We start from the raw sequence: 106,106 nt of genomic DNA, 5'->3' as shown, positions 1-106,106 counted from the left end.
CATCTGCATGAGTTGACCCGTGAGCATGGCCTTTCGGCGTTTGTGTTGTTCTCGTCGGTGGCTGGTGTGTTGGGTGGTCCGGGGCAGGGGAACTATGCGGCGGCCAACGCGTTCCTGGATGCGTTGGCTCAGTACCGGCAGTCGGTCGGTCTGCCCGGGGTGTCGTTGGCGTGGGGGTTGTGGGCGGCTGAGGGTGGTATGGCCGGTGGTCTGGACGCGGGGGACACCCGTCGGATCACGGGTGGTGGGTTGGTGCCCATCGTTCCGGACCGGGGGCTGGCGCTCTTCGACGCGGCGGCCACCACGGACCGGGCGCTGCTGGCGCCGGTACCGCTGGACCTGCCGACCTTGCGCCGTCAGGCGCGCACCGGGCCGGTGCCGCCGTTGCTGCGTGGTCTGGTGCGGGCCCCGGCCCGTCGGACGGCGGCAGCCGCCGGCTCCACCGCCGAGGGGTCGGCGCTGGCCCAGTCGCTCGCGGGGTTGCCCGAGGCGGAGCGGGAGAAGGCGCTGGTGGAGCTGGTGCGTACCCATGCCGCGACGGTGCTGGGCCACAGTTCCGCGCACGCCGTCGCGCCGGATCGAGCATTCAGGGAACTGGGCTTCGACTCGCTGAGCTCGGTCGAGCTGCGCAACCATCTGAACGCCGCGACCGAGTTGCGGCTGCCCGCCACCCTGGTCTTCGACTACCCGACGCCCGCCGCGCTCGCCGGCTTCATCGGCTCCGAACTCGCCGGTGCTCCCGCCGTCGTCGAGCCGGCGCGTGCGACCGTGGCGGCGACGGCGACGGACGAGCCGATCGCGATCGTCGGGATGGCGTGCCGCTATCCGGGCGGGGTGGACTCTCCGGAGGCGCTGTGGCGGCTGGTGCTGGAGGGCACGGATGCCATCAGCGAGTTCCCCACCAACCGGGGGTGGGACCTCGACGCGCTCTACCACCCCGACCCGGAGCACACCGGCAGTTCCTACACCCGCTCCGGCGGGTTCCTGCATGACGCGGACCAGTTCGATCCGGCGTTCTTCGGGATCTCGCCGCGTGAGGCGTTGGCGATGGACCCGCAGCAGCGGCTGCTGCTTGAGGCGTCGTGGGAGGCGTTCGAACGGGCCGGCATCGATCCGCACGCGGTGCGCGGCAGCGCGGTCGGGGTCTTCGCGGGCGTGATGTACCACGACTATGTCGCCAGGCTGCGTTCCGTCTCCGAGGACGTCGAGGGCTACCTCGGGACCGGCGGGTCCGGCAGCGTGGCGTCCGGCCGGGTGGCGTACGCGCTGGGGCTTGAGGGCCCGGCGGTCACGGTCGACACCGCCTGCTCCTCCTCGCTGGTCGCGCTGCACTGGGCGGCCCAGGCGCTCCGCCAGGGCGAGTGCCGGATGGCGCTGGCCGGCGGCGTCACCGTGATGGCCACGCCGAGCACCTTTGTCGACTTCAGTCGGCAGCGCGGGTTGGCGTCGGACGGGCGCTGCAAGTCGTTCTCCGACGACGCGGACGGCACCGGCTGGGGCGAGGGCGTGGGGATGCTGCTGGTCGAGCGGCTCTCCGACGCACGCCGCAACGGCCACCCGGTGCTGGCCGTCCTCCGGGGCTCGGCCGTCAACCAGGACGGCGCTTCCAACGGACTGACCGCGCCCAACGGACCCTCCCAACAGCGCGTCATCCGGCAGGCGTTGGGCTCCGCCGGGCTGAGCGCGGCGGACGTTGACGCGGTGGAGGCGCACGGCACCGGCACCACGCTCGGTGACCCGATCGAGGCGCAGGCGCTGCTGGCCACCTACGGGCAGGACCGGGCGGGGGACGAGCCGCTGTGGCTGGGCTCCATCAAGTCCAACATCGGCCACACGCAGGCCGCCGCGGGTGTCGCCGGGATCATCAAGATGGTGATGGCCATGCGCCATGGCCAGTTGCCCCCCACGCTGCACGTCGGGGAGCCCTCCAGCAACGTGGACTGGTCCGCGGGTGAGGTGGAGCTGCTGTCGGAGGCCCGGCCCTGGCCGGAGACCGGCCGCCCGCGCCGTGCCGCGGTGTCCTCGTTCGGCATCAGCGGCACCAACGCGCACACCATCATCGAGCAGGTGGTGGAGCCGGCGTACACCCCGGCGAGGGCCGGTGGCCCGGTGCCCTGGGTGGTGTCCGCCCGTGGTGCGGAGGCGCTACGCGGCCAGGCGGCCCGACTGCGCGATCATCTCATCGGCCACCCGGAGCTGGCTCCCGCGGATGTCGCGTTCTCGCTGGCCACCTCGCGGGCGCCGTTCGACCACCGGGCGGTCGTGCTCGGCGAGGACCGGGCGGCGCTGGTGGACGGCCTGGCGGCGCTCGCCGAGGGCCGACCCTCGACGGGCGTCTTCAGCGGCACCGTCGCCACCGGCGGACTCGCGTTCCTGTTCTCGGGCCAGGGTTCGCAGCGGCTCGGCATGGGGCGCGAACTCGCGGCCCGCTACCCGGTGTTCGCGCGGGCCCTCAACGAGACGTTGGGGCACTTCGACTCGGCTGTCCGCGCGACGCTCTTCGGCGAGGACGAAGCGGCCCTGCATCAGACCGGGTTCACCCAGCCGGCGTTGTTCGCGGTCGAGGTGGCCTTGTTCCGGCTCGTTGAGTCCTGGGGCGTCCGTCCCGAGGTCCTTGCCGGGCATTCGATCGGTGAGTTGGCGGCGGCGCATGTGGCCGGTCTCTGGTCGTTGTCGGACGCGGCGCGGGTGGTCGCGGCGCGTGCCGGGTTGATGCAGGCGTTGCCGAGCGGTGGGGCGATGGTGGCGATCCGGGCGACCGAGGCGGAGGTGTTGCCGACGCTGACCGGGGAGGTGGGTATCGCGGCGGTCAACGGGCCGTCGTCCGTGGTGGTTTCTGGCGCCGAGGGCGAGGTCGAGGCGGTCGCGGAGCACTGGAAGGCCGAGGGGCGGAAGGTGACGCGGCTGCGGGTCAGCCACGCGTTCCACTCGCCGTTGATGGACCCGATGCTGGTCGACTTCCGCCGGGTGCTTTCCGAGGTCAGCTACGGGGTGCCCACCGTTCCGATCGTCTCCACCCTCACCGGGCGTCCCGCCACTCCCGAGGAGCTGGCCGACCCGGAGTACTGGGTGCGGCACGTCCGCGAGGCGGTCCGGTTCGCCGACGCCGTCGGCCTGCTGGCGGAGGAGGGGGTGGTCACCTTCGTCGAGATCGGTCCAGGCGGGGCGCTCACCGCGCTCGGCCAGGAGACCGCGCCGGACGCCGCGTTCGTACCCGCCCTGCGCGCCGACCGCGACGAGGAGACGGCGCTGCTCGCCGCCCTCGCCCAGGCCCACACCAGGGGCGTCCACCTCGACTGGCCGGCGTTCTTCACCAGCGTCGTGGCCCGCGCCCGCCGTGTCGACCTGCCCACCTACGCCTTCCAGCACCGCCGCTACTGGCTGGACACCGGCGTGGGCGCGGGCGACCTGGACGCGGCGGGGCTCGGCGCGGCCGGGCATCCGCTGCTGGGCGCGCTGGTGGAGCCGGCCGACGGGGAGGGGCTGCTCCTCACCGGGCGGCTGTCGGTGGAGTCCCACCCCTGGCTGGCCGATCACGTGATCCAGGGGTCGGTGCTGCTGCCCGGCACCGCGCTGCTGGACCTGGCGGTGCGGGCCGGCGACCAGGTCGGCTGCGACCTGGTGGAGGAGCTGACCCTGGAGGCGCCGCTGGTGGTGCCCGAGCGGGGCGGCGTGCGGGTGCAGTTGCGGGTCGGTGAGCCGGACGCCTCCGGCCGGCGGCAGGTCACGGTGCACGCCCGCGAGGACGAGGCGGACCCCTGGACGCGGCACGCCGCCGGCACCCTGGCGGCCGGGACGGCGCCCGTCACCGGGGAGCCGGCGGCCTGGCCGCCGGCCGGGGCGGAGCCGGTCGAACTGGCCGGGGTCTACGACCGGATGGCGGACGCCGGCTTCGGCTACGGGCCGGTGTTCCAGGGCCTGCGGGCCGCCTGGCGGCGCGGCGACCAGGTGTTCGCCGAGGTGGCGCTGGACGAGGATGTGGAGGTCGGCGGCTTCGGGCTGCACCCGGCGCTGCTGGACGCGGCGCTGCACGCGGTGGGCCTGGTGGGGGAGGCGGACGCCCCGGGCGGCCTGCCGTTCTCCTGGGCCGGGGTGCGGCTGCACGCCGCCGGCGCGACCGTGCTGCGGGTGCGGCTGACGCTGGCGGGGCCTGACCGGGTGGCGCTCGCGGTCGCGGACGGGGCGGGCGCCCCCGTGGCCGACGTCGAGTCGCTGGTGCTGCGGCCGGTGTCGGGGGCCGTGGCGCGACAGGGCTGGGAGTCGCTGTTCCGGCTGGACTGGGTGCCGGCGTCGGTGACGGCGGACGACGCGGGCCAGGTGGCGGAGTTCGCCGACTGGGCGGCGATCCGCGCCGCGCTGGACGCGGGCGACGAGCTGCCGGAGCGGGTGGTGGTCCGGCTCCCCGAGTCGCCCGGCGCGGCGCCGGTGCGTCAACGGGTCCTGGAAGCGCTGGAGTTGCTGCGCGGCTGGCTGGCCGACGAGCGGTGTGCGGCGTCCCGGCTGGTGTTGGTGACCCGGGGCGCGGTCGCGGTCGGTGCCGACGGCGACGTGCGGGACCTGGCGTTGGCGGCGGTGTGGGGACTGGTGCGCACCGCGCAGGTGGAGCACCCGGACCGGTTCGTGCTGGTGGACCGCGACGGCGAGGGCGGGGACGGCCCCTGGCGCTCCGCGCTGGCAGCAGGCGAGCCGCAGTTGGCGGTGCGGGACGGGCGGACGTTCGTGGCCCGGCTGGCGCGGGTGCGGCCCGAGACCGGGCCCGCGCCGGCGTTCGGCCCGGAGAGCGTGGTGCTGGTGACGGGCGCCTCGGGCGCGTTGGGCGGCCTGGTCGCCCGCCATCTGGTCGCCGAACACGGCGTTCGGGGGCTGGTCCTGGCCAGCCGGCGCGGCCGGGTCGGCGACCTGCACGACGAGTTGACGGCCGCCGGCGCCGAGGTGGTCTCCCTCGCCTGCGACGTGTCGGACCGTCAGGCGCTGGCCGCGTTGCTGGCCGAGCATTCGGTGACGGCGGTGGTGCACACGGCCGGGGTGTTGGCGGACGGCACCGTCGGCTCGCTGACGGAGGAGCAGTTCGACGCGGTGTTCCGGCCGAAGGCGGACGCGGCGTGGCATCTGCACGAGCTGACCCGTGACCTGGACCTGTCGGCCTTCGTCCTGTTCTCCTCGGTGGCGGGCACACTGGGCGCGCCGGGGCAGGGCAACTACGCGGCGGCCAACGCGTTCCTGGACGGACTGGCGGCCCACCGTCGGGCCGCGGGACTGCCCGCCACGTCACTGGCCTGGGGGCTGTGGGCGGACGGCATGGGGGCCGCGGTGGCGAACGCCGCCGAGCACGGCCTCTCCGGGGAGGAGGGCGTGCGGCTCTTCGACCTGGCCACCGCGGCCACCGCCGCCGGCGACCCGGTGCTGCTGCCGATGCGGCTCGACCTGCGGGCGGTGCGGCAACTGCCCGTGGTGCCTGCGGTGTTCAGCGGTCTGGTGCGGACGAAGGACCGCCGCGCGGCGGGCGGCGGGGCCGATCCGGCCGGCGTGCTCCGGGACCGGCTGGCGCCGCTGACCGAGGCGGAACGGGCCAAGGCGCTGCTGGAACTGGTGCGTACCCAGGTCGCCTCGGTGCTCGGGCACGCCGGGCCGGAGGCGGTGCCGGCCGGCCAGGCGTTCACCGAGCTGGGCTTCGACTCGCTGACCGCCGTCGACCTGCGCAACCGGCTCAACGCGGTGACCGGGCTGCGGCTGCCGGCCACCCTGGTCTTCGACTACCCGACGCCCGCCGCGCTGGCCGGCTTCGTCGACGGCGAGTTCGCGGGCGCGGCGCCCGCCGCTGCCGTGGCGGCGCCCGTGGCGGCGGCCACGGCGGACGAGCCGATCGCCATCGTCGGGATGGCCTGCCGCTACCCGGGCGGGGTCCGTTCCCCCGAGGACCTGTGGCGGCTGGTCGCGGACGGCGCGGAGGGGGTGACGCCCTTCCCGACCGAGCGCGGCTGGGACCTGGACGCGCTCTACGACCCGTCGGGCGAGCGCGTCGGCAGCTCCTACACCCGCGAGGGCGGCTTCCTGCACGACGCCGACCGGTTCGACCCGGCGTTCTTCGGGATCTCGCCGCGTGAGGCGCTGGCGATGGACCCGCAGCACCGGCTGCTGCTGGAGACCTCCTGGGAGGCGTTCGAACGGGCCGGCATTGACCCGCACGCGGTGCGCGGCAGCGCGACCGGGGTCTTCGCCGGCGTGATGTACCACGACTACGCCTCGCAACTGCACGGCGTGCCGAAGAGCGTCGAGGGCTACCTCGGCACGGGCAACGCGGGCAGCGTCGCCTCCGGCCGGGTCTCCTACACCTTCGGGCTTGAGGGGCCCGCCATGACCGTGGACACGGCCTGCTCCTCGTCGCTGGTGGCGCTGCACCTGGCGGCGCGGGCGCTGCGTTCGGGTGAGTGCGAGCTGGCGCTGGCCGGCGGGGTGACGGTGATGTCGACGCCCGGCGCGTTCGTCGACTTCAGCCGGCAGCAGGGCCTCTCGCCCGACGGCCGCTGCCGCTCGTTCTCCGCCGACGCCAACGGCACCGGGTGGGGCGAGGGCGTGGGGATGCTGGTGCTGGAGCGGCTCTCCGACGCGCGGCGGAACGGGCACCGGGTGCTGGCCGTGGTGAAGGGCTCCGCGGTCAACCAGGACGGTGCGTCGAACGGGTTGACGGCGCCGAACGGTCCTTCCCAACAGCGGGTGATCCGGCAGGCGTTGGAGGCCGCGGGCCTGACCACGGCGGATGTGGACGCGGTGGAGGCACATGGCACCGGCACCACGCTGGGCGACCCGATCGAGGCGCAGGCGCTGCTCGCCACCTACGGGCGGCGGCGTTCCGGCGACGAGCCGTTGTGGCTGGGCTCGTTGAAGTCGAACATCGGCCACACCCAGGCCGCCGCCGGCGTGGGCGGGGTGATCAAGATGGTGATGGCGCTGCGGCACGGGCTGCTGCCGAAGACGCTGCACGTGGACGAGCCCTCGCCGCACATCGACTGGTCGGCGGGCGAGGTGGAGCTGCTGACCGAGGCCAGGCCCTGGCCGGAGGCCGACCGGCCCCGGCGGGCGGGCGTCTCGTCCTTCGGGTTCAGCGGCACCAACGCGCATGTGATCATCGAGGCGCCCGCCGAGCCCGACCCGGCGCCGCCCGCCAAGACGCCCGCGCCGCTCGGGCCCTGGCTGGTCTCAGGCCGCACCGAGGGCGCGCTCACTGACCAGGCGCTGCGGCTCCGGGACCACCTCGCGGCCCACCCCGACCTCGAACCGGCCGCCGTGGCGCGCGCGTTGGCGACATCCAGGGCCGGGTTCGAGCACCGGCTGGCCGTCGTCGGCCGGGACCTGACCGATCTGGTCGCCGGGCTCACCGACGCCGCCGAGGGGCGGCTCGGGGACGGCGCGGTGGTGCGCGGCGTCGCCGCCGAGCACCGCGTCGGCTTCCTCTTCTCGGGGCAGGGCTCGCAGCGGCTCGGCATGGGCCGCGAACTGGCCGCCGTCTTCCCGGTGTTCGAGACCGCGTTGGACGAGGCGTTGGCGGAGTTCGACCCGGCGGTCGCCGAGACGCTGTTCGGCGCGGAGGAGGAAGCGCTGAACGAGACCGGGTTCACCCAGCCGGCGCTCTTCGCCGTCGAGGTCGCTCTCTTCCGGCTCCTCGCATCGTTCGGGGTGCGCGCCGACGTGCTGGCCGGGCACTCGATCGGTGAGTTGGCCGCCGCGCATGTCGCGGGAGTGTGGTCCCTGTCCGACGCGGCGAAGGTGGTGGCGGCGCGCGCCGGGCTGATGCAGGCGCTGCCGAGCGGTGGGGCGATGGTCGCGATCCGGGCGACCGAGGCGGAGGTGTTGCCGACGCTGAGCGGGAACGTCGGTATCGCGGCGGTCAACGGGCCGTCGTCGGTGGTGGTTTCGGGCGCCGAGCGGGATGTGGAGGCGGTCGCGGGGCACTGGCGTGGCGAGGGGCGGAAGGTGACGCGGCTGCGGGTCAGCCACGCGTTCCACTCGCCGCTGATGGACCCGATGCTGGACGACTTCCGCCGGGTGCTTTCCGAGGTCACCTACCGGACGCCCACCCTGCCGATCGTCTCGACCCTCACCGGCCGCCCGGCCGGCGCGGAGGAGCTGACCGACCCCGGGTACTGGGTGCGGCACGTCCGCGAGGCGGTGCGCTTCGGCGACGCCGTCGCCCAGCTGGACGCGGACGTGCTGGTCGAGATCGGGCCCGGCGGAACGCTCTCCGCGCTCGGCCAGGAGACCGCGCCCGACGCCGCGTTCGTTCCGACCCTGCGCGCCGACCGGCCGGAGGACGGCGCGCTGCGGACCGCGCTCGCCGAGCTGCATGTGCGGGGGGTGCCGGTGGACTGGGCGGCCTATCACACGCCCGGCGGTCCGGGCGTGGAACTGCCGACCTACGCCTTCCAGTACCAGCGGTTCTGGCCCGACACGGCGGCCGGGCCCGCCTCCGACGCGAGCGGGCTGGGGCTGGGGTCGGCCGACCACGCGCTGTTGGGCGCCGCCGTCACCCTGGCCGACGAGGACACCGTTCTGTTCACCGGCCGGCTGTCGCTGCGGACACATCCGTGGCTGGCCGGGCACGAGATCATGGGCGCGGCGCTGCTGCCCGGCACGGCGTTCGTCGAGCTGGCGGTGCGGGCCGGCGACCAGGTGGGGCTCGACGCGGTCGAGGAGCTGACGCTGGAGTCGCCCCTGGTGCTGCCCGCGCGGGGCGCCGTTCAGGTGCAGCTGCGGGTGGGCGCGCCGGACGGGGCGGGGCGTCGCCCGCTCGCCGTGCACGCCAGGGAGGAGGACGGCGACCCGACCTGGGTCCGGCACGCCAGCGGTCTGCTGGCCGCCGGTGGCGCCGCCCCCGCTCCCGCCGGGCCGGGCGCCTGGCCGCCGGCCGGCGCGGAGCCCGTCGAACTGGCCGGTCTCTACGATGAGATGGCCGACGGCGGTTTCCGCTACGGGCCGCTCTTCCAGGGCCTGCGGGCCGCCTGGCGGCGCGGCGACGAGGTGTTCGCCGAGGTGGCGCTGGACGAGGACGTGGAGGTCGGCGGCTTCGGGCTGCACCCGGCGCTGCTGGACGCGGCGCTGCACGCCGTCGGACTGACCGCCGGCGCCGCCCAGGGACTGCCGTTCTCCTGGTCCGGGGTGCGGCTGCACGCGGCCGGCGCCACCGCGCTGCGGGTGCGGCTCGCCCCGACGGAGGCGGGCGGGGTGTCGCTGTCCGTCACGGACGGCGCGGGCACCCCGGTGGCCGACGTGGACGCGCTGGTGCTGCGCCCGGTGGCGCCGGAGGCGCTGGGCGCGGCCCGGCGCTCGGAGTCGCTGTTCCGGGTGGACTGGGTGCCGGCCCCGACGCCGCCCCCGACCGTGGCGTCGGCCGGCGGTCCTGGCTCGGTGGCGGAGTTCGCCGACTGGGCGGCGATCCGGGCCGCGCTGGAGGCGGGGGAGTCGCTGCCGGAGCGGGTGGTGGTCCGCTGCGTCGGTGACCACGACGCCGCTGCCGCCCGTGAACGCGTCCTGCACCTACTGGAGTTGCTGCGCGGGTGGCTGGCCGACGAGCGGTGTGCGGCATCCCGCCTGGTGCTGGTGACCCGGGGCGCGGTCGCCGTCGAGCCGGGCGAGGACGTGCCCGACCTGGCGGGCGCCGCCGTGTGGGGCCTGGCGCGGTCGGCCCGCTCGGAGAACCCGGACCGGCTGGTGCTGCTGGACGTGGACGGCGAGGACGGCTGGAAACCGGCCGTGGCCAGCGCCGAACCCGAGCTGGCGGTGCGCGGCGGCGAGGTGTGGGTGCCCCGGCTGGCGCGGGTGCGGCCCGAGCCGGTGGAGGGCGCCGGATTCGGTGCGGGCCCGGTGCTGGTGACGGGCGCCTCCGGGGTGCTGGGCGGGCTGGTGGCGCGTCGTCTGGTGGCCGAACACGGCGTGCGCGAACTGGTGTTGGCGAGTCGGCGTGGTGAGTTCGGTGCTCTGCGGGAGGAGTTGGAGGTGGCCGGTGCCGAGGTGACCGCCGTGGCGTGCGACGTCGGAGACCGGGAGGCGGTGGCCGGACTGCTGGCCGCGCACCCGGTGACGGCGGTCGTCCACGTGGCCGGCGTGCTGGACGACGCCACCATCCCGTCGCTGACGGCCGAGCGGATCGACACGGTCTTCCGGCCGAAGGTGGACGCCGCGTGGAATCTGCATGAGTCGACGCGCGGCCTGGAGCTGTCGGCGTTCGTGCTGTTCTCGTCGGCGGCGGGGACGTTCGGCAACGCGGGGCAGGGCAACTACGCGGCGGCGAACGCGTATCTGGACGCGTTGGCTCAGCACCGCAGGGCTGTGGGGTTGCCGGCGACTTCGCTGGCGTGGGGCCTGTGGGCGGGTGAGGACGGGATGGGTGCCGGGCTCGCGCGGACGGGTGCGGTCGGTCTTGAGGCGGAAGAGGGGCTGGCGCTCTTCGACGCGGCGGCCCTCGGCACCGACCCCGTCGTCCTGCCCATGCGCCTCGACCTGCGCGGGGCACGGCGACTCCCCTCTGTGCCACCGCTTCTCAGCGGCCTGGTGCGGACCGCGACCCGCCGGGCCGTGGAGACCGGGACCGACCCGGCCGCCGCGCTGCGGGAGCGGCTGGCCGCCCTGCCGCCGGCCGAACGGACCTCCGCCCTGCTGGACCTGGTGTGCGCGCGGGTCGCGGCCGTGCTGGCGCTGCCGGGACCGGAGGCGGTGGACGAGCGGCGGGCCTTCACCGAGCTGGGCTTCGACTCGCTGACCGCCGTCGAGCTGCGCAACCGGCTCAACACCGCGACCGGACTGCGGCTGCCGGCCACCCTGGTCTTCGACCACCCGACGCCGCTGGACCTGGTGGAGCGGATCGCCGACGGGCTCGCCGTGGACGAGCCGGCCGTCGGGGTGGCCGACGGAGTGGCACCGCTGCTCGCCGAGTTGGGCCGGATCGAGGCCGGCCTGGCCTCGATCCGGCCGGGCGACGACACGGACGACCGGGTCGGCGAGCGGCTGGCGGCGCTGCTCGCCACCTGGCGGGAGAGCCGGGCCGGCGCCGCCGAGGGGGCGCCGGACGACCTCGACGACGCCACGGACGACGAGATGTTCGACCTGCTCGGCAAGGAGTTCGGCATCTCCTGACCCGGCCTCGCCCACCCCGACGCCCGGCACCGACGCCGCGCCCCGCCACCCCCACTCGCACGATGTTCTCCTGGAGTTGAGACGGCATGGACAACGAGGACAAGCTCCGGTACTTCCTGAAGCGGGTCACCGCCGACCTGCGCGAGACCCGTCAGCGGCTGCGCCAGGTCGAGGAGGGGGAGCAGGAGCCGGTCGCCATCATCGGGATGAGCTGCCGCTACCCCGGCGGCGTCGCCTCACCCGAGGAGCTGTGGGAGCTGGTCGCCGAGGGCCGGGACGGGGTGACCGCGTTCCCCACCGACCGGGGCTGGGGCGAGGTCGAGCTGGTCGACCCGGAGGACCGGGACCGGGTCTTCCGCGCCGAGGGCGGGTTTCTGCACGACGCCGCCGAGTTCGACCCCGGGCTCTTCGGCATCTCGCCGCGTGAGGCGCTGGCGATGGACCCGCAGCAGCGGCTGCTGCTGGAGACCTCCTGGGAGGCGTTCGAACGCGCCGGGCTCGACGTCTCGACGCTGCGCGGCAGCCGGACCGGGGTGTTCGCGGGGGTGATGTACCACGACTACACCTCGCGGCTGCGGTCGGTGCCGGAGGAGGTGGCGGGCTTCCTCGGCACCGGCAGCTTCGGCAGCGTCGCCTCCGGCCGGGTCTCCTACACCTTCGGTCTCGAGGGGCCCGCGGTCACCGTCGACACGGCCTGCTCCTCCTCGCTGGTGACGCTCCATCTGGCGGCACAGGCGCTGCGCTCGGGGGAGTGCTCGCTGGCGCTGGCCGGCGGCGTCACCGTGATGGCCACGCCCGACACCTTCGTCGGCTTCAGCAGACAACGGGGGCTGGCCGCCGACGGGCGCTGCAAGTCGTTCGCGGACAGCGCGGACGGCACCGGCTGGGGCGAGGGCGCCGGAATGCTGTTGCTGGAACGGCTCTCCGACGCGCGCCGCAGGGGCCACCCCGTGCTCGCCGTCGTGCGCGGCTCGGCCGTCAACCAGGACGGCGCCTCCAACGGCCTGACGGCCCCCAACGGCCCCTCCCAACAGAGCGTCATCCGGCAGGCGTTGGAGAGCGCGGGCCTGACCACGGCGGACGTGGACGCGGTGGAGGCGCACGGCACCGGCACCACGCTGGGCGACCCGATCGAGGCGCAGGCGCTGCTCGCCACCTACGGCCAGGGCCGGCGCGTGGGGAACCCGCTGTGGCTCGGCTCCGTGAAGTCCAACATCGGCCACACCCAGGCCGCCGCCGGCGTCGCCGGGGTCATCAAGATGGTCCTCGCCATGCGGCACGGCCGACTGCCCCGCAGCCTGCACCTGGACCAGCCCTCCACCCATGTCGACTGGTCGGCCGGGGCCGTCGAACTGCTGGCCGAGGCCAGGCCGTGGCCGGAGACCGGGCAGCCCCGGCGCGGCGCGGTGTCCTCGTTCGGCATCAGCGGCACCAACGCGCACGTGATCCTCGAACAGGCCCCCGCGCCGGAGCCGGACGAGGAGTGGGGCGAGCCCGCCGAGCCCGTCGACCCGGTGCTGGCCGACGCCGTGCCGTGGGTGCTCTCCGGCAACGACCAGGCCGCGCTGCGCGCCCGCGCCGCCGACCTGCTGGCCCACCTGGACGGGCGGGACGAGCCCCGGACCGCGGACGTCGGCCTCGCGCTCGCCACCAGCCGCGCCGCACTGCCGCACCGGGCCGCCGTCGTCGGTGCCGACGACGCCGAACTGCGGCGCGGGCTCGCCGCGTTGGCCGCCGGCGGCGAGGCGGCGAACCTGCTGCGCGGCACCGTCGGCAGCCGGGGCAAGCTGGCCTTCCTCTTCAGCGGCCAGGGCAGCCAGCGGCTCGGCATGGGCCGCGAACTGTATCTGGAGTTCCCGGTGTTCGCCCGAGCGCTGGACGAGGCGTGCGCCGCGCTCGACCCGCACCTGGACCGGCCGCTGCGCGCCCTTCTCTTCGCCGAACCCGGCACCGAGGAGGGCACCGAGGCCGCCGCGCTGCTCGACCACACCACCTACACCCAGCCCGCGCTCTTCGCCTTCGAGGTGGCCCTCTACCGCCTGGTGACGGCCTGGGGCCTCACGCCCCGCCTCCTCGCCGGCCACTCCGTCGGCGAACTGGCCGCCGCCCATGTCGCCGGCGTCTTCTCGCTCGCCGACGCCGCACGGCTGGTCGCCGCCCGGGGCCGGCTGATGGGGGCGCTGCCCGAGGGCGGCGCGATGCTCTCGCTGCGCGCCGACGAGGCGACCGCCGGCGCCCTGCTCGACGCGCACGGCGGCGGCGCGGCGGACCTGGCGGCGGTCAACGGCCCCGAGTCCACCGTGGTGGCGGGCGACGCCGACGCGGTCGCCGCCGTCGGCGCCGCCTGGCGCGCCCGCGGCGGGCGCACCCGCTATCTGCGGGTCAGCCATGCCTTCCACTCCCCGCATGTGGACGCCGTGCTGGGGGAGTTCCGCGCCGTCGCCCGCACCGTCGACTACGTCACCCCCGCGATCCCGCTGGTCTCCACCCTGACCGGTGCCCCGCTCACGGCCGAGCAGGCCGTCGACCCCGAGCACTGGGTGCGTCACGCCCGCGGGGCGGTGCGCTTCCTCGACGGCGTGCGCTGCCTGCGCGAGCGGGGCGTCAGCCACTTCCTGGAACTGGGCCCGGACGCGGTGCTGACCGCGATGGGCCGGGACTGCCTCGACCAGGACGCGCTGCTGGTGCCGGCCGCGCGCGCCGACCGGCCGGAGGGCGCCACCCTCACCGCCGCCGTGGCCGCCCTGCACACCAGGGGCGTCGACGTCGACTGGCCCGCGTTCTTCGCCGGCCGCGACGCCCAGCGGATCGAGCTGCCCACCTACCCGTTCCAGCGCGCCCGCTACTGGCTGGACGCGGGCACGCCCGCCGGCGACGTGACGTCGGCCGGCCTCTCGCCGGCCGACCACCCGCTGCTGGGCGCCGCCGTCACCCTGGCCGACGAGGAGGGCGCGCTGCTCACCGGCCGGCTCTCGTCGGCCACCCACCCGTGGCTGGCCGACCACACGGTGGGCGGCGTGGTGCTGGTGCCGGGCACCGCGCTGCTGGAGCTGGCCGTGCGCGCCGGCGACCAGGTCGGCCTCGGAGGGGTCGAGGAGTTGACGCTGGCGGCCCCGCTGGTGCTCCCGACGGACGGCGCCGTGCGGCTCCAGGTCGCGGTGGGCCCGCCGGACGCCTCCGGCCGCCGCCCGCTCACCGTGCACGCCAGGCCCGAGGACGAGCCGGCCGACGCCCCGTGGACCCGGCACGCCTTCGGCACCCTCGCCGCGGAACCGCCGGCCGCCCCGGAGACCGCCGGCGCCGCATGGCCGCCCGCCGGCGCCGAACCGCTCGACCTGACCGGCCGCTACGACGCGCTGGCCGCCGCCGGCCTCGGCTACGGGCCGGCCTTCCGCGGCCTGCGCGCCGCCTGGCGGCTCGGCGAGGACGTCCTCGCCGAGGTGGAGTCGCCCGACGCGGACGCCGCCGGCTCGTTCGGGCTGCACCCCGCGCTGCTCGACGCGGTGCTGCACGCCGTCGGCCTGGGCGACTTCGTCGCCGACGCGGAACGGCTGCACCTGCCCTACTCCTGGCGCGGGGTGCGGCTGCACCGCGCGGGCGCGCCCGCGCTGCGGGCCCGGCTGTCGCCGGCCGGCCCGTCCGGCGTCGCCCTCGCCCTGACCGACGCCGCCGGCGCGCCCGTCGCCACCGTCGAGGCCCTCGCCCTGCGGCCGTTGTCCACGGACGCGCTGGCCGGGGACCGCTCGGACGCGCTCTTCCGCGTGGACTGGACCCGGCTGCGGCCCGGCGTCCCCGGCGACGGGCAGCGCCTCGCGGTGCTGGGGGAGGGGCTCGGGGGCGATCCGGAGGCCCGCTACCCCGACCTGCCGGCGCTGATCGCCGGGCTCGCCGAACGGCCGGCACCCGACGTGGTGTTGGCGCCCGCCCCGCCGGCCGCGGAACCGGGCGAGGCCACCCGCTGGGCGCTGGCGCTGCTCCAGCGCTGGCTGGCCGAGGACGGGCTGGCCGACGCGCGGCTGGTGCTGGTGACCAGGGGCGCGGTCGCGGCCACACCCGGCGACGACGTGCCGGACCTGGCCAACTCCCCGCTGTGGGGCCTGGTCCGCGCCGCGCTGACCGAGCACCCGGGCCGCTTCGCCCTGATCGACCTCGACCCCGAGGCGGACCCCGACTCCGCCCCCGAAGCGCACCTCGGCGCCGTCGCCACGGGCGAGCCCCAACTGGCCCTGCGCGGCGGCGAGATATGGGCACCCCGGCTGGTGCGGGCACGGCCAGAGCCGGTGGAGGGCGCCGGATTCGGCGCGGGCCCCGTGCTGGTGACGGGCGCCTCCGGGATGTTGGGCGGACTCGTGGCCCGCCGTCTGGTGGCCGAACACGGCGTGCGCGAACTGGTGTTGGCGAGCCGGCGTGGTCGGTTCGACGGGTTGCGCGAGGAGTTGGAGGCGGCCGGTGCCGAAGTGACCGCCGTGGCCTGCGATCTGGGCGACCGGGAGGCGGTGGCCGGACTGCTGGCCGCGCACCCGGTGACGGCGGTCGTCCACGTGGCCGGCGTGCTGGACGACGCCACCCTCACCTCCCTGTCGGGCGACCAGGTGGAGGCGGTCTACCGCCCCAAGGTGCGGGCGGCCCTGCATCTGCACGAGTTGACGCGGGCGCTGGACCTGTCGGCGTTCGTGGTGTTCTCCTCGGCGGCCGGGACGTTCGGCAACGCGGGCCAGGCCAACTACGCGGCGGCCAACGCCTATCTGGACGCGCTGGCCCACCACCGCCGCGCCGCGGGGCTGCCCGCCACCTCCCTGGCGTGGGGCCTGTGGGCCGGCGGGGAGGGGATGGGCGCCCGGCTGGCCGGGACCGGCGCGGCCGGTCTCGCGCCGGAGGAGGGACTGGCGCTCTTCGACGCGGCGGCCCTCGGTACCGACCCCGTCGTCCTGCCCATGCGCCTCGACCTGGCGCCGCTGCGCGCCCACCCCGGCCCCGTGCCCCCGTTGCTGCGTTCCCTGGTCCGCCCGGCCCGGCCCACCGCCGCCGCCCCCGCCGAGGACGGCGGTGACCGGCCCGGCGGACTGGCGGCCCGGCTGGCCGCGCTGCCGCCGGAGAAGCGCCTGCCGACCCTGGTCGACCTGGTGCGGACCGCCGTCGCCGCCGTGCTCGGCCACGACTCGGCCGCCGCCGTCGAGCCGGAACGGTCCTTCACCGAGCTGGGCTTCGACTCGCTGACCGCCGTCGAGCTGCGCAACCGGCTGGACGCCGCCAGCGGCCTGCGGCTGCCCGCGACCCTGGTCTTCGACCACCCCTCGCCGCTCGTCCTCGCCACCCACCTCCGCACCGCCCTCCTCGGCGACGCCTCGCCCGACCGCGCGTCCGACCCCGCGACCCGGTCGACCACGGCCGCGCGCACCGCCGCCGACGACGAGCCGATCGCCATCGTCGGCATGGCCTGCCGCTTCCCCGGCGGCGTCGCCTCCCCCGAGGAGCTGTGGGGGCTGGTCGCGCAGGGCCGCGACGCGATCTCCGACTTCCCCGACAACCGGGGCTGGGACGTGGCCTCGCTCTACGACCCCGACCCGGCACACACCGGCACCAGCACCGTCCGGCACGGCGGCTTCCTGCACGACGCGGCCGACTTCGACCCGGCGTTCTTCGGCATGTCCCCGCGCGAGGCGCTCACCGTCGACCCGCAGCAGCGGCTGCTGCTGGAGACCTCCTGGGAGGCGCTGGAGCGCGCCGGCATCGACCCCAGGTCGCTGCGCGGCAGCCGGACCGGGGTGTTCGCCGGCGTGATGTACAACGACTACGCCTCGCGGCTCGGCCGCGCCCCGGACGGCTTCGAGGGGCAGATCGGGGTGGGCAGTTCCGGCAGCGTCGCCTCCGGCCGGGTCTCCTACGTCCTGGGGCTTGAGGGCCCGGCGGTCAGCGTGGACACCGCCTGCTCCTCCTCGCTGGTCGCCCTGCACTGGGCGGCCCAGGCGCTGCGCGCCGGCGAGTGCGAGCTGGCGCTGGCCGGCGGCGTGACGGTGATGTCCAGCCCGGCGACCTTCGTCGAGTTCAGCCGGCAGCGCGGCCTGGCCCCCGACGGCCGCTGCAAGGCGTTCGCCGCCGCCGCCGACGGCACCGGCTGGGGCGAGGGCGTCGGGATGCTGCTGGTGGAGCGGCTCTCCGACGCACGGCGCAACGGGCACCGGGTGCTCGCCGTCATCCGCGGCTCGGCGATCAACCAGGACGGCGCCTCCAACGGCCTGACGGCCCCCAACGGCCCCTCCCAACAGCGAGTGATCCGCCAGGCGTTGGCGAGCGCGGGCCTGACCGCCGCCGACGTCGACGCGGTCGAGGCGCACGGCACCGGCACCACCCTCGGGGACCCCATCGAGGCCCAGGCGCTGCTCGCCACCTACGGCCAGGGCCGCGAGGACGGACACCCGCTCTGGCTCGGCTCGTTGAAGTCGAACGTCGGCCACACCCAGGCGGCGGCCGGCGTCGGCGGCGTCATCAAGATGGTGCAGGCCATGCGGCACGGCCAACTCCCCCGGACGCTGCACGTGGACGAGCCCTCGCCGCACGTGGACTGGTCGGCGGGTGCGGTGTCGCTGGTCACCGAGGCCATGCCGTGGCCGGAGACCGGGCGCCCCCGCCGGGCCGGCGTCTCCTCGTTCGGCGTCAGCGGCACCAACGCCCACCTGATCATCGAGGCCCCGGAGGAGCCCCCCGCCCCCGAGGCCGGGGCCGTGCCCCCCGCCTCCCTCGCCTGGCCGCTCTCGGGCCGGACGCCAGCGGCCGTCCGCGGCCAGGCGGAGCGGCTCCACCGCCTCCTGCTGGCCCGGCCCGCGGACCACCGTCCCGCGGACATCGCCCACGCCCTGGTCACGACCAGGACCCTTTTCGACCACCGGGCGGTGGTCGTCGCCGAGGACCTGCCGGGCTTCCTCGAAGGACTGGCCCAACTCGCCGCCACCGACCCCGAGTACGGCGAGGCCACCGGGCACGGCATCGCCACCGCCGCCGGCGAACGGGCCACCGTCGTCGCCGGTCCGCCCGGCACGGCCGGCGGCACGGTCTTCGTCTTCGGCGGGCAGGGCTCCCAGTGGCCCGCCATGGCCGCCGAGCTGCTCACCGAGTCACCCGCCTTCGCCCGCAGCGTCGAGGCGTGCGACGCGGCGCTCGCCCCCTTCACCGACTGGTCGCTGCTGGACGTGCTGCGGCAGAAGCCCGGCGCGGCCTCGCTGGAGCGGGTGGATGTGGTGCAGCCGGCGTTGTTCGCGGTGATGGTGTCGTTGGCGGCGGTGTGGCGTGGGTTCGGTGTGGAGCCGGATGCGGTGGTGGGGCATTCGCAGGGGGAGATCGCGGCGGCGTGTGTGGCGGGTGCGTTGTCCCTGGAGGACGCGGCCCGGGTGGTGGCGTTGCGGAGTCGGGCGATCCTGGCGCTCTCCGGCCAGGGGGGCATGGTGTCGCTGGCGCTGTCGGCGGTGCGCGCGCGGGAGTTGCTGGCCGAGCGGTGGGAGGGCCGGGTCTCGGTCGCGGCGGTGAACGGTCCCGGTTCGGTGGTGGTGGCCGGTGACGCGGACGCGCTGGACGAGCTGGTGGAGCGCTGCGCGGCCCAGGAGATCAGGGCCCGTCGCGTTCCGGTCGACTACGCCTCCCACTCGCCCCACGTCGAGGCCATCCAGGACGAACTGGCGCGCCTGCTCGACGGCGTCACCCCGGTTCCGGCCGCCGTCCCGCTGTATTCGACGGTCACCGGCGAGCCGATCGAGGGGACCGCGCTGGACGCCGACTACTGGTTCCGCAACCTGCGCTCCACCGTCGAGTTCGAGCGCGCCACCCGGGCGCTGCTGCGGGACGGACACACCGTCTTCGTCGAGTGCGGCCCGCACCCGGTGATGGTCCCCGGCATCGGCCAGACCGCCGAGGACGCCGGCGTCGACGTGCTGGCCGTCGGCTCACTCCAGCGGGACCAGGGCACGCTGCGCCGGGTGCTGGCGGCCGTCGCCGCCGTCCACACGCACGGCACGCCCGTCTCCTGGACGGCCGCGACCGAGCCGCACCACCCGCGCCCCGTCGAGCTGCCCACCTACCCCTTCCAGCGCCGCCGCTACTGGCTGGACGCGCCGCGCGGCCTGAGCTTCGAGGAGGCCGCCGGCGGCCTCGGCCTGGCCGGCGCCGCGCATCCGCTGCTCGGCGCCGCCGTCGAACTCGCCGAAGAGCAGGGGCTGGTGTGCGTCGGCCGACTCGGCCTCGACACCCACCCGTGGCTCGCCGACCACGCCGTCTCCGGCGTCACGCTGCTGCCCGGCACGGCCTTCGCCGAGCTGGCGCTGGCCGCCGGCGACCGGCTGGGCCTGACGGAGGTGGCCGAGCTGACCCTCGCCGCGCCGCTGGTGCTGCCGGAACGCGGCGGGGTGCGGCTGCGGGTGTCCCTCGGCGCCGACGACGGCACGGGACACCGCCCGCTGACCGTCGACTCCCGCCCCGACGACCCGGCCGCCGACGCGCTGGCCGAGGACGCCTGGACCCGGCACGCCACCGGCACCCTCACCGCCGCGGGGCCCGAGGAGCCGGCGGGAAGCGCCGACTGGCCGCCGGCCGGCGCCGAACCCGTCGACCTGGCCGGCCTCTACGACGGCCTGGCGCTGGCCGGCTTCGAGTACGGCCCGGCCTTTCAGGGCCTGAAGGCGGCCTGGCGCGGCGACGGCGAGATCCTCGCCGAGCTGGAGCTCGACGAGGAACAGCGCGCCGAGGCCGCCGCGTTCGGCGTCCACCCGGCGCTGCTGGACGCCGCGCTGCACGCCTGCGCGCTCGGCGGCCTGGTCCAGGACGCCGGCCGCCCCCTGCTGCCCTTCTCCTGGAGCGGCGTGCGCTGGCACGCGACCGGTGCCACGGCGGCGCGGGTGCGCCTCGCGCCGGCCGGCGACGACGCCGTCTCCCTCGAACTCACCGACGCCCAGGGGCACCCCCTCGCGTCGGTGGCATCCCTCACGCTGCGGCCGATCGCCGCGGACCAGGGGGGTGCGCGCCACCGCGATTCACTGTTCCGGCTGGAGTGGGTGGCCGTGCCGACCGGCACGGCCACTCCCGCGCCCGCCGGAGGTTGCGCGGTGGTCGGCCCCGACGACCTGAAGGTCGGCGCGGGCCTCGCCGCGGCCGGCGTGCCCGTCGTGGACCACCGCGACCTGGGCACGCTCGCCGCGGCAGAAGTGCCGGAGCTGGTCCTCGTGCCCTGCGCCGCCGACCCGGACCCGGACGCCCCGGCCGCCGCCCGCGCCGTCGCGCTGCGCGCGCTGGCGCTGGCCCAGGAGTGGCTGGCCGAGGACCGCTTCCGGCACGCCAGGCTCGTCCTCGTCACCCAACGGGCGGTCGCCACCGCCCCCGACGAGGACGTGCCGGAGCCGGCCGCCGCCACCGTGTGGGGGCTGCTCAGGGCCGCCCAGTCGGAGAACCCCGACCGGTTCACGCTGATCGACGTCGACGGACACGACGCCTCCTGGGCGGCGCTGCCCGCGCTCCTGGCCGGCGGGGAGCCGCAGGCCGCGCTCCGCGCCGGCGACCCGCTGCTGCCCAGGCTGTCCCGCATCCGCCCCACCCACGCCGCGGAGGAGCCGTCCGACGAGCAGGCGCCCGAGTTCGCCCCCGGCGGCACGGTCCTGGTGACCGGCGCCACCGGCATGATCGGCCGGCTCGTCGCCCGCCACCTGGTCACCCGGCACGGCGTGCGGCGGCTGCTGCTGGTCAGCCGCAGCGGCCCGGCCGCGCCCGGCGCCGACGAACTCCGCTCCGAACTCACCGAACTCGCGGGCCCCGAGGGCGAGATCACCCTCGCCGCCGCCGACGTCACCGACCCCGCCGCGCTCGCCGAGCTGCTCGCCGCCGTGCCCGCCGCGCACCCGCTGACCGGCGTGGTGCACTCGGCCGGCGTGCTGGACGACGCCGTCCTCACCTCCCTCACCCCGGAGCGCGTCGACACCGTCTTCCGCCCCAAGGTGGACGCCGCCTGGCATCTCCACCGGCTCACCCGCGACCTCGACCTCTCCGCGTTCGTGCTCTTCTCCTCCGCCGCCGGCATCCTCGGCGGCCCGGGGCAGGGCAACTACGCGGCGGCCAACGCGTTTCTCGACGCCCTCGCCCACCACCGCCGCGCGGCCGGCCTGCCCGCCACCTCCCTCGCCTGGGGCCTGTGGCAGACGGCCGGCGCGATGACCGGCGAGATGACGGACGGCGACGTGGCCCGCCTCTCCCGTTCCGGCGTCGTCGGCCTCACCGAGGACGAGGGGCTGGCCCTCTTCGACCTGGGCCGCGAGGCCGGCGACCCCGTCACCGTCCCGATGCGGCTGGACGTCGCCGCGCTGCGCGGCCAGCCGGACGCCGTACCGCCGCTGCTGCGCGGCCTGGTGCGGCGGCGCGCCACCCGGTCCGCCGCCGACGCGGAGGGGCTGACCCGCCGGCTCGCCGGGCTGGACGCCGAGGAGCAGCAGCGCGAACTGCTGCGGCTCGTCCGCGACCAGGCGGCCGCCGTCCTCGGCTACACGCCCGAGGAACTGGACGTCACCGGCCCGCTGACCCAACTCGGCCTGGACTCCCTGACGGCGGTGGAGCTGCGCAACCGGCTCGGCGGCGCCACCGGGCTGCGCCTGCCCACCACCGTCGTCTTCGACGAGCCGACGGGCCCGGCGCTCGCCGGCTTCCTTCGCCGCGAACTCGCCGCCGGGGCCCGGGAGTCGGCGGGCGCGTCGGCGGGCGCCGGCGTCCCCGCCGAGGCGGAGGACTCCGTCGCCGGCCTGTACCGGGCGGCCTGCCGGGCCGGACTGTGGGACGAGGGCTGGCAGCTGATGAAGGCCGCCGCGCTGGCCAGGCCGCTCTTCCACACCGTCGAGGCGGGCGTCGCCGCGTCGCCCGTCACCCTGGCCACCGGCCCCGGCATCCCGTTGCTCTGCTTCCCCCCGCCGATGGCGCCCTCCGGCTGGAGCTACTACGCCCGCTTCGCGCCGGTCTTCGCCGGCGTGCGGGAGGTGACGGTGCTGCCGCACCCCGGCTTCGCGCCCGGCGAGCCGCTGCCCGCCACCCGGGAGCTGGCCGTCGCCTTCCAGGCGGAGGCGGCCCGGCGGCAGGCGGCGGGACGGCCCTTCGTGCTCGCCGGCTACTCGTCGGGCGGCTGGCTGACCAACGCGGTCGCCGCCGAGCTGGAGCGGCAGGGCTGCCCCCCGGCCGGCGTGGTGCTGCTCGACCCCTACACGGCGACCACCTCGTTCGAGTCCCGCCTGGAGACGGCGATGCGCGAACGCACCCGCACCACCAACGCGCTCGACCTGATCACCGGCGTGACGCTCACCGCGCAGGGCGGCTATCTGCGGGTCTTCGACGACTGGGAGCCGGAGCCGGTCGACGCCAGGACGCTCTACGTGCACGCCGCCTTCCCGCCCGGCGAGACGGCGGCGGTCGAGGTCGCCGACGACTGGCAGCCCACCTGGCCCTTCCCGCACGAGGACGCCTTCGTCCCCGGCGACCACTTCACGATCATGGAGGACCACTCGGAGACCACCGCGCACGCCGTCCAGTCCTGGCTCGCCGAAGGGGACTTCGACGCCGACGCAGGCACCGACGCAGGCACCGACGCCGACGCCGTCCCCGACGCCGGGACGGACTGAGACACCGGAACCGCCCCCGACGCCGGGACCGCCGGGACCGCCGGGACCGACTGAGACCACCCACCGCGACCGACAGCGCCGCCCGACGGCGGAGAACGGACGAACGACACGATGACAGTTTCCGAGGACAGCGCCCTCTGGCTCCGCCGGTACCACCCCGCGCCGCACGCCCCCGTCCGACTGGTGTGCTTCCCGCACGCCGGCGGCTCGGCCAGCTTCTACCACCCGGTCTCGGCCGCGCTCGCCGGCGACTGCGACGTGGCCGCCCTCCAGTACCCGGGCCGTCAGGACCGGCGCAACGAGCCCAACCTGACCGACCTCGGCGAACTCGCCGACCGGATCACGCCCCGGCTGGCGCCGCTCTTCGACCGGCCCGTGGTCTTCTTCGGGCACAGCATGGGCGCGATCCTCGCCTTCGAAGTCACCCGCAGGCTCCGGGAGTCGGCGGGCCACACCCCCGCCGCCCTGTTCGCCTCCGGCCGCCGCGCCCCGTCTACCCGCCGCGCGGAGAACGTCCACCAGCGGGACGACGACGGCATCGTGGCCGAGATGCAGCTGATGAGCGGCACCGACGCGAAGCTCCTCGGCGACGAGGAGCTGCTGCGGATGGTGCTGCCGGCGCTTCGCGCCGACTACACCGCGATCGAGACCTACCGCCCCGTGCGCACCACCGTGGACTGCCCGATCACCGCGCTGGTGGGCGACGCGGACCCGAAGACGACGACGGAGGAGGCGGACGCCTGGCGCGCCCACACCACCGGGGAGTTCCGCCTCCGGGTCTTCCCTGGCGGCCACTTCTACCTCAGCCCGCGCGGCGCCGAGGTCATCGCCGAGGTCCGCGAGACCCTGCGAACGGCCGCCCGCGAACCCTCCCGCCGCTGACCATGGGCACGACACGTGGGTGGCCCCCCTCGAGGAGCCACCCACGGTCAACGGTTCAGACGCTCAACCGGCGCTCACGGGCGTCAGCCGCAGATCTCCCTGCCGGGCACGCCCGAGGGGAAGGCCTCCCGGCCACCCGTGTCCAGCCATCCGGTGCCGCACGCACGGGTGTTGGGCGTGTACACCATGCGCCCCCAGAACAACCCTGCCACTCCCGGAGTCGTAGAACGTCGCCGTACCCCCGTCCGGGCCGGACGGGCGCCGGATGGTGGTGTCACGCAGACAACCGTTGCACGCTCCCTCGAAGGTGATGCGCATCCACTGCGTCTGGCAGGAGGGGCTGTACCGCATCTCGATATAGCCGTAGTCCTGGCCGTCCGTGGTCAGCATTCGCGCGGAGGAGAGCGTCCTGGCACCGCTCGCGCAGCCGGATGTCGACGGGTCCTTTGGGGTCCCCTCCCTGAGTACGGGCACACGAGTTCCGTCGGACGGACCTACGGATTCCCCCGCGTCCCAACAGCGACCAGTGAAAGGGAACGTGTGTCGCCCTGACAACAGGGCACTTCGGCAATTAGCAGAAAGAGTCGTACCAAGACGGGCACGCGAGGATCGTCGTGCTCGCCGGATCCGGACCCCGGTGCGACGTTCGGGTTGCGTTGTCAAGAACGCCCGACCCCCGTCCCCGCCGGGCGCCCGCCCGGGAGCCCGCTCCCGCCGACGACCCCGTCGGGGCGGCGCTCCCCGCGACGACCTGCCGCGACCGGGCGCGGCGCGCCGAGCGATTCCTGGCGTGCACACGGCACCTTGCCGTCCCGTGCCGCGCGGTCGGGCCACGGGGGCGCCGCCCCCGTGGCACTCCCGCCGCGCATCGGGCGCACATGGTTTTGGGCGGCTTTTGACCGCTCCAAGGGCGGGCGCTGCGAGGATTCGGGACGTCGAGCCGACGCGTTACTCCGAGGAGAAACGGTGATCGGCGTCCCGTTATCTGTCGGAGGGACTCCGCATGAGTGACCAGATAGCCACGGAGACGGAACAGATCAACCCCGGTCAGATCATGGGCATTCTGACCGGATACTGGCAGGCGAGAATACTGCTGGCCGGTGCCTCGTTCGACCTCTTCACCTCGCTCTCCGAGGCCCCTGCCACCGCGGAGGAGGTGAGCGAACGGCTCGGAATCCGCATGCCGGGGGCCGGCGACTTCCTGCTGGCGCTCTCGGCGATGGGAATTCTGGAGGCGTCCGAGGACGGCACCTTCCGGAATTCGGCCGTGGCGGAGGGATTTCTGGTCCGTGGGCGGCCCGCGTACATCGGCGGCTATCTCCACTTCTGCGAGAGTGAACTGAACCCGGCGTGGGACGGTCTTCCCGCGGCCTTGCGCACCGGAGCCCCGCAGAACCCCGCCGCGAGGACGGGCAATCCCTACGACACGCTGTACGCGGACCGGGAGGCGACGACCGCCTTCCTCGAAAGCATGGACATGCTCAACACGCCGCTGCTGGAACGGTTGAGCGCCCTGGACTGGAGCCGTTACGGCTCGTTCGTGGATGTCGCCGGCGCCCGGGGCAACGTGGCGCGGCACCTCGTGCGGGAACACCGCCATCTGAAGGGCGGGGTGTTCGACCTGCCCCCTCTGGAGGGCGCCTTCACCGCCTACATGGGGTCCCTCGACGGCGAGGAGGGAAGGGCATCGCCTTTCACGGCGGGGACTTCTTCAAGGACCCCCTTCCCGAGGCCGACGTCCTGATCTTCGGACACGTTCTCCACAACTGGAGCACCGAGGACCGACGCACGCTGCTGCGCTACGCCTATGAGGCGGTCAGGCCCGGTGGCGCCGTCATCGTCTACGACCCGATGGTGAGCGACAGCAAGCCGCCGCTGTACGCGACGCTCGCGGCGCTGAGCATGCTCGTCTGGTCCGCGGGTGGCGGCGAATACGCGGTCGGCGAATGTCACACATGGCTCAGGGAGGCCGGATTCCGGCCGGAGACCGTCGGCCCGGAGAACACCGCGGACGATGTGCTGATCATCGGCCACAAGGACAGTTGAGCATTCCCGTGTCGCCCAGGGAGGAAATCCGGATGGACGCTTCCGTCATCGTCGTGGGAGCCGGCCCCGCGGGGCTCATGCTCGCCGGGGAACTGCGACTGGCTTCCTCAGGGAACTCTCCGGGCCGGCGGGCGCCGGCGCGGTGGAGTACACCGTGCGGGACCACGTGACGGCACCCGACGGTGAAGGGCCGCCCGGCTGCGTGGTGTTCGCCTCGTTCGACGTGGACGGGGCGGAGCGCCAGGAGAAGGTCATCGGCAACCTGATGGCGGCGCTCGACGGCCCGGTGGGGCAGCGCCCTCCCGGCATGCTGTCCGCCAACTTCCACGTGAGTGCCGACACCACCCGGGTGCTCAACTGCGCGGAGTGGACCACGGACGCGGCGCACCAGGCGTTTCTGGACGGCTCCGCGCACGTCACCACCCGGAGGGTCAGCGGCGCCCTCCCCGGTGTGCGTCCCATCGGCTTCAAGCGGTACCACCAGTGGTGCGCGCTGGGCCGCTGAGCGGCGAGGACCGGTCGTCGCGCGGCTCTGTCGTTCCCCTGCAGAGCTTCTGACACTTCCCTGACGTTCGTGTGCCGAGCGGCACGGATGTTGTCGCTCCTTCCCGAAGTCCCCCATCGAGCGCCTGTTGGAAAAGGCGAAGCCCCCGCCCACCATGGATTCCGCAGCCTTCTGCGGTCCTCTTTCTCCGACGAGGAGTCGGCCATGCCCCAGAATTCTGTCTCTCTTCCGGTGATCGACCGGCCGGACGTCCACGCGGCGTCGGTGGAGGTGATCGTCGCCGAGGGAAGGGAGACACAGCAGTCCGTTCTCGACGCGGTCGCCGCCGACTGGCGGTCCCGTTCCTGGCCCCGTGGACTGGTTTCGGCCAGCAGCTACCGCAGCACCGACGAGCGTTCGGTGCTCACCTACGTGCAGTGGGCCACCCGCGAGGCCGTGGACAGGTCGCTGCGGGAGGACCGGAACGAGCCGGGGTGGGGCGTGGCCGGCGCGTCGTCGCGGGGGCCGGTGCCCTACCGCCTCTACCGCGTGGTGCGCGGTGGGGCGCTCACCGAACCCGCGCCGGTGCCCGGGTGCTTTCCCGCCGCGGTCTTCCCGATGACGGGGGTGGAGGCCGCCCGGCGGTGGATCGACGGGCTGCTGGCGGCGGAGGAGGAGACGGAGGGCGAGGACCGCGCCTATCCGGGCGCGATCGCCGCCAACTTCCACGTGAGCCTGGACGGGAGCAGCGTGCTGGTGCTCTCGGAGTGGGCCTCGGAGAAGGAGGCCGCCGACCATATCGACGAGGTGATCGAGCCGTTGCTGGAGGCCGCGGGCGGAGGTGACGCCGGCGCCCGCTACGTCCACTGCCTGACGCTGTCGGGCCCGGACGTCTGAGCCGTGGCGCGGGCCGGCCTCGCCTGCCCGCGCCCCCACTCCGTACGCGCCTGATGACCGACAGGAAGACCAAGGGGGAAGATCATGCACTTTGCCATTCTCGGTCCGGTGGAGGTCCGTGGGGAGAAGGGCTCCTGCGAGCCCGCGTTCCCGATGAGCCGTCAGGTGCTGTCGTTGCTGCTCGTCCACGCCAACCGGGTGGTGCCGGTGGACGACCTGGTGGAGGAGCTGTGGGAGCAGAGCCCCCCGAGGCTCGCCCGCAAGACCGTGCAGACGCACGTCTACCACGTCCGCAGGGCCCTGCGGGGCAGCGGCGGCGGGGCGTGGGTGGAGACGGACCCGCGTGGTTACCGGGTCCGCCTGGAACGCGGGCAGTTGGACCTGTGGCGCTTCCAGGAGCTGTACGACCGGGGACGGACCGCGCTGCGCGAGGGGCGGGCCGCAGAGGCGTCCGACGCCTGCCGCGCGGCGCTCGACCTCTGGCGGGGCCCCGCGTTCTCGGGGAACGCGGCGGGTCCGCTGCTGTGCGCCCAGCGGGCCCGGCTGGAGGACCTGCGGATGGGCGCCCTGGAACTGCGGGTAGAGGCGGAGCGGGCGCTGGGGCGGCACCGGGAACTGCTCAGTGAACTCAAGGGTCTTGTCCTCGACCACCCGCTGAACGAGGTGCTGGCCGGTGAGTTGATGCGGGCCGCGGCGGCCTCCGGGCACCGGCAGACCGCTCTCGACGCCTACCGGCGGCTGCGCGCCGCCATGGTCGAGCAGTTGGGCCTCGAACCCTCGGCGGAGCTGCGGGAGTTGCATCAGGGTGTGCTGGAGGACGCGCTGGTACCGGAGCGCACTCCGCGGTCCGCGCCGGGGGCCGTGGAGTCCGGTCGGCTCTCCGCGGGGCCGGCCGCGACCGTGGCACCGGCCGAACTGCCGCCGCCCCCGGCCGACTTCGTGGGACGCGGGGCCGAGCTGGCGCGCGTCGTCGAGGTGGCCGGCCAGGGACACGCGGGCGGGGGTGGCTCCGAGGCCGTGCGGGTCGTGGTGGTCACCGGCGGGGTGGGAAGCGGCAAGACAGCGGCCGTCGTACAGGCCGCCCACCGACTGCGCGACAGCTACCCCGACGGTCAGTTGTTCGCGACGCTGCACCGCCCGGACGGGAGCGCCGTGCCACCCCGGGAGGCGCTCACCTCGCTGTTGCTCTCGTTCGGGCACCCCGGGCAGTGGCTGCCGGAAGGGGTGGAGGACCTGGCGCGTCTCTACCGCAGCTGGACCTCGAGGCGGCGCATGCTGGTGGTGCTCGACGACGCGTACTGCCCGCAGCAGGCCCGGCCGCTGCTGCCGAGCAGCGCCGGCTGCGCCGTGCTGCTCACCTCCCGTTGGCGCCTCGAAGGGCTGCCCGGCGACGTCACCCGGGTCCCGCTGACGGGGCTGCCGACCGGCGAGGCGGTGGACCTGCTCGGCAGGCTGGCGGGGGAGCGGCTGATCGCGCGGGAGCTGCCGGAGGCGGCGGAGCTGGCCCGGCTCTACGGCGGACTGCCCCTCGCGCTGCGGGCGTTGGGGGAACGGATCGCGGCGCGCGCGGACCTGAGGGTCACCGATCTGCCGGTCGCCGACCTGCTGCGCCGGGCACGGCGCGAGGAGGAGAGGCTGACCCTGCTCCAGAGGCCGCAGAGCGACTTCCTGGCCCGGCTCTCGCAGGCTCATCTGAGGCTCCCGGAGGGGGAACGGAGGCTGCTCGCCCTGCTGTGTCGGCTGCCCGACCGGGTGCGGGAGGCCGAGCTGCTGCGGGCCATGGAGAACTCCGGCATGGACGGCGGGCAGTTGGGGCATCTCGTCGAGTCCCTGAGCGCCTCCCACTTCCTGGAGTCCCACGAGTCCCACGAGTGCCCCGAGGGGCCCGCCTACGCCGTCCCCGACCTCGTACGTCTGGCCCTGTCCCGGTCGATGGGCGACAGGGGCCAGGCCGCCGACCGCTCCGGTCCCGGTGTCGGACCCCGCGCGCTCAGGTTCCGCCCGGCCTGGCTGACAGTACCGCTGCAACCCTCGGTGTGAACCACCTGGTTCAATAAAATAGGCGGTCCGGTTGCGAAGACGCCCGCCGAGTCCCTAGGTTGAGGTCCGTAGGTTGAGGTCCGTGTCCGCGACGTCGGGTCGCGGCACGAGAGCGAGGAGGCTGCCGGTGAAGCGCATCGTCGTCCAGGGCGGGACCGACGGGATGGGCCGGGCCACCGCGCTCGTCTGTCTGGGGCGGGGGGACGCTGTCACCGTCGTCGGGCGGGACGAGGCGAAGGGGAAGTCCTTCCTGGCCGAGGCGGCGGAGATCGGCGCGGAGGGGCGTGCCTCCTTCATCCGGGCGGACCTGAGCCTGATCAGTGAGAACGAGCGGGTGATCGAGGTGGTGCGGGACGCGTACCCGGTCGTGGACGCCCTCGTGCTCTGCGCGCGCCACTACCTCTCGCGCCGGCGCGAGACCGCCGAGGGGCGCGAGGCGACCTTCGCGCTCTTCTACCTGAGCCGGTATCTGCTCTCCCACGGCCTGCGCGAGCGGCTGGAGAAGGCCGAGCGGCCCGTCATCCTGAACGTGGCGGGGCCCGGCTCGCCGGTGGGGAAGATCCACTGGGAGGACCTGGAGTTCACCCGCGCCTACGACGGGCTGGCCGCCCAGATGCAGTCCGGCAAGGCGAACGACCTGCTCGGCGCGGCCTTCGCCGACCGCCACGGCGCCGAGCGCACCCGCTATGTCCTGATCAACCCCGGTTCCGTCTCCACCAGTTTCTCGGGCGAGTACGACGCCGAGACACAGCGACACATCGACATGATGAAGCGGGTGGCCAAGCCGGTCGCCGCGGGAATCGCGCCGATCGTCGAGGCGCTCTACGCGCCGCCCGCCGCGCCCCTGAGCGCCCTCGTCGAGGGCCGTCCGATGGACGTCCGGGACCGCAGCTTCGACGTCCACGACGCGCGCCGGCTCGACGAGCGCACCAGGGAACTGCTCGGCCGCTGACCCGAACCACCGGCCGGGCGCGGCGCGCCCTCCCGGAACCACGCCGCCATGGAGGCCACATGACCCCGCCGCAGTCGCCCCCGGGCGCCCCCGCGCCGCACCAGCGCCCCCGGGTGCGGGCCGTGGAGCTGGACGCGGGGGGCGTCACCCTTTCCGGGCTGCTGGCCGTTCCCCAGGAGGGCATGCCCCGCGCCGTGCTCGTGGCCCTCCACGGGGCGGGGATGCGTGCCGGGTACTTCCACGGCCGGGCCGACGCGGCCACCAGCCTCCTGTCGCTCGCCGCCTCCTGCGGCTGCGTCGCGCTCGCGCTGGACCGCCCCGGGTACGGCGGATCAGCCGCGCGGCTGCCGGAGGGACTCGGCCTCGCCGGGCAGGCGGACCACGTCCGGGAGGCACTGGCCGCCTACGGTCAACAACACCCCACGGGCGGGGGCTACTTCCTGGTGGGACACTCGCTGGGCGGCAAGGTCGCGCTCGCCACCGCCGCCGACTGGGAGGGCGCGGACCTGCTGGGGGTCGACGTGTCCGGGGTCAGCGACCGGTGGGCCGTTCCCCCGGAGCGGCTCACGGGGGACGCCGTGCGCCGTGCCCGCAACCTGCACTGGGGACCGATCTCCCTCTACCCGCCCCGCACCTTCCAGCTCGCCGAGGATCTCGTGGCGCCGATCCCCGCCCGTGAGGCGGCGGAGATCCCCGACTGGCCGCGCGTCTACCCCCGGGTCGCGGAACGGGTGCGCGTCCCGACGCGGCTGACCTTCGCCGAGCACGAACGCTGGTGGCGGTCCGACGCACGGACGGTGCGGGCCATGGCCGAACGACTGGCCGCACCGCTCGTACGCACGGAACGCGTGGCGGCCGCCGGGCACAACATCAGCCTCGGCCTCGCCGCACGCGGCTACCACCTGCGGGTCCTCGCCTTCCTTGAGGAGTGCCTGGCCCGCGCGGATGCCGCCGTGGCATGAGCGCCCGCACAGCGCCGCCCGGGCACGGCAGGCCCGCCCCCGAGCGGCCGTCGGCCGTGCCGCCGCGATTCCGCTACGCCTCCACGAGGCGGAAGCCCACACCCCGGACCGCGATGATCCACCCGGCCGAACCGAGCTTTCTACGGAGGCTGTTGACGTGAGTGTCGATGGTGCGGCTGCGGCTGAGGTCGATGTCCTGCCAGACATGATGGAGGATGTGGCGCCGATGAACGACCTTTCCCGGCGGGGAGGCCAACAGGTGGAGCAGGTCAAACTCCTTGCGGGTGAGCGCCACGGGCTGACCGTGCAGCCGGACGACGCGCGTCGTGTGGTCGATGGTGAGCGGCCCCAGCCGGGTGCTGGACCTCGGCCGCTCGGCGGGGTGGGCCCGCCGCATCACCGCCTCCACCCGCGCCAGCAGCTCGCGGAACCCGTAGGGCTTCACCAGGAAGTCGTCCGCACCGGCCTGGAGCCCCAGGACGCAGTCGAGTTCGCTGCCGTGCTCCGCGAGCGCCAGAAGCGGCGTGCGGGACGTCTCGGCGATGGACCGGCAGACTTCGAGACCGTCCACGTCCGGCAGGTCCAGAGCGAGGAGCACCACCTCCGCATCGGTGCACCTCCGCAGCGCCTCGGCTCCCGTGCCGACGGAGCGCGCCTCGTGACGGTGTCTCCGGAGCCGCTGGGTCAGCTCCCGCGCCGCCCGCTCGTCGCCGTCCACCACGAGGAAGTTCCACGAGTGCCGCGAGAGGACGCCACGAGGGCGTGAGATGTCGGAGTAGGAGGGGAAAGGATGTATTCGGGACACCTGCACTTGCTCTCCTATCGACGGTTCCTGGGCGCGGGTGTGGGGCGACCGGCACCCGGCGGACGGCCACGGCGCCACTCCGCGCGCGTGGAGTGGGGGAGACCAGCTCCCCTGCCGGGCGCCTGTCGGCCCGCCCCACGGAAGCGTGGCACGCGCGGACCGCGCCTTCCCTGTCGATAGCACTAAGGTTGATCTGCGGATACTCCCTCGGCCGACCGGCCCTGACGACTCCCGGCGCCGTCTCGGGAGCCGCACGAGCCGACGAAGGCCGGGACCGCGTGGAGCGGCCCCGGCAGGTGCTCCCCGGCGCCGGTCGACGCCCGGCGCCGGGGAAGTGGTGGTGCGCCGCGTTCAGTTGGTGACGGCCTCCCGTGGCGCGTCGGTGGGGGGTTCCTCCGGGGCCGTGGGCGCCTCGGGGCGTCCCGGGAGCAGCGGGCTGGCGGCCAGGATGACCACCGCGACGGCGAAGACGAACCAGTAGGCCTGCTGGAAGCCGTCGATCCCGTTCGCCGCGGTCCCGCTCTTGCCCGCGGCGGCGATGATCAGCGCGATACAGGCCACGCCCAGCGCCCCGCCGAGCTGGTTGAGGTTGTAGAGGACGGAGCTGCCCTGCGGCACCTTCTCCGGCGGCAGCGTGCGGTACAGCGCCCCCATGGTCGGAGCCCCCACCGCGCCGAGTCCCATGCCGATGACCAACGCGGCCACGGCGGACCAGATCTCGCCGCTGTCGGCGTCGAGCCGGGTGAGCAGCACGGCGCCCGCGGCGGCCACCACCGCCCCGCCCCGGACCAGGCTCCGGGGGCCGAGCCCGTCGCTCAGCCGGCCGGCGAGGGGCATGGCCAGCGCCGCGCCCAGCCCGAGCGGCGCCACCAACAGGCCGGCCGCGCGGGCCCCGTGATCGTGGATCACCTGGTAGTAGAGCGGCAGTGCGAAGAGTCCCGCGTAGGTGGCCAGCCCCACGAGCCCCTGCACGGTGACGCTGGCGGCGAAGCTGCGGCTGGCGAAGAGGCGGACGTCGATCAGCGGTTCGGTGCGCCGGACGCGCAACGCGTGGAGGACGTAGGCGACGAGCAGCAGGACGCCGGCGGCGAGGGGGGCGAGCACCCGGGGGGTGCCGAAGGTGGCCTGCTCCCCGGCCTGGGTGAGCGCGAACACGAGGGCGCCGAAGCCAGGGGCGAGCAGCAGCGCGCCCAGAAGGTCGAGCGGGGCCCGGGACTTCGTCGCGCCCTCCGGATCGGCAGGGATCACCCGCACGGCGAGCAGGAGCGCGATGATCCCGATGGGCAGGTTGATGTAGAACATCGCGCGCCAGCCCAGGGATTCGAGCACCACGCCGCCCAGGACCGGGCCGAGGACCGGGCCCAGGGAGAGGACGACGCCCATCATGCCCATGACGCGGCCCGCCCGGTGGGGCCCGGCCGCGCGGGCCAGGATCACCAGCACCAGGGGGTCGACCACGCCGGCGCCCACGCCCTGGACCAGGCGGAAGGCGATCAGGCTTCCCACGTCCCAGGCGAGCGCGGAGGCGAGCGATCCGACCAGGAAGAGCGCGAGCCCGAAGAACCAGAGGGGCCTGACGCCGAAGCGGCCGACGGCCCAGCCGGTGATGGGGATGGTCACGGTGAGCGCGAGCAGATAGCCGGTGGTGGCCCAACTGATGGCGCTGAGCGAGCTGTCGAACTCGCCGGCGAGGGTGTCCGCCGCGACGGTGACCATGGTGGCGTCGAGGATGCCCATGATCCCGCCCAGCAGGGTCACGCCGATCAGCCGCAGCAGCGCGGGGTCCAGGCGGTCGTCCCTGACTTCAGGCATGTCTTTCCCACTCTGTTGTACGCATGGCGAGATTGTTTGAACCGCGCGGTTCAATGTAGCCATCGGGGGCGACGCACGCAATTGCGCAGAGCGTTCTTTTGAACCGCACGGTTCAGCTCGGGGTTCGGAGCGGTACGATGGCCGGGTGAACGGAGCCAGGGAGACGGGCAGGCGGAGCGGGACGTCGCGCGGGCGCATCGACAAGCGGCGGTCGATCCTGGCCGCGGCCTTCCGGATCTTCGCCCGGGACGGGTACGGGCAGTCCTGCGTACGGGAGATCGCGGCCGAGGCCGGTGTCGCAAAGCCCACCGTGTACAACCACCTCGGGGACAAGGAGACCCTCTTCCGCGAGGCGATGCAGGAGGCCGTCGAGCGGACCACCGCCGACGCGCTGACCGCGTTCGAGGGGCTGCGGGAGCCCGGTGACGGGACGGCCGCCGCGCTGGAGGAGGCCGGGCACCGCTTGCTGCGCGGCCACTGCGGCGCGGAGTCACGGGCGCTGCGTGGGCTTCTCCACGCCGAGGCCGGCCACTTCCCCGACCTGGTGGAAGAGCTTCAACGCAACGGGGCCCGGCGGGTGCACGACGCCCTCGCCGACCGACTCGCCCGACTCGCGCTCGGCGGCCGGCTGGACATCAGCGACCCCGACCGGGCGGCGGAGCAGTTCCTCGCCCTGCTCACCGGGCCCATGGAACTGCGCTCCGGCCTGGGCACCCGCGAGGTCCCGGACGCCGAACTCCACTCCGTCGCCCGCGCCGCGACCGACACCTTCCTGAGCGCCTACGCCGCCCCGGCGACCGCCTGACCCTGCCGCGACCCCGATCCGCTGCGGAGAGGAAACGATGACCACCACCCTGATCACGGGTGCGAACAAGGGGATCGGCCTGGAGACCGCCCGACGGCTCGTCGCGGCGGGGCACTCCGTCCATCTGGGGGCCCGCGACCCCGCGCGGGGCGCCGCGGCGGCCGAGCGCGTCGGGGCGTCCTTCCTCCCGCTCGACGTGACCGACGACGCGTCGGTCGCCGCGGCGGCGCGGACGCTGGAGGAGTGCGTCGGGCACCTGGACGTCCTGGTCAACAACGCCGGGATCACCGGCGCGTTGAAGGAGCCCGCCGACCTGACGGTGGAGGACCTCAAGCAGGTGTACGAGACCAATCTCTTCGGTCCGTTCCGGGTCACCCAGGCCTTTCTCCCGCTGCTGCGGAAGAGCGCGGCCCCCGCCATGGTGAACGTGAGCAGCGGCCTGGGGTCGCTGGCCATCGCCGAGGCCCCCGAGCACTACACGTCGATGCTGCCCGCCTACTACCCCAGCCTCGGCTACAACTCCTCCAAGGCCGCGCTCAACATGCTGACCGCGCAGTACGCGAAGGCGTTTCCCGACATCGTGTGCAACGTCGTCGACCCCGGCTGGACCGCCACGGATCTGAACGGTCACCGGGGTGTGCAGACCGTCGAGGAGGGCGCGGACATCGTCGTGCGCGTGGCGCTGCGGGGTGGCGAGGGTCCGACGGGCGGCTTTCACGGGAACTCCGGCCCCGTTCCCTGGTGAACGAGGCCGTCACGGCCGCCCGGTAAACCGAATTCCCCGCGCGGAGGAAACGGCTCCGGAAGTGCCGGAAAGCGGAATCCCGCATTCAGCACAAGGGGATGCGGGATCTCCACTGGGCGTCCTGCCCGGCTTCTTCTGTCACTGTCATCTCGGAAGAGGGAAAACCGGCCAGGGGCATGGTGAGCATCCCCGCCGCCAAGGCCTGGGCCACCGCGTCCAGACGCGATACGGCATTCAACTTCCGGAAGGCGGCGTGCAGATGACGCTTGACCGTGCCGGTCGTGATGCCCAGAGCCCGGCCGATCTGCTGGTTGGTCATCGCGGTCGCCACCCCGCGCAGCACTTCCGTCTCCCGCTGCGAAAGCGCTGGAACGGGGCGCGTGACGGCGTCCCGCACCGCCGCCGGGGCGAGCCGGCGCACCTCGGTGAGCAGGGCGTTCCAGCCGGCGCTCCGGGGCAGGTGAACCAGGGGGCCGGTTGCCCGAAGGGCGCGCGGATCGGCGCCCGCGCTCGGGTAGGGGAGCGTCAGGACGGCGGACTCGGGCGCCGTGCGGCGCAGCGAGTGGAGTGTGCGCCCCATCGCCTTCCAGGGCTCGAGAAGGATCACGTGCGGGTTGAGATCCGCCGCCCGAAGCAGGAGTTCGCGTTCGCCGGCCACCTGCCCGAGGACGCGCATATCGGGCTGGGCCTGCAGTAGTTCGGTCAACGCCTCGCGCAGCAGCGCGGTTTCCCCCGCGACGAGAATGGTCACCCGGTACATGTCCCCTCCCCGGCCGTTCCCGTCCCGTTCTTCCCCGCGCCGAGCGGAAAGCGCCACGCCGTGGAGCACGCTCCGGGAAGGTGCCGCTCCCCGACTCCCGTATGTAGCGCAGAGCGACGAGGCGCGGGGTGTGGTAAGTCGATGTCGTACGCGTTCACAGCAATCCCCCAGGCTGGCATGGGCGCTTGAGTGCGGGGAGATAATAGCGAATGCTTGGCCCGAAATTGGCTTTATTTGAAAAGAATTGACAGAGCGAAGGCCCTGCCGGAGGGGTGGGGACGTGTCATTGTGCTCTTTCGGGCGTCGGGAAACATCGAAACGGTGAGTTTTTTCTCGCTTGACACGCCCCGGTAAAAGGACTTGTCGCCCTGGCCGACCGTCCGTTCCCCTCGACCCACCGGCAACTGATCCGCCACGGAGCGTCACTGATCTCGTGCGCGGCGGTGACGCGAGCGGCGGTCCTCCCCTGAGCGCCGCTCAGTCGGAGTGACCCGACTTCCGGCGCTTGTTGGCGAGGAAGCGCTCCTTCTTCTCGCGGTTCCCGCAGGTGTTCACGACCTTCCGGTCCTGAACGACTCCTGGCGTATGTGGTTCATCGACGGGTACACGATCGCGCTCGCCTCGTGTGTCGTTCTCGGGTCGCGTCTGGGCGCGCGGACGGGCCCCGGGGTGACGCTGGCGATCGGCCTTCTCGTGTTCGCGTTCGCGAGCGCCGGCCCGGCGCTGCTGGACTCGCCCGCCGCCTGGACGGCGACCCGTTTCGTTCAGGGCTTCGGCTACGCGCTGATCGTCTCCAGCGTCGCCTCGGTCATCGGCGGACTGCCGAACACCGCGGAGCGCACGCTGGGATACACCCTGTGGATCACCACCTACAGCGTCGGCGCCGGCCTCGGGCCGCTGCTCGGCCGGGTGTGCGTCGACCTCGACGCGCAGGCGCTGCTGTTCTGGGCGCCGGCGGCGGTCGCCCTGGTGGCGTGCGTGCTCGCGGCGCTCCTGTTGCGCGGCGTGAACCTGGGGCAGGCGGCCGCCGCCAGGGTCGACGTCGCCTCCGCGACCCTCGCGTTCGTCGGCTTCGGGCTCTTCGTGGCGGGGCTGCAGAGCCACGGCCCGGTGCTCGCCCGCGTGCTGGCGACCGCCCTCGGCTGCGGCGTGCTGGCGGCGTTCCGCGTCCGCCAACTCCGTTCCCGGGACCCGCTCATCGACGTGCGCATGCTGTCCTTCTCACGGCTGGGCGCCTGTTCGCTCGCGCTCGTCGTCGGTTCCGCGTGCTACACGGGATCGGTCTTCCTCTTCAGCGTGACGGCGGATTCACTTCTCTCCGTCCTGCCGGTATCCGTTCTGGCGCTGTGGGTCTCGCTCGGGAGTTACGCGTTCCACCGGGTGCAGTCCCGCTTTTCCCCCGTGCGCGTACTCCAGGTCAGCCTGGCCACGTGTGCGACCGGTCTGGTCGTCGCCGCGTTCGTCGGCCTCTGGCCGGCCAGCCTCCTGATCGGACTGGGCGTGGGCGTCTCGATGGCCTCCGGGGACGCGTATCTGCTCGGCAGCGTCCCTCCCCGGGACGTCGCGCGGGCCGCGGCACTCCAAGAGACCAGTCTCGCGGTGGGCGCGGCGCTGGGCGTGGCCGGATTCGGCGGCGTCCACGCCGCCACCGGCTCGGTCGCGGGGACCGCCCTTCTCACCGCCGGCCTCGTCGCCCTCGTCGTGGCGGCGCTCCGCCACCAGCGCGGTGTCCTCACGGCGTAGCCGGGGGCGGACGGCGGGCAACGGCCCGACCGCGCCCGGCGGGGTGTCCCCGCGTCCGCGGCGGTCGGGCCGTCTCCGTCAGCACTCGATGATGTTCACCGCGAGCCCACCGCGCGCGGTCTCCTTGTACTTCACCGACATGTCCGCGCCGGTCTGCCGCATCGTCGCGATGGCCTTGTCCAGCGAGACATGGTGGCGGCCGTCACCGCGCAGTGCCATGCGGGCCGCCGTGATGGCCTTGACGGCGGCCATCCCGTTGCGTTCGATGCACGGAATCTGCACCAGCCCGCCGATCGGGTCGCAGGTGAGGCCCAGATTGTGTTCGATGCCGATCTCCGCCGCGTTCTCCACCTGTTCCGGGGTGCCTCCCAGCACCTCGGCCAGCCCGCCGGCGGCCATCGAGCAGGCCGAGCCGACCTCGCCCTGGCAGCCGACCTCGGCGCCGGAGATGGAGGCGTTCTCCTTGAAGAGCATCCCCACCGCGCTCGCCGCGAGCAGAAAGCGGACCACGCCCTCCTCGTCCGCGCCCGGCACGAACTCCAGGTAGTAGTGGAGGACGGCGGGGATGATGCCGGCGGCGCCGTTGGTCGGGGCGGTCACCACCCGGCCGCCGGCCGCGTTCTCCTCGTTGACCGCCATCGCGTAGAGCGTGACCCACTCCAGCTCGTGGGCGGCGTGGCCCACTTCGGAACGGAGCCGGCGCGCCGAGCCGGCCGCGCGGCGGCGGACCTTCAGGCCGCCGGGGAGGATGCCCTCCTCGGTCAGGCCACGCCGCACGCAGGCACGCATCACGGCCCAGATGTCCAGCAGACCGGCACGCACCTCCGCCTCGGGACGCCAGGAGGTCTCGTTGCGCAGCATCAGCGCCGAGACCGAGAGCCCGGTGGAGCGGGTCAGCTCCAGCAGCTCGGCCCCGGTGCGGAACGGGTGCGGCAGCCGGCGCTCGTCCGGCACGACCCGCTCCGCGCCCTCCGCCGAGTCGTCGACCACGAAGCCGCCGCCCACCGAGTAGTAGGTCCGCTCCAGCAGCACCCCGCCCGTCGCGTCGAGGGCGCGGAAGATCATGCCGTTGGCGTGTCCTGGCAGCGAACGGCGCCGGTAGAGCACCAGGTCGCCCTCCGGGTCGAACGGGATCTCGTGCGCGGCGCCTATCTCCGCGCCCAGCAGCCGCAGCCGGCGGGTGGCGCGCACCCGCGCCACGTCCTCGTCCGCGCGGGCCACGTCCACCGTGTCCGGAGCCTGGCCCTCAAGGCCCAGAATCACCGCCTTCGGGGAACCGTGACCGTGCCCGGTGGCGCCCAGCGAGCCATACAGCTCGGCCCGCACCGACGCGGTGTCGGCCAGCGCGCCCGCGTCCTTCAGGCCGCGGACGAACAGCAGCGCCGCCCGCATCGGCCCCACGGTGTGTGAGCTGGAGGGGCCGATGCCGACGCTGAACAGGTCGAAAGCCGAGAGCGCCACCGTCGGCTCACTGCTCCGTGAAGGCGTCGTACTCCTCGGCGGTGAGCAGCTCGCCGGGCTCCGCACCCGGGTCGATGCGCACCTTGAAGAGCCAACCGTCCTCGAAGGGCGAGGAGTTGACCAGCTCCGGGTCGTCGGCCACGGCCTGGTTGACCTCGGTGACCTCGCCGCTGACGGGGGCGTAGATGTCGCTGATGGCCTTGGTCGACTCCAGCTCGCCGCAGGGCGAGCCGGCCGACACGGACGCGCCGACCTCGGGGAGCTGCGCGTAGACCACGTCGCCGAGGGCGGACGAGGCGTGCGCGGTGATGCCGACGGTGGCCACGCCGTCGGCCGTCTCGGTCAGCCACTCGTGGTCGCGGGTGTAACGCAGGTGCTGGGGGTTGCTCATGGTGCGATTCTCCAGGTTCGGGCGGTGCTGTGGAACGGAAGGGGCGGAGGGGAGGGAAGGCGACCGGGCGGCGCGCGTCGCGGGTGAAGGGCGGGCGGCTCGTTCAGTCGCGCCGGTAGAACGGCAGGGCGACCACCTCGTGCGGGACCGCCGTGCCCCGGACCTCGACGGCGACACCCTCGGTGCCGGGCGCGGCGTGCGAGGCGTCCACGTAGGCCATGGCGATCGGCCTGCCCAGCGTGGGGGAGGGGGCGCCCGAGGTGACCTCGCCGATCACCGTGCCGTCGGCGGCCACCACCGGGTACCCGGCGCGCGGCACGCGCCGCTCGCCGGTCACGAGCCCCACGAGTACCCGTGGCGGGTCGCTCGCGGCGCGCTCGGCGGCGCGTTCCAACGCCGCGCGCCCCACGAAGTCGCCCTCCTTCTCGAACTTGACGACCCGCCCGAGACCGGCGTCGAACGGCGTGGTGGCCTCGGAGAGTTCGTGCCCGTAGAGCGGCATCCCCGCCTCCAGGCGCAGCGTGTCCCGGCAGGAGAGCCCGCAGGGCACCAGCCCGTCCTCGGCGCCCGCCTCGGTCAGCGCGGCCCACAGCGGCTCGGCGTCGTCCGGGGCGCAGAACAGCTCGAAGCCGTCCTCACCGGTGTACCCGGTGCGCGCGACCAGCACCTTCCGCCCGGCGACCTCGGCCGGCAGGCTCGCGTAGTACCGCAGCCCCGACAGGTCCGCCTCCGTCAGCCGGGCCAGCACCCCGGCGGCGGCCGGCCCCTGGAGCGCGACCAGCGCGTAGGCGTCCCGGTCGTCCCGCACCTCGGCGGCGAACCCGGCGCCGCGCTCGCGCAGCTCCGCCAGCACCCGCTCGGCGTTGGCGGCGTTCGCCACCACCAGGAACTCCTCGTCGGCCAGCCGGTAGACGATCAGGTCGTCCAGGATGCCGCCGCCGGCCGCGCAGATCATGGTGTAGCGGGCGCGGCCTGGCCTGACCGCCGACAGCCGCCCGACCAGCGCGTGGTCCAGCAGCGCGGCCGCCTCGCGGCCCGTGACGGCGATCTCGCCCATGTGGGAGAGGTCGAAGAGGCCGACGGCCGTCCGCACGGCCTGGTGTTCGGCGCGCTCGCTGCCGTAGCGCAGCGGCATGGACCAGCCGGCGAAGTCGGTCATGGTGGCGCCGAGCGCGCGGTGCACGGCGTCCAGCGCGGTCACGCGTGAGGGGTCGGACATCAACGGGCTCCAGTCAGGCGGCGGGCGGCTGGCGACGCGCGGTCGCGCGTCGGGCCCTCCCCCTCTGTCATCGGCACCTGAGAGGTTCGCCGCGACCCGAGGGGCCGACGGCTTGCACCGTGGGTGGGGTGCGCCGGCTGGCGACCCGCTTTTCAGACTTGCCTTCCGCGCGCGGTGACGGGGCCTGAGAGATTCAAGGGAGGACTTGCTCCTTCGGCGCCCCGGGCGCACCGGGGACTCTCCCGCGCGAGGTCGAACGGCCGGTATGCGGTTGTGACGCGGCCATCATCGCACGGATGCCCGGCGGGGAGGGAGGCGATCACCGTTAGGGTTCGGTCGGGCCGTTCGCGCGGGCCGTCACCCGTGCCGCGCGTCGGCCCCCGGTATGGCCGGGCAGGGTTTGGGGGAGCGGCGAGGAGAGCGACTCCGCTCCAGGTGAGGCAGGGAAGGCAGGGCGCGATGAGCGTGGGCAGGGTGGGGCCTGGATACGGCGGCGGCTGGCCGGGCAACGAGTTGGAGGAGGCGCTGGCCGCCTCGGTCGGCGTCCCGGACGCCGCGCCCCGGCTTCTGAAGCTGCTCTCCCGCAGCGCGCTGTGGGTCCCGCTGCCCGAGGGCGGCGGCCCGGAGTCCAAAACGCTGAACCTCCCCACCATCGACCTGGCCGGCGGCGTCTACGTCCCGGTCTTCAGCTCGGCCGAGCAACTGCACGTGGGCGGCGCCTCGCACATGCCGTTCACCGTCTCCCCGGCCTGGGAGTTCGCGCGCGGGCTGCCCCCGGGGGTCGGCATCGCCGTCAACCCGGGCGGAACGATCGGCATCCCGGTGCCGCCCGCCGGCGTCGCCGAGATGTGCCGCGCCACCCCGGGGGAACGCCCGCCCGGGGTGCCGTCGGGGGCACGGATGCGCCTCTTCCAGCCCGACTGGCAGGAGGAACCGGTCGACTTCCTGCGAGCGGCCGGCACCGAGCTGGAGGGACTGGGGTATGTGCGCACCGCGCGGCGCGGGCTGGCGAGCGCGGAGGGCGCCGAGCCGTCGCTCTTCGTCGGTGTGGAGCTGGACCGGGTCGACGACCGGATCCGGGAGGACGTCAACGCGGCGCTCGGCCGCGCGCTGGCCAGGGAGGCGGTCAAGTGGCCGGTGCAACTGGTGCTGTTGGACGCCGCGCAGGACCCGGTGGTGGACTGGCTGCGGGAGTGTGTGGCGCCGTTCTACTCACGTGCCGCCTGAGCACGGGTCACCTTGTCAGCGCGGGCGCCGGCTCGCAAGCTGCTGTGCGGGGCGGGCGCCCGTGGGTGCCGACCGTGTGTGCCCATACGCGAGGAGGACGGGCCCAGGTGAGTGCGGGAGAGGCGGTCGAGGAACTGCTCGCCCGGGTGACGCCGGACCGGTTGGACACCTACGAGGCGCTGCTGCGGGCCCTGGCCGACAGCGAGCTGTGGATGCTGCTGTGGCAGGGCGACCCGGGTGAGCCGGACGCCCACTACGGCGGCATAGAGGTGGCGGGCCACGGCTACGCGCCCTGTGTCACCTCCGGCCCGGAGCTCACCGCCAGCGGCTGGAACCGCGCCTACGAGGTGGTGCCTGGCCGGGACATCGCCGCCGCGCTCTACCCCGACCACTGGGGGCTGTGGCTCAACCCGCACGCCCCGGGCGGCGGCCTCGGCGTGCCCTGGCTCGACCTGCGGCGGATCGCCGGCGGCCTGGACCGGCTGCCGGCCGGGCCGCTGCGGATCAGCGAGCCCAGCGTCGGCGTCGAGTCGTTCTACGCGCGACTCGTCGCCCTGGGACAGCGCACGCCGGTGCTCCGCGCGCTGTGGCGCGCCTGGGTGCGCCCCGCCCTTGGCGTCTCCTATCTGGCCATCGGCCTCGACGTGGACGGCCCGCCGGAGAACGGGGCCGAGGCCGTGCGCGCCATGATGCGCGAGGCGATCACCGAGGTGCCCGAGGGGCTGGCCGTGGGCACCGTGGCGATGGCGGACGGCTACGACCCGGTGGCGATGTGGCTGCGGGCCAACACCCGCCCGTTCTACGAGCGCGACGCCCCGGCCCTCGGCCGCGCCCCCGCCGGCGACCGGCGCGGCTACGGCTACCCGCGCGCCTACTGAACGCTTCGCCCGCCCTCACGCGCGCCCCCTGGCGCGCCCCGTTTCGCCGGCGGCGCCCCGCGTCGGCACCGCCCGTGCGGCGAACGTCACACGCCGGCACGGGTAACCTCGCGCCTTCGGGGTACCCGGAAGGATCCACGCGCCTCCGGCGCGCGCCCCGGGCGGCCGGGGCGTCGTGGCCGGGGAGAGGAGAGCCACAGCATGAGCACCGTGAGGAGCACGCTCCCCGACAGCACCCTGAAGATCGTGGGCGAGGCGCTGCAGGGGGCGCTCGTGGACCTCGTCGACCTTTCGCTGGTCGCCAAGCAGACCCACTGGAACGTGGTCGGCCCGCGCTTCCGCTCGATCCACCTCCAGCTCGACGAGGTGGTCACCACCGCGCGCGGCCACTCGGACACCGTCGCCGAGCGTTCGGCCGCGCTGGGCGTGCCGCCGGACGGCCGGGCCGCCACGGTGGCCGCGACCACCGGCATCGCCTCGGTCGCCGAGGGCTGGCAGCGCGACGCGGACGCCGTGCGCACCCTGGTGGACGCCCTGGGCGCGGTGATCGTGCGGATGCGGGAGCGCCTTGAGGAGGTCGGCCCGGTCGACTCGGTGAGCGAGGACGTGCTGATCGAGATCACCAAGGACCTGGAGAAGCACCACTGGATGTTCCAGGCGGAGAACGCCGCCTGAGAAGCCCCGGTCGGGCGACCACCGTGCCAACGTGGCGCGGTGGTCCGTCGCCCTCGCCCTGACGCCGGGGCGCCCGCGCGGTTCCCCGCACCCCTTCGTCGCCGGTGGGCGGTCTGGGGGCGCGGGGAACCGCGCGAGTGCTGGGTGGCGGGCTGCGCTCGACCACCGGGCCGCCGGTACCGCGGTGGGTAGGCACGGCAACCGGCCGGCAGGCCACCCGCTCAGCCCAGCCGGATCTCCGCCTGCACCGGGGCGTGGTCGGAGGGGTAACGGCCGTTCTCCCGGTAGGTGTTGATCGCCACCCTGAGCACCTCGACGGGGCCGCCCGCCAGCACCCAGTCGATGCGGTCGCCGCCGGGCACCGGGTCCTCGTAGCCCGGGAAGGTGCCCCAGTCACGGGTCACGCGCCGGCCGGCGTCCCAGGTGTCGACGAGGCCGCCGTCGGTGACCAGCAGCCGGTAGGACTCGGAGGTGCCGGCCGGCGTGTTGAAGTCGCCGGTCAGCACGACGGGCACGTCGGCCCCGAAGCCGGCGACCCGCTCCGCGACCAGGGCGGCCGAGCGCTGCCGCGCGTTCTCCGACTGGTGGTCGAAGTGCGTGTTGACATGGATGAACTCCCGCTCGGTGCGCCGGTCGAGGAAGCGCACCCAGGTCGTCATCCGGATCACCGAGTTGCCCCAACTGGCGGAGCCGATCACGTTCGGGGTGTCCGACAGCCAGAAGTGGTCGAAGTCGAGCGGTTCCAGCCGGTCGGCGTCGTAGTAGATGCCCATGAACTCGCCCCGGCCACCGCCCTCACGGCCGAGGCCGATCCAGTCGTACCCCTTCGGCAGATCCGCGTCCACCTGCTTGACCTGGTGGTACAGCGCCTCCTGCACACCGAGCACGGTGGGCCGCTCGCGCGCGAGAAAGCGGGCCAGCACCGGGCGGCGGTCGGTCCAGGAGTCCGGCGTCCCGGGCGCCGCCCCGGCGTCCATCCTGATGTTGAACGAGACGACGTGCAGCCGGTCACCCCGCGCGCGGCCGATGACCGCGCGCCCCTGACCCCGCTCCTCGGCGTCCGCCTCCCGCGCCCACGCCCCCGGCGCCTGGAACGCGGCACCCGCCGTCACCAGTCCACCGGCTCCGGCCGCGCCCAGCACCGCTCTCCGCGTCACAGTCATACGTTCCTCCTTGGTAGGGCTCGGGCAGAAACTGTGGTCCCCTTCCGTGTGGCGCCCGGGGAGCGGAAACGACGCCCGACCGAACAGCGGCGGAACTTCCCCGAGCACGCATCGGAGGCGCGCGAACGGAAGTGGAAAAGCGACGAACAACCTGTGGGGAACCTCGGACAGTGAGCGTGCCGGCGGCCCCAACGGGAATACCCTGCGGGAGAGTCGAGGAATTCCAGGAGGGTCACCGCATGGCATCTCCGCTCTCCGCCGACAAACTGGTGAGGGCCCTCAAGGACGAGGGCGTGAAAATCGTCGAATACGAGAGCTGGCGCACCCACAACCGCAATGGCGCCGGCGCCTGGGGCCCGGTGCACGGGGTGATGATCCACCACACCGTGACCTCGGGCACCTCCGGCTCCGTCGACCTCTGCTACAAGGGCAGATCGGATCTGCCGGGGCCGCTGTGCCACGGCGTGATCGCCAAGGACGGCACCGTGTACCTGGTCGGCAACGGCCGGGCGAACCACGCGGGTTCCGGCGACGGCGACGTGCTCCAAGCGGTTATCGACGAGCGCGCCCTGCCCGCCGACAAGAGCGCGGACACCGACGGCAACGCCCGTTTCTACGGCTTCGAGTGCGTCAATCTCGGGGACAACAAGGACCCCTGGCCCGCCGCCCAGGTCGAGGCCATCGTCCGTGCCTCCGCTGCCATCTGCCGCGCCCACGGCTGGGGGAAGTCCGGCGACACCTCCGTCATCGGCCATGTCGAATGGCAGCCGGGGAAGGTCGACCCGCGCGGTCCTGGAATCTCCATGGGCGACATTCGCAAGCGGGTCAGCGAACGCCTGAAGAACGCGGCGGATTGGAGTCCGGGCGGCTCCGCGCCGCCCACAGAGGAGGACGACGTGCCCAAGCGGACCCTGTACGGCACCACGGGCGACTACACGCAGACCGTGGAGCCCGGCTCCTGGACGACCGTCAGGTTCGACCGGAAGCACGACGGCAAGGAGTGGCAGACCAAGGACGCCGAGCCGTCCATCGCCTTCGGCGCCTGCTTCTACTCCACCACCGTCGCGGTCCGGGCCACCGGGCTCAGCCGGGGTCAGGAGCTCCAGATCCGGGTGGCGCACTACGCGGAGAAGAAGGGCGGCGGCTGGGAGCGCAGCGGCGGGATGCCGATCAACTCCCCGGTGCACGACGGCGGCGACGCCCACTTCACCTACGCGTGGAACGGCCATCTCTCCGGATCGCGCCGGCTGCGGGTGGAGTTGGCCCACTACGGGGACGAGCCGATCACCGTCACCTATCTGCGCGCCGAGACGCTCTACTGGGGCACCTGACGACCGGGCCCGGCCGATTGTCAGCGGTGGGTACTACGTTGGTCACCATGCGCTACGAAGCACGCCACAGTGAGGCCCGCGGCTGGTACGTGGTCTCCGACGAGGGCCATCTGGCCCATGTACCCGACCCGGACAGCCAGGAGCTGCGGGCCGCGCTCTTCGAGCGCGAGGCCGACGCCCGCCGCTGCGCCCAGGAGCTGACCCGCCTTGGCACGCTCAGCTGACCCGCGCCCTGAGCTATGTGTCGGTGGGCGCCTCCGTGGGCGTCTCGGCCGCCTCCTCCGCCGCGGCCTCGGCGACCATCGTCAGATAGCGGTCCCAGTCCCAGTGCGGCCCGGGGCAGGTGCGCACCACCTCCGGCACCTCGTTGTGGCCGACGATGTGCTCGCGGTCCACCGGGATCCCGTGCCGGGCGCAGATCCCGGCGACCAGCCGCGCCGAGGCCGCGTACATCTCGTCCGTCAGATACTCGGGGCGGTCCGCCCACCCCTCGTGCTCGATGCCGACGCTGCGCTCGTTGAAGCCCCGGTGGCCCGCGTGGTACGCCACGTCCAACTCCCTGGCCAGTTGTGCGACATGGCCGTCCGCCGAGCGGACCACGTAGTGCGTGGCCGCGCCGTGCGAGGGGTCCTGGAAGACCCGCAGCGTCACGTCGTAGGTGGCCTCCGGCATGTGGATCACCACCCGGTCTATCGTGAAGTCCCTGGGGCGGTTGGCCCTCCGGTAGTTCGCGCGGTGCGCCGGCACCCACTCCGCGCCCGGGTGATCCACCTCACCCTCCTCCCGCCGCACATGCGAGCCGGAGTACCGCCACCACCAGGCGTTCAGCCGATCCCGGTTGACGAAGCCGAGCCCGACCACCCCGGCCGTCCCGCCGACCAGCAGCGCCCTGCGCGGCAGGTCGGAGCGCCGGCCCGTGCCCTGCCGGCCCTCGCCGTCCTCACTCATGCGCGCCTCCGTCTCGAAGAACGGCCGATGCCCCCGCGGGGTTCCGCCGCCGGGCCGGCCCCGCGCCGGCTCGTGGAAGCGGCCCCCGGCCGGCTCATAGAATCGGCCCCACCATGCCCTACCTCGACCACGCCGCCACCACCCCGATGCTCCCCGAAGCACAGGAGGTGATGACCGCCCACCTCGGCCTCACGGGCAACGCCTCCGCGCTCCACGCCGCCGGCCGCCGGGCCCGGCGCGCGGTGGAGGAGGGCCGGGAGGAGCTGGCCGCCGCGCTCGGCGCCCGCCCCAGCGAGGTGGTCCTCACCTCCGGCGGCACCGAGGCGGACAACCTCGCCGTGAAGGGCCTCTACTGGTCCCGCACCGCCGCCGACCCCCGCCGCCGCCGGCTGCTGGCCAGCCCCGTCGAACACCACGCCGTGCTGGACGTGGTCCAGTGGCTCGCCGACCACCAGGGGGCGGTCGTCGAGTGGCTGCCCGTCGACGCGCTGGGCCGGGTGCGCCCCGAGGACCTCAGGGCCGCCATCGAGCGCGCCCCCGACGAGGTGGCGCTGGCCACCGTGATGTGGGCCAACAACGAGATCGGCACGATCCAGCCGATCGCCGAACTGAGCGCAGTCGCCGCCGAGTTCGACATCCCGCTGCACGCCGACGCGGTACAGGCCGTCGGCCAGTTGCCGGTCGACTTCGCCGCCTCGGGGCTGACCGCCCTGACCGTCTCCGGGCACAAGATCGGCGGCCCGCTCGGCGTGGGCGCGCTGCTGCTCACCCGGGACGCCACCCCGGTGCCCGTGCTGCACGGCGGCGGTCAGGAGCGCGAGGTGCGCTCCGGCACCCTGGACGTCCCGGCCGTCGCCGCGTTCGCCACCGCGGCGCGGCTCACCGTGGAGCGGCGTCCCGCGTTCGCCCGCCGGGTCGGCGCGCTCCGCGACGAGCTGGTGGCCCGGGTGCGTGGGGCCGTGCCCGACGCGGTGTTCAACGGCGACCCCGACCCGGCCGGGCGGCTCCCGGCCAACGCGCACTTCGCCTTCCCCGGCTGCGAGGGCGACGCGTTGCTGCTGCTGCTCGACGCGCAGGGCATCGCGTGCTCCACCGGCTCGGCCTGCACGGCCGGCGTCGCCCAGCCCAGCCACGTGCTGCTGGCCGCCGGCGCCGACCCGGAGCTGGCCAGGGGCACCCTGCGGTTCAGCCTCGGCCACTCCTCCACGGCCGCCGACGTCGCGGCCGTCGCCGAGGCCATCGGCCCGGCCGTCGCCAGGGCCAGGGCCGCCGGCCTGAGCTGAACGGCGCGGTCCGCCGGTCTGAGCTGAACGGCGCGGCCCGCCGGCCCTCGCGCCCCCTCGGCCGAACGCGCGCTGTCGGTGCGGGGTCGTACCCTGGACGGGCTATGACTGAGACTTCCGGTGCCCCCGACGCCTTCCCCGGTGCCCCCACCGGCCCCCGCACGGGTCCCCGACTGCGCGTGCTCGCCGCCATGTCAGGCGGCGTCGACTCGGCGGTCGCCGCCGCCAGGGCGGTCGAGGCCGGACACGAGGTGACCGGCGTCCATCTCGCGCTCTCCGCCAACCCCCAGTCCTTCCGCACCGGCGCGCGCGGCTGCTGCACCGTCGAGGACTCCCGCGACGCCCGCCGCGCCGCCGACGTGATCGGCATCCCGTTCTACGTCTGGGACTTGGCCGAGCGCTTCCGCGCCGAGGTCGTCGACGACTTCATCGACGAGTACCGGGCCGGCCGCACCCCCAACCCCTGTCTGCGCTGCAACGAGAAGATCAAGTTCGCCGCGCTGCTGGACCGCGCGCTGGCCCTCGGCTTCGACGCGGTCTGCACTGGCCACTACGCCACCGTCCGACTGACCCAGGACGGGCGGCGCGAGCTGCACCGCTCCAGCGACCAGGCCAAGGACCAGAGCTATGTGCTCGGCGTCCTCGACGACCGTCAACTGGCGCACGCCCTCTTCCCGTTGGGCGACACCGGTGCCACCAAGGACGAGATCAGGGCCGAGGCCGAGCGCCGGGGCCTCGCCGTGGCGCGCAAGCCCGACAGCCACGACATCTGCTTCATCGCCGACGGCGACACCCAGGGCTTCCTGGCGCGCCACCTCGGCTCGGCCGAGGGGGACATCCTCGACGAGGACGGCACCAAGGTCGGCACCCACCAGGGCGCCCACGGCTTCACCGTCGGCCAGCGGCGCGGGCTGCGCATCGGCCACCCGGCGGCCGACGGCAAGCCCCGGTACGTGCTGGACATCTCCCCGGTGGACAACACGGTCACCGTCGGCCCCGCCGAGGCGCTGGACATCGCCGCGCTGACCGCGATCCGCCCGCGCTGGTGCGGCGGCACCGCGCCCGAGGGCAGCGGCCGCTACACGGCGCAACTGCGCGCGCACGGCGCGGAGACGCCGGTGACCGCGGAGGTGGTGGACGGCGAGCTGCGCGTCGCGTTCGACGCCCCGGTGCGCGGGGTCGCGCCCGGCCAGGCGGTGGTCCTCTACGACGACACCCGCGTCGTCGGCTCCGGCACGATCGCCCACACGAGGGCGGCTCGCTGACCGCTCCGCCGGGTGGGTGGGCGTCTGCGCGCCGTGGTGCTTCGGTGTGGTGGTCGTGTTTGGCCTGCCACTCGGCTTTCGCGTGGTTCCCCGCGCCCCCAAGCCGTCCACCGGCGTTGAAGGGGCGCGGGGAACTGCGCGGGCGACCGTCCACCGGCGTTGAAGGGGCGCGGGGAACTGCGCGGGCGACCGTCCACCGGCGTTGAAGGGGCGCGGGGAACTGCGCGGGCGACCGTCCACCGGCGTTGAAGGGGCGCGGGGAACTGCGCGGGCGACCGTCCACCGGCGTGTGGTCGACGACTCACCGCACCACGTCGGCACCGTGGTCGCCCCCGCCCCCGCCCCCGCCCCCGCCCCCACCGGCCAGGCGCCGCGCGTTGGCCAGGACCGGGACGGTGCGCCTGGCCGCGTCGACCGCCGCCAAATCGAGGTCGGCCAGCAGCAGTCCGGGCGCGCCGCCGAGCCGTGCGGTCACCTCGCCCAGCGGGGAGACCACCATGCTGTGGCCGACCCCGGTGGGCGCCCCCGTCGCCGGCGGGGCGCCGACCGTCGCCGGGTCCGCCTGCCCGGCGGCCAGCACCCAGCAGGTGCTGTCCAACGCCCTGGCCCGCACCAGCACCTCCCACTGCTCCACCTTCCCCGGCCCCGCGCCCCAGGAAGCCGGCAGCACCACGACCCGCGCCCCTCGTTCCGCCAACGCCCCGAAGAGCGCGGGGAACCGCACGTCGTAGCAGGTCGCGAAGCCCAGCGTCAGGCCGTCGAGGGAGGCGGTGACCACCTCGTCCCCCGGCGCCACCGTGGCCGACTCGGCGAAGTCGAACGCGTCGAAGAGATGCAGCTTGTCGTAGTGGGTCGCCACACCCCGGCCGGTGATCAGCAGGGTGTTGCGCACCCTGCCGTCCTCGTCGGGGGTGAACATCCCGGCCACCACCAGCGTTCCGGTCCGTTCCGCCACGGCGCGGACGCCGTCCGCCCAGGGGCCGTCCAGCGGCTCGGCCAGCGGGCCGAGCGGCACCCCGAACCTGGCCATCGCCGCCTCCGGGAAGACCACCAGCTCGGCGCCCTGTCCGGCGGCGCGTTCCGTCTGGTCGACGACCGCGCGCAGGTTCTCCTCGGGGGAGACGGTGGCGGCCAGCTGGCTGAGCGCGATGCGCATGGGGTTGGGTCCTTCCCTCGACGGCCCTGGGGGACCATGGTGCTATGGCGACACACGTGATCACAGGGGCCGGCTCGGGCATCGGGGCCGTGCTGACGGAACAGTTGTTGGCGCGCGGCGACGAGCTGTGGCTCTGGGCGCGCGACGCGGGGCGCGCGAAGGAGCTCCGGGAGCGTTTCGAGGGCGCGCGGACCCTGGTGGGCGACCTCGCCGAGCCCGAGCGCCTCTCGTGGGCGCTGGGCCACCAGTCGCCGCCCGACCGGATCGACGGGCTGGTGCACTGCGCCGGCGTCGTCGAGCTGGCCGAGATCGGCGAACTGACGCCCAAGGTGTGGCAGTCGGTGCTCGCCGCCAACCTGGTCGCGCCGGCCGAGCTCACCCGGCTGCTGCTGCCGCAGCTGCGGGCGGCCAAGGGGCGGGTGGTCTTCGTCAACTCGGGCGCCGGGCTCAACGCGAACCCGCGCTGGGGCGTCTACGCCGCCAGCAAGCACGGCCTGCGGGCCCTCGCCGACGCGCTGCGCGCCGAGGAGCGCCCGCACGGCGTGGGCGTCACCACGGTCTACCCGGGGCGCACCGCCACCCCGATGCAGCGCAAGGTGCACCAGCAGGAGGGGCGCGACTACGACCCGGAGCGCTGGATGTCCCCGGAGTCGGTGGCCCGCACGGTGCTGCTCGCCCTCGACCTGCCGCGCGACGCCGAGATCACCGACCTCCAGGTACGCCCGGTCGGCTAGGGCCGGTCCGGGACGGGCGGCCGGCCCCGACGGAATTCACCCACCCGAGTGAGGTGAGAGACGGAAGTGACTGAGACGTGAGAGACGGAAGTGACTGAGAAGACGCACGCGTTCCCCTGGGGCCGGGCGGCGGCCACCGGGGTCGGTTCGATGCCGGGCGAGGACGCCAGGGAGGCGGCCAGGACGGTCGCCGGTGAGCTGGAGTCGCCGCTGTTCCTGCCGGAGTTGCCGGCGCGCGGCCCCGGCGCCGACATGGTGGGCCGCTCCACGGGGCTGCTGGCCGAGCTGTACGCCCGACTTGAGCCGAGCGGTTGGCGGATCGGGGACCGTCCGGGCCGCGACACCCGGCGGGCGCGGGCCTGGCTGCGGGAGGATCTGGACGCCGTCGAGGAGTTCACGCAGGGGTACGAGGGTGTGCTGAAGGTCGCCGTGATGGGCCCCTGGTCGCTGGCGGCGGCCCTGGAACGGCGCAACGGCGAGGCCATGCTCGGCGACCCGGGCGCCTGCCGCGACCTGGCGCAGTCGCTTGCCGAGGGGCTGCGCGGTCATCTGGCCGAGGTGCGGCGGCGGGTGCCGGGGGCGACGGTGGTCGCGCAGTTCGACGAGCCCTCGCTGCCCGCCGTGCTGGCGGGCCGGGTGCGCACCGCGAGCGGCTACCGCACGCACGGGGCCGTGGACCGCGCGGTGGTGGAGGAGACGCTGCGGGAGCTGGTCGCGGTCGCCGGCGAGGCGCCGGCGGTGGCGCACTGTTGCGCCCCGGGGGTGCCGTTCGCGCTGCTGCGTCGGGCCGGGTTCCGTGCCGTCTCCTGCGACCTGGGGCTGCTCACCGAGCGTGATGACGAGGCGGTCGGCGAGGCCGTGGAGGGCGGGGTCGCGCTCTTCGCCGGGGTGTTGCCGGGGGTGGGCGTCGTCCCCGGGGAATTGTCAGACCCGGCCGGTACTGTCACTCCCGTCAGGTCGCTTTGGCGCAGGCTGGGACTGTCGCCCGGACTTCTCGGTGAGTCCGTGGTGGTCACCCCCTCCTGCGGGCTCGCGGGTGCGTCTCCGGCGTACGCGCGGGCCGCGTTGGCCCACTGCGTCCGGGCGGCGAAATCCCTCGCGGACGACCCTGAGTGACGGGAGAGAAGGACAGTGGCTGGCGAACGCCCCCTGGAAGACGAGTCGTCGGTGCCTTCCGAGGCGCGTGAGCGCCACAAGCTGCTCGCCGAGCAGGTCGAGGAGCACCGCTTCCGCTACTACGTGAAGACGCCGGTGATCAGCGATGCCGCGTTCGACGCCCTGCTGCGCGAGCTCCAGGGCCTGGAGGAGGAGCACCCGGCGCTGCGCACCCCGGACTCGCCGACCCAGCAGGTCGCCGGGAGCTACGAGACCGAGTTCACCTCGGTCGAGCACCGGGAGCGGATGCTCTCGTTGGACAACGCCTTCGACGACGAGGAGTTGGCCGCCTGGGAGCAGCGGGTCGCGGACGAGCTGACCGGCATCCCGCACCGGTTCCTGTGCGAGCTGAAGGTCGACGGCCTCGCGGTCAACCTGACGTACGAGCAGGGCAGGCTGACCCGCGCGGCCACCCGGGGCGACGGGCGCACGGGGGAGGACATCACACCGAACGTCCGCACCATCCGCGAGGTGCCGAACCGCCTGCTGGGGGACCGCGTCCCCGAGCTGGTGGAGATCAGGGGGGAGGTCTTCTTCCCCATGGAGCGCTTCGAGGAGCTGAACGAGCGGCTGGTCGCGGCCGGGGAGAAGCCCTTCGCCAACCCGCGCAACGCGGCGGCCGGCTCGCTCCGCCAGAAGGACCCGAAGGTCACGGCGAGCCGCCCGCTCCAGATGGTGGTGCACGGCATCGGCGCCCGACAGGGCTTCGACATCGCGCGGCTGTCGGAGGCGTACGAGCTGCTGGCCGAGTGGGGTCTGCCGACGGCCCGCGCCAGCAAGGTGGTCACCTCGCTGGAGGGGGTGCGGGAGTTCATCGCGTACTACGGCGAGCACCGGCACGCGGTGGAGCACGAGATCGACGGCGTCGTCGTCAAGCTCGACGAGATCCCGCTCCAGGGCCGGCTGGGCCACACCTCGCGCGCCCCGCGCTGGGCGATCGCCTGGAAGTACCCGCCGGAGGAGGTCAACACCCGGCTGGTCGACATCCGCGTCGGCGTCGGCCGCACCGGCCGGGTCACGCCGTACGCGGTGGTCGAGCCGGTCACGGTCGCCGGCTCCGAGGTCGAGTTCGCCACCCTGCACAACCAGCAGGTGGTCAAGGCGAAGGGCGTGCTGATCGGGGACACGGTGGCGCTCCGCAAGGCCGGCGACGTGATCCCGGAGATCCTGGGGCCGGTCGCCGACCTGCGGGACGGCGGCGAGCGGGAGTTCGTGATGCCGAGCGCCTGCCCCGAGTGCGGCACGGCGCTGATGCCCATGAAGGAGGGGGACATCGACCTGCGCTGCCCCAACGCCCGCTCCTGCCCGGCGCAGTTGCGGGAGCGGATCTTCTATCTGGCGGGCCGCCGCTGCCTGGACATCGACCACTTCGGGTATGTCGCGGCGACGGCGCTCACCCAGCCGCTGGAGCCGGCCGAGCCCCCGCTGCGGGACGAGGCGCGGCTCTTCGAGCTGACGGTCGAGGAGCTGCTGCCGATCCGGTCGCACGTGCTGGACCAGGACACGGGCCTGCCCAAGACCGACCCGGAGACCGGCGAGCCCAAGGTGGTCACCTTCTTCGCCAACCAGCAGGGCGAGCCGAAGAAGAACGCGCTGGCCATGCTGGAGTCCATCCAGGCGGCCAAGGAGCGCCCGCTCGCGCGGATCATCGCGGGGCTGTCCATCCGGCACGTGGGGCCCGTGGCGGCCGAGGCGCTGGCCAGGGAGTTCCGCTCGCTGGACCGGATCGCCGAGGCGACGGAGGAGGAGCTGGCCGCCACGGAGGGCGTGGGGCCGACGATCGCCGCCTCGTTGAAGGACTGGTTCGCCGTCGACTGGCACCGGGAGATCGTCGAGCGCTGGCGGGCGGCCGGGGTGCGGCTGGCCGAGTCGGGCGAACGGGAGGAGGCGCCCCGCCCGTTGGCCGGGATCACGACGGTCGTCACCGGCACGCTGGAGCGCCACACCCGGGACGGCGCGCAGGACGCGCTGCGCGGTCTGGGAGCGAAGGTGACCGGATCTGTCTCCAAGAAGACGGATTTTCTGGTCGTCGGGGAGAGTCCGGGATCGAAGTTCGACAAGGCGATGCAGCTGAAAGTGCCCGTTCTGGACGAGGCCGGTTTCGAGGTGCTGCTCGCCGAGGGGGCGGACGCGGCGCGCGCCGTGGCGGTCCGACCGCCCGAGCCGGCGGAGGAGGAGGCGGAGGAGACGAGTGGGAGCGGCGAGGGCGCGTCGTAGCGCGCCGCGCGCCGCCTGTGTGACCAGTGGTTCTCCACGCCGGCTCGGGTGTCTGGGGGAGGGGGAGCGCGCCGGAGCGCGTCACGGATCGAGGGGAGCAAGCATGTACCGCCCCCGCGTGCGGCATATACCAGGGGACTAGTTCGCGCGGGGTCGCTTTCGGCAACCCGCCAAGTTCGCCGCCACCGACGGAGGTTGGCCGCCTAGGGTGGACAGGGCCCCGGCCGCCCGTCCGACCGGGGCCGGATCGCCGTGAGAGGTTCCCGCCATGCAGACCACCCCGAGAGGGAGAGCGCCCTCGCGGTGTGGCCTTCCCAGGTCGCGCCGCTGGGGCCGCGCGGTCGTCGTCTCCACGGCCGCGCTGCTCACCACCGGCGGCCTCGCCTGGGCGCTGGGCGCCGGGCGACAGCTCTTCCCCGACGACCGCGTCGGCTGGGGCTTCGCCGTCCTGACCCTGCTGGTCGCCGCCGAGCTGGCGCTCGCCGACGGGCGGTCGCGCACCGGCGGCAGCAGCGCCGGCTCCGCCCTGGCGTTCTCCGTGCTGCTGGTGCACGGCTGGCTGCCCGCCGTCGTCGTCGTCCTGGTCATCGCCGGCCTGGTCGCCGCCGTCCGCCCGCGATACCGGGGCGAGGCGCTGTGGCACGGCGCCGTCGGCGTCCATGGGGTGGGCGCCGCCGCCCTGTTGCTCGCCCTCTTCGGCACCACGCCCAGCGTGGAGCAGCCCTGGCAGCCCACCGACTGGGGCGTCGGCGCGCTGCCCCAGCTCTTCCTCGCCGGCTGCGCCTACATCGCCGTCAGCCGCGCCCTGCCCTGCCTCGCCGAGGAGGGCAGAAGCGGCGTCGGCCGGGTGCTGACCCGTTTCACCTGGTCGCGCCAGCTGATCGTGGCGCTCGCCCTGCTCGGCACCGCCCCGCTGACCGCCGTGGTGGCCGAGGCGGCCCCCGGGCTGCTGCCGCTCTTCGCGGTGCCGCTGATAGCCGTCGACACCACCTTCCGGATGGCCATGGCGCGTGCCGAGGACCAGCTTCTCGACCCGCTCACCGGGCTGCCCAACCGCGGTTGGCTCCTCTCCCGCACCACCGAGGCGCTGGACGAGGCGGCCGCCGAGCAGCGCAAGGCCGCGCTGATACTGATCGATCTGGACAGCTTCCGAACGGTCAACGACACCCTCGGCCATCTCACGGGCGACCGGCTGCTGTTGCTGATCGCCGACCGGGTGCGGGCCAGGCTGCCCGCCGGCGCGCAGCTCACCCGCCTCGGCGGCGACGAGTTCGCCGTGCTGCTGCCGCACACCGGCTCCGCCACCGCGGCCCAGCGCACCGCGCGCGAGCTGATCGGCGCCCTGGACGCCCCCTTGGAGCTGGACGGCCTCAGCCTGCTGGTCGAGGCCAGCGCCGGCGTCGCCGTCTACCCCGAGCACGCCCCCGAGGCCGAGGGCCTGCTGCGCCGCGCCGACGTCGCGATGTACCTGGCCAAGCGCGACCGCACCGGCGTCGAGGTCTACGAGGCCAGCCGCGACGGCAACACCCCCGACCGGCTCGCCCTCCTGGGCGACCTGCGCCGGGCGCTGGACGACGGCGAGGTGGAGCTGCACTACCAGCCCAAGGTCCGCTTCGACGGCGCCGTCGCCGGCCTTGAGGCGCTGGTCCGCTGGCAGCACCCGGAGCGCGGCCGGGTCGCGCCCGACGAGTTCATCGCCATCGCCGAGGCGTCGGGGCTGATGCCCCGCCTGACCGAGTACGTGCTGGAGACCGCGCTCCACCAGGTCGCCGCGTGGCGCGCCGCCGGGCTCACCGTCCCCGTCGCCGTCAACGTCTCGCCCCGCGACGTCCTCTCACCCGGCTTCGCCGGCGACGTCGCCGCCCGGCTGGCCCGCCACCGGGTCCCGCCGGACGCCCTCCAGCTGGAGATCACCGAGCACGTGATGCTGGAGGACCCCCGCCACGCCGCCGACACCCTCGCCGCCCTCGCCGGGCACGGTGTGCGGATGTCGCTGGACGACTTCGGCACCGGCTACTCCTCGCTGGTCCACCTGCGGCGGCTGCCGGTCAGCGAGTTGAAGATCGACCGCTCGTTCGTGGCCCGGCTGGTGGTCGACGCCGAGGACGCGGAGATCGTCCGCTGCACCATCGACCTGGCGCACTCGCTGAAGCTGCTGGTCGTCGCCGAGGGGGTGGAGGACGACGAGACCTGGGAGCGGCTGCGCGACCTGGGCTGCGACGCCGTGCAGGGCTGGCTGGTCTCCGCCGCGATGCCGGCCCCCGAGACCACCGCCTGGCTGCGCGCCCGCAGGACCAGCTCGCCCGAGGCCCGCGCCGCCGGGGGCCGGCCCCCGGCGCCCTGCGCCCCGCCGGGCCCGACCGCCGGGACCCTGCCGGTCCGCCGCGCCTCCGTCCGCTGACCGACCGGCCTCCCGGCGGCCGCGGGCGGCCCCGAGGGAAAGCCGTGCGCGGGCAGTCGGTGCCGCGTCCTAGGATTGGGCGCACACGGGACCGGCGGTCCACCGCGCGACGGGCCCCGCCCCGGCGCCCGCGCCGAGGCGCCGGACCGGCCGGACCCGTCGCCACCGAACCAGCCCGCGACGAGCAAGAGGATCGCCACATGCCCGGCATCACGCGCGAGGAGGTCGCCCACCTCGCCCGGCTGGCGCGTCTGGAGCTTTCGGCCGAGGAGCTAGACCACTTCGCCGGACAGCTCGACGACATCATCGGCGCGGTCGCCCGCGTCTCCGACGTCGCCGCCCAGGACGTACCGCCGACCTCCCACCCGCTGCCGCTCACCAACGTGATGCGTCCCGACGAGGTCCGTCCGGGCCTCACCCCGGACCAGGCGCTCGCCGGCGCCCCCGCGCAGGAGCAGCAGCGGTTCAAGGTGCCCCAGATCCTGGGGGAGGAGTGAGCGACATGGCAGATCTGACCCGGCTCACCGCGGCCGAACTGGCCGCCGCCGTCGCCGACGGCACCGCCAGCTCCGTCGAGGTCACCGAGGCCCACCTGGCCCGCGTCGAGGAGGTCGACGAGAAGGTCCACGCCTTCCTCCACGTGGACCGCGAGGGCGCGTTGGCGCAGGCGAGGGCCGTCGACGAACGGCGCGCCGCCGGCGAGCGGCTCGGCCCGCTGGCCGGCGTGCCGCTGGCGTTGAAGGACATCTTCACCACCGAGGGCGTGCCGACCACCGTCGGTTCCAAGATCCTCGAAGGATGGGTCCCGCCCTACGACGCGACGGTCACCCGCCGCCTCAAGGAGGCGGGCGTGGTGATCCTCGGCAAGACCAACATGGACGAGTTCGCCATGGGCTCCTCCACGGAGAACAGCGCCTACGGCCCCACGGGCAACCCCTGGGACCTCACCCGCATCCCGGGCGGTTCCGGCGGCGGCTCCTCCGCGTCGCTGGCCTCCTTCCAGGCGCCGCTGGCGATCGGCACCGACACCGGCGGCTCGATCCGCCAGCCGGCTGCCGTCACCGGCACGGTCGGCGTCAAGCCCACCTACGGCGGGGTCTCCCGCTACGGCATGGTGGCGTTCTCCTCCTCCCTCGACCAGGGAGGCCCCTGCGCGCGCACCGTGCTGGACGCGGCGCTGCTCCACGAGGTGATCGCCGGCCACGACCCGCTGGACTCCACCTCCATCGACGCCCCCGTGCCCGACGTGGTCGCCGCCGCGCGGAACGGCTCGGTCGAGGGGATGCGGGTCGGTGTCGTCAGGGAGTTCCGCGGCGAGGGGTACCAGCCGGGCGTGATCCGGCGGTTCGACGAGTCCGTCGAGCTGCTGCGCGAGCTGGGGGCCGAGGTCGTCGAGGTCTCCTGCCCCTCGTTCGACCTGGCGCTCGCCGCCTACTACCTGATCGCGCCCTCCGAGTGCTCGTCGAACCTCGCCAGGTTCGACGCCATGCGCTACGGGCTGCGGATCGGTGACGACGGCACCCGTTCGGCCGAGGAGGTCACCTCGCTGACCCGCGAGGCCGGCTTCGGCGCCGAGGTGAAGCGGCGCGTGATGCTGGGTACCTACGCGCTCTCCTCCGGCTACTACGACGCGTACTACGGCAGCGCCCAGAAGGTGCGGACCCTGGTCAGCAGGGACTTCGAGCGGGCGTTCGCCGACGTGGACGTGCTGGTCTCGCCGACGACGCCGACCACCGCCTTCCCCATCGGCGAGCGGGCGGACGACCCGATGGCGATGTACCGCGCGGACCTGTGCACCATCCCCGTCAACCTGGCGGGGAACGCGGCCATGTCGCTGCCCTGCGGCCTGGCCGACGAGGACGGCCTCCCGGTCGGCCTCCAGATCATCGCCCCCGCGATGGCCGACGACCGTCTCTACCGCGTCGGTTCGGCCGTCGAGGCCGCGTTCCAGGCACGCTGGGGGCACCCGATTATCGAGGAGGTACCGGCGCTGTGAGCAAGAAGCCGAAGTCCAGGATGGGCACCTACATCTCCATCGGCAGTTCGCTCTTCGGGGCGGTCAGCGTGGCCAAGCAGCTGCGCGAGGCGCGCGAGGAGCGGGACAACCTGCGGCTGGTGGACGCCGTCGTCTCCGCCGCGGCCCTCGCCACCGGGATCGCCCTGCTCGCCCGCGAGCTGCGCCGCATGAACGAGGACGGCGGCGGCATCCTCAGTGACTGAGCGCTTTCGACCATCCGAGAGGTACACCCCGTGACCGTCACCGAACTGGTGTCGTACGAGGACGCGCTGGCGTCCTACGACCCCGTCATGGGCCTGGAGGTCCATGTCGAGCTGGGCACCAAGACCAAGATGTTCTGCGGCTGCGCCACCACCCTCGGCGCCGACCCCAACGCGCAGACCTGCCCCACCTGCCTCGGCCTGCCGGGCGCGCTGCCCGTGGTCAACGCGGTGGGGGTGGAGTCGGCCGTCCGGATCGGCCTCGCGCTCAACTGCGAGATCGCCGAGTGGTGCCGCTTCGCCCGGAAGAACTACTTCTATCCGGACATGCCGAAGAACTTCCAGACCTCGCAGTACGACGAGCCCATCGCGTTCAACGGCTATCTGGACGTGCAGCTCGCCGACGGTGAGGTCTTCCGGGTGGGCATCGAGCGTGCCCACATGGAGGAGGACACCGGCAAGTCCACCCATGTCGGTGGCGCGACGGGGCGCATCCACGGCGCCTCGCACTCGTTGCTCGACTACAACCGGGCCGGCATCCCGCTGATCGAGATCGTCACCCGACCGATCGAGGGCGCCGGCGAGCGCGCCCCCGAGGTGGCGCGCGCCTACGTCGCCGAGCTGCGCGAGCTGATCAGGTCGCTCGGCGTCTCCGAGGCCCGCATGGAGATGGGCCAGATGCGCTGCGACGTCAACCTCTCGCTGCGCCCGCACGGGCGGGAGAGGTTCGGCACCCGCAGCGAGACGAAGAACGTCAACTCGCTGCGCAGCGTGGAGCGCGCGGTCCGCTTCGAGGTGCAGCGGCACGCCGCCGTCCTCGACGAGGGCGGCACCATCGTGCAGGAGACCCGCCACTTCCACGAGGAGAACGGCACCACCACCTCCGGCCGGGTCAAGGAGGAGGCGGAGGACTACCGCTACTTCCCCGAACCCGACCTGGTGCCCGTCGCGCCGTCCCGGGAGTGGGTCGAGGAGCTGCGCGCCGGCCTGCCGGAGCTGCCGCTGACCCGACGCAACCGGCTGCGCGAGGAGTGGGGCATCAGCGCCCACGAGATGCAGTCGGCGCTGAACGCGGGCGCCGTCGAGCTGATCGTCGCCACCGTCACGGCGGGGGCCGAGCCGGCCGCCGCCCGCAAGTGGTGGATGGGCGAGCTGGCCAGGCGCGCCAACGAACAGGGCGTGGAGCTGGCCGCGTTGCCCATCACGCCGGAGCAGGTGGCGCGGGTCACCGCGCTGGTCGCCGAGGGCGCGCTCAACGACAAGCTGGCGCGCCAGGCCATCGAGGGCGTGCTCGCGGGCGAGGGCGACCCGGACGCGGTGGTGGAGCGGCGCGGGCTGCGGATCGTCTCCGACGAGGGCGCGCTGGGCAAGGCTGTGGACGAGGCCATCGAGGCCAACGCGGCCGTCGCCGACAAGGTCAGGGCCGGCAAGGTGGCCGCCGCCGGCGCCCTGGTGGGCGCGGTGATGAAGGCCACCAGGGGACAGGCCGACGCGGCCAGGGCCAGGGAACTGATCCTCGAACGTCTCGGCGTCGAGGGCTAGTACCTCGGTCTGAGGCCCAGCTAAGGCCCTCTGCGGCGCGTACCGAGGCCCCCGGCAGCGTGAGCTTCCGGGGGCCTCGGCGTGGCTAAGGCGAACAGGCGGTCGGGCCTGGGCATCTGTCTGATGTGGCGGGGTGGGTAAGGCGCGGACGGTGGGAGGCGGAAGGGGCGCTCGGCGGAGATCGGCCGAGGCCGTCACCCGCCGACCCGAGGGAGTCCCTGTGCTGGAGTACGAACTGCACCGCCAACGCGCCGCCGAGCTGGAGCGGGCCGCACGCGAGCACCGTGCGGGCGCCCGGCTGCGTCGCGCGCGCCGCGCCAGGCGCCCGCCGCGCGGTGCGACCTCCGCCTGGACCACGGCGGCGTGAGCGCTCCGCTGCCCGCGGGCGGAGAGATCGTGCACCACGGCGGTTACGCTCTGTCAGTGGTGCGTGGCATCCTCGACCCTGTGGAGACACAGAGCGTGAGCCCCGTCTTCGTGGGGCGGCAGGACGAGTCGGCCCTCTTGGCGCGCTTGTTGCGCGGCGCCGACGGGGGGACCCCGCAGGGGGTGGTCGTCGGCGGCGAGGCCGGGGTGGGCAAGACGCGGCTCCTTGAGGAGTTCCTCGCCTCGGCCCGCGCGGCCGGCGCGACGACGGCGGTGGGGGCCGGCGTGGAGCTGGGTGCCGACGGGTTGCCGTTCGCGCCCGTGGCCGGGCTGCTGCGCGCGCTGCACCGGCAGTTGGGCGACGAGCTGTTCGAGGCGGCGGGGGAGCGGCGCGGAGAGCTGGCGCGGCTGCTGCCCGAGTGGGAGGAGGCCGGCGTGGCCGCCGCGCCGGCCGTCGACGGGGACGCCTGGGACCGCGCGCGCCTCTTCGAGCTGCTGACCAGGCTGCTGGAGCGGCTGGCGCGGCACCGCACCCTGGTGCTGGTCTTCGAGGACCTGCACTGGGCGGACCGCTCCACCAGGGAGCTGCTGGCCTACTACATCCGCTCGGTGCGGTCCGCCCGGCTGCTGGTGGTGGGGAGTTACCGCACGGACGACCTGCATCGGCGTCATCCGCTGCGTCCGTTCCTCGCCCAGCTGGACCGGCTGCGCACGGTGCACCGGATCGCCCTGCGCCCGCTGACCGGCGCCGAGGTCACCGCCCAGATGGCCGGCATCCTGGGCACCCCGCCGGACGCGCCGCTGGCGCACTCGGTCTTCGCCCGCACGGAGGGGAACCCGTTCTTCGTCGAGGAGTTGACGGTCGGCGGTCGGCCGCGTGGGGCGCTGCCCGAGACGCTGCGCGATCTGCTGCTGGTGCGCGTCGAGGAGCTGGACGAGCGGACGCAGGACGTGCTGCGGGTCGTCGCCGAGGGCGGCGCCTCGGTGGAGCACGCCCTGCTGGCCAGGGTCGCCGCGCTGCCCGAGCCCGAGCTGCTGGCCACGCTGCGGGCGGCCGTCGGCGCGCGGCTGCTGGTCGCGACGGACGAGGGCGACGGCTACCGCTTCCGGCACGCGCTGACCAGGGAGGCCGTCGCCGACGACCTGCTGCCCGGGGAGCGCGCCCGGCTCAACCGCCGTTACGCGGAGGCCCTGGCGGACGACCCGACGCTGGTGGCGGGCGAGGAGCTGCCCACCCGGCTGGCGAGCCACTGGTACCACGCGGGTGATCGGGCCAGGGCGCTGCCCGCCGTGCTGGCGGCGGCCGTGGCGGCGGGCCGCAGGTTCGCCAACGCGGAGCAGCTGCGGTTGCTGGAGCGGGCGTTGGAGCTGTGGGACGCGGTGGAGCCGGAGGCGCGCGTCGGGCTGCGGCCGGCGCAGCGGGTCTGGAGCTATCCGGCGCCGGAGCCGGAGGAGCCGGTGGGCTGGGTCGACCTGATGGCCGAGGCGGTGATAGCCGCGCAGCTCGCCGGTCGCGGCGAACGCGCCCTGGCGCTCTGTCGTCGCGCGCTGCGCGAGCTGGACGAGGTCCGACAGCCGCTGCACGCCGCCTGGTTCTGGACCCAGCGGGTCGGCATGGCGGAGCGGCTGATGCGCGGCGACGGCTCGGCGGAGCTGGCCCGCGCCCAGGAGCTGTTGCGTGGGCTGCCGCCCTCCGAGGTGCACGCCCGGGTGCTGGCGCTGGAGGCGGCCCTGCTCGCCAAGCGCGGCCCGGACCCCGAGGTGATCGAGCGGGCCGAGCGCGCCGTCTCCCTGGCCCGGCTCGTCGGGGCGCACCGCACGGAGCTCTATGCCCGCTACACCCTGGCCACCCTTCAGGCAGACGCGGGCGACCGGCAGGGAGCGGTCACCGAGATGCGGGCCGTGCTGGCGACGGTGCTCCGCGGGGGCGACGTCGCGCTGCTGGGGCGCTGCCTGAACAACCTGAGCGCCGTGCTGATCGACGCCGGCGAGTTCGCGCAGGCCCTGGAGCATCTGGACGTAAGCGTCGAGCTGGCCGAGCGCTACGGGCTGGTCGAGGGCCACAGCTGGCTGTGGGGCAACCGCGCCTTCGCCTGCACCGCGATGGGCCGCTGGCCGGAGGCCGAGTCCGCGCTCGACGAGGCGACCCGGCGGGCGAGCCACTCGCAGAGTCGCCAGATCAGCCGCGTGCTCACCGGCCAGCTCGCGGTGCTGCGCGGGGACCTGGCGCGGGCCGAGGCGGAGTCGGAGGCGGTGCTGGCGGAGATCGAGGGGGTGAGGGGCGGCACCCAGTTCCACTGGGAGTTGGCCAGGCTGCGGATCGAGCTGGCGGTGGCGCGCGGGCGCCCGCTGCACGCGCGGGAGATCGTGCGCGGGATGGCCGACGGGGAGCTGTTCGGCGCCTCGCTGCTGGCCTGGATGCTGGCCTTCGCCGCCGCCACGGCCGAGGCGGAGAGCCGTGGCCTGCCGGGCGCCGAGCAGGGGCGGGAGGCCGCGGTCGAGGAGATCAGGTCGCTCACCCGCCGCCTCCCGCGCAACGTCCCGATACGCGACGCGATGGGCACGCTCGTCGACGCCCAAGTCGCCCGTGCCCGGGGCAGGGACACGCCACGGCACTGGGCGGAGGCCGTGGACCGGCTTCTCCCGCTGCCGCTTCCCCACCATCTGGCCGAGGCGCGGTACGGCTGGGCCGAGGCGCTGCTGGCCGCGGGGCGGCCGGACGCCCGCGAGCAGGCGGGCGAGCAGTTGCGCGCCGCGTGGGAGTGGGTCGCCCGGCTGGGCGCCGGGCCGCTGGGCGAGCGGGTGGCGCGGCTGGCCGAGCGCGCCGGGCTCGACCTCGCCGTCCCCGAGGCGTCGGCGTCCGTGCCGGCGCCCGCGCCGGACGAGCCGTTCGGGCTCACCCGGCGGGAGCGCGCGGTGCTGGAGCTGGTGGCGGCGGGCCGGAGCAACCGGCAGATCGCCGAGCAGTTGTTCATCTCACCGAAGACGGTGAGCGTCCATGTCTCCCGCATCCTGGCCAAGTTGGAGGTCACCAGTCGGGGCGAGGCCGCCGCCGTCGCCCACCGGTTCCGCCTGGCGGCGGCCGGGCCGTAGCCGCCGCGTCCGCAGGTTCGGCGACGGCTTCACCAACGCGGGTACGTGGCGTCTGGCGTTGCCCCGGGCGGTCGGGTTCACACCGCCCTGCGCTTCCCTACGCTGTGATGCCGAGCCGGTGTTGAGGGGGGAGCGGAGATGGCCGAGGACGAGCCTGGGACGGGTGCGCGGCGCAGCGAGCACCGGGGCACATGGATCGCGGCGGGGGCAGCGGTCGTCGCCGCGTTGATCGGGGCGGTCGCGACGACCGTGGCGGCCCGCTCGGGGGACGGCGGGGAGAGCGGCGCGCCTCCCGCCGCGTCCGCTCCGTCGGCTGCGGAGCTGACGCAGGAGCCATCGTCGGGTGGCGAGGACGATGCCGCCCCGGCGGAGGACACCCCGGAGCCGTCGGCCCCTGACCCATCGGCCACGGAGTCGTCGGTTCGGTGGGAGGGCGACGTGGTGTTCGACGGGAGCGGCAAGGACTTCGACGCGTCACCTCCCGTGGGGGCGGCCGGGTCCAACGACTTCGGCACTGGTGGAGCCGCGACCGTGGAGCTCCATGTGCTCGGCGGCTCCCTGCTGTCGACCTGGGACGGGGAGGAGACGCCGGATCACGCGGACTGCGCCGAGTCGGCCGCCGCGGAGGGCGTGGGCACACACCCGCTGGAGATCGGCACCGTCCTCTGTGGGGTGACGGATGAGGGGCGTGTCGTCCGGCTCACGGTGGTGGAGTTCCCGGACCAGTACGGGCCGTACGCCGCCTTCGAAGCCGTGGTCTGGGAGTCCGCCTAGGTGTGCTGTCCCCGGAGCGGACGCCGGAATCCCTCGCCGGACGAGTGCGGAGGGGCCCGGCGACTGCCTTCCGACACACGTCTCGCCGAGCCGGGTCGATTCCCCTCGTTCTCACCGAGGCCGTCTCGCATGGCGGGAGTGCGTGCCGGCGCGACGCCCTTACGGCCGCCTTAGCGCGGGACCGGTGGGTGCTTACGAGAGCCGACGGCAGTTCCTAAGGCCCCCCGGGGCATGAAAGGTCGGGAAAGCGCCCGATGTGGCGGGGGTGCCTGGGAGACGAACGTGGAGCCATCGGCCGGCCGAGGGGCCGGGGACCGGAGGAGGCACCATGTCGCACGAGATCCACGCCCACCAGGAACGCCGCCTGACGCTGCTCGCCGAGGCCGAGCGTGAGCGACTGGCCCGGCAGGCCACCGTCGCCCGGCCCGCCGGCCGACGCGGTGGGCCGCTGCGCCGCGCGCTCGCCCGCGCGACGCGGCGCAGCGCGGAGCGGGAACAGGAACGGGGACGGCGGGAACGAGAGCGGGGCGGCGGGCTGCTGGCCAGGGCAGGCCGCCGAAGGGCGGAGGTCTGAGGCCCGATGCCGCTGTCAGACCCCTGTGCCATCCTTCGGGACATGCACAACAGAACGATCAGCCCGGTCTTCGTGGGGCGCGCCGAGCCGGGCGCGGCCCTGCGGGAGGCGCTGCGCCGCGCGGACGAGGGGGTCGCCCAGACGGTACTGGTCGGTGGCGAGGCGGGCGTCGGGAAGACCCGGCTGGTGGAGGAGTTCCTGACCACCGCCGCCGCGTCCGGCGCCTTGACCGCCGTCGGCGCCTGCGTCGAGGTGGGCGCCGAGGGGCTGCCGTTCGCGCCGGTCTCCGCCGTGCTGCGGGTGCTGCACCGGGAGTTGGGCGAAGAGCTGGCCGAGGCGGCGGCCGGGTTCGGCGGGGAGCTGGCCCGGCTGCTGCCGGAGCTGGGCCCGCCGAGCGGCCCCGAGCACGCGGCGCGGGACGAGGAGGCCCGCGGCCGTCTCTTCGAGCTGACCGCCAGGCTGCTGGAGCGGCTGGCCGTCCGCCGCACGCTGGTGCTGGTCGTCGAGGACCTGCACTGGTCGGACCGTTCCACCAGAGAGCTGCTCGGCTATGTCTTCCGGGTGGTGCAGTCCTGCCGGCTGCTGGTGGTGACGACCTACCGCTCGGACGACGTCCACCGCCGCCATCCGTTGCGCCCGTTCCTGGCCGAGCTGGACCGGCTGCGCACGGTGCGGCGGATCGAGCTGCCGCGCCTGACCAGGGACGAGGTGGGCGCCCAGCTCACCGGCATCCTCGGCCGGCCGCCGGAGGAGGCCAGGCTGGATCAGGTCTTCGACCGCTCCGACGGGAACGCCTTCTTCGTCGAGGAGCTGGCCGGCGTCACCGAGGACGGGCACGGCGGCGCGTTGAGCGACTCGGTGCGCGACCTGCTGCTGTTGCGGGTCGAGGCCCTGCCGGAGGCGGCCCAGCGGGTGGTGCGGGTCGCGGCCGAGGGCGGGTCGCGGGTGGAGTTCGGGCTGCTGGGCGCCGTGGTGGGGCTCTGCGACGAGGAGCTGATCGAGGCGCTGCGGGCCGCCGTGGAGGCGAGCGTGCTGCGCGCGGGGGAGGACGACACCTACCGCTTCCGGCACGCGCTCACCAGGGAGGCGGTCGACGACGACCTGCTGCCGGGCGAGCGCTCGCGGCTGAGCCGGCGGTACGCCGAGGCGCTGGAGGCGCGCCCGGAGCTGGTCTCCCGGGATCAGCGGGCCACCCGCCTGGCGAGTTACTGGTACCGGGCGCACCAGCCGGTCAAGGCGCTGCCCGCCGTGCTGGAGGCGGCGGCCGAGGCGCGCTGCCGCCACGCGTACGCGGAGCAGTACCAGCTGCTGGAGCGCGCCGCCGAGCTGTGGGAAGACGTGTCGGCGGAGGTCAGGGGCCGGCTGCGGGTGGGATCGGGGATCGAGTCCTATCCGGTCTGCGACTGCGCCGACGAGTTGCTCGGCTTCCTCGATCTGCTGGCGGGGATGACCCTGGCGGCGCGGTACGCGGGGGAGCAGGAGCGCGGCGTCTCGGTGGCCAAGCGGGCGCTGCGGCTGCTGGAGGGGATGGGGCACCCGCTGCGGGCAGCCTGGTTCTGGGCCCAGCTCTCCCGGCTGCTGCGACAGTTGGGGAGGGGCGACGGCTGGCCTGAGCTGGGGCGGGCGCGGGAGCTGATAGAGGGGTTCCCGCCGTCGCCGGTGCACGCGCTGGTGCTGACGGAGGCGGCCGGCTGGTGCTCCGTCTTCGACTCGGGCCCCGGCGCGCTGGCCACCGCCGAGCAGGCGGTGGAGCTGGCCAGCGCCGTCGGTGACGAGGACGCCCTGCTCAACGCGCGGGTCAGCCTCGGCTCGATGCTGATCGACCGGGGTGAGGGCGAGCGCGGCCTGACCGAGATGCGGGATGTCGCCGCGCGGGTGGTCCCGGACGAGCGGGTGGGCGTCTTCACCCGCAGTCATGTGAACCTCCAGTCGCTGCTGGAGGGGATGGGGCGCTCCGAGGAGTCGCTGCGGGTCGCGGACGAGGCGCTGGTGCTGGCCCACCGCTACGGCCTGGCCGACACCCGTTCGTGGATCATGGGAAACCGGGCGGACGCCCTGTTCTCGCTGGGGCGTTGGGCTGAGGCGGAGGAGGCGTGCGAGGAGGCGCTGCGCTCGGCGCAGAGCCCCGTCGCCAAGGGGCTGGTCGCCCTGCGCCGGGCCCGGCTGGCGGTCGCGCGGGGGCGCTGGGAGGAGGCCGAGCGCCACTGCGACCTGCAGCGCGGCTACCAGTCCCGGGGCCGCGCCGCGCAGACGGCCCATCCGGCCGCCGAGTATCTGCTGGTGATCGCCTCGGCCCGGGGCCGCGTCCTGGACGCGCGCGCCCTCTTCGCCGGCGTGGTGCGCGACGACCAGGCGCCGGGCACCGGCAGCTACACCTGGCCCCTGGTCTATGAGGCGGCCCGTGCCGAGGCGGAGGCGGTGGGGGCGCCGGCGGCCGACCCGGGGCGGTCGGAGGCGGTCGCGCTGATCCGCCGTTACGCGGCGACGTTGCCCCGGCACTACCCGGTCTGGGCCGGTTACGCGCTGCTGGTCGAGGCCGAGCTGCGGCGCGTCGAGGGGCGCGCGACGGCGGGGGAGTGGGCGGCGGTGGTCGCGGCGTTCGAGGAGCCGCCGCGCCCCTACGAGCGGGCCAGGGCGGGGCTGCGCTGGGCGGAGGCGCTGCTGGCCGAGGGCGAACGGGAGCGTGCCGCCGGTGCGTTGGGCGAGGCGCTTCGTCTCGCCGCCGGTCTGGACGCTGCGCCGCTGCTTCAGGAGGCGGAGCGGCTGGCGGCGCGTGGCCGGCTCGCCCCGGAGGGCGGGCGGCCGGGCGCGGCGGGCCCCGAGGCGCCGGGGCTCACGCCGAGGGAGCGCGAGGTGCTGGAGCTGGTGGCGGCGGGCTGGAGCAACCGACGGATAGCCGAGGAGCTGTTCATCTCGCCGAAGACGGCGAGTGTCCATGTCTCAAACATTCTGGCCAAGTTGGAGGTGACCAGCCGGGGCGAGGCGGCGGCCCTGGCGCACCGGCTTCGCCTGGTCGGCGGGGGAGCCGGGCGGTCCAGGGAGGCCGCGGTGTGAGGCCCTAACCGCGCGGCCGGCACCGCCGCAGCTCGGGCGCGACGCGGCCGGTGACGAGGGCGTCGGCGACAAGCCGGCCGACGGTGGGCGCCAGGGTGATCGCCGCGTGGGTGACCGTCACCCAGAGGGAACGGTCGCGGGTCACCGGCCCGACGAGCGGGCCGTCGGCGGGCATCGGGCGCCCGCTGACCCGCTGGTCGAGCAGCCGGCACTCCGCGCCGCCGCGGAAGAGCGTCCGCACCCGTGCGAGTGCCTCGTCGGCCGCGCGCCGCGCAGAGGAGGGAGGGAAGGCACCCGGGGGCACCGCGAGGGGGAGCAGCAGCTCGCCCTCCCGCACCTCCCTGACCTCCATACCGGGGCTGTCCAGGATGGTCCTGACCAGCCCGGGAGGCGCGGACAGCCGCACCAGTTGGGCGGGTGAGACGGCGACCGGCAGGTGCGGGAGAAGGGGCGCGCAGAGCCGGGGCACCTCGGTGCCGGCCGCCAGCACCACGGCGTCCGCCGCGTGGTAGCCGGTCGGGGCCCACACGCCCTCGACGCGTTCCCCCACGACCCGGAGGGCGGACACCGGTGCGTTCGGCAGGTATCTCGCCCCGTGCGCGCGGGCCGCGTCGACCAGGGCGCGGGTCATCGCCACCGGGTCGACGCCCCCGTCGCTCGGGGTGTGGACGGCCGTCTCCGGAGGAGCGACCAGGGCCGGCTCAAGCGCCGCGATCTCCTCCCGACCGACGCGGAACTGACCGGGCCACAGCCGTTCCCCGCCCGAGGACGCGGCGTCGGACCAGGACAGCGAGCCGACCCAGCGGACGCTGTGTCCTGGCAGCTCGGCTTCGAGCCGCCGGTGGTCCGCCAGCACGTATGCGCGCAGCTCCGTCGCCCCCGGTGAGCCGCCGTCGCCGCGACCGCCCACCCACGCGAACGAACCGCCGGTCACGCCCGAGGCGGGCGCGGGCTCCCGGTCGAGGAGCGTGACGGCGACGCCCCGGCGCGCGAGGTGGTAGGCCACCGAGGAGCCGACGATTCCCGCGCCCACCACGATCACGCCCGACATCGCACGCTCCTCGGCTCGTCGCGGCGCGCCCGGGGGTTCCGGCCCGCGCCGTCGGTCCCTCAGCGTCGGCCGACGGGCGCGGGGCCGCAAGCGCTTTGCCGCGACCGGCGGCGACCGGCGGCGGCCGGCACGCGCGAGTTGGCCGGAAACCCACGCCCCCGGCACCGCCGGTCAGTCGACGCGCAGCCGCAGCAGCAGATCGTCCTCGGCGTCGGGGGAGCCCCGCCCGTCCGTCTCGTTGGTGAGCAGCAGCAGCTCGTCCTCGCCGACGGCGAGGACGCCGCGCAGCCGCCCGTACTCGCCCTCCAGGAACGACTCGGGCTCGGCCACCGGCTCCGCGCCGTCCAACGGCACCCGCCACAGCCGTTCCCCGCGCAGCGTCGCCATCCACAGCGCGCCGCCGCTGTAGGCCAGGCCGCTCGGCGACGCCTCGGACGGCGGCCAGACCTCCACCGGGTCGACGAAGCCGTCCCCCGCGCCGCCCTCGCCCTCGTGCTCGGGCCAGCCGTAGTTGCCGCCCGGCTCGATCAGGTTCAGCTCGTCCCACGTGTCGTTGCCGAACTCGGCCGCCCACAGCCTGTCCTCCGCGTCCCAGGCCAGGCCCTGGACGTTGCGGTGGCCCAGCGAGTAGACCAGCGAGTCCGGGTCCGGGTTGTCCTCGGGCGGCCCGCCGGTCGCCGGGTCGATCCGCAGGATCTTCCCGGCCAACGACTCGGGGTCCTGCGCCAGTCGGGCGTCGGCCACGTCGCCGGTGGTGGCGTAGAGCATCCCGTCGGGGCCGAACGCCAGCCCGCCGCCGTTGTGGATCACCTCGCCCCTGGGGATGCCGTCGAGCAGCGGCTCCCCGGCCGTCAGCCGCTCCCCCTCGGGGGCTTCCCGGTCCAGTTCCAGCGGGATGATCCGGTTGTCGGATGCCGTGGTGGCGTAGGCGTAGAGCCGGTTGTTGGTCTCGAACGCCGGGTCCGGCGTCAGGCCGAGCAGGCCGCCCTCCCCGTTGGCGCGCACGCCGGGCACCGAGCCGACCTCGCTGACCGTGCCGGGCTCGCCGTCCGAGGTGTCGACGAGCGAGAGCGTGCCGTCGTCCCGGGAGGCCACCAGCACCGCGCCGTCCGGCAGCGCGGCCAGCCCCCACGGGGAACGAAGATTCTCGGCCAGTGTCGCGGTCACCTCCGCGCTGCCCTCGGCGGGCGCGGCCTCCGGCGTGCGCTCCGCCTCCCGTGACGCCTCGCCGGTCTCCTCGGCGGGCGACTCGCTCGGCGCGGTCGACGCGTCGTCGCCGGCCCCGGACGGGGCGTTCCCGTCCTCGGACGAGCAGCCGACCAGCAGGGGCAGGGCCAGGGCCAGGGCGAGCAACGAGCCCGCGACCGGTCGTGCGCTCATCAGGGCCTCCGTCTCGGTGCGGTGTGCGGCACTCACCAGCACACCACACCGGGCCGCGCGCCGGCCCGCGGCCGGCCCCTCACCCCCAGGAGTCCAACGCGGCCGGCAGCCTGGCGATCTCCGCCAGGTCGTCGCCGGTCAGGTCCAGCTCGGCGGCCGCCGCGTTCTCCCTGACCCAGCGCTCCCGTCTGGTGCCCGGCAGCGGCACCACCTGGCGGCCCTGCGCCAGCAGCCACGCGAGGGCGACCTGGGCCGGCGTCGCGCCCGGATGCCGGGCGGCCACCCGGCGCAGCCCCACCACCAGCGGCTGGTTGGCGGCCATCATCTCCGCCGTGAAGCGGGGGTGCCGGGCGCGCGGGTCGTCCGGCTCGAAACCCCCGCCTGGCACCAGCGTGCCCGTCAGATAGCCGCTGCCCAGGGGCATCGCGGCCAGCAGCCCCACGCCCCTGGCCTCGCACCACGGCAGCAGCTCGGCGGCCGCGCCCGGCGACCAGACCGAGAACTCGGTCTGCACCGCCGACACCGGGAAGACCTGCTGCACCCTCGCCAGCAGCTCCAGGGTCCGCCGATGCGCCGCGACCCCGCCCCGCGCGCGCCGGGGGTCGGGCGGCTCCAGGGCGCACCACCCCAGCGCGCGCACCTTGCCGGCGCGCACCAACTCGCCCATGGCGCCCCAGGTCTCCTCGACCGGAACCTCGGGATCGGGGCGGTGCAGCTGATAGAGGTCGATCACGTCGGTGCCCAGCCGACGCAGCGAGGCGTCGCAGGCCCGCCGCACATACGCGGGGCTGCCGTTGGCCACCAGGTGCCCCTCGCCCACCAACAGCCCGCACTTGGTGGCGACGGTCGCCTCGCCGCGCCGCTCGCGCAGCACCCGCGCCAGCAGCCGTTCGTTGGTGAACGGGCCGTACATGTCCGCCGTGTCCAGCAGCGTGCAGCCCTCGTCGAGCGCCGCGTGCAACGCCCGCAGCGAGGTCTCGCCGTCCCGCTGGGACGCCGCGTAGCCCCAGCTCATCGGCATACACCCGAGACCCACGGCGCCCACCGCCAGCGCCCCGGCGCCCAGCGTCCGATACCGCACCTGGCCTGTCCTCGCCCTTCCCCGCGCCGAACCCGCCCCGGATCTCCCCCGGTCCCTCGCCGGCCGTCCCCGTCGTCCCCGTGATCGCCCCCAACGTATCCCCTGCCGCCGACAGCCACCCACGGGCCCCGGGCCGTCGGGGGCCGCGCGGTTAGCCTGGCGCCATGAGTACTCAGGAAGTCTGGTTGCCCTACTCCGCCGACGAACTCGCCCCCCTGCCCGACTCCCTGCGCTGCCTCCTCTGGCGTGGCGAGGACACCTACCCGGGCGACCCGGCGGCCTGCGCGTTCTACACGGTGCCGTATCTGAAGGGGCCGAAAGTCGCCGTCCGGCCGCTGGCCGAGATGACCTCGGTGCGGGTCGTCCAGACACTGACCGCCGGGGTGGAGCACATGCTTCCCGAGGTGCCGCGACTTCCCGAGGGCGCCGTGTTGTGCAACGCCGGGGACCTGCACAACACGAGCACCGCGGAACTCGCCCTGGCCCTGGCGCTGTCCGCGTTGCGGGGCGTCGACCAGGCGGCGCGCGACCAGCTTCAGGGGCGGTGGGCGCCGGCGGTGCACACCTCGCTCGCGGACCGGCGGGTGCTGATCCTCGGCTACGGCGGCATCGGCGCCGCGATCGAGGAGCGGCTGCTGCCGTTCGAGGTGGCCGAGGTGATCCGGGTGGCCGGCCACGCCAGGAACGCGCCGCGCGGCCCCGTGCACGCCTCGTCCGAGCTGCCGGAACTACTGCCCCGCGCCGAGGTGGTGATGGTCGCCACCCCGTTGACGGAACACACCCGCGGCCTGCTGGGCGCGCGGGAGTTGGCGCTGCTGCCGGACGGCGCGCTGGTGGTCAACGTGGCGCGCGGCCCGGTGATCGACGCGGAGGCGCTGCTGGCCGAGGTCTCCGGCGGCCGGCTGCGGGCGGCCCTCGACGTCACCGACCCGGAGCCGCTGCCCGCCGACCACCCGCTGTGGCGGGCCCCGGGGGTGCTCATCACGCCGCACGTGGGTGGGCCCTCCACGGCCTTCGAGCCACGCGCGAAGGCGTTGCTGCGCGCGCAGTTGACGAGGTTCGCGCTCGGTGAGGAGCTGCGGCACACGGTGGCGACCAGCGGTTCAGAGCGTTAGCCTCGCCCCAAACCATCACTATGGGTGATGTCTCTATATCGCTGAGTGACCATACTGGTGTATCGTCCGCTTCGGGGTGAGCCCGGAACGAAGGGGGGCGATGGCGATGCACCACCCATGGACGCGGCGAGGACCGCGTCGTGTCCCGGCGGGCCCGCCATTGGGCGGCCCGCTCCCGCAGCTCGCGCTCGCCGCGGTCTGCGCCTGCTACGCCGCGGGAGCCCTGGCGGGCTGGGGTTCGCCCCGACTCGCCAGGGTGATGGGGGACTTCGGCCTCGCGGCCGCGGCGTTCGCGGCGGCGGTCTCCTGCCTCTGGTACGCCAGGCGCCAGACCGAGGAGTTCCGCGCCGCGTGGACGATGTTCGGCGTCTCCTCGGTCATGATCGGCCTGGGGAACGCCACCTGGGGCTGGTACGAGGTGGTGCTCGGACGTCAGGTCCCGGACATCTCGCTGGCCGACATCGCGTTCCTGCTCTTCGCGCCGCTGGCCATCGTCGGCCTGCTGCTGCTCGCCAAACGCCCGCTGACCAAGGCGGGTTGGGCCAGGCTCGGGCTGGACGTCTGGCTGATCGGCGGCTCCCTGATGACGCTCTCCTGGAGCGTCGCCCTGGCGCACACGGCGGTGCGCACCGGCTCGGTGGGGCGGGTCGCGCTGGCGCTGGCCTACCCGCTGCTGGACATCGTGCTGATCAGCATGATCGTCGTGCTGCACTTCCGGCGCAGCGCCCGGCACCGTCCCGCGATCAACTCGGCCATCGGCGCCCTGGCGTTGACGGTCTTCTGCGACGCCCTCTTCACCAGCCCGCCGCTGCGCGAGCAGTACAGCTCGGGGCAGCTGCTGGACGCGGGCTGGTTCGCCGGCTCGCTGCTGCTGGCCGCCGCCCCCTGGACGGCGGGCCGTTCCTCGCCGGCGCCCGAGGCCCCCGGGCTTCGCGAGCCGCGCCCGCCCGCCTGCCGCCCGCTCGGCGGCTCGGTCTCCGCGCTGGCGCCCTATCTGGCGGCCGCCGTCTGCGTGTTGAGCATCCTGGTGACCATAATCTTCGGCCGCCGGGTCGACGCCGCCGTGGTCTACATGGCCTGCGCGGTGGTGCTGGCACTGCTGGTGCGCCAGGGCATCACCCTGATGGAGAACATCTCGCTCACCCGCGAGCTGGCCCAGAAGGAGAACTACTTCCGCTCGCTCGTCCAGGGATCGAGCGACGTGATCATGATCGCCGCCCCCGACGGCAAGCTCCGTTACGTCAGCCCCGCCGCCGTCGGCGTCTACGGGCAGCACCCAGGCCGGCTGATCGGCAGCGAGCTGTCCACCCTGATCCACCCGGAGGACCTGGGACGGGTCCTGCACGAGCTGCGCCGCTTTCTCGCCGTGCCGCCCAGCCGCGAGCCCGCCACCCGGGTCGAGTGCCGGGTCCGGCACGGCGCCGGCCACTGGCTCAACGTCGAGTCCAGCGTCAACCGCCACGAGGGCGGCCTGATCTTCAACACCCGTGACGTCACCGAACGCGTCCGGCTCCAGGCCCAGTTGCAGCACAGCGCCTCCCACGACGCGCTCACCGACCTGCCGAACCGGGCGCTGTTCACCGAGCGCGTCCGGCTGGCCCTCAGCCCGGGCCGGGGCGCGGAACCGGACGCCGCCGTCTTCTTCATCGACCTCGACGGCTTCAAGGCGGTCAACGACTCGGCCGGCCACCAGGCGGGCGACGAGCTGCTGGTGCAGGCCGCGCGCCGGCTGCGCGAGGCCGTCCGCGCCGACGACACCACGGCCAGGCTCGGCGGCGACGAGTTCGCCGCCCTGATCACCGGCGACGGGGGCGGGGAGCCGCAGCCGCGGGAGTACCGCATCCTGGAGATCGCCGAGCGCGTGCGGGCCGCGCTCTCCCGTCCCTACACGGTGGACGGGCAGGATCTGCGGGTCGCCGCCAGCATCGGCGTCGCCTTCGCCGAGCCGGGCTGCACGCCCGCCGGCCTGATGCGCAACGCGGACCTCGCGATGTACCGCGCCAAGCAGGCCGGAAAGGCCAGGGTCGAGCTGTACGCGCCCCAGCTCCAGACCGAGGCCGTCCGCCGCGCCGAGCTGGCCGACCGGCTGCGCGGGGCGCTGCACGCCGGCGAGTTCACCCTTCTCCACCAGCCCGTCGTCCACCTCGGCGACGGACGGCTCGCCGCGCTGCACGCGCAGGCCAGGTGGCGTTCCCCGCACGGCCCGCTGACCACCCCGGTGGAATACCTGCGCGGCGGGCGTTGGAACTTCGGCCCGCCGGGCGAGGCCGACGCCCCCGGCGGCGTGGCAGGCGACCTGACCGGCTGGCTTGTCGAGCAGGCCGTCGCGGCCGCCGCCCACCGCCACGCGGCCGGGCACGCCGTGCCCGTCACGCTGCGCGTCCCCAGCGCTCGGCTGACCGACCGCGCGCTGGCCGTCGGCGCGCTCCAGGCCAGGCTCGCCGAGCACCGACTCCCGCCGACCGCCCTGCTGATCGAGCTGTCCGAGGCCGATCCCGTCCTCGCCTCCGACGAGTTGCGCCGCCGGCTGATCGACCTCAGCCGCTTCGGCGTCGGCGTCGCGCTCGGCGGCTTCGGCGGCCCGGGCACCGCCGCCACCGCCCTGCACCGGCTGCCCGTCGACACGGTCAGGCTGGACGGCGCGCTCGTCGCCGGGGTGGTGGAGTCCCCGGTCCTCGGCAAGATCGTCGCCGGGTTGCTGCGGATCGCCGACGACCTCGGCATCGACTCCCTCGCCGACGGCGTGGACCGCCCCGAGCAGGCCGCCGCGCTCCGCGCGCTCGGCTGCCGCCGCGCCCAGGGCCTGGCGTTCAGCGCCCCGCTGGACGCCGTCGCCCTGCACCGCCTGCTGGAGCGCGGCCGGGTGCCGCTGCCCGCCCTCTCGACGGCCCTCATGCCCGCCATCCCCCGGGGGCGCGCGCCGGGCCAGACGGGCGCCCCCGGCCAGGCCGGAGCCGTCGCCCCCGCCGGCGCAGCGCACCCCGCGGGCCCCGGCGCGCCGGCCGCCGCGCTGCCGTCCGCCGGTGCCGTTCAGCCACCTCGCTCACATAGTGAGACTTCGGTCCCGCGCGCTTGACAGGCGATGGCGGAGGGGAGCAATGTCTGTGCCATGCACACCGGAATTCTCGTACTTTCGTGGCGCGTCGGCTGACCCCAGGCACCCCCTGCGGCCCCCAGCGACGCGCTTCCCCTCGTATGCCTGACGGCACGAGGGGTTTTTTGTTGCACCGACGCCATCCGAGACGATGACCGTTCGCGCCGCCGCACCGCCAGCCGAAGCACTCCCCAGCTCCCTCCAAGCCGACCGCCCGCGCTCCACGGGGGCGCCGGCACCCACATCCCCCCGAGAAGAGATCGTGATGACCGAGCAGGCCACCGGGGCACCCAAGCCGCAACCGCGGGCGCCCCGCAACGGAGCACCCCAGCCCACGTCCACCGTCGCGCAGGTCACGGGCGCCCAGTCGCTCATCCGCTCCCTCGAAGCGGTGGGCGCCGACACGGTGTTCGGCATCCCCGGCGGCTCGATCCTCCCCGCCTACGACCCGCTGATGGACTCCACGACGGTGCGCCACATCCTGGTCCGCCACGAGCAGGGCGCGGGGCACGCCGCCACCGGCTACGCCCAGGCCACCGGCAAGGTCGGCGTGTGCATGGCCACCTCAGGTCCCGGCGCCACCAACCTGGTGACCCCCATCGCCGACGCCCACATGGACTCGGTCCCGCTGGTCGCCATCACCGGCCAGGTCTCCTCGTCCACCATCGGCTCCGACGCCTTCCAGGAAGCCGACATCTGCGGCATCACCCTGCCCGTCACCAAGCACAACTTCCTGGTCACCGACCCCGCCGAGATCCCGCGCACCATCGCGGAGGCGTTCCACATCGCCTCCACCGGGCGCCCAGGGCCCGTGCTGGTCGACATCGCCAAGGACGCGTTCCAGAAGCAGACCACGTTCAGCTGGCCGCCCACCGCCGAGTTGCCCGGCTACCGGCCCGTGAGCCGTCCGCACGCCAAGCAGATCCGCGAGGCCGCCCGGCTGATCGCCGAGGCCAGGCGCCCCGTGCTCTACGTCGGCGGCGGCGTCGTCAAGGCCGGGGCGGCCGCCGAGCTGCTGGCGCTCGCCGAGCGCACCGGGGTGCCCGTCACCACGACGCTGATGGCGCTGGGCGCCTTCCCCGACAGCCACCCCCAGCACCTGGGGATGCCCGGGATGCACGGCTCGGTCGCCTCCGTCACCGCGCTCCAGAAGGCCGACCTGATCGTCGCCCTCGGCGCCCGCTTCGACGACCGCGTCACCGGCCGGATCGACTCGTTCGCCCCGCACGCCAAGATCGTGCACGCCGACATCGACCCCGCCGAGATCGGCAAGAACCGCCTGGCCGACGTCCCGATCGTCGGCGACGTCAAGGAGGTCATGACCGACCTGCTGGGCGCCGTCGAGGCCGACGACGCCGGGGACGCGAACGGCCCGCGCGGCCGGGAGCGCTACGCCGGCTGGTGGCGCCAGCTGGAGAGCTGGCGCGAGACCTACCCGCTGGGCTACGACCTGCCCGAGGACGGCAGCCTCTCGCCGCAGCAGGTCATCGAGCGCGTCGGTCAACTCGCCCCCGAGGGCACCATCTTCACCGCCGGGGTCGGCCAGCACCAGATGTGGGCCGCGCACTACCTCCGCTTCGAGAAGCCCGGCACCTGGCTCAACTCGGGCGGCCTCGGCACCATGGGCTACGCCGTCCCCGCCGCGCTCGGTGCCAAGGCCGGCCGCCCCGACGCCCCGGTCTGGGCGATCGACGGCGACGGCTGCTTCCAGATGACCAACCAGGAGCTGGTCACCGCCGCGCTCAACGGCATCCCCATCAAGGTCGCCATCATCAACAACGGCGCCCTCGGCATGGTCCGCCAGTGGCAGACCCTCTTCTACAACCAGCGCTACTCCAACACCGTGCTGCGCGACGACGGCACCACCGGCGCCTACAGCGGCTCCGCCGCCGGCACCGGCACCGCCACCAACAAGGGCACCAGGGTCCCCGACTTCGTGAAGCTCTCCGAGGCCATGGGCTGCGTCGGCCTGCGCTGCGAGCGCCCCGACCAGCTGGACGCCGTCCTGGAGAAGGCTAACGCGATCAACGACCGCCCCGTGGTCGTGGACTTCATCGTCCACGAGGACGCCATGGTCTGGCCGATGGTGGCCGCCGGCACCTCCAACGACGAGGTGATGGCGGCCCGCGGCGTGCGCCCCGACTTCGGCGACGCCACCGACTGACCGCCGCGCGTGCCCGCAGCCGACCCGCCACCACGAGGTAGAACCGCCATGTCCAAGCACACCCTCTCCGTTCTGGTGGAGAACAAGCCCGGTGTCCTCTCCCGGATCACCGCCCTCTTCTCCCGCCGGAACTTCAACATCGACTCCCTCGCCGTCGGGACCACGGAACACCCCGAGGTGTCCCGGATCACGATCGTGGTCAGCGTCGAGGACCTGCCGCTGGAGCAGGTGACCAAGCAGCTCAACAAGCTGGTCAACGTCCTGAAGATCGTCGAACTCGACCCGTCCGCCGCCGTCCACCGCGAGCTGGTGCTGGTGAAGGTCAGGGCCGACAACGACACCAGGAGCCAGATCGTGGAGATCGTCCGCCTCTTCCGCGCCAAGACCGTGGACGTGGCGCCGGAGGCCGTCACCATCGAGGCCACCGGCAGCAGCGACAAGCTGGAGGCGATGCTGCGCATGTTGGAGCCGTTCGGCATCAAGGAACTGGTGCAGTCCGGCGCCATCGCCATCGGACGCGGTTCCCGGTCCATCACCGACCGGTCGCTGCGCGCCCTGGAGCGCTCCGCCTGACCCCTGGCGCGCGCCCCCCGTTACGCCCACGCGCCCCCTCCGGCCACGCCCGGCCGGAGGCGGCCGATGTCATACGGTGGTCCCCTCACGGGTGGGACCACCGGCGAAAACAAGGAGAAAACCGAAGTGGCCGAGCTGTTCTACGACGACGACGCCGACCTGTCCATCATCCAGGGCCGCAAGGTCGCGGTCCTCGGTTACGGCAGCCAGGGCCACGCCCACGCGCTGTCCCTGCGCGACTCGGGCGTCGACGTCCGGGTCGGCCTGCACGAGGGCTCCAAGTCCCGCGCCAAGGCGGAGGAGCAGGGCCTGCGCGTCGTCACCCCGGCCGAGGCCGCCGCGGAGGCCGACGTGGTGATGGTCCTCGTCCCGGACCCCATCCAGGCCAAGGTCTACGAGGAGTCCGTGCGCGAGCACCTGAAGGAGGGCGACGCGCTCTTCTTCGGCCACGGCTTCAACATCAGGTTCGGCTTCATCAAGCCCGCCGCCGGCGTGGACGTCTGCATGGTCGCCCCCAAGGGCCCGGGCCACCTGGTGCGCCGCCAGTACGAGGAGGGGCGCGGCGTGCCCTGCATCGCGGCGGTCGAGCAGGACGCCTCGGGGAACGCGTTCGCGCTGGCCCTCTCCTACGCCAAGGCGATCGGCGGCACCCGCGCCGGCGTGATCAAGACGACCTTCACCGAGGAGACCGAGACCGACCTCTTCGGCGAGCAGGCCGTGCTCTGCGGCGGCACCTCGGCGCTGGTCAAGGCCGGCTTCGAGACCCTGGTGGAGGCCGGCTACCAGCCGGAGATCGCCTACTTCGAGTGCCTCCACGAGCTGAAGCTGATCGTGGACCTCATGTACGAGGGCGGCCTGGAGAAGATGCGCTGGTCCATCTCCGAGACCGCCGAGTGGGGCGACTACGTCTCCGGCCCGCGTCTGATCAACGCCGACACCAAGGCCGAGATGAAGCGCATCCTCGGCGAGATCCAGGACGGCAGCTTCGCCAAGAACTGGATGGCCGAGTACAACGCCGGCCTGCCGCGCTACAACGAGTACAAGAAGTCCGACGGCGACCACCTGCTGGAGACCACGGGCCGCGAGCTGCGCAAGCTCATGAGCTGGGTGGACGAGGAAGCCTGAGCGACGGGCGGATCTCCGTGAGGGCCACGGGAGTTCGCTCGTCCGAGCGGTGGGTCCGGCGGGCGACCGCCGGGCCCACACGGCGCCGATACACTGCCAGACACAAGCGCGTCACAGGCTCACAGCGTCGTGCGTCTCCACGCGGCTGCCCGCCCCACCTCTCCTCCACCCCGTCGACGGCCGTCGGGACGCGGCCTTCCGCAAAGGACCAGTGAGACCCAGTGAGCAAGCCCGTCGTACTCATCGCCGAAGAGCTTTCCCCCGCCACGGTTGACGCCTTGGGGCCGGACTTCGAGATCCGGCACTGCGACGGCGCCAACCGCGCCGAACTGCTGGGCGCCATCGCCGAGGTGGACGCCATTCTGATCCGCAGCGCCACCAAGGTCGACGCCGAGGCCATCGCCGCCGCCGGCCGGCTGCGGGTCGTCGCCCGTGCCGGCGTGGGCCTGGACAACGTCGACGTCGCCGCCGCCACCAAGGCCGGCGTCATGGTCGTCAACGCGCCGACCTCCAACATCATCACCGCCGCCGAGCTGGCCTGCGGCCTGCTGATCGCCACCGCGCGGAACATCCCCCAGGCCAACGCCGCGCTCAAAAACGGCGAGTGGAAGCGCAGCAAGTACACCGGCGTCGAGCTGTCCGAGAAGACCCTGGGCGTCGTCGGCCTGGGCCGGATCGGTCTGCTGGTGGCCCAGCGGATGGCCGCCTTCGGCATGAAGATCGTCGCCTACGACCCCTATGTGCAGGCCGCGCGCGCCGCCCAGCTGGGCGTCAAACTGCTCACCCTGGACGAGCTGCTGGAGACCTCCGACTTCATCACCGTCCACCTGCCGAAGACCCCGGAGACCCTGGGGCTCATCGGCGACGAGGCGCTGCACAAGGTCAAGCCCTCCGTGCGCATCGTCAACGCGGCCAGGGGCGGCATCGTCGACGAGGCCGCGCTGCACAGCGCCCTCAAGGAGGGCCGGGTCGCCGGCGCCGGCCTCGACGTCTACGCGTCCGAGCCGTGCACCGACTCGCCGCTCTTCGAGTTCGACCAGGTCGTGGGGACCCCGCACCTGGGCGCCTCGACGGGAGAGGCCCAGGAGAAGGCCGGCATCTCCGTCGCCCGCTCCGTGCGCCTGGCCCTCGCCGGGGAGCTGGTCCCCGACGCGGTCAACGTCCAGGGCGGCGTGATCGCCGAGGACGTGCGTCCCGGGCTGCCGCTCGCCGAGAAGCTCGGCCGGATCTTCACCGCGCTGGCCGGCGAGGTCGCCCAGCGGCTCGACGTCGAGGTGCGCGGCGAGATCACCCAGCACGACGTCAAGGTGCTCGAACTCTCCGCGCTCAAGGGCGTCTTCGAGGATGTCGTCGCCGAGACGGTCTCCTACGTCAACGCGCCGCTCTTCGCCCAGGAGCGCGGTGTCGAGGTGCGGCTGACCACCAGCTCCGAGTCTCCCGACCACCGGAACCTGATCACGGTCCGCGGCACCCTCACCGACGGCCAGGTCATCTCGGTCTCCGGCACCCTGGCCGGCCCCAAGCACCAGCAGAAGATCGTCGGCATCGGCGAGCACACCGTGGACCTCGCGGTCGCCGACCACATGGCGTTCCTGCGCTACGGCGACCGGCCCGGCGTGGTCGGCACCCTCGGCCGCATCCTGGGCGAGGCCGAGATCAACATCGCGGGGATGCAGGTCGCCCGCGCCGAGGAGGGCGGGGAGGCGCTGATCGTCCTCACCGTGGACGGCACCATCCCGTCCGGCGTGCTCAGCGAGGTCGCCGAGGAGATCGGCGCCACCTCCGCCAGGGGCGTCGACCTCAACGACTGAGGCGGAGCGCGCCCGGCGCGCCCCGCCTCCCTCCGCACTCCGCCGCCCGGCACGGACCACCACCCGCGCCGGGCGGCGGACCCGTACCGGGCCCGCGTTCACCCGTTGGGGAGGATCACCGCGCGGCCGTTGACCTTGCCGGCGTGCAGCCGCTCGTAGGCGGCCGGCGCCTCGTCGAGGGAGTAGGTCTCCACCCGCACCTCGACCGCGCCCGCCCGCGCCAGCTCCAGCACCTCGGCCAGCTCGCTCCGGCTGCCCCAGTAGGGCGCGGCGACGGCCACGTCGAACGCGGTGGTGTTGATCCCCACCGGCACCGCGCCCCCGCCGAGGCCGACGATCGCCACGTCCGCCTCCACGGCGGCGACCGATCCGGCCAGGGCCGTGGTCGGCTCGGCGCCCACGAAGTCGAAGACGCCCTCGGCGCCCAGCCCGCCGGTCAGCTCCCGCACCCGTTCTGCGGCGCGCTCGTCGGAGAGCACCACCTCGTGGGCCCCGACGTCGCGGGCCAGCGCCAGCTTCTCCTCCGAGACGTCCAGCGCCACCACCCGCGCCGGGGTCAGCGCCCGCAGCAGCTGGATCGCCACGTGCCCGAGCCCGCCGGCGCCGATCACCACGGCCGTGCTGCCGGGCACCAGCTTGGGCAGGGCGCGGCGGATCGCGTGGTACGGGGTCAGCCCGGCGTCCGTCAGCGGCACCGTGGTCACCGGGTCGAGGCCGTGCAACGGCTGGAGGAACCTGGCGTCGTCCACCAGCAGGTACTCCGCCATCGCGCCGGGCGCGCCCAGTCCCGGCGGGAAGATGCCCAGTTCGGCGGCGCGCAGACAGTAGTTCTCCCGGCCCTGCGCGCACTTGACGCAGCGGCCGCAGCCCTGGGGGCCGTAGACCGCGACGCTGTCGCCCTCCTCGATCCCGCGCACCCCGTCGCCGAGCGCCACCACCGTGCCGGCACCCTCGTGGCCGAGGGTCAACGGCAGCGGGTAGGGGAAGCTCTCCGCCGACCAGCTCATCAGCGCGATGTCCGAATGGCAGACCCCGGCAGCCGCCACCCGCAGCAGCACCTGCCCGGGACCCGGCTCCGGGTCGGGCAGCGTCACCACCTCGGGCGCGGCTCCGATCTCCCGGTACTGCACGGCCTTCATGTCCCGACCTCCTCGCGGCGCTCGCCCGTGGGCACTTTCTCCTTCCACGCTAGGACGGATGACCCGAGGCGACAGAAGTTGTCGGTTTCCGTATCATGCACGGCCGTACCGGTAGGAAGGCTGTCCGTGCCCTCCCCCCGGGACGGGGCCGGCGCCGCCCCCGGGAAGGAGCGACGCCGGTCGTCGGGAAGCGCGGCGATCGGCCGGGGTCAGTTCCCCCCGGCGAGCTCGTAGGCCATGTCCGGCGAGAACGAGCCCGCGGGGCCGGCGCATCCGTCCAGCTCGCCCGGGAGCTTCACCCACAGATAGGCGTCGACGCGCGCGTTGCCCGTGTTCGCCGTCGGGTTCTCCCCGATCAGTCGCCCGGGCGGGTCGCACCACTCCTCGCCGTCCGGGCCGTTTCCGTTGCGGCTGGTGTCGATGACGGCGGTCAGTTCCGGGTCGCCCAGCTCGTTGAGCACCCCCTCGACGAACGCGGTCTCCTCGCCGGTCACCCGGTAGTTGGAGACATTGCTGTAGATGCCGTCACCGCTCGACAGGATGCCGGCCTCGCGCAGCGTCCCGGCCATGGTGGCCGGGTCGTGCCAGCCGGAGTGGCCGGCGTCGAAGTAGACCCTGGCCTCGGGGTTGGCGGCGTGGATGCGGTCCGCCGCTCCGGCCAGCGACGCGAACCGCTCGGCGCGCTCCGCGTCGTCGAGACAGGTGGTCAACGCCAGGGAGTCCGGCTCCAGGATCACCAGCACCGGCTCGTCGCCGAGCCCGGCGGCGAAGCTCTCCGCCCAGTCCAGATAGGACGGGAAGTCGGGGGCGCCGCCGGCGGAGGCGCCGCCGCAGTCGCGGTTCGGGATCATGTACGAGACGAGCACCGGGACCTCGCCGGCCGCCGACGCGGCCGAGGTGACCGCGCTCGCCTCCTCGGTCACGGTCGCCGGCTCGTAGTTGGCGAACCACACCGCCTGCGGCTGGCTGGCTATCCGCTCGGCGATCAGCGGGGTCCTGGGGTCGTCGGGGTTCTCCTCGACCCAACCGTGCACGTTGGCCGGGTAGTTGTGGAACACGGTGTCGTCGGGCAGGGCCGCGGCAGCCGTGCCGTGCGCGCCGGAGGCGAGCGTGAGGCCGGCGACCAACCCGCCGACCGCCGCCGCGGCGGCCAGCGCGAGCGGCGCCCTCCGGCGCCGACGGGGGGCGGGGGATGTGGGGGACTGCGCCACGTGTGGGGTGCGCATGGATCGTTCCTCTCGGGACGACTGGCATGGATGGGAGCGCTCCCATTCCGTTCGCCCGAACATAGCCGCTCGACGCGCGGGCGTAAACCGCCCGCGCGGACCCAGCCGGACCGAGGTGTGCGGGGCGGTGGAGGTCGTCCACGCGGTGCCGGTCCCGCGGTCAGTCGGCGGCGCCGACGTCGCGCAGCCAGTCGCCGAGGACGACGAAGTCCCGTTCCAGCAGGCCACGTTGCGGATCGACGCGGTGCAAGAGGGCCGGTCCCCGACGGTGTGCGGCCACCCACTCGTGGTCCGACGCGCCGATCTCGTCGTCCACCCAGACGAACGGCCGGCCGGCCGCCGTGGCGACCAGGGTCTCGGTCTTCCAGCGCGGCCCGTCGGTCTCCTCCTCCAGCGGGTACTCCGGCAGCGCGCAGACCGGGAGGAGCAGGAGTAACGGGGTGGGGGCGGGCGTGGGGCACCCGCGTGGGAAACGGCGGCGCCGGCTAATCGCGGCGCAGCCAGCGGCCGGTGGACGGGTGCCCCGCCGTGATCGCGGCGGCGAGGGCCGGCGCCGCCACCAGCGGCATGATGACGAAGAAGATGACGGAGTAGGAGGGGAGCGGGGGAGGCGACTCGAACGCCAGGTCTCCGCCCGTCGAGTAGAAGAACGGGACGGCGCTCGCGCCCTGGAGGGCCACCGCGCCTCCGGCCACCACGGTCACCCATCGTCCGGCCGAGACGCGCTGGGAGAGCAGCAGCGCCCCCGTGAGAAGCGCGGCGATCTCGATCACGCCCAACGCCAGATGCGCCCGTATCAACGCGGGCGGACCCACGGACAGGCTCTCGAACTCGGTGATCAGATGGACCAGGTAGAGAAGCCCCGGCAGGGAGAGCAGCGCCAGCGTGATCGCCGCGGTCGCGGTCGCGGTGCGGCTGCCGTGCCCGGTCGCGGGCGGGTGGCTCGGCCTTCCGGCTCCGGCCGGGTACTCGGTGAGGGGTGCGGGCGCGGGAGCCGACATCACGCCCGGAGGCATGAACGGGGGCACCTGCGGGGGCACTCGCGGTTGCTCGGGCAGCGGTGCGGGAACGTCGGGCACGGTCGTGTGCGCCTCCGGGAGCCATCCCGTCGACGGGAGCGGGCTGGCCAGCCCCATCGTCTCGCCCAGGCGCCGGCACGTCCCCACGATGTCCGCGGGCGTCGGCCGGGCCGCCGGATCTCTGGCCAGGCAGGCGCCGACCAGCTCCCGCAGTGCGGACGGGCAGGCGGACAGGTCGGGGCGCCCGTTGACGATGCGGTAGAGCAGCGCGGACGTCGCCCCCTCTCCGAACGGGTGGGTCCCGGTCGCGGCGAAGTGGACGGTGAGGCCGAGCGCGAACACGTCCACCGCCGGGGTCGCCGGGGCGGCGCCCTCGATCTGTTCCGGTGCCATGAACGCCGGCGTGCCCACCCGCACGTCGGTGCCCGTCAACGACGTGGCGTCGGCCGCCCGCGCGATGCCGAAGTCGATGACGGCCGGCCCGTCCTCGGCCAGCAGCACGTTCCCGGGTTTGAGGTCCCGGTGGACCACCCCCGCCTCGTGGATGGCCGCCAGCGCGTGCGCGACGCCGGCCGTCAGCCGCAGCGCCGCCTCGGGGGAGAGCCTGCCGTGCGTGGCCACCCCGGAGGCCAGTGAGGGGCCGGGCACGTAGTCGGTGGCCACCCAGGGAACGGCTCCCGAGGTGTCGCTGTCCAGCACCGGCACGAGATAGCGGCCTCGCACCCGCAGCGCCGCGTTGACCTCCTGCTCGAACCGCCGCCTGAACAGCGGGTCCTCGGCGAGCTGCGGGTGCACCACCTTCACGGCCACCGGCCGCCCGCCCCGGGTGTGGGACAGATAGACCGTGCCCATCCCCCCGGCCCCGAGCCGTCCCCGCAGCGGATACCCCGAGACGTCACGAGGATCCTGCGGCTGGAGTGGCCTGACCTGAGCTGCTGACCCCGTCACCCGTTCCCCCCTCATACCCGGGCGCCCGGATACCCGGACAACCGGGCAACCGTCGTCGCCCGACATCGTATGAGCGCCGGGGGGCGGCACACAGCCCTCGCGCGTGGGCGAACCGGACGGACGGGCGCACCGGTCTCGTCGGCGGGCCCCGGAGCTCGGGGAATGTACGTGTTTTGTATGCGCCTCCGCTTGCATCACGACGTCACCGACTCACGGCGTCACCGACTCAGGCGTCACCGAATCAAGGGGAGTTACCCATGCGCAGACGTTCCCGCCGACTGTGGGCGGCTCTGGGCGCGATCACCGCGGTGCTGGTCGCCGCTCCGCTGGCGGGTGCCGCGCCGCAGGACGCGTCGTCCGTCGGGTCCCAGGACGTGGACACCCTCGCTCGTCCCGCGTTCCGGATGCCCTTCCGCTGCGACCAGGTGTGGACCGGCTCCAACTGGCACGGCCACAGCCCGGCGCACTCCATCGACTGGAACCACTACGACGCCAACGGCAACCCCGACGACCTGGGCCGGGTCGTGCTGGCCAGCGCCGGGGGCAAGGTCGTCTCCTCGCACTACTCCACGACCACCGGCTACGGCAACACCATCGTGATCGACCACGGCGGCGGCTGGCGTACCCGCTACTCGCACCTGAAGTCCCGGGGCGTCCAGGTGGGTGCCCAGGTGACGCGGGGGCAGCGCATCGGTAGGGTCGGCGCCACGTCCGCGAAGTACCAGCTCTCGCCGCATCTGCACTACGAGCAGATCCAGAACGGTTCGGTCGTCGTCGCCGTGGTGCAGGGCGTCACCTGGTCCGACGGCCTCAAGCGCACTCAGCGGAGCCGGAACAACTGCTGACGTCCACGGCCGACCGGCCCGCCCCGTCGCCGGGGCGGGCCGGGCCGGTCGGCGCGGCGTTCAGTGGACCGCGCGGAGCTTGGCGTCCACCAACTCGGCCTGGTCGTGCACGTCCAGCCGGCGCCAGGTCGACAGGGAACGGTGGAAGTAGCGCCGCGCCGAGTGCTCCCGGCCGGTCGCGCGGTGCAACTCGCCCAGCAGGCACGCCACCCGCGCCTCCGCCCTGCGGTCACCGAGCTGTCGCTGCACGGCGAGCGCGTCGACCAGCAGCGCCGCGGCCTTGCCGGCGTCGCCCTGCCGCAGGCACAGTTCCCCGATGCTCTGCTGCACATAGGCCGCGCAGTGGGTGTCGGCCAACTCGTCGAAGATGCCCAGCGCGCGTTCCAGCTCGACGCAGGCGGCACCGGGCTCGCCGCGCAGTTCGTGCAGCACCGCGATCCGGCGCCGCACCTGGGCCTCGCGGTGCCGGTCCCCGAGGTCGCGGGAGAGTTCCAGGGCACCGGCCAGCCAGGGCGCGGCGGCGTCCAGGTCCCGCCGTTCCAGCCACACCGAGGCGATGGCGTTGCGGGCCACGGCCTCCCCGTGCCGGTCGCCGGCCGCACCGAAGCCGTGCAACGCCTCGGTGAACGTGCGGAGCGCGGCGTCGAGGTCGCCCAGGACCCGGTGGACCGAGCCGGCCCCCACCGCGGCGACCGCCTCGCCCGAGGGACAGCCGAGCGTCGCGAAGATCTCGCGTGAGGCGACGAACGCGGCGAGGGCGTCGGCGTACCGGTCCTGGTAGAGATGGAGCTGGCCCAGGTTGCGGAGCAGGGCCGCGGCGCGGGCGTCGACCGGTGTGGCGTGTGGCGCGCCGGCCGGCGAGTCCCGGGAGGGGGCGCGCATCGCGTCGAGCACCAGCCGGTGGGTGCGCAGCCAGTCGCCGTAGTAGCCGCGCATGTCGAAGAAGCTCGCCATCTCGATGGCGAGCTCCGCCGCCCTGGAGACCTGACCGAGCAGCAGCGCCGACTCCACGGCGGCGACCAGGAGGCGGCGTTCGGTCTCGAACCACGCGACGGGCTGGGCGCGCACCACTTCGGCGACGGCGGTGGCCGGGCCGGTCGGCGGCACCGCCGTCCCGAGCACGCCGAGGAACCGCGTGGGCATCGCCGCGTTGGCGCAGCGGGTGAGCGCGATCAGGGCGTCGAGCAGCCGGAGTTGGCGCCGCAGCCGGACCTCGGGACCCTCCTCGTCGGCGAGCTCCTGGGCGTAGCAGCGCAACAGGGCGTGCATACGGTAGCGCCGCAGCCCGAGTCGGTCGGTGGCCACCACCTCCACCAGGTGCTCGTCGAGCAGCGTCGCGAGGCCGTCGGCCGGCTCCTCGGCGCCGCCGGCCGCCACCGCGATGAGCCAGCCGGCCACCGGCTCGTCGGGCAGCTGCCCGAAGACGCGAAAGGTCTCCGCCGCGGGGCCGGGAAGATGGAAGTAGCTCAGTTCGGCGCTGGCCCGCACCTCCAGTTCGCCCGTCTGCAACTGGTCGAGCCGGCCGCGTTCGTCGTGCAGGGAGTCGGCGAGCGTGCCGACGGTCCACCCCGGGTGGTTCGCGAGCCGGGAGCCGGCGATCCGCACCGCGAGCGGCAACGCCCCGCAACCGGTGATCACCCGGTCGGCGTCCGGGCCGGCCAGCCGCAGCCGGTCGGCCCCCACGATGCCGGCGAGCAGCGCTCGCGCGTCGTCGAGGGGCAGCACGCCGAGGGGGCAGTGGTAGCCGGGCAGCCCCGGCATCCGGCGGCGCGAGCTGACGAGCACCGCGGAGCCGCCGGTGCCGGGCAGCAGCGGGCGGGCCTGCGCACCGTCCGCGGCGTCGTCCAGCACGATGAGGAACCGGCGTTGCGCGAGGCGCGAGCGGAACAGCGCGGCGCGCTCGCCCAGTTCGGCCGGGATGGCGCTGTCGATGACGCCGAGGCCGCGCAGCATCTCGGCCAGCACGTCGGCCGGCTCGCGCGGCCGGCCGCTCAGCCCGCCCAGGTCCACGAAGAGCTGCCCGTCGGGGAAGGCCGCGCGCACCCGGTGGGCCACGTGCACGGCCAGCGTCGACTTGCCGGAACCCGGCGGCCCGGAGACCACCACGACCACCGGTGCTCGTCCCGCCGCCGACAGCCGGGCCTCCAGCACGGCGACCTCACGGGACCGGCCGGTGAAGTCCTCCACGTCCATGGGGAGCTGACACACCGGCACCTGCGCCCTGGCGCGCCGCCTCACCGCGTACCCGTTGATCTCCGCGCCGACCGCGCGCAGCGGGCCGCTGGGCTCGACGCCCAGCTCGACGGCGAGCGTCCGTTCGGCCTCGGCGTAGGCGGCGCGGGCCTCGGTGGTGCGGCCGGCGCCGTGCAGCGCCTGCACCAGCATCCGCCACAGGTCCTCCCGCAGCTGGTCCTGGATCAGCCGGGTGCGCAACTCGGCGACGAGCGGCGCGTAGTCCCCCTGGCGCAGCCGGACCTCAAGACACTTGTCGACGGCGAAGGAGCGCAACTCCTCGATCCGGGTGACCGCCGCGTCCCACACCACGCTGGACGGCAGGTCCTGGAGGGCGGCGCCGCGCCACAGGGCCAGCGCCGCCTCGTAGCCGCGCTGCGCGGCGGGGTCGTCGCCGCAGTCGTCCGCGGCCCTGGCCTGGTCGAGCAGCCGCTCGAAGAGCAGCATGTCGCTGTCGTCCGGCGCGACCTCCAGCGCGTAGCCCGAGGGACCGGTGCGCAGCGCCGCCGTGGACACGCCGGCCGCCGTCAGCGCCTGCCGCACCATGCGCACGTAGGTGCGGACGTTGGCGACGGCGGACCGGGGCGCGCCGCCGGGCCACAGCACCTCCGTCAGCAGGTCGAGGGAGACGAACCCGCCGGGCTGGAGCAGCAACGTGGCGAGGACGGCCCTCGGCTTCGGTCCGCCGATGTGCACCGGCGCGCCGGAGGCCCTCACCTGAAGCGGCCCCAGCACACCGAACGTCGGCTCCGCCATCCGTGCGCCTCCACGCTCACCCGGCAACTGCGGGGAGACTACTGGTGAGTTCAGGCGGGGAACAGGGCCCGACGCCAGAGAGCGGGAGCCGTGGCAGGACCCTGCCGGGACGCCGCCCTCGGCGGTGGCGCGGGGCGGAGACGCGCGCCGGCGCCGCTCCCCGGCCGGCTCGGGCCCTCACCGGCGTCCCGGACCGGCTCGGGCTCTCACCAGCCCGCCGTCTTCAGCGCGAGGTGGAGCAGCAGCCGGTCCTCGCCCTCGTCGAGGTCGAGGCCGGTGAGCTGCTCGATGCGGGAGACGCGGTAGTAGAGCGTCTGGCGGTGGATGCCCAGGGCCTCGGCCGTCCGGGTCGCCTGCCCGGCGTGGTCGAGGAACGTCTCGGCGGTGTGGGCCAGTTCGCGGTGCTCGGGCCGCAGCAGCGGCAGCACGGCCGGGTCCGGGGGCAGCCGGGGCGGCAGCGCGGTCAGCAGCCGGTACGGGCCGATCCCGGCCCACTCGGCGAGCGCCCCGAAGCGGTCCGACGCGCCGGCGGCGCGCGCCGCGCCCAGCGCCTCAGGCCAGGCCGCCGGCAGCTCGGCGACCGCGTGCCGCGCCGCGCTCAGCCCGCCGCGCGGCCCGCGCCCGGTGTTCACCCCCAGCCTTCCGGCCAGCGCGCGGGCGGCCGGCGGTCGGGCCAGCGCGGCCAACGCCCAGGCGGCGCCCGCCCGTTGTCCGGGCAGCGTGGTCAGCGCCAACGCGCCGGGCGGTGTCGCCGGGAGCTCGTGCGCCGCCTCCCAGGGGGCGACGGCGAGCAGCACCAGCGGTCCCTCGGCGGCCGGGCCGAGCGCGTCGGCGAGTTCCTCGGCGGGCGCCGGGCCCTCGTCGGCGTGGCCGCTCAGCAGCGCGTGCAGCAGGTTCCCCACCCGGGCGCCGCCGCGCGCGTCCTCGGCCAGCAGCGCGCCGGCGCGGCGGGCGATCGCCATCGCCTCGTCCAGCCGGGGATCGTCCAGCCGCAGCGCGCCGTCGTCGAGCAGCCAGATGTAGCCGTACACCACGCCGCCGTGGCGCACGGGCAGGCAGAGCCGCCCGGTGCGCACGCCGGCGGACGGCTCCGGCGGGATGCGTACGGGGGCGTGCGCCGTGGTGATGCCGAAGCCCTCGAACCACGCCCGGACGGCGGCGGTGGAGCCGCGCCCGAGGATGGAACGGGTGCGGACCGGGTCGAGCGCCAGGTCGTCGTCGCTGTCGTGGGCGCCGAAGGCGATCAGTCGGAAGTCCCTGCCCTCCAACGTCGCCGGGGCGTCGAGCAGCGCGCAGACCTCGTCGATCAGCTGCTGGTAAGCGGTGCGCATCCCCCGTTCGTCACCTCTCGTCTCGCGCCGGTGGCGCTGCTTGGCCACCATTCTCGTGCAGTCTCATACAGATGTCTGAACCCCGTCGACCCGGCGCTCGACAGCTGTCGATAGGCGCCGGGCCCGCGCGGTCCTACGGTGGCGTCGACCGGCTGGTACCGCATCGCCGATCCGTTCGGCCGACCTCGGGAGGTGCCCGTGCTGGGACCCGTGCTGCTGGCAGCCGCCGGCAGTGAACGCGTGCGGCGGCTGGTGTCGTCGACGCCGCTGACCCGCCCCGTCGTGGACCGTTTCGTCGCGGGCGAGGAGCTGCCCGACGCGCTGGACGCGACCCGGACGCTGCTCTCCCAGGAGCTGACCGTCACCCTCGACCGCCTCGGTGAGTCCGTCACCGACCCCCTCCAGGCGATCCGCAACCGCGACGGCTATCTGGAGCTGGTCGACGAGCTGGCCGCCGCCGGCGTCGCCGAGCGGGCCGAGCTCTCGGTGAAGCTCTCGGCCTTCGGCCAGGCGCTTCCCGACGGCCATGACATCGCCCACCGCAACGTCGCCCGGGTGGTCGCGGCGGCGGCCGCCGCCGGCACGGCGGTCACCCTGGACATGGAGGACCACACCACCGTGGACTCCACCCTGGCCGTGCACGAGGCGCTGCGCGCCGAGCACCCCGAGACGGGAGCGGTGCTCCAGTCCTATCTCTTCCGCACCGAGGACGACGCCCGCCGTCTCGCGGCGACCGGCGCCCGCGTCCGGCTGGTCAAGGGCGCCTACCGGGAGCCGCCCGAGGTGGCCTTCCAGCGCAAGGCGGAGGTCGACCTGGCCTACGTCCGCTGCCTGCGGCTGCTGATGACCGGCGAGGGCTACCCGATGGTCGCCACCCACGACCCCCGGCTGGTCGCCGTCGCGGAGGAGCTGGCGAAGCGGGCGGGGCGGGCGTTGGACGCCTACGAGTTCCAGATGCTGTACGGCATCCGCGACGCCGAGCAGCGCCGGCTGGCGGCGCAGGGCCACCGGGTGCGGGTCTACGTGCCCTACGGCACCGACTGGTACGGCTACTTCATGCGGCGGCTGGCCGAGCGCCCGGCCAACCTGGCCTTCTTCGCCCGTTCCCTGGCCACCAGGAACTGACCCACACGAGCCCATCCGACCGCGGCACCCCGAAGGAGAGAAACGGCATGGACGCTGTGACCCACGTCCCCACGCCGGTCAACGAGCCGGTGCTGGGCTACGCGCCCGGCTCGCCGGAGCGCGCCCGGCTGGAGCGCGAGCTGAAGGAGCTGAGCGAGAACCCCGTCGACCTGCCCATGACCATCGGCGGGCGGCGCCGGATGGGCGGCGGCGAGCGCCACGACGTGGTGCAGCCGCACCGCCACGCCGCCCGGCTCGGCACCTACGGCGACGCCACCGCGCAGGACGCCAGGGACGCCATCGACGCGGCGCTGGCCGCGGCGCCCGCCTGGCGCGCGCTCTCCTTCGACGACCGCGCCGCGATCTTCCTGCGCGCGGCCGAGCTGCTGTCGGGACCGTGGCGGGCGACCATCGCCGCCTCCACGATGCTGGGCCAGTCCAAGACGGTGCAGCAGGCCGAGATCGACGCACCGTGCGAGCTGATCGACTTCTGGCGGTTCAACGTCCACTTCGCCCGCGAGATCCTGGCCGAGCAGCCGCCGGTGCAGCCCAAGGGCGTCTGGAACCGGATGGACCACCGGCCGCTGGAGGGCTTCGTCTACGCGATCACCCCGTTCAACTTCACCGCGATCGCCGGCAACCTGCCGACCGCGCCCGCGCTGATGGGCAACGTGGTGGTCTGGAAGCCGTCGCCCACCCAGACCCACTCCGCCGTGCTGCTGATGCGGCTGCTGGAGGAGGCGGGCCTGCCCGACGGGGTGATCAACCTGGTCACCGGCGACGGCCTGGCCGTCTCCGAAGTCGCGCTGCCGCACCCGGAGCTGGCCGGCATCCACTTCACCGGTTCCACGGCGACCTTCCGCGCGCTGTGGCGGGGCGTCGGCGAGCACCTGGACGGCTACCGGAGCTATCCGCGCGTGGTGGGGGAGACCGGCGGCAAGGACTTCATCGTCGCCCACCCGACCGCCGACCCGGCGGTGCTGCGGACCGCGATCGTGCGCGGCGCCTTCGAGTACCAGGGCCAGAAGTGCTCGGCCGCCTCGCGCGCCTACGTCCCGCGTTCGCTGTGGGAGGGCGGGCTGCGCGAGGAGCTGAGGGCGGAGGTCGAGGGGCTGACCATGGGTGACCCCACCGATCTGGGGAACTTCATGGCCGCCGTGATCGACGAGCGCGCCTTCGCCAAGAACCGGGACGCCATCGAACGGGCCAAGGCCGCCCCGAACTGCGAGATCGTCGCCGGCGGCACCTACGACGACAGCGTGGGGTACTTCGTCCGGCCCACGGTGCTCACCTGTTCCGACCCGGAGGACGAGGTGTTCCGCACCGAGTACTTCGGACCGATCATCGCCGTCCACGTCTACGAGGACGACGACTTCGACGCCATGCTCGACCAGATGGAGTCGGTCGCCGACTACGCGCTGACCGGCGCGTTTCTGGGCCGGGGCCGCGCGCTGGAGGCCGAGGTCAGCGAGCGGCTGCGGTTCGCGGCCGGCAACTTCTACCTCAACGACAAGCCGACCGGCTCCGTCGTCGGCCAGCAGCCCTTCGGCGGCGGACGCGCCTCGGGCACCAACGACAAGGCGGGCTCGAAGTTCAACCTGCTGCGCTGGGTCTCCCCCCGGGTGATCAAGGACACGCAGGTCCCGCCCACCGACTACCGGTATCCGCACATGGGGTGACCCCTCGACCCCGGCGGCCGGTTCGGCCCCCCACCCGTCCCACGGGCCCCACAGGTCCCGTCGGTAACGGTGGGGGGCCGTCCGTGTCTCAGATAGTAGGACGGTCAAGCATTTAGGCAGACAGCGTCGCGAGGCCGGGCTATTTTGGACGAGGTCCCACCGAGGGTCCGGCGAACTTTGTCGGAACCCAACAGTGGACCCTTCCCTCATCGGGGCGCCGTCGCCCCGGAAGCGGCCCATCCCACCTCTGGAGCTGACCGCCATGGACGCCACCGCAGTCGCCACTGCCCCCGCCGTCACCGCCGTCGCCCAACTCCCCGTCCACGACGGGTCGGTCGACCGGCCGACCGCCCGCAGCCAGGCCAGGGCCGAGGCCCGCGCGGCCCGGATCGCCGCCCGCCGGCACGCCGCCACCGCCCTCCAGTCCGCGCTCGACCGCAGGGACAACGGCGGCGCCGTGGAGGAGTGACCGCTCCGTCCGCATCGTGGACGCCGGCTCCTCAAAAAATGGGACGGCCCTAGGGTGCGGGCATGGCTAGCGGTATCGATCTCGCGGTGATCCCCGGTGACGGCATCGGCCCTGAGGTGGTCGCCGAGGGGCTCAAGGTCCTTCGCGCGGCGCTTCCGGCCGAGGCGAAGCTGGAGACCACCACCTACGACCTGGGCGCCAGCCGCTGGCACCGGACCGGGGAGACCCTCCCCGACGCCGAGTTGGAGCGCCTCAAGGGCCACGACGCCATCCTGCTGGGCGCGATCGGCGACCCCACCGTGCCCTCCGGGGTGCTGGAGCGCGGGCTGCTGCTGAAGCTGCGCTTCGCGTTCGACCACTACGTCAACCTGCGCCCCAGCCGGCTCTTCCCGAACACCCCCTCGCCGCTCGCCGGCCGCCCCGAGATCGACTTCGTGGTCGTCCGCGAGGGCACCGAGGGTCCCTACGTGGGCAACGGCGGCTCGATGCGGACCGGGACGCCGGCCGAGGTGGCCACCGAGGTCAGCCTCAACACCGCCTACGGCGTCGAGCGGCTCGTCCGCGACGGGTTCGCGCGCGCCGCCGCCCGGCCGGCCAGGCGGCTCACCCTGGTCCACAAGAACAACGTGCTGGTCCACGCGGGCCACCTCTGGAAGCGGACGGTGGACCGGGTCGCGGAGGAGTACCCCGACGTCCAGGTCGACTACCTGCACGTGGACGCGGCCACCATCTTCCTGGTCACCCAGCCGCAGCGGTTCGACGTGATCGTCACCGACAACCTCTTCGGCGACATCCTCACCGACCTGGCCGCCGCCATCACCGGCGGCATCGGGCTCGCCGCCTCGGGGAACATCAACCCCACCGGCGCCTTCCCCTCCATGTTCGAGCCGGTCCACGGCTCGGCCCCGGACATCGCCGGCACCGGCAAGGCCGACCCGACCGCCACCGTGCTGTCCGTCGCCCTGCTGCTGCGTCACCTCGGCCACGAGACCGAGGCGGCCCGGATCGAGGACGCCGTCACGGCCGACCTCGCCGAGCGCGACGCGGACTCGCCGCGCACCACCGAGACCATCGGTGACGCGCTGGCGGCCCGAGTATCCGCCTGACCCGCCCGGAAGCCGTCACCACGGCCGCCGGGCCACCGCCCGGCGGCCGACGCCTGTCCGCCGCCGGGTGCCATCCCTCCGTGGGAACCTCCCAGGACCGCACCCGCTGAGGGCGCGGGGCGCGCGCCCCGCCGCGGAGCGCCGTCGTCTCCCGACGGTGCCCTCCCCGCCTCGGATATGTCACTCTTGTGTGTCCCGATGCTCGGACTTCCTACTACTACTGCTGCCCGGGCGCGGGTCGCGGTCCGCCTCGACACTCAGTGAAGGAACGCGCTCACCATGACGACGCCCTCTCTCCCCTTCGACCTCAAGCCCTCCGCCCAGCCGGTCTCCGACGCGGACCGCGAGGCGGCGCTGGCCGACCCCGGCTTCGGCCGCCACTTCACCGACCACATGGTCACCATCCGCTGGACCGAGGGCCGCGGCTGGCACGACGCGCGGCTCCAGCCGTACGCGCCGCTGTCCATGGACCCGGCCAGCATGGTGCTGCACTACTCCCAGGAGATCTTCGAGGGACTGAAGGCGTACCGCCAGGCCGACGGCACGGTGGCGGTCTTCCGCCCGGAGGCCAACGGGGAGCGCTTCCAGCGTTCCGCGCGCCGGATGGCGATGCCGGAGCTGCCGGTGGAGACCTTCGTCGAGGCGATCGACGTCCTGGTCCGCCAGGACGAGGCGTGGGTGCCGTCCGGTGGTGAACAGACGCTCTACCTGCGCCCGTTCATGTTCGCCTCCGAGGTCGGCCTCGGCATCAACCGGCCGGCCAACGAGTACACCTTCATGGTGATCGCCTCCCCGGCCGGCGCCTACTTCCCGCGCGGCATCAAGCCCGTCTCCGTCTGGCTCTCCAAGGACTACGTCCGCGCCGCCCCCGGCGGCACCGGCGAGGCGAAGACGGGCGGCAACTACGCCGGCGCCTTCCTCGCCCAGGCGGAGGCCACCCGCAACGGCTGCGACCAGGTGGTCTGGCTGGACGCCGTGGAGCGCCGCTGGGTCGAGGAGATGGGCGGGATGAACCTCTACTTCGTCCGCGGCGAGGGCGAGGACGCCGAGATCGTCACCCCGCAGCTCACCGGCACCCTGCTGCCCGGCATCACCCGCGACTCGCTGCTGCGGATCGCCAGCGACCTCGGGCACACCACCGGCGAGGTCAAGATCTCCACGGACGACTGGCGCCAGGGCAGCGCCGACGGCACCATCAGCGAGGTCTTCGCCTGCGGCACCGCCGCTGTGATCACCCCCGTCGGCTCGGTCCGCTCGGCCGAGGGCGACTGGACCGTCGGCGACGGCCAGCCGGGCCCGATCACCCAGCGCCTGCGCGCCGAGCTGCTCGGCATCCAGACCGGCCAGCGCCCCGACCCCTACGGCTGGATGCACCGCATCCGCTGACCCGTCCGTCGCCCGCCGTCCGGACCCGTTGCCCGCCGGGTCCGGATGGTGAGACGCGGCTGGGCGGCCCCCGACCCCCGTGGCAGACTGCGGGCGTGCTCTCGTTCGCCATCATTATTGGTGACCAGCGCGCCGGTCGGCAGTGACCTCCGCACCGCACCCAGGAAGCGGCAGCGGACACTCGGTCCCAGACCCGCGCGCAGACCTCTCGCACCCGCGAGGGGTCTTTTCGTTTTCCGGCCCACCAGGCCGGAGCGGGAGCGCCGGGCGAGGGCGACCACGCCGCCTCACGACACGCAGACCACAGGAGTCCCAGGCCCATGACGACGGATGCCGCTTCGCCCCAGCTTCCGAACGACGACTTCCACGTGTTTGACACCACGCTGCGGGACGGTGCCCAGCGTGAGGGCATCCACCTCACCGTCGCCGACAAGCTGACCATCGCCCGCCACCTCGACGACTTCGGCGTCGGCTTCATCGAGGGCGGCTGGCCGGGCGCCAACCCGAAGGACACCGAGTTCTTCCAGCGCGCCGCCCGCGAGATCGACTTCCGCCACGCGCGGCTCGTCGCCTTCGGCGCGACCCGCAGGGCCGGCGTCGACGTCGCCGAGGACCCGCAGGTCGCCGCGCTGCTCGACTCCGACGCCCCCGTGGTGACGCTGGTGGCCAAGTCCCACGACCGCCACGTGGAACTCGCGCTGCGCACCACGCTGGAGGAGAACCTGGCGATGGTCGCCGACACCGTGCGCCACCTGCGCGCGCACGGTCGCCGGGTCTTCGTCGACTGCGAGCACTTCTTCGACGGCTACGCCGACAACCCCGACTACGCCCTCTCCGTCGTCCGCGCCGCCGCCGAGGCCGGCGCCGACGTGGTCGTGCTCTGCGACACCAACGGGGGCGCGCTCCCGGCGCGCGTCGACGCCACCGTGCGCGCCGTGCGCTCCGCCACCGGCGCGCGGCTCGGCATCCACGCCCAGGACGACAGCGGCTGCGCCGTCGCCAACACCCTGGCCGCCGTCGACGCCGGCGCCACCCATGTGCAGGGCACCGCCAACGGCTACGGCGAACGGGTCGGCAACGCCAACCTCTTCCCCGTGGTGGCGGCCCTGGAGCTGAAGTACGACCGCAGGGTGCTGCCCCCGGGCGCGCTCACCGAGATGACCCGGATCTCGCACGCCATCGCCGAGGTGGTCAACCTGCCCCCGGCCACCCACCAGCCCTACGTCGGGGTCTCCGCCTTCGCGCACAAGGGCGGTCTGCACGCCTCGGCCATCAAGGTCGACCCCGACCTCTACCAGCACATCGACCCGGAATGCGTCGGCAACTCCATGCGCATGTTGGTCTCCGACATGGCCGGCCGCGCCTCCGTCGAGCTGAAGGGCCGCGAGCTGGGCTTCGACCTGGAGGGCGACCGCGCGCTGGCCGGCCGCGTGGTGGCCAGGATCAAGGAACAGGAACGGCGGGGCTACACCTACGAGGCGGCCGACGCCTCGTTCGAGCTGCTGCTGCGCGACGAGGCGGCCGGTGCCCGGCGGCGCTTCTTCGAGCTGGAGTCCTGGCGCACCATCACCGACCACAGGACCGACGGCGGAATGGTCAACGAGGCCACCGTGCGCCTGTGGGCCAAGGGCGAGCGCGTGCTGGCCACCGGCGAGGGCAACGGGCCGGTCCACGCGCTGGACCAGGCGCTGCGCACCGCGTTGGAGCGCACCTTCCCGCAGTTGGCGCGGATCCAGCTGATCGACTACAAGGTCCGCATCCTGGAGGGCAGGTCCGGCACCCAGTCCACCACCCGCGTCCTGATCACCAGCGGCGACGGGCGGGCCGAGTGGTCTACGGTGGGGGTCGCCGACAACGTGATCGCCGCCTCCTGGCAGGCGTTGGACGATGCCTACACCTACGGCCTGCTGCGCGCCGGGTTGCGCCCCGAGGAGTGAGCACGCCGGGGACCGAGCGGGCGGGCGCCGGCGCGCGGACGCGGGGGAGCGCCGGCGACGCCCGCCGGGCGCCTGTGGGATTCCTCTAAATGCCCTCGGGGGCCTTCTGTTCGGTCCGGGCACCAACCTGACTCAACCCCTCCGGTTCTGTGCAGCGCGACCATGAATTGCCGGAGGAGACTGTGAGGACCCGACGAGAGACCAGGGGAGCGGGGTTTCGTAGGGTCTATACATGACCGATCACGCCGATACCGCAGCCCCCGAGGCGCCAGCCGCCACCGACACCCGGGGCCGGGTGGCCGAGCTGTTGGCGATCCGCGCCGAGGCCCTCGCCGGTCCCTCGGAGAAGGCCACCGAGGCGCAGCACGCCAAGGGCAAGCTCACCGCCCGCGAGCGCATCGGTCTGCTGCTGGACGAGGACTCCTTCCACGAGGTGGGAGCGCTCCGGCGGCACCGCGCCACCGGCTTCGGCCTGGAGAACAAGCGCCCCTACACCGACGGCGTCGTCACCGGCTGGGGCACGGTCCACGGCCGGACGGTCTTCGTCTACGCCCACGACTTCCGCATCTTCGGCGGCGCGCTGGGCGAGGCCCACGCGGCGAAGATCCACAAGCTGATGGACATGGCGCTGGCCGCCGGCGCCCCGCTGGTCTCGCTCAACGACGGCGCGGGCGCCCGGATCCAGGAGGGCGTCTCCGCGCTCGCCGGGTACGGCGGTATCTTCCAGCGCAACACCCGCGCCTCCGGCGTGATCCCGCAGATCAGCGTGATGCTGGGCCCCTGCGCCGGCGGCGCCGCCTACTCGCCGGCGCTGACCGACTTCGTCTTCATGGTGCGTGACACCGCGCAGATGTTCATCACCGGCCCCGACGTCGTGCAGGCCGTCACCGGCGAGGAGGTCACCCAGAACGGCCTGGGCGGCGCCGACGTCCACGCCGGCACCTCGGGCGTGGCGCACTTCGCCTACGACGACGAGGAGACCTGCCTGGAGGAGGTCCGCTTCCTCCTCTCCCTCCTCCCGGCGAACAACCGGGAGAACCCGCCGTCGTCCCCGACCGAGGACCCGGCCGACCGACGCTGCGACTCCCTGGTCGACCTCGTGCCGCTGGACGGCAACCGCCCCTACGACATGCGCGCGGTTATCGAGGAGCTCGTCGACGACGGCGAGGTCCTGGAGGTCCACGAGCGCTGGGCGACCAACGTGATCTGCGCGTTGGCCCGGATGGACGGCCAGGTCGTCGGCATCGTCGCCAACCAGCCCCAGTCGCTCGCCGGGGTGTTGGACATCCACGCCTCGGAGAAGGCGGCGCGCTTCGTCCAGATGTGCGACGCGTTCAACATCCCGATCCTGACCCTGCTCGACGTCCCCGGCTTCCTGCCCGGCGTCGACCAGGAGCACGGCGGCATCATCCGGCACGGCGCCAAGCTGCTCTACGCCTACTGCAACGCGACCGTCCCGCGGATCTCGCTGGTGCTGCGCAAGGCGTACGGCGGCGCGTACATCGTGATGGACTCGCAGTCCATCGGCGCCGACCTGACCCTGGCCTGGCCGAGCAACGAGATCGCCGTGATGGGCGCCGAGGGCGCGGCCAACGTCATCTTCCGCCGTCAGATCGCCGCCGCCGAGGACCCCGACGCGATGCGCGACCGGATGGTCAAGGAGTACAAGGCGGAGTTGATGCATCCCTACTACGCCGCGGAGCGCGGTCTGGTGGAGGATGTGATCGACCCGGCGGAGACCCGCACGGTGCTCGTCCACGCGCTGTCCATGCTCCGCAGCAAGCACGCAGACCTGCCCGCCCGCAAGCACGGCAACCCGCCGCAGTGACCCGGCCCCGACCAGGCCGAGTGAGGAAGTCACCGATGAACGTGCAGTCCACCGACCCGCGACTGGTGCGGGTGGAGAAGGGCGCGGCCAGCGACGAGGAGCTGGCCGCCGTCACCGCGCTGCTGCTGGCCCGCGCCGCCCGCGGCGGTGTCCCGGCCGAGGCCGCGGCGCCCGGTCAGTCGACCGCCGGCTGGCGGCGGTTGGAGCGGGCCAGCGCCTACCGCGCCCCGCACAGTTGGCAGGGCTGAGCCGGTCGACCCTTCGGCGCACCGCCTGACGTACCGCGTACACACGCGAAACCCCCGGTCCCTGTCTTCGCAGGGGCGCGGGGGTTTCTCGCGTGGGTGTCCGGGCGGTGCGCTTGTCGGGGCGGCGTCCGGGGGGACGGGCCGCTGCCGGAACCGGCAAACCGCCGAACCATGTCCCGCCGGAATCAGTCCACCAGGACGAAGGAACCGGCCGACGAGGGCTCCTGGCCCTTCTCCAGCACCGTGCGACGCGGGTTGGCCGTGCTGGCCGGCAGCGCGGGGTCACCTGCGGGCGCCAGTTCCGCGGGGGTGAGTGCGCTGGTGTCGTTCAGGTGTGCCAAGGTGGTGCGCCGAGGATTGGCGAGGGAGTGTGTGAGCAGCGTGGTCTTCACGGTGTGTCAGCCTTGTCAGTCCGGGAAGCTTTGTAAAGCGAGGCTATGCGCCGGTTACCCGGCGAAGGTGGGGTGGTAGACGCCCGTGAGGTGTGAGTTTCCTCACGAGGTACGGGGCAAAGACGGGCATTCCGGGGCATTGAGCATCGCCCCGCGTGCGGGGACTCGAACCGAAGCGCCTTCGGGGCGGGTCGACTCCCGGGCGCGCGTGAGGATTCGATGGTGATGCTGTGGCCGAAAGTCCGGTTTCTCCCGCACTCTGTGCACGCCAGGTGACAGTCCGCCTTCGCAGCGTCATAGATGTCACAGGAGTATCCCGGGCCCTTGTTGGAGATCGGCCACTGTGCTGGAATTCCTCGCAACCGCGCGGGTCAGCGGGCTGTGTGGGCGCACACCGGCGTCACTCGACAGTCCGATCCAGCCACTTCCATCCGCCCGGTTTGCCCGAACGACCGTCACGGGGCTCCGACTGCCCCGGGCTCGATACCGTCCGCCGCGCTCGCGGCGAGACGCCTGGTCCAGAGGTTGCGACGCTAGTGCAGGGACGTTTCAAGAAGGAAGGCAGTGCCGCGGGGGACGCGGGGCAGGGCGACGCGACAGATCGCGGCTCTTCCCTCGCGCCTACTCCCGGTGCCGAGCCGGCGCGGCCGGCGGCGGACGGCAAGGATCTGCCCTCCGGGAAGCGATCGACCCCCGAGAGCCCTGACGCGCCCTCCGGCGGCGCCCCCCGGCGCCCGATCAGCGCCGGTTCGCGACTGGCCCTGCGCAACTGGCGCATCAGCGCCCGCCTGGTCTCCCTGATCGCGCTGCCCGTGGCGGCGGCCACCGTGATGGGCGCGCTGCGTATCGAGCAGTCGCTGGACAACGTCGAGCAGCTGGAGGACATGCAGCTGCTGACCGACATCACCCAGCAGGCGACGCTGCTGGCCGCCGCGCTCCAGGAGGAGCGCGACCGCTCGGCCGGCCCGATCGTCAGCGGTGACAACCCCAACAGCGACGAGGTCATCAGCTCCAGGGAGCACACCGACGAGGCGATCGACGCCTTCAGTGACGCGCGTCTGGACATCAACAGCTACGACGAGTCGATGCGTGGCGTCGAGGCCACCATCCACGACATCGCCCGTCGGCTGAACGAGCTGAGCCAGGTGCGCAACGGGGCCTACGACGACCCCAGCTACGCCTCGCAGACGATCACCCAGTACAGCGAGGTCATCGAGGCCCTGCTGAACCTGTCGCAGGACATGGCGCAGGCCACCAACAACGGCGACATGATCCGCAGCACCCGCGCGCTGGCCGCGTTCTCCTCCGCGAAGGAGCACGCCTCCATCCAGCGGGCGGTGATCACCGCCGGTCTGGCCCGCGCGGAGCTGCCCGGCGGCCAGGCCGAGCTGTCCGAGTCGGACTGGCGGTACGGCCGCACCCACCTGATCGGCGAAGAAGTCGCGATCGACAACTTCGGCCAGATCTACGGCGACTCCGACCAGGTCCGGACCCTGCTCTCGCCCCTTGAGGGCGGCATCGCCAACATCGTGGCGGCTGACGACTTCGCGCAGCGGGTGTTCTCCGCCGAGGAGGGCATCCGCACCGAGGAGCGGACGTACCGCAACTGGTACGACCAGGACCGCACCAAGATCGAAGCGATGGGCAACATCGAGCTCACCCTGCTCTCCGAGATGCAGGAGCAGGCCCGTGAGCTGCGCGACGAGGCGCAGCGCGACGCGCTGATCAACGGCGCCATCGTGCTCCTCGTCCTCGGGATCTCGCTGGTCGGCGCGTTCGTGGTGGCCCGCTCCATGGTGCGTTCGCTGCGCCGCCTCCAGGACACCGCGACCGAGGTGGCCCGCACCCGGCTGCCCGAGGTCGTCAAGCAGATGTCCGAGGCCGAGCCCGGCGACGTGGACACCTCGGTGGAGTCGGTCGGCGTCCACACCAGGGACGAGATCGGCCGGGTGGCCCAGGCGTTCGACGACGTGCACCAGGAGGCGGTCCGCCTCGCCGGTGAGCAGGCGCTGCTGCGGGGCAACGTCAACGCGATGTTTACCAACCTCTCGCGCCGCAGCCAGGGCCTGATCCAGCGGCAGCTGTCGCTGATCTCCGAGCTGGAGTCCCGCGAGGCGGACCCCGACCAGCTCTCCTCGCTCTTCAAGCTCGACCACCTCGCGACCCGAATGCGCCGCAACGGCGAGAACCTGCTGGTCCTCGCCGGCGAGGAGCCGGGGCGCCGCTGGACCCGGCCGGTGCCGCTGGTCGACGTGCTGCGTGCCGCCGCGTCCGAGGTGGAGCAGTACGAGCGCATCGAGTTGAGCGCCGTCCCCAAGACGGAGGTCGCCGGCCGGGTCGTCAACGACCTCGTCCACCTGCTCGCCGAGCTGCTGGAGAACGCCACCTCGTTCTCCTCCCCGCAGACCAAGGTCAAGGTCACCGGTCACGCCCTGCCCGACGGGCGGGTGCTGGTCGAGATCCACGACACCGGCATCGGCCTCTCGCCCGAGGACCTCGCCGAGATCAACGACCGGCTGGCCAACCCGCCGACGGTGGACGTCTCCGTCTCCCGCCGGATGGGCCTGTTCGTGGTCGGCCGGCTGTCCCTGCGGCACGGCATCCGTATCCAGCTGCGCCCCTCCGACTCTGGCGGCACCACGGCGCTGGTCATGCTGCCCGCCGACGTGGCCCAGGGCGGCAGGCCCCGGCCCGGCGGTCCCGGGCGGGCCGCGGGCGTCGGCACCACCTCGGCCACGATGCAGCCGGACACCCCGCCGGTGCGGCGCCCCTCGCTCGGCAAGCCCGAGGGCGCCCAGCGGGAGACGGGGCTGCCGAGCCGTTCCGACCGGCCGGCGCTGCCCTCGCGCCCCGGCGCCGACGGCCGCCAGGCCCCCGGCAGCCGCACGGCGCCCTTCCCGCAGCAGGACGAGCGCCCCGAGCCGCAGCGCGCCGAGTCCCCGCAGCCGTCCGCGCCGACGCAGCCGTCCGCGCCGACGCCGCCGCCCGCGCCGACGCCGCCCCCCGCCGCGCAGCAGCCGGCCGCCGGCCGGCCCAGCTGGGCCACGGGCGGCGACGACACCGCGCGAATACCGTCCGTGGGCAACGCGTTCGACGCGCCGCGTGGCCACGACGCCCCTCCCGCCGGGGAGTACCAGGGCGCCGAACGGCAGCGGTTCGACGCCGAACGCCCCCAGCCCCCGCAGCGGCAGTCGCCGCACGAGCGGTACGAGCAGGCGCCGCGCCCCGACGAGGCGCCCCGCCCCGACGGCGGCCCCCGCCCCGGCGCGGACGAGGGATCCGTCTTCGGCCTGCCGCCCGGCCGCTCCGCCCAGTCCGCCCCCCGCGAGGAGCGGCGCACCGGCGAGTTCGGCGCCGGCGGCTACCAGCAGCGGACGCCGGGGCCCGCCGAGTACCCCACCGGGGAGTTCCCGACCGGCGACTACCGCGCGCCCGAACAGTTGCCCGCGCGCGAGGAGCGGCCCAGCCTGCCGCCCGCCGGCGGCGACCGCGCCTCGTCCTGGCAGCGTTCGCAGGACGAGCTGACGGCGCCCCTGCCGGCGCAGGAGCCGCCCCGCGGCAACGAACGGACCCCGATCTTCGAGGAGATGGAGTCCACCTGGTTCGGTACCCGCCGCGCGTACCCGCCACCGGCCGAGCCGCAGTCGCAGGAACCGCGGTACCAGGCGCCGCAGCCACCGAGCCCGCGCCCGCCCGAGCCGCGGCCGGCCGCCCCCGAGCCCCCCGCCGCGCCCGCCGCGCCCGCGCGGCAGTCGCACGACGCCCCGCCCGCCCGTCCGGACGGACCGGCCAGCCCGGTCGCCCCGCCGGCCCAGACGCCGGAACCCGGCGCGGGACCGGCGACCTGGCGGTCCTCGCCCAACGACGAACGCTGGCGTCAGGCGGAGCAGTTGCGCCAGCCGAGCGCGGGTGGCGTCACCACGTCAGGGCTGCCCAAGCGGGTGCCACGGGCCAACCTGGTCGCGGGGGCGGCGCAGCCGCAACAGCAGGCCCCCCAGACCGGACCGCAGGTCTCCCGGCGTCCGGACGACGTCCGTGGCCGGTTGACCAACCTCCGTCGTGGCATCCAGCAGGGGCGCCAGGCCGGCTCTTCGGCCGGCCACACAGACCGGGGCTCAGGCCCCACCTATCAGTAGGAGCGTTAGTGTGAGCCCGATGAGCCAGGCGGCGCAGAACCTCAACTGGTTGATCACCAGCTTTGTGGAGAACACCCCGGGGGTGTCGCACAC

The 106,106-nt window shown here is 74.2% G+C and carries 69 protein-coding genes, 2 pseudogenes and 1 riboswitch; of the genes and pseudogenes, 51 read left to right on the top strand and 20 right to left on the bottom strand.

Annotation, left to right across the window (positions count from 1 at the left end; translation table 11 throughout):
- The 3 genes from CRP51_RS24415 to CRP51_RS24405 all read left to right on the top strand — a co-directional run.
- Window positions 1-11,127, top strand: an 11,127-nt coding sequence (locus CRP51_RS24415) for a type I polyketide synthase (protein ID WP_141514658.1), incomplete at its 5' end; no start/stop codon positions are given.
- Between the two features lie 86 nt (window positions 11,128-11,213).
- Window positions 11,214-22,760 carry a type I polyketide synthase gene (locus CRP51_RS24410; protein ID WP_097233491.1) on the top strand — a complete coding sequence of 3,849 codons (11,547 nt, stop codon included), beginning with the start codon at window positions 11,214-11,216 and terminating at the stop codon, window positions 22,758-22,760.
- A 111-nt stretch (window positions 22,761-22,871) separates the two neighbouring features.
- Window positions 22,872-23,642, top strand: coding sequence for a thioesterase II family protein (locus CRP51_RS24405; protein WP_097233490.1), 771 nt, complete (start codon window positions 22,872-22,874; stop codon window positions 23,640-23,642).
- Between the two features lie 63 nt (window positions 23,643-23,705).
- Here the strand turns inward: CRP51_RS24405 and CRP51_RS30205 are convergent, their stop codons facing one another.
- The gene (locus CRP51_RS30205; RefSeq protein ID WP_170970658.1) at window positions 23,706-24,116 is read right to left on the bottom strand and encodes a DUF2690 domain-containing protein; all 411 of its coding nucleotides are present in this window, start codon (window positions 24,114-24,116) and stop codon (window positions 23,706-23,708) included.
- A 529-nt stretch (window positions 24,117-24,645) separates the two neighbouring features.
- Here CRP51_RS30205 and CRP51_RS29775 point away from each other — a divergent pair.
- The 8 genes and pseudogenes from CRP51_RS29775 (at window position 24,646) to CRP51_RS24370 (ending at window position 31,023) form a co-directional block, all read left to right on the top strand.
- Entirely contained in the window at window positions 24,646-25,386 is a 741-nt protein-coding gene (locus tag CRP51_RS29775; RefSeq protein WP_245880776.1) for a methyltransferase family protein, read from the top strand.
- The gene (locus CRP51_RS29770; protein WP_245880779.1) at window positions 25,329-25,688 is read left to right on the top strand and encodes a methyltransferase; all 360 of its coding nucleotides are present in this window, start codon (window positions 25,329-25,331) and stop codon (window positions 25,686-25,688) included. The genes CRP51_RS29775 and CRP51_RS29770 overlap by 58 nt, the downstream gene beginning before the upstream one ends.
- Window positions 25,689-25,720: 32 nt before the next feature.
- Window positions 25,721-25,792 (top strand): annotated as a pseudogene (locus CRP51_RS30285) (FAD-dependent monooxygenase); the annotation flags it as partial.
- Between the two features lie 50 nt (window positions 25,793-25,842).
- The gene (locus tag CRP51_RS24390; protein WP_245880775.1) at window positions 25,843-26,193 is read left to right on the top strand and encodes an antibiotic biosynthesis monooxygenase; all 351 of its coding nucleotides are present in this window, start codon (window positions 25,843-25,845) and stop codon (window positions 26,191-26,193) included.
- A gap of 204 nt (window positions 26,194-26,397) precedes the next feature.
- Window positions 26,398-27,069 (top strand): hypothetical protein, encoded by a 672-nt coding sequence (locus CRP51_RS24385; protein ID WP_141514657.1) that lies wholly within the window; start codon window positions 26,398-26,400, stop codon window positions 27,067-27,069.
- Between the two features lie 84 nt (window positions 27,070-27,153).
- Entirely contained in the window at window positions 27,154-29,109 is a 1,956-nt protein-coding gene (locus CRP51_RS24380) for an AfsR/SARP family transcriptional regulator (RefSeq protein WP_097233486.1), read from the top strand.
- Between the two features lie 127 nt (window positions 29,110-29,236).
- Window positions 29,237-30,061: an SDR family NAD(P)-dependent oxidoreductase gene (locus tag CRP51_RS24375; protein WP_097233485.1), complete on the top strand. Its 825-nt coding sequence runs from the start codon at window positions 29,237-29,239 to the stop codon at window positions 30,059-30,061.
- A gap of 59 nt (window positions 30,062-30,120) precedes the next feature.
- Complete coding sequence (locus tag CRP51_RS24370) at window positions 30,121-31,023, top strand: alpha/beta hydrolase (protein WP_097233484.1); 903 nt, start codon at window positions 30,121-30,123, stop codon at window positions 31,021-31,023.
- A gap of 73 nt (window positions 31,024-31,096) precedes the next feature.
- On the opposite strand, the gene CRP51_RS24365 is transcribed toward CRP51_RS24370, so the two are convergent.
- Entirely contained in the window at window positions 31,097-31,828 is a 732-nt protein-coding gene (locus CRP51_RS24365; protein ID WP_245880774.1) for a response regulator transcription factor, read from the bottom strand.
- Window positions 31,829-32,179: 351 nt separating this feature from the next.
- The gene (locus CRP51_RS24360) at window positions 32,180-33,640 is read right to left on the bottom strand and encodes a DHA2 family efflux MFS transporter permease subunit (protein ID WP_097233483.1); all 1,461 of its coding nucleotides are present in this window, start codon (window positions 33,638-33,640) and stop codon (window positions 32,180-32,182) included.
- A gap of 145 nt (window positions 33,641-33,785) precedes the next feature.
- On the opposite strand from CRP51_RS24360, the gene CRP51_RS24355 reads away from it, so the two are divergent.
- Together CRP51_RS24355 and CRP51_RS24350 are read left to right on the top strand one after the other, a co-directional pair.
- Entirely contained in the window at window positions 33,786-34,445 is a 660-nt protein-coding gene (locus CRP51_RS24355; RefSeq protein WP_097233482.1) for a TetR/AcrR family transcriptional regulator, read from the top strand.
- A 37-nt stretch (window positions 34,446-34,482) separates the two neighbouring features.
- On the top strand, window positions 34,483-35,190 hold the full coding sequence (locus CRP51_RS24350) for an SDR family oxidoreductase (RefSeq protein WP_097233481.1): 708 nt from the start codon (window positions 34,483-34,485) through the stop codon (window positions 35,188-35,190).
- An 85-nt stretch (window positions 35,191-35,275) separates the two neighbouring features.
- On the opposite strand, the gene CRP51_RS24345 is transcribed toward CRP51_RS24350, so the two are convergent.
- Window positions 35,276-35,950: a response regulator transcription factor gene (locus tag CRP51_RS24345; RefSeq protein WP_097233480.1), complete on the bottom strand. Its 675-nt coding sequence runs from the start codon at window positions 35,948-35,950 to the stop codon at window positions 35,276-35,278.
- A 585-nt stretch (window positions 35,951-36,535) separates the two neighbouring features.
- Here CRP51_RS24345 and CRP51_RS24340 point away from each other — a divergent pair.
- On the top strand, window positions 36,536-37,693 hold the full coding sequence (locus CRP51_RS24340) for an MFS transporter (RefSeq protein WP_097233479.1): 1,158 nt from the start codon (window positions 36,536-36,538) through the stop codon (window positions 37,691-37,693).
- Between the two features lie 78 nt (window positions 37,694-37,771).
- Here the strand turns inward: CRP51_RS24340 and CRP51_RS24335 are convergent, their stop codons facing one another.
- From CRP51_RS24335 to gcvT, 3 genes are all read right to left on the bottom strand, one after another.
- Window positions 37,772-39,154 carry an L-serine ammonia-lyase gene (locus CRP51_RS24335; RefSeq protein WP_097233478.1) on the bottom strand — a complete coding sequence of 461 codons (1,383 nt, stop codon included), beginning with the start codon at window positions 39,152-39,154 and terminating at the stop codon, window positions 37,772-37,774.
- A gap of 7 nt (window positions 39,155-39,161) precedes the next feature.
- Window positions 39,162-39,545: a glycine cleavage system protein GcvH gene (gcvH, locus tag CRP51_RS24330; protein WP_097233477.1), complete on the bottom strand. Its 384-nt coding sequence runs from the start codon at window positions 39,543-39,545 to the stop codon at window positions 39,162-39,164.
- A 103-nt stretch (window positions 39,546-39,648) separates the two neighbouring features.
- Complete coding sequence (gcvT, locus tag CRP51_RS24325) at window positions 39,649-40,767, bottom strand: glycine cleavage system aminomethyltransferase GcvT (RefSeq protein ID WP_097233476.1); 1,119 nt, start codon at window positions 40,765-40,767, stop codon at window positions 39,649-39,651.
- Between the two features lie 159 nt (window positions 40,768-40,926).
- Window positions 40,927-41,019: riboswitch (glycine riboswitch) on the bottom strand.
- Window positions 41,020-41,223: 204 nt separating this feature from the next.
- On the opposite strand from gcvT, the gene CRP51_RS24320 reads away from it, so the two are divergent.
- The 3 genes from CRP51_RS24320 (at window position 41,224) to CRP51_RS24310 (ending at window position 43,544) form a co-directional block, all read left to right on the top strand.
- Entirely contained in the window at window positions 41,224-41,991 is a 768-nt protein-coding gene (locus CRP51_RS24320; RefSeq protein WP_097233475.1) for an enhanced serine sensitivity protein SseB, read from the top strand.
- Between the two features lie 107 nt (window positions 41,992-42,098).
- The gene (locus CRP51_RS24315; protein WP_097233474.1) at window positions 42,099-42,869 is read left to right on the top strand and encodes an enhanced serine sensitivity protein SseB C-terminal domain-containing protein; all 771 of its coding nucleotides are present in this window, start codon (window positions 42,099-42,101) and stop codon (window positions 42,867-42,869) included.
- A 201-nt stretch (window positions 42,870-43,070) separates the two neighbouring features.
- On the top strand, window positions 43,071-43,544 hold the full coding sequence (locus CRP51_RS24310; protein ID WP_097233473.1) for a Dps family protein: 474 nt from the start codon (window positions 43,071-43,073) through the stop codon (window positions 43,542-43,544).
- 221 nt (window positions 43,545-43,765) lie between these two features.
- Here the strand turns inward: CRP51_RS24310 and CRP51_RS24305 are convergent, their stop codons facing one another.
- Entirely contained in the window at window positions 43,766-44,707 is a 942-nt protein-coding gene (locus CRP51_RS24305) for an endonuclease/exonuclease/phosphatase family protein (protein WP_097233472.1), read from the bottom strand.
- A 239-nt stretch (window positions 44,708-44,946) separates the two neighbouring features.
- Here CRP51_RS24305 and CRP51_RS30280 point away from each other — a divergent pair, with 239 nt between their 5' ends.
- Window positions 44,947-46,038, top strand: coding sequence for a peptidoglycan recognition protein family protein (locus CRP51_RS30280; RefSeq protein WP_097233471.1), 1,092 nt, complete (start codon window positions 44,947-44,949; stop codon window positions 46,036-46,038).
- Window positions 46,039-46,085: 47 nt separating this feature from the next.
- Window positions 46,086-46,262, top strand: coding sequence for a hypothetical protein (locus CRP51_RS28970; RefSeq protein ID WP_170970657.1), 177 nt, complete (start codon window positions 46,086-46,088; stop codon window positions 46,260-46,262).
- A 13-nt stretch (window positions 46,263-46,275) separates the two neighbouring features.
- Here CRP51_RS28970 and CRP51_RS24290 read toward each other — a convergent pair whose 3' ends face one another.
- Window positions 46,276-46,986 (bottom strand): N-acetylmuramoyl-L-alanine amidase, encoded by a 711-nt coding sequence (locus tag CRP51_RS24290; protein WP_097233469.1) that lies wholly within the window; start codon window positions 46,984-46,986, stop codon window positions 46,276-46,278.
- A gap of 113 nt (window positions 46,987-47,099) precedes the next feature.
- On the opposite strand from CRP51_RS24290, the gene CRP51_RS24285 reads away from it, so the two are divergent.
- Together CRP51_RS24285 and mnmA are read left to right on the top strand one after the other, a co-directional pair.
- A complete protein-coding gene (locus CRP51_RS24285) occupies window positions 47,100-48,269 on the top strand; it encodes a cysteine desulfurase family protein (RefSeq protein ID WP_097233468.1) in 1,170 nt (389 codons plus the stop codon).
- Between the two features lie 104 nt (window positions 48,270-48,373).
- Window positions 48,374-49,534 (top strand): tRNA 2-thiouridine(34) synthase MnmA, encoded by a 1,161-nt coding sequence (gene mnmA, locus CRP51_RS24280; RefSeq protein WP_097233467.1) that lies wholly within the window; start codon window positions 48,374-48,376, stop codon window positions 49,532-49,534.
- A gap of 301 nt (window positions 49,535-49,835) precedes the next feature.
- Here the strand turns inward: mnmA and CRP51_RS24275 are convergent, their stop codons facing one another.
- Complete coding sequence (locus tag CRP51_RS24275) at window positions 49,836-50,690, bottom strand: carbon-nitrogen hydrolase family protein (protein ID WP_097233466.1); 855 nt, start codon at window positions 50,688-50,690, stop codon at window positions 49,836-49,838.
- A 44-nt stretch (window positions 50,691-50,734) separates the two neighbouring features.
- Here CRP51_RS24275 and CRP51_RS24270 point away from each other — a divergent pair, with 44 nt between their 5' ends.
- From CRP51_RS24270 to CRP51_RS24215, 13 genes are all read left to right on the top strand, one after another.
- Window positions 50,735-51,424, top strand: a complete 690-nt coding sequence (locus CRP51_RS24270; protein ID WP_097233465.1) for an SDR family oxidoreductase — start codon at window positions 50,735-50,737, stop codon at window positions 51,422-51,424.
- A gap of 90 nt (window positions 51,425-51,514) precedes the next feature.
- Window positions 51,515-52,540 (top strand): methionine synthase, encoded by a 1,026-nt coding sequence (locus CRP51_RS24265; RefSeq protein ID WP_097233464.1) that lies wholly within the window; start codon window positions 51,515-51,517, stop codon window positions 52,538-52,540.
- Window positions 52,541-52,591: 51 nt separating this feature from the next.
- Window positions 52,592-54,796, top strand: coding sequence for an NAD-dependent DNA ligase LigA (gene ligA / locus CRP51_RS24260; RefSeq protein ID WP_245880773.1), 2,205 nt, complete (start codon window positions 52,592-52,594; stop codon window positions 54,794-54,796).
- Window positions 54,797-55,064: 268 nt separating this feature from the next.
- Complete coding sequence (locus tag CRP51_RS24255) at window positions 55,065-57,197, top strand: putative bifunctional diguanylate cyclase/phosphodiesterase (protein ID WP_097233462.1); 2,133 nt, start codon at window positions 55,065-55,067, stop codon at window positions 57,195-57,197.
- 200 nt (window positions 57,198-57,397) lie between these two features.
- Window positions 57,398-57,694, top strand: coding sequence for an Asp-tRNA(Asn)/Glu-tRNA(Gln) amidotransferase subunit GatC (gatC, locus tag CRP51_RS24250; protein WP_097233461.1), 297 nt, complete (start codon window positions 57,398-57,400; stop codon window positions 57,692-57,694).
- Between the two features lie 5 nt (window positions 57,695-57,699).
- The gene (gatA, locus tag CRP51_RS24245) at window positions 57,700-59,193 is read left to right on the top strand and encodes an Asp-tRNA(Asn)/Glu-tRNA(Gln) amidotransferase subunit GatA (RefSeq protein ID WP_097233460.1); all 1,494 of its coding nucleotides are present in this window, start codon (window positions 57,700-57,702) and stop codon (window positions 59,191-59,193) included.
- Between the two features lie 20 nt (window positions 59,194-59,213).
- Window positions 59,214-59,417: a hypothetical protein gene (locus CRP51_RS24240; protein ID WP_097233494.1), complete on the top strand. Its 204-nt coding sequence runs from the start codon at window positions 59,214-59,216 to the stop codon at window positions 59,415-59,417.
- Window positions 59,418-59,447: 30 nt separating this feature from the next.
- Window positions 59,448-60,956: an Asp-tRNA(Asn)/Glu-tRNA(Gln) amidotransferase subunit GatB gene (gene gatB / locus CRP51_RS24235; RefSeq protein ID WP_097233459.1), complete on the top strand. Its 1,509-nt coding sequence runs from the start codon at window positions 59,448-59,450 to the stop codon at window positions 60,954-60,956.
- 220 nt (window positions 60,957-61,176) lie between these two features.
- On the top strand, window positions 61,177-61,323 hold the full coding sequence (locus CRP51_RS28965; protein WP_170970655.1) for a hypothetical protein: 147 nt from the start codon (window positions 61,177-61,179) through the stop codon (window positions 61,321-61,323).
- 80 nt (window positions 61,324-61,403) lie between these two features.
- A complete protein-coding gene (locus CRP51_RS24230) occupies window positions 61,404-64,415 on the top strand; it encodes a helix-turn-helix transcriptional regulator (protein WP_245880772.1) in 3,012 nt (1,003 codons plus the stop codon).
- Window positions 64,416-64,553: 138 nt separating this feature from the next.
- On the top strand, window positions 64,554-65,189 hold the full coding sequence (locus CRP51_RS24225) for a hypothetical protein (protein ID WP_097233458.1): 636 nt from the start codon (window positions 64,554-64,556) through the stop codon (window positions 65,187-65,189).
- A gap of 328 nt (window positions 65,190-65,517) precedes the next feature.
- Complete coding sequence (locus CRP51_RS24220) at window positions 65,518-65,763, top strand: hypothetical protein (RefSeq protein ID WP_097233457.1); 246 nt, start codon at window positions 65,518-65,520, stop codon at window positions 65,761-65,763.
- A gap of 42 nt (window positions 65,764-65,805) precedes the next feature.
- Window positions 65,806-68,817 (top strand): helix-turn-helix transcriptional regulator, encoded by a 3,012-nt coding sequence (locus tag CRP51_RS24215; RefSeq protein WP_097233456.1) that lies wholly within the window; start codon window positions 65,806-65,808, stop codon window positions 68,815-68,817.
- A 4-nt stretch (window positions 68,818-68,821) separates the two neighbouring features.
- On the opposite strand, the gene CRP51_RS24210 is transcribed toward CRP51_RS24215, so the two are convergent.
- From CRP51_RS24210 to CRP51_RS24200, 3 genes are all read right to left on the bottom strand, one after another.
- Window positions 68,822-69,868, bottom strand: coding sequence for an NAD(P)/FAD-dependent oxidoreductase (locus CRP51_RS24210; RefSeq protein ID WP_097233455.1), 1,047 nt, complete (start codon window positions 69,866-69,868; stop codon window positions 68,822-68,824).
- A 171-nt stretch (window positions 69,869-70,039) separates the two neighbouring features.
- Window positions 70,040-71,248, bottom strand: a complete 1,209-nt coding sequence (locus tag CRP51_RS24205) for a PQQ-dependent sugar dehydrogenase (protein WP_097233454.1) — start codon at window positions 71,246-71,248, stop codon at window positions 70,040-70,042.
- Between the two features lie 79 nt (window positions 71,249-71,327).
- A complete protein-coding gene (locus CRP51_RS24200) occupies window positions 71,328-72,329 on the bottom strand; it encodes an aldo/keto reductase (RefSeq protein ID WP_097233453.1) in 1,002 nt (333 codons plus the stop codon).
- 164 nt (window positions 72,330-72,493) lie between these two features.
- Here CRP51_RS24200 and CRP51_RS24195 point away from each other — a divergent pair, with 164 nt between their 5' ends.
- The 6 genes from CRP51_RS24195 to serA all read left to right on the top strand — a co-directional run bounded on the left by CRP51_RS24195 (window position 72,494) and on the right by serA (window position 82,211).
- Window positions 72,494-73,444 (top strand): 2-hydroxyacid dehydrogenase, encoded by a 951-nt coding sequence (locus CRP51_RS24195; protein WP_097233452.1) that lies wholly within the window; start codon window positions 72,494-72,496, stop codon window positions 73,442-73,444.
- Window positions 73,445-73,550: 106 nt separating this feature from the next.
- A complete protein-coding gene (locus CRP51_RS24190; RefSeq protein WP_097233492.1) occupies window positions 73,551-76,520 on the top strand; it encodes a putative bifunctional diguanylate cyclase/phosphodiesterase in 2,970 nt (989 codons plus the stop codon).
- 283 nt (window positions 76,521-76,803) lie between these two features.
- Complete coding sequence (locus tag CRP51_RS24185; protein ID WP_097233451.1) at window positions 76,804-78,702, top strand: acetolactate synthase large subunit; 1,899 nt, start codon at window positions 76,804-76,806, stop codon at window positions 78,700-78,702.
- Between the two features lie 48 nt (window positions 78,703-78,750).
- A complete protein-coding gene (ilvN, locus tag CRP51_RS24180) occupies window positions 78,751-79,275 on the top strand; it encodes an acetolactate synthase small subunit (RefSeq protein ID WP_097233450.1) in 525 nt (174 codons plus the stop codon).
- Between the two features lie 126 nt (window positions 79,276-79,401).
- Entirely contained in the window at window positions 79,402-80,400 is a 999-nt protein-coding gene (gene ilvC, locus CRP51_RS24175) for a ketol-acid reductoisomerase (protein WP_097233449.1), read from the top strand.
- Window positions 80,401-80,621: 221 nt separating this feature from the next.
- Window positions 80,622-82,211, top strand: a complete 1,590-nt coding sequence (gene serA / locus CRP51_RS24170; protein WP_097233448.1) for a phosphoglycerate dehydrogenase — start codon at window positions 80,622-80,624, stop codon at window positions 82,209-82,211.
- A 98-nt stretch (window positions 82,212-82,309) separates the two neighbouring features.
- Here serA and CRP51_RS24165 read toward each other — a convergent pair whose 3' ends face one another.
- The 4 genes from CRP51_RS24165 to CRP51_RS30125 all read right to left on the bottom strand — a co-directional run bounded on the left by CRP51_RS24165 (window position 82,310) and on the right by CRP51_RS30125 (window position 86,558).
- Window positions 82,310-83,350 carry an NAD(P)-dependent alcohol dehydrogenase gene (locus CRP51_RS24165; RefSeq protein ID WP_097233447.1) on the bottom strand — a complete coding sequence of 347 codons (1,041 nt, stop codon included), beginning with the start codon at window positions 83,348-83,350 and terminating at the stop codon, window positions 82,310-82,312.
- 209 nt (window positions 83,351-83,559) lie between these two features.
- A complete protein-coding gene (locus CRP51_RS24160; RefSeq protein WP_097233446.1) occupies window positions 83,560-84,576 on the bottom strand; it encodes a glycoside hydrolase family 6 protein in 1,017 nt (338 codons plus the stop codon).
- Between the two features lie 160 nt (window positions 84,577-84,736).
- A complete protein-coding gene (locus CRP51_RS28960; RefSeq protein ID WP_170970654.1) occupies window positions 84,737-84,892 on the bottom strand; it encodes a hypothetical protein in 156 nt (51 codons plus the stop codon).
- Between the two features lie 169 nt (window positions 84,893-85,061).
- Window positions 85,062-86,558: a protein kinase domain-containing protein gene (locus tag CRP51_RS30125; RefSeq protein WP_097233444.1), complete on the bottom strand. Its 1,497-nt coding sequence runs from the start codon at window positions 86,556-86,558 to the stop codon at window positions 85,062-85,064.
- A 242-nt stretch (window positions 86,559-86,800) separates the two neighbouring features.
- Here CRP51_RS30125 and CRP51_RS24145 point away from each other — a divergent pair, with 242 nt between their 5' ends.
- Window positions 86,801-87,388, top strand: coding sequence for a M23 family metallopeptidase (locus CRP51_RS24145; protein ID WP_097233443.1), 588 nt, complete (start codon window positions 86,801-86,803; stop codon window positions 87,386-87,388).
- Window positions 87,389-87,448: 60 nt separating this feature from the next.
- Here the strand turns inward: CRP51_RS24145 and CRP51_RS24140 are convergent, their stop codons facing one another.
- Both CRP51_RS24140 and CRP51_RS24135 read right to left on the bottom strand, forming a co-directional pair.
- On the bottom strand, window positions 87,449-90,376 hold the full coding sequence (locus CRP51_RS24140; protein ID WP_097233442.1) for an AfsR/SARP family transcriptional regulator: 2,928 nt from the start codon (window positions 90,374-90,376) through the stop codon (window positions 87,449-87,451).
- 206 nt (window positions 90,377-90,582) lie between these two features.
- On the bottom strand, window positions 90,583-91,707 hold the full coding sequence (locus CRP51_RS24135; protein ID WP_097233441.1) for a PucR family transcriptional regulator: 1,125 nt from the start codon (window positions 91,705-91,707) through the stop codon (window positions 90,583-90,585).
- A 198-nt stretch (window positions 91,708-91,905) separates the two neighbouring features.
- Between CRP51_RS24135 and CRP51_RS24130 the strand changes: the two genes are divergently transcribed.
- From CRP51_RS24130 to CRP51_RS24095, 8 genes are all read left to right on the top strand, one after another.
- The gene (locus tag CRP51_RS24130) at window positions 91,906-92,832 is read left to right on the top strand and encodes a proline dehydrogenase family protein (RefSeq protein WP_097233440.1); all 927 of its coding nucleotides are present in this window, start codon (window positions 91,906-91,908) and stop codon (window positions 92,830-92,832) included.
- A 47-nt stretch (window positions 92,833-92,879) separates the two neighbouring features.
- Entirely contained in the window at window positions 92,880-94,511 is a 1,632-nt protein-coding gene (pruA, locus tag CRP51_RS24125; RefSeq protein ID WP_097233439.1) for an L-glutamate gamma-semialdehyde dehydrogenase, read from the top strand.
- Between the two features lie 262 nt (window positions 94,512-94,773).
- The gene (locus CRP51_RS24120; RefSeq protein WP_097233438.1) at window positions 94,774-94,980 is read left to right on the top strand and encodes a hypothetical protein; all 207 of its coding nucleotides are present in this window, start codon (window positions 94,774-94,776) and stop codon (window positions 94,978-94,980) included.
- 62 nt (window positions 94,981-95,042) lie between these two features.
- Window positions 95,043-96,086 (top strand): 3-isopropylmalate dehydrogenase, encoded by a 1,044-nt coding sequence (locus CRP51_RS24115; RefSeq protein WP_097233437.1) that lies wholly within the window; start codon window positions 95,043-95,045, stop codon window positions 96,084-96,086.
- Window positions 96,087-96,365: 279 nt separating this feature from the next.
- Window positions 96,366-97,472, top strand: coding sequence for a branched-chain amino acid aminotransferase (locus tag CRP51_RS24110; protein ID WP_097233436.1), 1,107 nt, complete (start codon window positions 96,366-96,368; stop codon window positions 97,470-97,472).
- A gap of 320 nt (window positions 97,473-97,792) precedes the next feature.
- On the top strand, window positions 97,793-99,409 hold the full coding sequence (gene cimA, locus CRP51_RS24105; RefSeq protein WP_097233435.1) for a citramalate synthase: 1,617 nt from the start codon (window positions 97,793-97,795) through the stop codon (window positions 99,407-99,409).
- 232 nt (window positions 99,410-99,641) lie between these two features.
- Entirely contained in the window at window positions 99,642-101,237 is a 1,596-nt protein-coding gene (locus tag CRP51_RS24100; RefSeq protein ID WP_097233434.1) for an acyl-CoA carboxylase subunit beta, read from the top strand.
- 35 nt (window positions 101,238-101,272) lie between these two features.
- Entirely contained in the window at window positions 101,273-101,485 is a 213-nt protein-coding gene (locus CRP51_RS24095) for an acyl-CoA carboxylase epsilon subunit (RefSeq protein WP_097233433.1), read from the top strand.
- 185 nt (window positions 101,486-101,670) lie between these two features.
- Here the strand turns inward: CRP51_RS24095 and CRP51_RS24090 are convergent, their stop codons facing one another.
- Window positions 101,671-101,877: a hypothetical protein gene (locus tag CRP51_RS24090; RefSeq protein WP_097233432.1), complete on the bottom strand. Its 207-nt coding sequence runs from the start codon at window positions 101,875-101,877 to the stop codon at window positions 101,671-101,673.
- Between the two features lie 536 nt (window positions 101,878-102,413).
- Between CRP51_RS24090 and CRP51_RS24085 the strand changes: the two genes are divergently transcribed.
- Both CRP51_RS24085 and CRP51_RS24080 read left to right on the top strand, forming a co-directional pair.
- Complete coding sequence (locus tag CRP51_RS24085; RefSeq protein ID WP_097233431.1) at window positions 102,414-106,013, top strand: sensor histidine kinase; 3,600 nt, start codon at window positions 102,414-102,416, stop codon at window positions 106,011-106,013.
- 10 nt (window positions 106,014-106,023) lie between these two features.
- A pseudogene (locus CRP51_RS24080) lies at window positions 106,024-106,106 on the top strand (roadblock/LC7 domain-containing protein); the annotation flags it as partial.

The sequence above is a fragment of the Streptomyces zhaozhouensis genome (assembly GCF_900230195.1).
Lineage (GTDB): Bacteria > Actinomycetota > Actinomycetes > Streptomycetales > Streptomycetaceae > Streptomyces > Streptomyces zhaozhouensis.
Note: the sequence above shows the minus strand (reverse complement) of the source record. Positions and strands in the feature narration are given on the sequence as shown.

Coding starts and splice junctions, on each gene's coding strand:
- CRP51_RS24410 (WP_097233491.1), top strand. CDS start 11,214: ATGGACAACGAGGACAAGCTCCGGTACTTCCTGAAGCGGGTCACCGCC.
- CRP51_RS24405 (WP_097233490.1), top strand. CDS start 22,872: ATGACAGTTTCCGAGGACAGCGCCCTCTGGCTCCGCCGGTACCACCCC.
- CRP51_RS29775 (WP_245880776.1), top strand. CDS start 24,646: ATGAGTGACCAGATAGCCACGGAGACGGAACAGATCAACCCCGGTCAG.
- CRP51_RS24385 (WP_141514657.1), top strand. CDS start 26,398: ATGCCCCAGAATTCTGTCTCTCTTCCGGTGATCGACCGGCCGGACGTC.
- CRP51_RS24380 (WP_097233486.1), top strand. CDS start 27,154: ATGCACTTTGCCATTCTCGGTCCGGTGGAGGTCCGTGGGGAGAAGGGC.
- CRP51_RS24370 (WP_097233484.1), top strand. CDS start 30,121: ATGACCCCGCCGCAGTCGCCCCCGGGCGCCCCCGCGCCGCACCAGCGC.
- CRP51_RS24360 (WP_097233483.1), bottom strand. CDS start 33,640: ATGCCTGAAGTCAGGGACGACCGCCTGGACCCCGCGCTGCTGCGGCTG.
- CRP51_RS24350 (WP_097233481.1), top strand. CDS start 34,483: ATGACCACCACCCTGATCACGGGTGCGAACAAGGGGATCGGCCTGGAG.
- CRP51_RS24345 (WP_097233480.1), bottom strand. CDS start 35,950: ATGTACCGGGTGACCATTCTCGTCGCGGGGGAAACCGCGCTGCTGCGC.
- CRP51_RS24340 (WP_097233479.1), top strand. CDS start 36,536: ATGTGGTTCATCGACGGGTACACGATCGCGCTCGCCTCGTGTGTCGTT.
- gcvH (WP_097233477.1), bottom strand. CDS start 39,545: ATGAGCAACCCCCAGCACCTGCGTTACACCCGCGACCACGAGTGGCTG.
- CRP51_RS24320 (WP_097233475.1), top strand. CDS start 41,224: ATGAGCGTGGGCAGGGTGGGGCCTGGATACGGCGGCGGCTGGCCGGGC.
- CRP51_RS24310 (WP_097233473.1), top strand. CDS start 43,071: ATGAGCACCGTGAGGAGCACGCTCCCCGACAGCACCCTGAAGATCGTG.
- CRP51_RS24305 (WP_097233472.1), bottom strand. CDS start 44,707: ATGACTGTGACGCGGAGAGCGGTGCTGGGCGCGGCCGGAGCCGGTGGA.
- CRP51_RS30280 (WP_097233471.1), top strand. CDS start 44,947: ATGGCATCTCCGCTCTCCGCCGACAAACTGGTGAGGGCCCTCAAGGAC.
- CRP51_RS28970 (WP_170970657.1), top strand. CDS start 46,086: ATGCGCTACGAAGCACGCCACAGTGAGGCCCGCGGCTGGTACGTGGTC.
- CRP51_RS24290 (WP_097233469.1), bottom strand. CDS start 46,986: ATGAGTGAGGACGGCGAGGGCCGGCAGGGCACGGGCCGGCGCTCCGAC.
- CRP51_RS24285 (WP_097233468.1), top strand. CDS start 47,100: ATGCCCTACCTCGACCACGCCGCCACCACCCCGATGCTCCCCGAAGCA.
- mnmA (WP_097233467.1), top strand. CDS start 48,374: ATGACTGAGACTTCCGGTGCCCCCGACGCCTTCCCCGGTGCCCCCACC.
- CRP51_RS24275 (WP_097233466.1), bottom strand. CDS start 50,690: ATGCGCATCGCGCTCAGCCAGCTGGCCGCCACCGTCTCCCCCGAGGAG.
- CRP51_RS24270 (WP_097233465.1), top strand. CDS start 50,735: ATGGCGACACACGTGATCACAGGGGCCGGCTCGGGCATCGGGGCCGTG.
- CRP51_RS24255 (WP_097233462.1), top strand. CDS start 55,065: ATGCAGACCACCCCGAGAGGGAGAGCGCCCTCGCGGTGTGGCCTTCCC.
- gatC (WP_097233461.1), top strand. CDS start 57,398: ATGCCCGGCATCACGCGCGAGGAGGTCGCCCACCTCGCCCGGCTGGCG.
- gatA (WP_097233460.1), top strand. CDS start 57,700: ATGGCAGATCTGACCCGGCTCACCGCGGCCGAACTGGCCGCCGCCGTC.
- CRP51_RS24240 (WP_097233494.1), top strand. CDS start 59,214: ATGGGCACCTACATCTCCATCGGCAGTTCGCTCTTCGGGGCGGTCAGC.
- CRP51_RS24225 (WP_097233458.1), top strand. CDS start 64,554: ATGGCCGAGGACGAGCCTGGGACGGGTGCGCGGCGCAGCGAGCACCGG.
- CRP51_RS24220 (WP_097233457.1), top strand. CDS start 65,518: ATGTCGCACGAGATCCACGCCCACCAGGAACGCCGCCTGACGCTGCTC.
- CRP51_RS24215 (WP_097233456.1), top strand. CDS start 65,806: ATGCACAACAGAACGATCAGCCCGGTCTTCGTGGGGCGCGCCGAGCCG.
- CRP51_RS24210 (WP_097233455.1), bottom strand. CDS start 69,868: ATGTCGGGCGTGATCGTGGTGGGCGCGGGAATCGTCGGCTCCTCGGTG.
- CRP51_RS24205 (WP_097233454.1), bottom strand. CDS start 71,248: ATGAGCGCACGACCGGTCGCGGGCTCGTTGCTCGCCCTGGCCCTGGCC.
- CRP51_RS24195 (WP_097233452.1), top strand. CDS start 72,494: ATGAGTACTCAGGAAGTCTGGTTGCCCTACTCCGCCGACGAACTCGCC.
- CRP51_RS24190 (WP_097233492.1), top strand. CDS start 73,551: ATGCACCACCCATGGACGCGGCGAGGACCGCGTCGTGTCCCGGCGGGC.
- CRP51_RS24185 (WP_097233451.1), top strand. CDS start 76,804: ATGACCGAGCAGGCCACCGGGGCACCCAAGCCGCAACCGCGGGCGCCC.
- ilvN (WP_097233450.1), top strand. CDS start 78,751: ATGTCCAAGCACACCCTCTCCGTTCTGGTGGAGAACAAGCCCGGTGTC.
- CRP51_RS24165 (WP_097233447.1), bottom strand. CDS start 83,350: ATGAAGGCCGTGCAGTACCGGGAGATCGGAGCCGCGCCCGAGGTGGTG.
- CRP51_RS24160 (WP_097233446.1), bottom strand. CDS start 84,576: ATGCGCACCCCACACGTGGCGCAGTCCCCCACATCCCCCGCCCCCCGT.
- CRP51_RS30125 (WP_097233444.1), bottom strand. CDS start 86,558: ATGAGGGGGGAACGGGTGACGGGGTCAGCAGCTCAGGTCAGGCCACTC.
- CRP51_RS24145 (WP_097233443.1), top strand. CDS start 86,801: ATGCGCAGACGTTCCCGCCGACTGTGGGCGGCTCTGGGCGCGATCACC.
- CRP51_RS24140 (WP_097233442.1), bottom strand. CDS start 90,376: ATGGCGGAGCCGACGTTCGGTGTGCTGGGGCCGCTTCAGGTGAGGGCC.
- CRP51_RS24135 (WP_097233441.1), bottom strand. CDS start 91,707: ATGCGCACCGCTTACCAGCAGCTGATCGACGAGGTCTGCGCGCTGCTC.
- pruA (WP_097233439.1), top strand. CDS start 92,880: ATGGACGCTGTGACCCACGTCCCCACGCCGGTCAACGAGCCGGTGCTG.
- CRP51_RS24120 (WP_097233438.1), top strand. CDS start 94,774: ATGGACGCCACCGCAGTCGCCACTGCCCCCGCCGTCACCGCCGTCGCC.
- CRP51_RS24115 (WP_097233437.1), top strand. CDS start 95,043: ATGGCTAGCGGTATCGATCTCGCGGTGATCCCCGGTGACGGCATCGGC.
- CRP51_RS24110 (WP_097233436.1), top strand. CDS start 96,366: ATGACGACGCCCTCTCTCCCCTTCGACCTCAAGCCCTCCGCCCAGCCG.
- cimA (WP_097233435.1), top strand. CDS start 97,793: ATGACGACGGATGCCGCTTCGCCCCAGCTTCCGAACGACGACTTCCAC.
- CRP51_RS24100 (WP_097233434.1), top strand. CDS start 99,642: ATGACCGATCACGCCGATACCGCAGCCCCCGAGGCGCCAGCCGCCACC.
- CRP51_RS24095 (WP_097233433.1), top strand. CDS start 101,273: ATGAACGTGCAGTCCACCGACCCGCGACTGGTGCGGGTGGAGAAGGGC.